102 protein-coding genes and 2 pseudogenes (1 of these 104 running past the window's edge) are annotated in these 115,343 nt (G+C 53.1%); 54 read left to right on the top strand and 50 right to left on the bottom strand.

All coding sequences use genetic code 11. The features are described 5' to 3' along the window. A protein-coding gene (gene mdtH, locus GEAM_RS09165) for a multidrug efflux MFS transporter MdtH (protein ID WP_034790772.1) crosses the window boundary here: on the bottom strand, positions 1-20 show its 5' portion. The gene continues 1,186 nt to the left of window position 1, outside the view; 20 of the gene's 1,206 nt are visible here — the first part of the coding sequence; the start codon lies at positions 18-20; its stop codon lies off the left edge, out of view. Positions 21-255: 235 nt separating this feature from the next. Between mdtH and rimJ the strand changes: the two genes are divergently transcribed. The 4 genes from rimJ to murJ all read left to right on the top strand — a co-directional run bounded on the left by rimJ (position 256) and on the right by murJ (position 4,135). Beyond that, positions 256-840, top strand: a complete 585-nt coding sequence (rimJ, locus tag GEAM_RS09160; RefSeq protein ID WP_034790769.1) for a ribosomal protein S5-alanine N-acetyltransferase — start codon at positions 256-258, stop codon at positions 838-840. A 9-nt stretch (positions 841-849) separates the two neighbouring features. Beyond that, entirely contained in the window at positions 850-1,506 is a 657-nt protein-coding gene (locus GEAM_RS09155; RefSeq protein WP_034790767.1) for a DUF480 domain-containing protein, read from the top strand. 10 nt (positions 1,507-1,516) lie between these two features. Next, positions 1,517-2,446 carry a Gfo/Idh/MocA family protein gene (locus GEAM_RS09150; protein WP_034790765.1) on the top strand — a complete coding sequence of 310 codons (930 nt, stop codon included), beginning with the start codon at positions 1,517-1,519 and terminating at the stop codon, positions 2,444-2,446. 153 nt (positions 2,447-2,599) lie between these two features. Beyond that, positions 2,600-4,135 carry a murein biosynthesis integral membrane protein MurJ gene (gene murJ, locus GEAM_RS09145; protein WP_034790764.1) on the top strand — a complete coding sequence of 512 codons (1,536 nt, stop codon included), beginning with the start codon at positions 2,600-2,602 and terminating at the stop codon, positions 4,133-4,135. 84 nt (positions 4,136-4,219) lie between these two features. Here murJ and argS read toward each other — a convergent pair whose 3' ends face one another. Next, a complete protein-coding gene (gene argS / locus GEAM_RS09140; protein WP_034790794.1) occupies positions 4,220-5,950 on the bottom strand; it encodes an arginine--tRNA ligase in 1,731 nt (576 codons plus the stop codon). Positions 5,951-6,201: 251 nt separating this feature from the next. Between argS and GEAM_RS09135 the strand changes: the two genes are divergently transcribed. Next, entirely contained in the window at positions 6,202-6,765 is a 564-nt protein-coding gene (locus GEAM_RS09135; protein ID WP_034790762.1) for a VOC family protein, read from the top strand. 3 nt (positions 6,766-6,768) lie between these two features. Here GEAM_RS09135 and GEAM_RS09130 read toward each other — a convergent pair whose 3' ends face one another. Next, positions 6,769-7,917, bottom strand: a complete 1,149-nt coding sequence (locus GEAM_RS09130; RefSeq protein WP_034790760.1) for a MalY/PatB family protein — start codon at positions 7,915-7,917, stop codon at positions 6,769-6,771. 112 nt (positions 7,918-8,029) lie between these two features. Here GEAM_RS09130 and cutC point away from each other — a divergent pair, with 112 nt between their 5' ends. The 3 genes from cutC (at position 8,030) to GEAM_RS23095 (ending at position 11,185) form a co-directional block, all read left to right on the top strand. Next, a complete protein-coding gene (cutC, locus tag GEAM_RS09125) occupies positions 8,030-8,788 on the top strand; it encodes a copper homeostasis protein CutC (RefSeq protein ID WP_034790759.1) in 759 nt (252 codons plus the stop codon). A gap of 397 nt (positions 8,789-9,185) precedes the next feature. Beyond that, positions 9,186-10,190, top strand: coding sequence for a hypothetical protein (locus GEAM_RS09120; protein WP_034790757.1), 1,005 nt, complete (start codon positions 9,186-9,188; stop codon positions 10,188-10,190). Positions 10,191-11,020: 830 nt separating this feature from the next. Next, the gene (locus GEAM_RS23095; RefSeq protein WP_156965801.1) at positions 11,021-11,185 is read left to right on the top strand and encodes a hypothetical protein; all 165 of its coding nucleotides are present in this window, start codon (positions 11,021-11,023) and stop codon (positions 11,183-11,185) included. A gap of 93 nt (positions 11,186-11,278) precedes the next feature. Here GEAM_RS23095 and cmoB read toward each other — a convergent pair whose 3' ends face one another. From cmoB to GEAM_RS09085, 5 genes are all read right to left on the bottom strand, one after another. After that, positions 11,279-12,250: a tRNA 5-methoxyuridine(34)/uridine 5-oxyacetic acid(34) synthase CmoB gene (cmoB, locus tag GEAM_RS09105; RefSeq protein ID WP_034790753.1), complete on the bottom strand. Its 972-nt coding sequence runs from the start codon at positions 12,248-12,250 to the stop codon at positions 11,279-11,281. Then, complete coding sequence (gene cmoA / locus GEAM_RS09100; protein ID WP_034790751.1) at positions 12,247-12,990, bottom strand: carboxy-S-adenosyl-L-methionine synthase CmoA; 744 nt, start codon at positions 12,988-12,990, stop codon at positions 12,247-12,249. The genes cmoB and cmoA overlap by 4 nt, the downstream gene beginning before the upstream one ends. Before the next feature lie 170 nt (positions 12,991-13,160). After that, a complete protein-coding gene (locus GEAM_RS09095) occupies positions 13,161-13,559 on the bottom strand; it encodes an MAPEG family protein (protein WP_034790749.1) in 399 nt (132 codons plus the stop codon). 168 nt (positions 13,560-13,727) lie between these two features. Next, a complete protein-coding gene (locus GEAM_RS09090; RefSeq protein WP_034790747.1) occupies positions 13,728-14,546 on the bottom strand; it encodes a DUF72 domain-containing protein in 819 nt (272 codons plus the stop codon). 69 nt (positions 14,547-14,615) lie between these two features. After that, positions 14,616-15,191, bottom strand: a complete 576-nt coding sequence (locus GEAM_RS09085; RefSeq protein ID WP_034790745.1) for a hydrolase — start codon at positions 15,189-15,191, stop codon at positions 14,616-14,618. Between the two features lie 355 nt (positions 15,192-15,546). Here GEAM_RS09085 and aspS point away from each other — a divergent pair, with 355 nt between their 5' ends. The 6 genes from aspS (at position 15,547) to ruvB (ending at position 20,915) form a co-directional block, all read left to right on the top strand. Then, positions 15,547-17,355 (top strand): aspartate--tRNA ligase, encoded by a 1,809-nt coding sequence (gene aspS, locus GEAM_RS09080; protein WP_034790743.1) that lies wholly within the window; start codon positions 15,547-15,549, stop codon positions 17,353-17,355. After that, positions 17,355-17,801: a dihydroneopterin triphosphate diphosphatase gene (gene nudB / locus GEAM_RS09075; RefSeq protein WP_034790741.1), complete on the top strand. Its 447-nt coding sequence runs from the start codon at positions 17,355-17,357 to the stop codon at positions 17,799-17,801. Before aspS ends, nudB begins: the two co-directional genes overlap by 1 nt. A gap of 17 nt (positions 17,802-17,818) precedes the next feature. Beyond that, positions 17,819-18,562, top strand: a complete 744-nt coding sequence (locus GEAM_RS09070; RefSeq protein WP_034790739.1) for a YebC/PmpR family DNA-binding transcriptional regulator — start codon at positions 17,819-17,821, stop codon at positions 18,560-18,562. Positions 18,563-18,669: 107 nt separating this feature from the next. Then, positions 18,670-19,191, top strand: a complete 522-nt coding sequence (ruvC, locus tag GEAM_RS09065; protein WP_034790737.1) for a crossover junction endodeoxyribonuclease RuvC — start codon at positions 18,670-18,672, stop codon at positions 19,189-19,191. Positions 19,192-19,287: 96 nt separating this feature from the next. Beyond that, complete coding sequence (gene ruvA, locus GEAM_RS09060; RefSeq protein ID WP_034790735.1) at positions 19,288-19,902, top strand: Holliday junction branch migration protein RuvA; 615 nt, start codon at positions 19,288-19,290, stop codon at positions 19,900-19,902. Between the two features lie 8 nt (positions 19,903-19,910). Further along, positions 19,911-20,915, top strand: a complete 1,005-nt coding sequence (gene ruvB, locus GEAM_RS09055; RefSeq protein WP_034790733.1) for a Holliday junction branch migration DNA helicase RuvB — start codon at positions 19,911-19,913, stop codon at positions 20,913-20,915. Positions 20,916-20,983: 68 nt separating this feature from the next. Here ruvB and znuB read toward each other — a convergent pair whose 3' ends face one another. Continuing rightward, positions 20,984-21,769, bottom strand: coding sequence for a zinc ABC transporter permease subunit ZnuB (gene znuB / locus GEAM_RS09050; RefSeq protein ID WP_034790731.1), 786 nt, complete (start codon positions 21,767-21,769; stop codon positions 20,984-20,986). After that, positions 21,766-22,524, bottom strand: coding sequence for a zinc ABC transporter ATP-binding protein ZnuC (gene znuC, locus GEAM_RS09045; RefSeq protein WP_034790790.1), 759 nt, complete (start codon positions 22,522-22,524; stop codon positions 21,766-21,768). The genes znuB and znuC overlap by 4 nt, the downstream gene beginning before the upstream one ends. 95 nt (positions 22,525-22,619) lie before the next feature. On the opposite strand from znuC, the gene znuA reads away from it, so the two are divergent. The 3 genes from znuA to lpxM all read left to right on the top strand — a co-directional run bounded on the left by znuA (position 22,620) and on the right by lpxM (position 26,042). Further along, a complete protein-coding gene (gene znuA / locus GEAM_RS09040) occupies positions 22,620-23,552 on the top strand; it encodes a zinc ABC transporter substrate-binding protein ZnuA (RefSeq protein WP_034790729.1) in 933 nt (310 codons plus the stop codon). A 21-nt stretch (positions 23,553-23,573) separates the two neighbouring features. After that, the gene (gene mepM, locus GEAM_RS09035; protein WP_034790727.1) at positions 23,574-24,890 is read left to right on the top strand and encodes a murein DD-endopeptidase MepM; all 1,317 of its coding nucleotides are present in this window, start codon (positions 23,574-23,576) and stop codon (positions 24,888-24,890) included. Between the two features lie 180 nt (positions 24,891-25,070). Further along, a complete protein-coding gene (lpxM, locus tag GEAM_RS09030; RefSeq protein WP_034790725.1) occupies positions 25,071-26,042 on the top strand; it encodes a lauroyl-Kdo(2)-lipid IV(A) myristoyltransferase in 972 nt (323 codons plus the stop codon). Positions 26,043-26,115: 73 nt separating this feature from the next. Here the strand turns inward: lpxM and GEAM_RS09025 are convergent, their stop codons facing one another. From GEAM_RS09025 to GEAM_RS09000, 6 genes are all read right to left on the bottom strand, one after another. Continuing rightward, positions 26,116-27,339, bottom strand: a complete 1,224-nt coding sequence (locus GEAM_RS09025; RefSeq protein WP_034790723.1) for an MFS transporter — start codon at positions 27,337-27,339, stop codon at positions 26,116-26,118. Between the two features lie 108 nt (positions 27,340-27,447). Continuing rightward, positions 27,448-29,829, bottom strand: coding sequence for a GNAT family N-acetyltransferase (locus GEAM_RS09020; RefSeq protein ID WP_034790722.1), 2,382 nt, complete (start codon positions 29,827-29,829; stop codon positions 27,448-27,450). Between the two features lie 23 nt (positions 29,830-29,852). Beyond that, complete coding sequence (locus GEAM_RS09015; RefSeq protein ID WP_473723510.1) at positions 29,853-31,157, bottom strand: lysine N(6)-hydroxylase/L-ornithine N(5)-oxygenase family protein; 1,305 nt, start codon at positions 31,155-31,157, stop codon at positions 29,853-29,855. 16 nt (positions 31,158-31,173) lie between these two features. After that, complete coding sequence (locus GEAM_RS09010; RefSeq protein ID WP_419471228.1) at positions 31,174-32,688, bottom strand: pyridoxal phosphate-dependent decarboxylase family protein; 1,515 nt, start codon at positions 32,686-32,688, stop codon at positions 31,174-31,176. A 716-nt stretch (positions 32,689-33,404) separates the two neighbouring features. Further along, on the bottom strand, positions 33,405-34,847 hold the full coding sequence (gene pyk, locus GEAM_RS09005; RefSeq protein WP_034790719.1) for a pyruvate kinase: 1,443 nt from the start codon (positions 34,845-34,847) through the stop codon (positions 33,405-33,407). Between the two features lie 255 nt (positions 34,848-35,102). After that, a complete protein-coding gene (locus tag GEAM_RS09000) occupies positions 35,103-35,972 on the bottom strand; it encodes a MurR/RpiR family transcriptional regulator (RefSeq protein ID WP_034790718.1) in 870 nt (289 codons plus the stop codon). 408 nt (positions 35,973-36,380) lie between these two features. On the opposite strand from GEAM_RS09000, the gene zwf reads away from it, so the two are divergent. The 3 genes from zwf to GEAM_RS08985 all read left to right on the top strand — a co-directional run bounded on the left by zwf (position 36,381) and on the right by GEAM_RS08985 (position 39,390). Continuing rightward, a complete protein-coding gene (zwf, locus tag GEAM_RS08995; RefSeq protein WP_034790717.1) occupies positions 36,381-37,856 on the top strand; it encodes a glucose-6-phosphate dehydrogenase in 1,476 nt (491 codons plus the stop codon). Between the two features lie 10 nt (positions 37,857-37,866). Next, positions 37,867-38,562 carry a 6-phosphogluconolactonase gene (pgl, locus tag GEAM_RS08990; RefSeq protein WP_034790716.1) on the top strand — a complete coding sequence of 232 codons (696 nt, stop codon included), beginning with the start codon at positions 37,867-37,869 and terminating at the stop codon, positions 38,560-38,562. A gap of 186 nt (positions 38,563-38,748) precedes the next feature. Then, positions 38,749-39,390, top strand: a complete 642-nt coding sequence (locus GEAM_RS08985; RefSeq protein ID WP_034790714.1) for a bifunctional 4-hydroxy-2-oxoglutarate aldolase/2-dehydro-3-deoxy-phosphogluconate aldolase — start codon at positions 38,749-38,751, stop codon at positions 39,388-39,390. 78 nt (positions 39,391-39,468) lie between these two features. Here GEAM_RS08985 and GEAM_RS08980 read toward each other — a convergent pair whose 3' ends face one another. After that, positions 39,469-39,813 (bottom strand): RidA family protein, encoded by a 345-nt coding sequence (locus tag GEAM_RS08980; protein WP_034790711.1) that lies wholly within the window; start codon positions 39,811-39,813, stop codon positions 39,469-39,471. Between the two features lie 143 nt (positions 39,814-39,956). Between GEAM_RS08980 and yoaA the strand changes: the two genes are divergently transcribed. From yoaA to rnd, 5 genes are all read left to right on the top strand, one after another. After that, a complete protein-coding gene (gene yoaA / locus GEAM_RS08975; protein ID WP_034790709.1) occupies positions 39,957-41,870 on the top strand; it encodes a DNA repair helicase YoaA in 1,914 nt (637 codons plus the stop codon). Positions 41,871-41,939: 69 nt separating this feature from the next. Next, entirely contained in the window at positions 41,940-42,641 is a 702-nt protein-coding gene (gene tsaB / locus GEAM_RS08970; RefSeq protein WP_034790707.1) for a tRNA (adenosine(37)-N6)-threonylcarbamoyltransferase complex dimerization subunit type 1 TsaB, read from the top strand. Between the two features lie 63 nt (positions 42,642-42,704). Beyond that, positions 42,705-43,349 (top strand): Slp family lipoprotein, encoded by a 645-nt coding sequence (locus GEAM_RS08965; RefSeq protein WP_034790705.1) that lies wholly within the window; start codon positions 42,705-42,707, stop codon positions 43,347-43,349. A 206-nt stretch (positions 43,350-43,555) separates the two neighbouring features. Next, the gene (gene fadD, locus GEAM_RS08960) at positions 43,556-45,253 is read left to right on the top strand and encodes a long-chain-fatty-acid--CoA ligase FadD (RefSeq protein WP_034790701.1); all 1,698 of its coding nucleotides are present in this window, start codon (positions 43,556-43,558) and stop codon (positions 45,251-45,253) included. 130 nt (positions 45,254-45,383) lie between these two features. After that, positions 45,384-46,505, top strand: a complete 1,122-nt coding sequence (rnd, locus tag GEAM_RS08955; protein WP_034790698.1) for a ribonuclease D — start codon at positions 45,384-45,386, stop codon at positions 46,503-46,505. Positions 46,506-46,855: 350 nt separating this feature from the next. Here the strand turns inward: rnd and minE are convergent, their stop codons facing one another. From minE to minC, 3 genes are read right to left on the bottom strand one after another with little or no spacing between them, the layout of a single operon-like run. Further along, the gene (gene minE, locus GEAM_RS08950) at positions 46,856-47,125 is read right to left on the bottom strand and encodes a cell division topological specificity factor MinE (RefSeq protein WP_034790696.1); all 270 of its coding nucleotides are present in this window, start codon (positions 47,123-47,125) and stop codon (positions 46,856-46,858) included. Positions 47,126-47,128: 3 nt separating this feature from the next. Then, entirely contained in the window at positions 47,129-47,941 is an 813-nt protein-coding gene (gene minD, locus GEAM_RS08945; RefSeq protein WP_034790694.1) for a septum site-determining protein MinD, read from the bottom strand. 24 nt (positions 47,942-47,965) lie between these two features. Continuing rightward, positions 47,966-48,655, bottom strand: a complete 690-nt coding sequence (gene minC / locus GEAM_RS08940; protein WP_034790690.1) for a septum site-determining protein MinC — start codon at positions 48,653-48,655, stop codon at positions 47,966-47,968. 136 nt (positions 48,656-48,791) lie between these two features. On the opposite strand from minC, the gene GEAM_RS08935 reads away from it, so the two are divergent. The 4 genes from GEAM_RS08935 (at position 48,792) to GEAM_RS08920 (ending at position 51,589) form a co-directional block, all read left to right on the top strand. Further along, complete coding sequence (locus GEAM_RS08935) at positions 48,792-49,064, top strand: YcgL domain-containing protein (protein WP_034790689.1); 273 nt, start codon at positions 48,792-48,794, stop codon at positions 49,062-49,064. Positions 49,065-49,183: 119 nt separating this feature from the next. Beyond that, complete coding sequence (locus GEAM_RS08930; protein ID WP_034790687.1) at positions 49,184-50,338, top strand: lytic murein transglycosylase; 1,155 nt, start codon at positions 49,184-49,186, stop codon at positions 50,336-50,338. Positions 50,339-50,360: 22 nt separating this feature from the next. After that, positions 50,361-51,017, top strand: a complete 657-nt coding sequence (locus tag GEAM_RS08925; RefSeq protein ID WP_034790686.1) for a fumarylacetoacetate hydrolase family protein — start codon at positions 50,361-50,363, stop codon at positions 51,015-51,017. Positions 51,018-51,139: 122 nt separating this feature from the next. Beyond that, entirely contained in the window at positions 51,140-51,589 is a 450-nt protein-coding gene (locus GEAM_RS08920) for a YcgN family cysteine cluster protein (RefSeq protein ID WP_034790685.1), read from the top strand. A gap of 26 nt (positions 51,590-51,615) precedes the next feature. Here the strand turns inward: GEAM_RS08920 and GEAM_RS08915 are convergent. Next, positions 51,616-52,147: pseudogene (locus tag GEAM_RS08915) on the bottom strand (tyrosine-type recombinase/integrase); the annotation flags it as partial. Between GEAM_RS08915 and GEAM_RS22990 the strand changes: the two are divergent. Both GEAM_RS22990 and GEAM_RS23090 read left to right on the top strand, forming a co-directional pair. Then, positions 52,140-52,910, top strand: a pseudogene (locus GEAM_RS22990) (host specificity factor TipJ family phage tail protein); the annotation flags it as partial. The pseudogenes GEAM_RS08915 and GEAM_RS22990 overlap by 8 nt on opposite strands. 57 nt (positions 52,911-52,967) lie before the next feature. Continuing rightward, positions 52,968-55,352, top strand: coding sequence for an SGNH/GDSL hydrolase family protein (locus GEAM_RS23090; RefSeq protein WP_034790684.1), 2,385 nt, complete (start codon positions 52,968-52,970; stop codon positions 55,350-55,352). A 32-nt stretch (positions 55,353-55,384) separates the two neighbouring features. Here GEAM_RS23090 and GEAM_RS08900 read toward each other — a convergent pair whose 3' ends face one another. Continuing rightward, the gene (locus GEAM_RS08900) at positions 55,385-56,464 is read right to left on the bottom strand and encodes a hypothetical protein (protein WP_034790683.1); all 1,080 of its coding nucleotides are present in this window, start codon (positions 56,462-56,464) and stop codon (positions 55,385-55,387) included. Positions 56,465-56,473: 9 nt separating this feature from the next. Next, entirely contained in the window at positions 56,474-57,832 is a 1,359-nt protein-coding gene (locus GEAM_RS08895; protein WP_244956611.1) for an MBOAT family O-acyltransferase, read from the bottom strand. A 410-nt stretch (positions 57,833-58,242) separates the two neighbouring features. Here GEAM_RS08895 and GEAM_RS08890 point away from each other — a divergent pair, with 410 nt between their 5' ends. After that, positions 58,243-58,764: a HumD family translesion DNA polymerase gene (locus tag GEAM_RS08890; RefSeq protein WP_244956610.1), complete on the top strand. Its 522-nt coding sequence runs from the start codon at positions 58,243-58,245 to the stop codon at positions 58,762-58,764. An 842-nt stretch (positions 58,765-59,606) separates the two neighbouring features. After that, positions 59,607-60,044 carry a hypothetical protein gene (locus tag GEAM_RS08885; RefSeq protein ID WP_034790681.1) on the top strand — a complete coding sequence of 146 codons (438 nt, stop codon included), beginning with the start codon at positions 59,607-59,609 and terminating at the stop codon, positions 60,042-60,044. 72 nt (positions 60,045-60,116) lie between these two features. Here the strand turns inward: GEAM_RS08885 and dsbB are convergent, their stop codons facing one another. Next, positions 60,117-60,647 carry a disulfide bond formation protein DsbB gene (gene dsbB, locus GEAM_RS08880; RefSeq protein WP_034790680.1) on the bottom strand — a complete coding sequence of 177 codons (531 nt, stop codon included), beginning with the start codon at positions 60,645-60,647 and terminating at the stop codon, positions 60,117-60,119. A 193-nt stretch (positions 60,648-60,840) separates the two neighbouring features. Beyond that, complete coding sequence (nhaB, locus tag GEAM_RS08875; protein WP_034790679.1) at positions 60,841-62,412, bottom strand: sodium/proton antiporter NhaB; 1,572 nt, start codon at positions 62,410-62,412, stop codon at positions 60,841-60,843. Positions 62,413-62,654: 242 nt separating this feature from the next. Here nhaB and fadR point away from each other — a divergent pair, with 242 nt between their 5' ends. Next, on the top strand, positions 62,655-63,374 hold the full coding sequence (gene fadR, locus GEAM_RS08870) for a fatty acid metabolism transcriptional regulator FadR (RefSeq protein WP_034790678.1): 720 nt from the start codon (positions 62,655-62,657) through the stop codon (positions 63,372-63,374). Positions 63,375-63,465: 91 nt separating this feature from the next. On the opposite strand, the gene GEAM_RS08865 is transcribed toward fadR, so the two are convergent. Further along, positions 63,466-65,001, bottom strand: a complete 1,536-nt coding sequence (locus tag GEAM_RS08865) for a SpoVR family protein (RefSeq protein WP_034790677.1) — start codon at positions 64,999-65,001, stop codon at positions 63,466-63,468. Positions 65,002-65,547: 546 nt separating this feature from the next. On the opposite strand from GEAM_RS08865, the gene GEAM_RS08860 reads away from it, so the two are divergent. Together GEAM_RS08860 and dadX are read left to right on the top strand one after the other, a co-directional pair. Then, positions 65,548-66,849 carry a D-amino acid dehydrogenase gene (locus GEAM_RS08860; RefSeq protein ID WP_034790676.1) on the top strand — a complete coding sequence of 434 codons (1,302 nt, stop codon included), beginning with the start codon at positions 65,548-65,550 and terminating at the stop codon, positions 66,847-66,849. A gap of 76 nt (positions 66,850-66,925) precedes the next feature. Next, the gene (gene dadX, locus GEAM_RS08855) at positions 66,926-67,999 is read left to right on the top strand and encodes a catabolic alanine racemase DadX (RefSeq protein WP_034790675.1); all 1,074 of its coding nucleotides are present in this window, start codon (positions 66,926-66,928) and stop codon (positions 67,997-67,999) included. A 22-nt stretch (positions 68,000-68,021) separates the two neighbouring features. Here the strand turns inward: dadX and GEAM_RS08850 are convergent, their stop codons facing one another. After that, complete coding sequence (locus tag GEAM_RS08850; RefSeq protein ID WP_034790786.1) at positions 68,022-69,212, bottom strand: multidrug effflux MFS transporter; 1,191 nt, start codon at positions 69,210-69,212, stop codon at positions 68,022-68,024. A 152-nt stretch (positions 69,213-69,364) separates the two neighbouring features. Continuing rightward, a complete protein-coding gene (gene nadE, locus GEAM_RS08845) occupies positions 69,365-70,195 on the bottom strand; it encodes an ammonia-dependent NAD(+) synthetase (protein ID WP_034790674.1) in 831 nt (276 codons plus the stop codon). 507 nt (positions 70,196-70,702) lie between these two features. Here nadE and GEAM_RS08840 point away from each other — a divergent pair. Further along, on the top strand, positions 70,703-71,467 hold the full coding sequence (locus GEAM_RS08840) for a DUF481 domain-containing protein (RefSeq protein WP_034790673.1): 765 nt from the start codon (positions 70,703-70,705) through the stop codon (positions 71,465-71,467). A gap of 321 nt (positions 71,468-71,788) precedes the next feature. Beyond that, positions 71,789-72,694: a lipid A hydroxylase LpxO gene (gene lpxO, locus GEAM_RS08835; RefSeq protein WP_034790672.1), complete on the top strand. Its 906-nt coding sequence runs from the start codon at positions 71,789-71,791 to the stop codon at positions 72,692-72,694. A 79-nt stretch (positions 72,695-72,773) separates the two neighbouring features. Here lpxO and GEAM_RS08830 read toward each other — a convergent pair whose 3' ends face one another. Both GEAM_RS08830 and yeaG read right to left on the bottom strand, forming a co-directional pair. After that, positions 72,774-74,048, bottom strand: coding sequence for a YeaH/YhbH family protein (locus GEAM_RS08830; RefSeq protein WP_034790671.1), 1,275 nt, complete (start codon positions 74,046-74,048; stop codon positions 72,774-72,776). 34 nt (positions 74,049-74,082) lie between these two features. Next, on the bottom strand, positions 74,083-76,017 hold the full coding sequence (gene yeaG, locus GEAM_RS08825; RefSeq protein ID WP_034790670.1) for a protein kinase YeaG: 1,935 nt from the start codon (positions 76,015-76,017) through the stop codon (positions 74,083-74,085). Between the two features lie 533 nt (positions 76,018-76,550). Here yeaG and GEAM_RS08820 point away from each other — a divergent pair. Next, positions 76,551-77,300 (top strand): MipA/OmpV family protein, encoded by a 750-nt coding sequence (locus GEAM_RS08820; protein WP_034790669.1) that lies wholly within the window; start codon positions 76,551-76,553, stop codon positions 77,298-77,300. Positions 77,301-77,393: 93 nt separating this feature from the next. Here the strand turns inward: GEAM_RS08820 and GEAM_RS08815 are convergent, their stop codons facing one another. Both GEAM_RS08815 and gapA read right to left on the bottom strand, forming a co-directional pair. Beyond that, the gene (locus GEAM_RS08815; protein WP_034790667.1) at positions 77,394-78,260 is read right to left on the bottom strand and encodes a D-hexose-6-phosphate mutarotase; all 867 of its coding nucleotides are present in this window, start codon (positions 78,258-78,260) and stop codon (positions 77,394-77,396) included. Positions 78,261-78,336: 76 nt separating this feature from the next. Next, entirely contained in the window at positions 78,337-79,332 is a 996-nt protein-coding gene (gapA, locus tag GEAM_RS08810) for a glyceraldehyde-3-phosphate dehydrogenase (RefSeq protein ID WP_034790665.1), read from the bottom strand. A gap of 348 nt (positions 79,333-79,680) precedes the next feature. On the opposite strand from gapA, the gene msrB reads away from it, so the two are divergent. Both msrB and GEAM_RS08800 read left to right on the top strand, forming a co-directional pair. Next, positions 79,681-80,094: a peptide-methionine (R)-S-oxide reductase MsrB gene (gene msrB, locus GEAM_RS08805; RefSeq protein WP_034790663.1), complete on the top strand. Its 414-nt coding sequence runs from the start codon at positions 79,681-79,683 to the stop codon at positions 80,092-80,094. 109 nt (positions 80,095-80,203) lie between these two features. Continuing rightward, positions 80,204-80,476, top strand: a complete 273-nt coding sequence (locus GEAM_RS08800) for a YeaC family protein (RefSeq protein WP_034790661.1) — start codon at positions 80,204-80,206, stop codon at positions 80,474-80,476. An 80-nt stretch (positions 80,477-80,556) separates the two neighbouring features. On the opposite strand, the gene pncA is transcribed toward GEAM_RS08800, so the two are convergent. The 3 genes from pncA to sppA form a co-directional block, all read right to left on the bottom strand. Beyond that, positions 80,557-81,183, bottom strand: coding sequence for a bifunctional nicotinamidase/pyrazinamidase (pncA, locus tag GEAM_RS08795; protein WP_034790659.1), 627 nt, complete (start codon positions 81,181-81,183; stop codon positions 80,557-80,559). A 12-nt stretch (positions 81,184-81,195) separates the two neighbouring features. After that, on the bottom strand, positions 81,196-82,206 hold the full coding sequence (gene ansA / locus GEAM_RS08790) for an asparaginase (RefSeq protein WP_034790657.1): 1,011 nt from the start codon (positions 82,204-82,206) through the stop codon (positions 81,196-81,198). Positions 82,207-82,365: 159 nt separating this feature from the next. Then, entirely contained in the window at positions 82,366-84,222 is a 1,857-nt protein-coding gene (gene sppA, locus GEAM_RS08785) for a signal peptide peptidase SppA (RefSeq protein WP_034790655.1), read from the bottom strand. 202 nt (positions 84,223-84,424) lie between these two features. On the opposite strand from sppA, the gene GEAM_RS08780 reads away from it, so the two are divergent. The 3 genes from GEAM_RS08780 (at position 84,425) to GEAM_RS08770 (ending at position 87,499) form a co-directional block, all read left to right on the top strand. After that, on the top strand, positions 84,425-84,976 hold the full coding sequence (locus GEAM_RS08780) for an NAD(P)H nitroreductase (RefSeq protein ID WP_034790653.1): 552 nt from the start codon (positions 84,425-84,427) through the stop codon (positions 84,974-84,976). A 260-nt stretch (positions 84,977-85,236) separates the two neighbouring features. Then, positions 85,237-87,204, top strand: coding sequence for a DNA topoisomerase III (locus GEAM_RS08775; RefSeq protein ID WP_034790651.1), 1,968 nt, complete (start codon positions 85,237-85,239; stop codon positions 87,202-87,204). Then, positions 87,197-87,499: a DUF1496 domain-containing protein gene (locus tag GEAM_RS08770; RefSeq protein WP_034790649.1), complete on the top strand. Its 303-nt coding sequence runs from the start codon at positions 87,197-87,199 to the stop codon at positions 87,497-87,499. The genes GEAM_RS08775 and GEAM_RS08770 overlap by 8 nt, the downstream gene beginning before the upstream one ends. 69 nt (positions 87,500-87,568) lie before the next feature. Here GEAM_RS08770 and GEAM_RS08765 read toward each other — a convergent pair whose 3' ends face one another. Then, positions 87,569-87,958 carry a pyrimidine (deoxy)nucleoside triphosphate diphosphatase gene (locus tag GEAM_RS08765; RefSeq protein ID WP_272869458.1) on the bottom strand — a complete coding sequence of 130 codons (390 nt, stop codon included), beginning with the start codon at positions 87,956-87,958 and terminating at the stop codon, positions 87,569-87,571. Positions 87,959-87,978: 20 nt separating this feature from the next. Continuing rightward, positions 87,979-88,788, bottom strand: a complete 810-nt coding sequence (gene xthA, locus GEAM_RS08760; protein ID WP_034790647.1) for an exodeoxyribonuclease III — start codon at positions 88,786-88,788, stop codon at positions 87,979-87,981. A gap of 256 nt (positions 88,789-89,044) precedes the next feature. On the opposite strand from xthA, the gene tyrR reads away from it, so the two are divergent. Next, complete coding sequence (gene tyrR, locus GEAM_RS08755) at positions 89,045-90,613, top strand: transcriptional regulator TyrR (RefSeq protein ID WP_034790644.1); 1,569 nt, start codon at positions 89,045-89,047, stop codon at positions 90,611-90,613. 82 nt (positions 90,614-90,695) lie between these two features. Here tyrR and tpx read toward each other — a convergent pair whose 3' ends face one another. Beyond that, positions 90,696-91,199 (bottom strand): thiol peroxidase, encoded by a 504-nt coding sequence (tpx, locus tag GEAM_RS08750; protein ID WP_034790643.1) that lies wholly within the window; start codon positions 91,197-91,199, stop codon positions 90,696-90,698. A gap of 277 nt (positions 91,200-91,476) precedes the next feature. Between tpx and ycjG the strand changes: the two genes are divergently transcribed. Further along, positions 91,477-92,457, top strand: a complete 981-nt coding sequence (gene ycjG, locus GEAM_RS08745; RefSeq protein WP_034790641.1) for an L-Ala-D/L-Glu epimerase — start codon at positions 91,477-91,479, stop codon at positions 92,455-92,457. Between the two features lie 4 nt (positions 92,458-92,461). Here ycjG and mpaA read toward each other — a convergent pair whose 3' ends face one another. Then, entirely contained in the window at positions 92,462-93,178 is a 717-nt protein-coding gene (gene mpaA / locus GEAM_RS08740; RefSeq protein WP_034790639.1) for a murein tripeptide amidase MpaA, read from the bottom strand. A 231-nt stretch (positions 93,179-93,409) separates the two neighbouring features. Between mpaA and GEAM_RS08735 the strand changes: the two genes are divergently transcribed. The 3 genes from GEAM_RS08735 to GEAM_RS08725 all read left to right on the top strand — a co-directional run bounded on the left by GEAM_RS08735 (position 93,410) and on the right by GEAM_RS08725 (position 96,715). Next, positions 93,410-95,044, top strand: coding sequence for an ABC transporter substrate-binding protein (locus GEAM_RS08735; RefSeq protein ID WP_034790637.1), 1,635 nt, complete (start codon positions 93,410-93,412; stop codon positions 95,042-95,044). 120 nt (positions 95,045-95,164) lie between these two features. Then, on the top strand, positions 95,165-95,548 hold the full coding sequence (locus GEAM_RS08730; protein WP_034790634.1) for a hypothetical protein: 384 nt from the start codon (positions 95,165-95,167) through the stop codon (positions 95,546-95,548). A 174-nt stretch (positions 95,549-95,722) separates the two neighbouring features. Then, entirely contained in the window at positions 95,723-96,715 is a 993-nt protein-coding gene (locus GEAM_RS08725; RefSeq protein ID WP_034790632.1) for a fatty acid desaturase, read from the top strand. Positions 96,716-96,778: 63 nt separating this feature from the next. Here GEAM_RS08725 and GEAM_RS08720 read toward each other — a convergent pair whose 3' ends face one another. The 6 genes from GEAM_RS08720 to GEAM_RS08695 form a co-directional block, all read right to left on the bottom strand. Continuing rightward, positions 96,779-98,113, bottom strand: a complete 1,335-nt coding sequence (locus GEAM_RS08720) for an LLM class flavin-dependent oxidoreductase (protein WP_034790630.1) — start codon at positions 98,111-98,113, stop codon at positions 96,779-96,781. Between the two features lie 50 nt (positions 98,114-98,163). Next, entirely contained in the window at positions 98,164-99,063 is a 900-nt protein-coding gene (locus GEAM_RS08715; protein ID WP_034790628.1) for an ABC transporter substrate-binding protein, read from the bottom strand. Positions 99,064-99,139: 76 nt separating this feature from the next. Next, positions 99,140-99,808: an ABC transporter permease gene (locus tag GEAM_RS08710; RefSeq protein WP_034790626.1), complete on the bottom strand. Its 669-nt coding sequence runs from the start codon at positions 99,806-99,808 to the stop codon at positions 99,140-99,142. After that, a complete protein-coding gene (locus tag GEAM_RS08705) occupies positions 99,808-100,437 on the bottom strand; it encodes an ABC transporter permease (RefSeq protein WP_034790624.1) in 630 nt (209 codons plus the stop codon). Before GEAM_RS08705 ends, GEAM_RS08710 begins: the two co-directional genes overlap by 1 nt. Continuing rightward, positions 100,430-101,509, bottom strand: coding sequence for an ABC transporter ATP-binding protein (locus tag GEAM_RS08700; protein WP_034790622.1), 1,080 nt, complete (start codon positions 101,507-101,509; stop codon positions 100,430-100,432). Before GEAM_RS08700 ends, GEAM_RS08705 begins: the two co-directional genes overlap by 8 nt. Before the next feature lie 206 nt (positions 101,510-101,715). Beyond that, positions 101,716-102,933, bottom strand: coding sequence for an MFS transporter (locus GEAM_RS08695; protein WP_034790620.1), 1,218 nt, complete (start codon positions 102,931-102,933; stop codon positions 101,716-101,718). Between the two features lie 101 nt (positions 102,934-103,034). Between GEAM_RS08695 and GEAM_RS08690 the strand changes: the two genes are divergently transcribed. The 3 genes from GEAM_RS08690 (at position 103,035) to GEAM_RS08680 (ending at position 105,977) form a co-directional block, all read left to right on the top strand. Beyond that, a complete protein-coding gene (locus tag GEAM_RS08690; protein WP_419471222.1) occupies positions 103,035-103,970 on the top strand; it encodes a LysR family transcriptional regulator in 936 nt (311 codons plus the stop codon). Positions 103,971-104,014: 44 nt separating this feature from the next. After that, positions 104,015-104,998, top strand: a complete 984-nt coding sequence (zntB, locus tag GEAM_RS08685; protein WP_034790617.1) for a zinc transporter ZntB — start codon at positions 104,015-104,017, stop codon at positions 104,996-104,998. 295 nt (positions 104,999-105,293) lie between these two features. Then, positions 105,294-105,977: a hypothetical protein gene (locus GEAM_RS08680; protein ID WP_034790615.1), complete on the top strand. Its 684-nt coding sequence runs from the start codon at positions 105,294-105,296 to the stop codon at positions 105,975-105,977. A gap of 73 nt (positions 105,978-106,050) precedes the next feature. Here GEAM_RS08680 and ttcA read toward each other — a convergent pair whose 3' ends face one another. From ttcA to GEAM_RS08665, 3 genes are all read right to left on the bottom strand, one after another. Continuing rightward, positions 106,051-106,986 (bottom strand): tRNA 2-thiocytidine(32) synthetase TtcA, encoded by a 936-nt coding sequence (gene ttcA / locus GEAM_RS08675; protein ID WP_034790614.1) that lies wholly within the window; start codon positions 106,984-106,986, stop codon positions 106,051-106,053. A gap of 540 nt (positions 106,987-107,526) precedes the next feature. Further along, complete coding sequence (locus GEAM_RS08670) at positions 107,527-107,811, bottom strand: hypothetical protein (protein WP_034790613.1); 285 nt, start codon at positions 107,809-107,811, stop codon at positions 107,527-107,529. A gap of 429 nt (positions 107,812-108,240) precedes the next feature. Beyond that, positions 108,241-109,383: a trans-sulfuration enzyme family protein gene (locus GEAM_RS08665; protein ID WP_034790611.1), complete on the bottom strand. Its 1,143-nt coding sequence runs from the start codon at positions 109,381-109,383 to the stop codon at positions 108,241-108,243. A 104-nt stretch (positions 109,384-109,487) separates the two neighbouring features. Between GEAM_RS08665 and GEAM_RS08660 the strand changes: the two genes are divergently transcribed. Continuing rightward, positions 109,488-110,402 (top strand): LysR substrate-binding domain-containing protein, encoded by a 915-nt coding sequence (locus tag GEAM_RS08660; RefSeq protein WP_034790610.1) that lies wholly within the window; start codon positions 109,488-109,490, stop codon positions 110,400-110,402. Between the two features lie 55 nt (positions 110,403-110,457). Here GEAM_RS08660 and GEAM_RS08655 read toward each other — a convergent pair whose 3' ends face one another. After that, the gene (locus GEAM_RS08655) at positions 110,458-111,660 is read right to left on the bottom strand and encodes an NAD(P)/FAD-dependent oxidoreductase (RefSeq protein WP_034790609.1); all 1,203 of its coding nucleotides are present in this window, start codon (positions 111,658-111,660) and stop codon (positions 110,458-110,460) included. Positions 111,661-111,881: 221 nt separating this feature from the next. Between GEAM_RS08655 and GEAM_RS08650 the strand changes: the two genes are divergently transcribed. Then, on the top strand, positions 111,882-112,394 hold the full coding sequence (locus tag GEAM_RS08650) for an RrF2 family transcriptional regulator (RefSeq protein WP_034790608.1): 513 nt from the start codon (positions 111,882-111,884) through the stop codon (positions 112,392-112,394). A gap of 43 nt (positions 112,395-112,437) precedes the next feature. Here the strand turns inward: GEAM_RS08650 and GEAM_RS08645 are convergent, their stop codons facing one another. Further along, on the bottom strand, positions 112,438-114,939 hold the full coding sequence (locus tag GEAM_RS08645) for a heavy metal translocating P-type ATPase (protein WP_034790607.1): 2,502 nt from the start codon (positions 114,937-114,939) through the stop codon (positions 112,438-112,440). Between the last annotated feature and the right edge of the window lie 404 nt (positions 114,940-115,343).

The following is a 115,343-nucleotide window of genomic DNA, read 5'->3' as shown; positions in this document are numbered from 1 at the left end:
GCTTGCGAGACCAATGACATGCTTCACCTGAAAGGTTATTGGCACCCGATCCGACAGGTGCTATGAGGGGGGAGGAACTAGGTTCAATTCTGAACCTCAAACGGGCAATTAGATAGGGTGCTATAGATAATATTTTTTTATCGTCAAGCCGCGCTCAGACTGGCAGAATTGACGTTTAATCGGCGGATTATTCATCCGGCTTATGGTTTCCTATCAATACTTCTTATCGACCCATGCGGACTGTGGAGGGAAGGGATGTTTGGCTATAAATCTGCCACACCAAGAGTGCGGCTTACCACTGACCGAATGGTATTGCGTTTAGTTCACGAGCGCGACGCGCACCGTATGGCTGATTACTATGTTGAGAACCGCGCGTTCCTCAAACCTTGGGAGCCGGTGCGTGATGAAAGCCACTGTTATCCTTCCGGCTGGCAGGCGCGTCTTGGGCTGATAACCGAGATGCAAAAGCAGGGAAATGCCTACTATTTCATCCTGTTAGACCCTGATGAAAACCACGTGCAGGGCGTGGCGAACTTTAGCAATGTGCTGCGCGGCTCATTCCACGCCTGTTTTCTCGGATACTCGTTGGGTGAGAAATGGCAGGGCCAAGGGCTGATGTTTGAAGCGCTGCAATCGCTGATCCGCTACATGCAGCGCCAGCAAAAGATGCACCGCATCATGGCTAACTACATGCCGCACAACCAGCGCAGCGGCGCGTTGCTGCATCGCCTCGGCTTTGAGCGAGAAGGTTATGCGAAAGATTATCTCTTGATCGACGGCAAATGGCAGGATCACATCCTCACTGCTTTGACCTATCAGGATTGGACCGCGTCACGTTAAGGAAGCAGCATGAAACATGAATTAAGTGCCAAAGAGGCCCGCGTGGTGGGCTGTTTGCTGGAAAAACAGCTGACGACGCCAGAACAATATCCCATGTCGCTCAACGGCCTGACCACCGCCTGTAATCAGAAAACCAACCGCGAGCCGGTGATGGAACTGAGCGAAAGCGACGTGCAGCAAACGCTGGATTTACTGCTGCGTAAGCACATCATCCGCACCCTCAGCGGCAGCCGCACCATGAAGTACGAGCACCGCTTCTGTAACTCCGAGTTCGGCAATTTGAAGTTCTCTCCGCAGGAAGTGGCCGTGGTCACCACTCTGCTGCTACGCGGCGCACAGACGCCGGGTGAGCTGCGTACCCGTACCAACCGCCTGCATGATTTCGCCGATGTCAGCGAAGTTGAGCAAACCCTGACTGCACTCAGCCAGCGCGAAGATGGCCCGTTCTGCGTGCGTCTGGCGCGTGAGCCGGGCAAACGTGAAAGCCGCTACATGCACCTGTTCAGCGGCGAAGTGAGTCACGTGGCATTGGCTAGTGAAGATGAGACTTTGAGTGCTTCAGTTGCCGACAGTTCAGCACTGGAAGAACGCGTTGCCGCGCTGGAAAGCGAAGTGGCGGAGTTAAAACAGCGCCTTGAACATTTACTCGAACGCTTGGCAGACTAGGAGTCGCGCGGTGACAAAATTACGTATTGGCGTGGTGGGGTTAGGTGGCATAGCGCAGAAAGCGTATCTGCCGATCCTCAGCCATGCAGAACAATGGACGCTAGTGGGCGGCTTCTCGCCGAATCAGCAAAAAGCGCAGGCGGTTTGCGACAGCTATCGCATGAACTGTTTTTCGCGGTTGGACGAACTGGCGGCGCAGAGTGACGCGGTATTTGTGCACAGCAGCACGGCTAGCCACTTCGAAGTGGTCAGCCAGCTGCTCAAGGTCGGGGTGCATGTCTACGTGGATAAGCCACTGGCGGCCGAGCTAGATCAGGCCGAGCAACTGATTGAACTGGCTGAGAAAAGCGGCAAAAGCCTGATGGTAGGGTTCAACCGCCGCTTTGCGCCGCGCTACCGCCAGCTGCATCAGCAGTTACAGCAGCAGCCCGCGGCCTCGCTGCGCATGGATAAACACCGTTCCGACAGCGTGGGGCACAATCTGCGCTTCACACTGCTGGATGATTACCTGCACGTGGTGGACACCGCGCTATGGCTGGCGGGCGGTGACGCCAAGTTGCTCAGCGGCCAGATCACGGCCAACGCCGAGCAGCAGATGATTTACGCCGAGCACCATTTCAATTGTAACGGCAGCATCGTCACCACCTCGATGCACCGCCGGGCGGGCAGTTCGCGTGAAACTGTGCAGGCGGTGACCGAGGGCGCGGTCTATCAGCTGGCGGATATGAAACAGTGGCAGGAAGAGAAGAACGACCTGCTGACTCAACTGCCGGTCGCCGGTTGGCAGACCACGCTGGCCCAGCGCGGGTTCGAAGGGGCAATTCACCACTTCATTGAAAGTATCGCCAATCATACCGCGCCGAACACCAGCGGCGAGCAGGGGATTTATGCCCAACGGCTGATTGAACAGATGTTAGAAGGTGACGTTGTCACTATTTAGTGACCGGCGGGTAATATTATATAACAACTGCCAGTAGCTATTGCGTTTCGGATGCGTAGACTATGGCGCACGTTAGAGCTCTGCCAGTTCTTGCCTCCCACGCCTGCTGCCGCAGGCGTGGCTGTTTAGCCGCTGGCAAATAAGAAAATTGATATGAATCTACTGAAATCTTTGGCCGCCGTCAGTTCGATGACGATGTTTTCCCGTGTATTAGGTTTTGCTCGCGACGCCATTGTCGCGCGGGTGTTTGGGGCAGGAATGGTGACGGATGCCTTCTTTGTGGCATTTAAACTTCCTAACTTATTGCGCCGTATCTTTGCCGAGGGCGCGTTTTCACAGGCTTTCGTGCCAATCCTTGCCGAGTATAAAACGCAGCAGGGTGAAGAAGCCACTCGCACTTTTATCGCCTATGTTTCTGGCCTGTTGACGCTGGTCTTGGCGGTGGTCACCGTGCTGGGGATGATTGCCGCGCCTTGGGTTATCTACGTCACCGCGCCGGGCTTTGTTGATTCTCCAGACAAATTTGCCTTAACCAGCGCGCTGCTGCGCATCACTTTCCCCTATATTCTGCTTATCTCGCTGGCGTCGTTGGTCGGGGCGATACTCAATACTTGGAACCGTTTTTCCATTCCGGCGTTTGCGCCCACCTTCCTTAACGTCAGCATGATTGGCTTCGCGCTGTTTGCCGCGCCTTACTTCCACCCACCGATTTTAGCGCTGGCGTGGGCGGTGGTGGCCGGGGGCCTGTTGCAACTGGGTTACCAACTGCCGCACTTGAAGAAAATCGGCATGCTGGTGTTGCCGCGCCTGAACCTGAAAGATGCCGGTGTCTGGCGCGTTATGCGCCAAATGGGACCCGCCATTCTCGGGGTTTCCGTCAGCCAAATCTCGCTGATCATCAACACCATTTTTGCCTCATTCTTGGTGTCTGGCTCAGTGTCGTGGATGTATTACGCTGACCGCCTGATGGAGTTTCCGTCCGGCGTGCTGGGCGTGGCGCTGGGGACTATCCTGCTGCCTTCGCTGGCTCGCAGCTTCTCCAGCGGCAACCATTTGCAGTACAACCGCCTGATGGACTGGGGCCTGCGCCTCTGCTTCTTGCTGACGCTGCCAAGCTCGGTGGCGCTGGGCATTCTGGCGAAACCTCTGACCGTGGCACTGTTCCAATATGGCAAATTCACCGCCTTCGATGCTTCTATGACCCAGCGCGCCCTGATTGCTTATTCCGTTGGCCTGATGGGTTTGATTGTGGTCAAGGTGCTGGCTCCGGGCTTCTATTCGCGTCAGGATATTAAGACACCGGTGAAGATTGCCATTATCACGCTGGCGATGACTCAGGTGATGAACTTGGCGTTTATCGGCCCGCTGAAGCACGCCGGTCTGTCGCTGTCGATTGGTCTGGCTGCCTGCCTCAACGCCGCGCTGCTCTACTGGCAGCTGCGCAAACAGGATATCTTCCAGCCACAGCCGGGTTGGCGCATCTTCCTGATCAAACTGTTTGTGGCGGTACTGGCAATGTCTGCCGCGCTGCTTGGCATGATGTACGTGATGCCCGCGTGGGACGTTGGCGGCATGGCTTATCGACTGGCGCGCCTGATGGCAGTGGTCGTGGTCGGGGTGATTGCCTACTTCGGCGTGCTGGGGCTGTTGGGCTTCCGCGTCAAAGAGTTCGCCCGCCGTCTGGATTGATTTTCTAGCCCGCCAATAATCAAGCAATAACAAAAAGGCCAGCATCAGATGCTGGCCTTTTTTATGGCGTTGAAAACGCGAGAATTACATGCGTTCTACGGTTTCAATACCCAAGGTATCCAGACCGGTTTTCAGCGTTCTTTGGGTCAGCAGAGCCAGTTTCAGGCGGCTTTGACGGCTGGTTTCGTCGGCAGCGTTAAGGATTGGGCAGTGCTCGTAGAAGCTAGAGAATAGGCCAGCCACGTCGTACAGGTAAGCACACATGGTGTGCGGCGTGCCTTCGCGCGCCACGGTGGTCAGCACTTCTTCGAATTGCAGCAGGCGAGTGGCCAGCAGGGCTTCGCGCTCTTCGCTGATAACAATCGGCTGAGTCAGGCTGTTAACGTCGATATCCGCACGCTTGAAGATAGACGCCACGCGGGTGTAGGCATACTGCATATAAGGCGCGGTATTGCCTTCGAAGGCCAGCATGTTGTCCCAGTCGAAGATGTAGTCGGTGGTGCGGCTTTTCGACAGGTCAGCGTATTTGATGGCGCCGATACCCACGGCGTTAACCAGATTTTCCAGTTCATCGCCGCCCAGCTCTGGGTTCTTCTCGGTGATCAGCTTGCGCGCGCGCTCAATAGCTTCATCCAGCAGTTCAGACAGCTTAATGGTGCCGCCAGCACGAGTTTTGAACGGCTTGCCGTCTTTGCCCAGCATCATGCCGAACATATGGTGCTCTAACGGCACTGACTCTGGCACATACCCAGCTTTACGCACGATGGTCCAAGCCTGCATCAGGTGCTGGTGCTGGCGGGAGTCGATGTAGTAAAGCACGCGGTCTGCGCCAAGGGTTTCGTAACGGTATTTCGCACAGGCGATATCCGTGGTGGTGTACAGGTAGCCGCCATCCTTCTTACGGATGATGACGCCCATAGGCTCACCTTCTTTGTTCTTATATTCGTCGAGATAAACCACCACAGCGCCTTCGCTATCCACCGCCAGACCTTTCTCTTGCAGGTCAGACACGATGCCCGGCAGCATGTCGTTGTACAGGCTTTCGCCCATGACGTCGTCGCGGGTCAGGGTGACATTCAGACGGTCATAGGTTATCTGGTTTTGTGCCATGGTGACATCAACCAGCTTGCGCCACATCTGGCGGCAATATTCGTCGCCACCTTGCAGCTTGACCACGTAGTTACGCGCACGAACGGCGAACTCTTCGTCTTCGTCATAGTTCTTTTTCGCCGCGCGATAGAACTCTTCGAGGTCGGAAAGCTTCATCTCACCGGCGTTTTCGTTCTGCACTTTTTCCAGATAGGCAATCAGCATGCCGAACTGGGTGCCCCAGTCGCCGACGTGGTTGGCGCGGATCACTTTGTGGCCGAGGAATTCGTTGGTACGCGCGGCGGCGTCGCCAATGATGGTGGAACGCACGTGACCAACGTGCATCTCTTTCGCCACGTTCGGCGCAGAGTAATCGATAACAATGGTTTGCGGCTCAACCGGGGAGATACCGAGTTTGGCATGTTGCAGCGCGTTGTCGGCGTTGGCGGCCACAAAGGCGCGGTCGAGGAAGATATTGATAAAGCCCGGACCGGCAATCTCAACTTTAGAAGCAATTCCGCTCAGGTCTAACAGCTCAACCACTTTCTCTGCCAGTTGTCGTGGGGCCATGCCCAGCTTTTTCGCCACGGACATCACGCCATTCGCCTGATAGTCACCAAATTGCGCTTTGGCAGACTGACGGACTTGCGCTTCGCTATCAGCAGGCGCGCCTGCCGCAGTCAACGCCTGACTGACTTTATCTGAAAGTAGAGCCTGTATATTCACCGAGTTACCTTTTGAATCAATACCCTTCATCCGTGCAGATGAATCTGGGTAGGAGTTTGATGGTTTGCTGTTCACCTAACGCAGATGAACCAAAAATGATGCGTGTTTATATCATATAAGCCCCGCTGCGTCAGTATTGGCGCACGTTTGCAGCACAGCAATCGCGCAGAATGCGGGACGTATCTGGCAACGGCATGAAACCCTGTGTAAATTAGCCGCCGACAGAGATTAACTTTAAGGAAATAGCTACCATGCTGAACATGAAAGATGTCGCCGACCTTGATGATTTAGTGGCCGACATGCCGCGTTTTGTTGCCGCGCTCAGCGCCTTTGCGGAGAAGTTACAGCTCGATTTGTCGGCTTATCATGCTGATCATATTTCATTGCGCTGCCACCAAAACACCACGGCGGAGCGCTGGCGAAAAGGCTTTGAACAGTGCGCGTCGCTGCTCAATGAAACTGAGATTAATGGCCGACCAATCTGCCTCTATTCCCTGAACCAGCCGCTGGAAGTCGGGCCGCTGAGCATTGATTTGATTGAACTGCCTTATCCGGGCGAGAAGCGCTACCCGCACGAAGGCTGGGAGCATATTGAAATTGTCTTGAGTGGCGGCGAAGAGGGTTTCTATGCCCGGGCGCTGGCTGAGCTGGCCGATGAAGCACTGACCGCACCGGGCATTAAACTGAAACAGAGTTCGCCAAAAGGGGAGCACGAGCGTTTGCCGAACCCGACGCTTGCTATCACTGATGGCACGGTGACCATCAAGTTTCATCCGCACAGCCTGCGGGATATCGTCGCCAGCGAAAGAGAGTAAGTTCTAGCCGTTTAAGGTTGCCAGCGCCTGCTCCATTCTCACCAGCGCCTTCTCCAGCAAAGCGCGCTGGCAGCCCAGATTAATGCGCACGAACTTAGGCGCGCCAAAAGCCAGCCCTGAAGTAAAGCCCACCCCAGCATCCACAAAGAAGCGATACGGATTATCCAGCGGCAGGGCGGAGGCATCAATCCAGCCAAGATAGGTGCCTTCAATCGGCAACATCCGCAGGCCCGGCATGGCGTTGATCCTTTGTGTCGCGAGCTGCTGATTGCCGCGCAGGTAAGCCAGCTGCTGCTCCAGCCACGCGTCGCCGTGCTGGTAAGCGGCAGTGGCGGCAACATAGGCTAAAATATTGACGTGCGGCACGATGCCCTCGGCGGTTTGCTCGAACTTTCTGCGCAGTTCGGCATTAGGGATAATCGCCATCGACGCGCCAAGACCGGCCAGATTGAAGGTTTTCGAGGGCGACATCAGCGTGATGCTGCGCTGCGCGGCATCCTCGCTCAACGACGCAAAGGGAATATGCTTCGCCTGCGGGTCGAGCAGCAGGTCGCAGTGAATTTCATCGCTACAGACCACTAAGTCATGCTGTTGGGCAAAGGCCAGTTGCTGCATCAACTCATCGCGGCGATAGACCGTGCCGCCGGGGTTGTAAGGGTTGCACAGCATCAGCAGCCGTTCGCCACCGTCCATTTTCAGCTCAGGAGAGCTAAAGTCAGCTACCCAGCGCTGGTCAACTTCTTTCACCGGAATGCTTTTATAGTGGCGGCCTTCCGACCCTGCGGCCTGAATAAAAGGCGGGTAGATAGGTGAAGGCAGCAGGCTGGTTTGATGGTGGTTCACTGTGGCACGCACCGCGACATTCAGGCCGCAAACCAGACCGGGCAGGGAAACAATCCATTCAGGTTTAATATTCCATTGATAACGCTTAGTGGCGCGCTCAATAAAGAGTTCGATCAATTCAGGGGGCGTAAATCCGTAGCCGAAAACGCCTTCGGCGACGCGCTGTTGCAGTTCAGCTACCACTTCAGGTGGCGAAGCGAAGTCAGTATCTGCGACCCACAGTGGAATGACGTCCTGATTTTTATATTTGTTCCACTTAACGCTATCGCTGTGACTACGGTCTACCCATTGATCAAAATTGAGTGTCATAGTTAGCCTTCCAAAGCAGGCAATTGGGCGGGAGTGCTCATGCTAAAGCCTACGCGACATGGCCCGCTACAGACAAGTGTTGTAGCATGATGCCGTAATCAGGAGAGATCACATGACTAAGTTAGAAGTGTGTTGTTATAGCGTGGACTGTGCGTTAACGGCAGAGCAGGCCGGCGCTGACCGGGTTGAGTTGTGTGCTAGCCAGGCCGACGGTGGCGTTACGCCAAGTTTCGGCACGTTAAAACTGGCCAGAGAGCAGGTCACTATCCCCGTACATCCGATTGTGCGTCCGCGGGGCGGCGATTTTTGCTACAGCCAGAGTGAGTTTAATGTTCTGAAAAGCGACGTCGCCTGTATTCGCGATCTCGGTTTCCCCGGCGTCGTGGTCGGCATTCTGGATGAAGAAGGCCACATTGATATGCCAAAAATGTGGGAAGTGATGGCACTGTGCGGCAGCATGGCAGTGACTTTCCATCGCGCTTTCGACATGTGTTTGAATCCGAAGGTGGCGCTAGAGCAACTCACCCAACTGGGCGTGGCGCGCATTCTCACTTCGGGCCAGCAACAGAATGCTGAAGTCGGATTACCGATGCTTCGGGAACTCAACGAGCTAAGCCGCGGTCCTATTATTATGGCCGGTGCGGGTGTTCGTCTGACTAACTTGCAGAAGTTTATCGACATCGGTTTGAGCGAGCTGCACAGCTCAGCCGGGCGTCAGGTTCCGTCGCAAATGCGCTATCGCAAAGCGGGCGTGACCATGAGTTCTGATACCGATTTTGACGAATTTAGTCGTTACTGCGTGGATGGCGATATCGTGGCTGCGATGAAAACGGCATTAGAATTTGGCGACGAGATGTCCCGCACGGCGTAACAGTCCAAGATTGCCGTGCAAAGAGAAGGGCGAACTCTTTGCACCTCAGATTTAACCGGGCCTAACGGTCCTTATTGCGTCGCCCTGCGCAAGTACCAAGCCCCGTCATATTGGCGGGGCTTTTTTTATTTATATAAATCGCTTTTGTGCTGTTAAAACAGCTCCATCTTTTTTATTGCCTGTTTAATGAGCGGTCATATCATCAAAATGAATCATTCTTGGCATTGCCTCACGGTCACTAGCCCAAAATTTGGGTTAGAGCACCATCTTGTCGGTGCCATTTTTTGCCTAAATCATTAGATTTATTTACAATATCTTAACGTTGTTCTAGAAATGCCATGGGAAGGAACGAGTTTCCACTCATCAGCTCAATGATTGTTTCAATGGAGGGAATGGAATGTCGCGCAATCTGGCACCTGCATACTGTGTTATCCAACAACCTGGTACTCTTGATTTTCAGGCTAGGCTCCTTTTTCGTGACAGCAATTCAGAAGCTGCTCGTCTTTTCATGCAAAATAACTCAGATACGCCTTGGCTGAATCCAGGGCAGATTGTGATCGTAGCGGACCCTGCTTCTTCTCAAACCATGCACATGCTTAGTGCTCTGCGGCAGGCAAAACAACAAACTAACAATGCTTTTGTTGGTGTGAGTTCTGACGACGCTAGTTTTATGCAAAAACACTACGGGCTTATTGCTGCACTCACTACCGCGGGTGATAAAGTTTTCGGTACCATTGGGGACGTTGGCGAAAGATACTTTTCAGAGATAGAAAATACTCTCAAAAAGATTGAAACCACCTACCAAAACCAATTTCGTACTCAGGGAACACTAATAAGTCAGCAATTTTTTGTAGAACGCAATCAACTCTTCAATCAATTAAAAGAGCTAGTGAACAAACCCTTATTGAAATCTTTAAGCCGCTATGCCGTCAAATTTAAACCTTATGAAGACATGCGTAGAGCGTTGAATCTTTCCAGCCGTTCCATAGTGCATGATTGGTCAACCGTGGGACTCGGAGGAATACCGGGCTATTCGAGTTATGTAGGGAATGCAGCTAAAGCAGCAAAATTTTTGAAATCAGGTGGCTATATAGGCATAGGCTTTGCTTTTGCGGGCACAACTAACGATGTAGTCAATGCTTGTACTAAGGGGCGTGAAAGTGAATGCAAAAAAACAGCTTTCAAAGAGTATGGTAAATTTGGCGCATCAACATTGACTGGTGTCGGAGCGGGTGCAGTCGGTTCCGTCGCGGGAGTAGGGGTATGCGCTGCAATTGGAATAGCAACAGCAGGAGCTGGCGCGGTTGTGTGTGCGGCTGTTGGTTCGATAGCTGCTGGTTATCTTGGGGCTAAAGCCAGTGACTCTGTAATGGATACGATTTATGAATACATGGGAATTTGAAAAGTGAAGTCTGCCATCTTGGTCTTAATCATACTCCCTTCGGTTTGCCTGCTGGTGAGCGCTCTGCTGTATCTCATCAATAGAGGCAGATACAACAATTTGATTTCTGACTTCCAAAAAAAGCATAGTTTGCCCGCACCTTACTCATTGCATTGCAACATGGGTTACTTGGGGTCGCCACTCATGACCTATTTTTTTGTACGGTTAAAAGAGAGAAAAAAGATCTTTTTTATCGAGAAGAACAGCCAAGCCTACAATTTCCCGGTCGAAGGTGAGAATTACGCTGCGATAAATAGACTCAAACCACTCTACTACACATTTTTAATTGGCTTTGTTTGTTGTCTGCTGCTCGCAGCGATCGCGCTGCTTATTCGAACTTCTTCATAAATTAATAAATCAAAATCGCTTTAACCATCAATTGGCGGGGCTTTTTATCTCGCCATTAGGACATTAAAAAGTCCTACGTTTGCGGTTTCTAACTCAAGTTCCTAACCATTAAGCAGATCATTTTCCATACAGTAAAGCCTCGACGATAACCGCGGATTCCATCCAGCTGATAACATCCTAAGTTCCTGCTAGTTAAGGTTTGCTTTCTCTATGCCCCCCAGCCGAAATCACACCCGATCAATTTTCAATCATAAGCACAATTTAACCATAAGATCTTTAAGTGCGTTTTCTGATTGGCGCTATCGCTATTCTTCGCGGCATTGGCTATCTTTATAGGATGGAATGTTCACTTGCTGGAGATTGCAATAGGCATAGTCCTAATGCACAACAATATGCCGGATATGCAAATTTATTGCGAAAACTGTGGATCAGACAGATTTACGGTGAGCAAAACCAAACCGATGGATTTGGCGGTGAAATCGCTGATTTGTCGCGCCTGTGGGACACCCACTCGGGCTGACACTATCGTGGTGTACACCGAGCATACCTGGATAAGCCAGACTCCAATTAATGAAGTGGATGACGATTTCTCAAGGCGATCGATGTAGCTGTGCTGCATGATGCAAAATTCAAAAATGGCGGATAATTCCGCCATTTTTTATGCCTGCTATGTGCCGTTTTCGGCCTGTTTCACCTTTGAATTAAGGCTTGTTGGCGATCAGCAGAGCGCGCCTTGGGGCCGGGTAGCCTTCAATGGTTTTGGTGGGATCGTTAGGATCAAGGAATTCAGCCAGAGATTCGCTGGTCATCCACGGCGTACGGCGCTGCTCGTCCAGCGTGGTCACGCTGACATCGGCAATGCGCACGTTCACAAATCCACACTTGAGCAACCAGCCTTTCAACGCCTCGGCGGAAGGGATGAAATAGATATTGTTCATCTGGGCATAACGGTCACCCGGCACCAGCACTTGCTGGCTATCACCTTCAACTACCAGCGTTTCCAGCACCAGTTCGCCACCATTCACCAACTGGTTTTTCAGCTGATATAAATGGTCCAGCGGCGAGCGGCGGTGGTACAGCACGCCCATGGAGAAGACGGTGTCGAAGGCGTTCAGCTCCGGCAACTGCTCAATACCCAGTGGCAGAAGATGAGCGCGCTGGTCGCCGCCCAGCAATTTACGCACGGCTTCGAACTGGCAGAGGAACAGCTGCATAGGGTCGATGCCCACCGCCAGATGTGCCCCCGCGCCAATCATGCGCCACATGTGATAGCCACTGCCGCAGCCGACGTCGAGAATAGTGCGACCGGCCAGCGAGGAGATATGCGGCAAGACGCGATCCCACTTCCAGTCAGAGCGCCATTCGGTGTCGATTTCCACGTCATACAGGGAAAACGGCCCTTTGCGCCATGGCATCAGGTTGCGTAGCAGGTTTTCAATGCCTTCGCGCTGGCCCTGAGGCAGAGGTTCCAGCATGTTGGCCGTCACGCTATGCAGCAAATCGAGCTTTTCCGGCTGAAGCAACGGTAGGCGATCCACCGCGTTGAACCACATTTTGAATTTGCCGTGCAGCGACTCTTTTTGCCACGCGGTCAGCTGCGATGGCAGGGTGTTCAGCCACGGGCTTAGCGGGCCTTTGGCGATGCGCTGGTAGAAGTCACCAAACTCAATCATTTGGCGTCTCCCGCTTTCAGGGCAATCAGCGAGCCGAAGTTAAAGCATTGGAACCACACTTCTGAGTGCTCGAAACCGGCCTGCTTCAAGCGTGCTTTGTGGGTTTCCACCGAGTCGGTGAGCATGACGTTTTCCAGCATGCTGCGCTTTTGGCTGATTTCCAGCTCGCTATAGCCGTTGGCGCGCTTGAAGTCGTGGTGCATGTTGAACAGCAATTCGCCGACGTCTTGGTCTTCGAAACTGAATTTTTCGGACAGCACCAACGCCGCGCCCGGGCGCATGCCCTGATACACCTGATTCAGCAGGCGCTGGCGATCCGCAGGCTCTAAGAATTGTAGCGTGAAGTTGAGCACTACCATCGAGGCGTTGCTCAGCTCGACGTCGAGGATGTCGGCTTCAATCACTTTGACCGGCGTCTCGGCGCGGAAGGCGTCAATGTGGCGGCGGCACCGTTCGACCATGGCAGGGGAGTTGTCGACAGCAATAATTTCGCAGCCCGCGACTTTAATATTACGGCGCATCGACAGCGTGGCGGCACCTAACGAGCAGCCAAGGTCATAGACGCGAGAGTCAGGCTGCACGAAGCGTTCGGCCAGCATGCCAATCATCGAAATAATATTTGAATAACCCGGAACGGAGCGTTGGATCATGTCGGGGAAGACTTCCGCGACACGTTCATCAAATGTCCAATCGCCGAGTTTGTCTATCGGTGCAGAAAAAAGAGTATCTTGCTTAGCCATAGTACGAAGTCAGACCAAAGATTGAGGGAGCGTAATTTTGAGGGCAGATTTTAGCAGAGTACGCGTGAGGCAGATACCGGTAAAAACGAGGTATTGCTGAGGCGGAGCGGGGAGGCTGGGGGTCCTCCCCGTAAATGCTGGCTACGGAAATCCGTTATGGCGAGAAACCACTACCAGCGAATATTAAGAAACTGCGACCAGGGTAGATAAAAGGTATTCACTCCTACCATGAGGAGTAAAGCGATATAGGTGGCGGCCATGCCGTTGCGACGCCAACCAAATTCCCGATTTTTTAACCCATAGTAATGACAAAGACGACCGGCAATTAACATCAATCCACAGACGTGAACCATCCAGGCTTCGGCCCCGTTCATCTCCATCATGACCAATAATAAGCAGCCAATCGGTAGATATTCGACGGCGTTGCCGTGTACCCGGATTGCGGTCTGGAGTTCATAGGAGCCGCCGTCGCCGGTGGAAATGCGGTATTGCGTGCGCAAACGAACCACGTCGAATGACAATTTAAGCAGCAATACTGCGGCGAGCACGACATATAACGCGCTGATCATTTTACAACCTCGATATTACAGAGTTGGCTTGGGGACTAAGGCAAATAATCCGCAGAAGCCACTGACAATTTTCGAGGCAATGATAACGAGGTAACATTTCAGTGTCTTGATGAATAACGCAAATCGATAAAAAAACGCATTAATAGAACAGCTCTCACGCCCGGCGATTTAGAACAAGGAGTCCTGCTCCGGCCAGTCTGGGGCGGGCGGCAGGTCAGGCAGCGTCAGGCGTAACTGCTGCCACAGCTTCTGCGCCTGCTGGGGAGCGTCGCTGCAATCTGGCGTGTGAATAAACAAGTAAGGCTGATGCTGATTGGCCTGCCACTGTTTGAGTTTTTCCACCCAAACGTTGAAGAAGCGCTGGTTCTCTTCCAGCACGTCGCCGCCGATAAAACGCACAATCGGGCGCTCGGCGGTGACCAGCGCATGCACCGGCAGCACGGGTTTCTTTCTCTGTGCCTCGCGCACGGCTTCGGTAAGAGGCTTGGCGTGATGCACCGGGCGGCTGTCTAAAATCACCCGGCTGATCCCACGCTGATGCAAACCCTGATTCAGGGCGCGCTCATCTTCGCCCTTGGCGAAGAAATCCAGATGACGAACTTCCACGCCGTAATCAAAGCCTTTTGGCAAGGCATCCATAAACTGCCACAGCCGGTCAAGGTCACGCGGGGCGAAGGCGCTCGGCAGCTGCAACCATAATTGACCAATGCGCGGGCCGAGTGGTTCTATCACGTGATAAAACTCGGCAATATCCGCCTCGCAGTCGCGCAGCGCGGCCTTGTGGCTAATAAGGGAAGGGAACTTGAAGCAGAAGCGAAAATCTTCGGGAGTCATATCGCGCCAGCGCATCACGATTTCAGGCTTCGGCAGAGCATAAAAGGTGGTATTACCCTCGACACAATTGAAGTAGCGGGCGTAATCCGCTAAATCACGCAGGCCGATTTTCCCCCACGCGCTGTGGTTCCACTGTGGCAATCCGATATACATTCGCTGGCATCCCTTAATGAAAACGCCGCCCGTAGGCGGCGTGAAATTTCAATGCTGACCAGACTAACCTTACTGCGGCAGGGCGGCAAGTATCTCGGCGGTAGAACGAACGCGGGAGATGCGCGGGAAGATGTTCTTCACGCTGGACTGGTGGTTGTCATTGTCGTGGGCGCTGCACGCATCTTCGGCGATTACCAGCGAGAAGCCCTGTTCCCAAGCGTTACGCGCGGTGGATTCCACGCCAACGTTGGTCGAAATACCGGCCAGCACGATGGTAGTGATGCCGCGACGGCGCAGTTGCAGCTCCAGATCCGTGCCGTAGAAAGCACCCCATTGGCGTTTCACCACTTGAATGTCGCTGTCGGTAACTTCCAACTGCTCGGGGAATTCCCACCAAACTGCCGGCAGGCCGCCTTCTGGCGCAGGAGAAGGGCGATCCACTTCTTGCTTCAGCGCTTCTGCGAAGGTGTCAGACCAACCCACGCGCACCATAACCACTGGCGCGCCCAGTTTGCGAAAACGTTTTGCCAAATCGGTCGAATTATCCAGAACCTGCTGTGCACTGTGCGGGCCACCGGCGAAAGGCAAAATGCCTTTCTGTAAGTCGATTAACACCAGCGCGGTTGTTTTTGGGTCGAGTTTCATCGGTTAAGTCTCCCGAAATGTTAAGTGATGACAATAAATATAGAGGGAAATACTTGAATTACTTTGCTAGCTACCTATAAAAAGGCTGGGGCGAGTTTATGCTAAGGCAGCGGCGGAAATGTGCATAATTTTGTTAAATTATGTGTGTTATGAGGTAACGATGGAATTGCGCTAGCTTGGGCGCGTCTTCGCTCTTATCCTCAAGTGGAAATTCCTTTATACTGACCGCCTTTTTTCGAGCTGTAATAAAACTAATTCCGCGCGCCGCAGCCTCTGCGAGCGGGCGACCAGAGTGAATAACCGTTTCCGTACCCTTTGCTGTCAAGCCGGGTAGTGGGATCAAAAGGATACCGTTATGCGTACTGTATATTGTGGGAAACTGAATGCGTCCAACGTGGGCCAGGAAGTAACGTTGTGTGGTTGGGTTAATCGTCGCCGTGATTTAGGCGGTTTAATCTTCATCGATATGCGCGACCGCGAAGGCATTGTTCAAGTTTTCTTCGACCCGGATCAAAGCGCGGCCTATGAGCTGGCTTCCGAACTGCGTAACGAATTCTGTGTACAAATCACCGGTACGGTGCGTGCTCGTCCAGAGAGCCAATTCAACAAAGATATGGCAACGGGTGAAGTAGAAGTGTTCGCCAGCGGCCTGAACATCATCAACCGTTCAGAACCTCTGCCGCTGGACTCTAACCACAACAACACCGAAGAAGCGCGCCTGAAATACCGCTATCTGGATTTGCGTCGCCCGGAAATGGCTAACCGCCTGAAGACTCGTGCGAAAATCACCAGCCTGGTGCGCCGCTTCATGGACACCCATGACTTCCTCGACATCGAAACGCCGATGTTGACCAAAGCCACGCCAGAAGGCGCGCGTGACTATCTGGTGCCAAGCCGCGTACATAAAGGTAAGTTCTACGCGCTGCCGCAGTCTCCGCAGCTGTTCAAACAGTTGCTGATGATGTCCGGCTTCGACCGTTACTACCAGATTGTTAAATGCTTCCGTGACGAAGACCTGCGTGCTGACCGCCAGCCTGAATTCACCCAGATCGACGTCGAAACCTCTTTCATGACCGCCGAGCAAGTGCGTGAAGTGATGGAGAAACTGGCGCGCGAGCTATGGACTGAAGTGAAAGGCGTGGACTTGGGCGACTTCCCAATCATGACCTTTGCAGAAGCTATGCGCCGCTTCGGTTCCGACAAGCCAGACTTGCGTAACCCGATGGAGCTGGTGGACGTTGCTGACCTGCTCAAAGACATCGACTTCAAAGTGTTTGCAGACCCAGCTAATGACCCGAAAGGCCGCGTTGCTGCTCTGCGCGTTCCGGGCGGTGCTCAACTGAGCCGTAAACAAATTGATGAATACGCCAAATTTATCGAGATCTATGGCGCGAAAGGCTTGGCTTACATCAAAGTCAACGAAATCGCCAAAGGTCTGGAAGGCATTCAAAGCCCGGTGGCTAAGTTCCTCAATGAAGAGCTGCTGCTGGCGCTGATTGGCCGCACCGGTGCGCAAGATGGCGACATCATCTTCTTCGGCGCAGCCAGCGCGAAAATCGTCACCGACGCTATCGGCGCACTGCGTCTGAAAGTGGGTCGTGACCTGAAAATTACCAAAGAAGACAGCTGGGCACCGCTGTGGGTCATCGACTTCCCAATGTTCGAAGACACCGACGAAGGCGGCCTGTCTGCCATGCACCACCCGTTCACTGCGCCAAAAGAGATGACCGCAGAAGAGCTGGGCGCTAACCCAACTTCCGCTATCGCCAATGCCTATGACATGGTGATCAACGGTTATGAAGTGGGCGGCGGCTCGGTGCGTATTCACCGCAGCGAAATGCAGCAGACCGTGTTCGGCATTCTGGGTATTAACGAGCACGAGCAGCGCGAGAAGTTTGGCTTCCTGCTAGATGCCCTGAAATACGGTACACCGCCACACGCGGGTCTGGCATTCGGCCTTGACCGTCTGGTGATGCTGCTGACTGGCACCGAAAACATTCGTGACGTGATTGCCTTCCCGAAAACCACCGCAGCGGCCTGTCTGATGACCGAAGCCCCAAGCTTCGCTAATCCGGCTTCTCTGTTGGAACTGGGCATCGCCGTTGTCGCGAAGAAAGACGCCTCGAAAGAAGTGAAGTCGGACACAGATTCAGAGAATAACTGATGAGCCATAAGCGTCCTGAGTCGATACTGTGCGTCATCTACGCCAGCAACACCGGCCGGGTGCTCATGCTTCAACGACGGGATGATGCGAATTTTTGGCAGTCGGTTACCGGCAGTCTGGAAGGCGATGAGTCCCCGAAACAAACCGCGCAGCGTGAAGTTTTGGAAGAGGTGGGGATTGATATTGCGGGTGAAAGCCTGCATTTAGTTGACTGCCAACGCTGCGTGGAGTTTGAGCTGTTTGCTCATTTGCGTTATCGCTATGCTCCCGGCGTGACCCGAAACAAAGAACATTGGTTCTGTCTGGCGTTACCCGAAGAGCGGGATGTGGTTATTACCGAGCATCTTGCTTACCAGTGGCTCGACAAACCCGCCGCGGCGGCGTTGACGGTGTCACCGAGTAACCAGCAGGCGATTGAAGAATTTGTAACTATTCAGTCTACGTAGACTATTTGGAGATATTTATGGCAGGTCACAGTAAGTGGGCCAACACTAAGCACCGCAAAGCGGCGCAAGATTCAAAACGCGGCAAAATTTTCACCAAAATTATTCGCGAACTGGTAACAGCTGCCAAACTCGGCGGCGGCGATCCTGGCTCTAACCCGCGTCTGCGCGCGGCTATCGACAAAGCTCTGGCCAACAACATGACTCGCGATACCCTGAACCGCGCCGTAGCGCGTGGCGTGGGCGGCGATGACGACACCAACATGGAAACCATCATTTATGAAGGTTACGGTCCTGGTGGTTCTGCAATCATGGTTGAGTGCCTGAGTGACAACCGCAACCGTACCGTGGCTGAAGTGCGTCATGCCTTTACCAAAACCGGTGGCAACTTGGGTACTGACGGCTCCGTGTCTTACCTGTTCTCCAAGAAAGGGGTGATCACTTTCGCTCCGGGTCTGGATGAAGATGCCGTGATGGAAGCTGCACTGGAAGCGGGCGCAGAAGATATCGTTTCTTACGACGATGGCGCGATTGACGTCTTCACCGCGTGGGAAAATCTGGGCGAAGTGAAAGACGCGCTGGAAGCTGCAGGCTACAAAGCGGACTCTGCTGAAGTCTCTATGATCCCATCGACCAAAGCCGATATGGATGCAGAAACTGCACCTAAATTGCTGCGTTTGATCGACATGCTGGAAGATTGTGATGATGTGCAGGAGGTTTACCACAACGGTGAAATCTCCGACGAGATTGCAGAAACTCTGTAATGCTCTTTGCCGCCGGTGGCCCGTTCACCGGCCGGCTATCCGCAGACCCTCTCTGCGGTCTATACTCCCCACTTATGCAAAACGACAACACAAGGCGTTGATTGGCTATGGCTATAATTCTGGGGATTGACCCCGGTTCACGCGTTACCGGCTATGGCATTATCCGCCAGACAGGGCGTCAACTCAGCTATCTCGGCAGCGGCTGTATCCGTACCGTGGTCGACGACATGCCGACCCGTTTGAAGCTGATTTATGCCGGTGTTAGCGAAATCATTACCCAATTCCAGCCGGACTTTTTTGCCATCGAATCAGTCTTTATGGCGAAAAACCCTGACTCGGCTTTAAAGCTCGGACAGGCACGCGGTGCGGCTATCGTGGCGGCGGTGAATCAGGATTTGCCGGTGTTTGAATACGCCGCGCGGCAGGTGAAACAGACAGTCGTCGGCACCGGTGCCGCCGAGAAGTCGCAGGTGCAGCACATGGTGCGCTCCTTGCTGAAATTGCCCGCCAACCCGCAGGCCGACGCCGCGGATGCCTTGGCAATTGCCATCACCCATTGCCATATGAGCCAAAACGCCATTCGCCTGAGCACAGATAAGCTGCAAATGGCCCGCGGGCGGATGCGTTAGTGAGCTGAATCGTATTAGGCTGGATATTCATCCAGCCTTTTCTATGATATAAAAAGCGCAGCATTTTGAAAATATGATCCATAAAGGAAGGTGAAAGTGATAGGTCGACTCAGAGGCGTTATTCTGGAAAAACAGCCGCCACTCGTGCTGTTGGAAACTAACGGCGTGGGCTACGAAGTCCATATGCCAATGACCTGTTTTTACGAATTACCAGATCTGGGTAAAGAAGCTATTATTTTCACGCAGTTTATTGTCCGTGAAGACGCGCAATTACTGTTTGGATTTAACGAAAAACAAGAGCGCGCGCTGTTTCGTGAGTTAATCAAGGTGAACGGCGTCGGGCCAAAACTGGCTTTGGCTATTCTTTCTGGCATGTCGGCGCAGCAGTTCGTCAGCGCGGTCGAGAAAGAAGAGATCACAGCATTAATTAAATTACCCGGAGTGGGTAAGAAGACCGCAGAGCGCCTCGTGGTCGAAATGAAAGATCGTTTTAAAGGATTAAACGGTGATCTATTTAGTAATCATACTGATATCAGCCTACCGGCATCGTCGTCGCCGACGAAAGAGTCTGATGCAGAAGGCGAAGCCGTCTCAGCCCTGATCTCTCTTGGCTATAAGCCACCAGAGGCCAGCCGCATGATCAGCAAAATCGCCAAGCCGGGTCTGGATTGTGAAACGTTGATTAGAGACGCGTTGCGCGCGGCTCTGTGAGGTAAAAGATGATAGAAGCTGACCGCCTGATTTCGCCTGATGTTATCAGCGAAGAAGAAGTCATCGATCGTGCGATACGCCCGAAGATGCTGTCCGAATATGTCGGTCAGCCTCACGTGCGTTCGCAAATGGAGATATTTATTCAGGCGGCCAAGCAGCGCGGTGATGCATTAGACCACTTGCTGATTTTCGGCCCGCCGGGTTTGGGTAAAACCACGCTGGCTAACATCGTCGCCAACGAAATGGGTGTCAACCTGCGCACCACCTCGGGTCCGGTATTAGAGAAGGCGGGCGACCTCGCCGCCATGCTCACCAACCTCGAACCTCATGACGTGCTGTTCATTGATGAAATCCACCGTCTTTCTCCCGTAGTGGAAGAGATTCTTTATCCGGCGATGGAAGATTACCAGCTAGATATCATGATTGGTGAAGGTCCGGCGGCGCGCTCTATCAAGCTCGACCTGCCGCCGTTTACGCTGGTGGGCGCGACCACTCGCGCAGGCTCGCTGACTTCGCCACTGCGTGACCGTTTCGGCATTGTTCAGCGCCTAGAGTTCTATCAGGTGGCGGACTTGCAGCACATCGTCGGGCGCAGCGCCAGCTGTCTGGGCTTAGAGCTGTCGGAAGAGGGCGCGCACCAGATTGCTCGCCGCTCGCGCGGAACGCCGCGTATTGCCAACCGCCTACTGCGCCGGGTGCGAGACTTCGCTGAAGTGAAAGGCGATGGCACCATCGGTGGCGACATCGCAACCAGCGCGCTGGACATGCTGGATGTTGATGCCGAAGGTTTCGATTACATGGACCGCAAGCTGTTGCTGGCCATTATCGACAAGTTTACCGGCGGGCCGGTCGGCTTGGATAACCTTGCCGCGGCTATCGGCGAAGAGCGCGAAACCATCGAGGACGTGATTGAACCCTTCCTTATTCAGCAAGGGTTTATTCAGCGCACCCCGCGTGGCCGCATGGCGACCAATCATGCCTATAAGCACTTTGGTATGACACGCGAAGAGTAGAACTGAGCTGTTTGCAAATAACAAAAAAGGACGCCTTGGCGTCCTTTTTTAATGCGTCGAGCTAGCTGTCAGGCGACCTGTTTTTTGCTCAGGCTGAGCATAAACATAATTGCCGCGCTCAGCACCACTGACGGGCCAGCGGGTGTGTCGTAGAAGGCCGAGAAGGCCAGGCCGCCGGAGACGGCCAGAATACCCACGGCAATGGCTACCAGCGCCATTTGCTCCGGCGTCTTGGCGAAACGGCGGGCGGTGGCGGCAGGAATGATCAGTAAAGAGGTGATGATCAGCGCGCCGACAAACTTCATCGCCAGACCAATTGTCAGGGCGGTGACCAGCATCAGCACGATGCGCGAGCGCTGTAGGTTCACGCCGTCAACGTGTGCCAGCTCAGGGCTGATGGTCATCGACAACAGCGAACGCCACTGCCAGCAGAGCACGGCAATCACCACCACCACGCCCATGCCAATCATCCAAATATCACTCAGCGTGACTGACAGCAGATCGCCAAACAGGTAAGCCATTAAGTCTACCCGCACGTTGGACATCAGGCTGACCACCACCAAGCCCAGCGACAGCGCGCTGTGGGCCATAATGCCTAATAGGGTATCGACGGCCAGGTGTGGTTTTCGCTCAAGAATAACCAGCAGCAGCGCCAGCAGCAGGGTAACGGCAATCACCGCGTAGAAAGGATTGACGTTGAGCAGCAGACCGAAGGCCACGCCGAGCAGGGAGGCGTGCGCCAGCGTGTCGCCGAAATAGGACATGCGTCGCCAGACCACAAAGGAGCCAAGCGGGCCCGCGGCCGTCGCCAGCAAAATCCCCGCCAGCCAGCCGGGGAGCAGTAATTCAATCATGCGTCACGGCCTCCACTTTTACGCAAAATAACCTTTCCCTTTAAATCGTGACGGTGGTTGTGATGATGACGGTAAATCGCCAACTGCTCGGCACCTCGATTGCCAAACATGGCGATAAATTCAGGGTGCGTCGACACCACCTCTGGCGAGCCAGAGCAGCAGATATGCTGGTTGAGACACAGCACTTCGTCAGTTTTCGCCATCACCAGATGCAGGTCGTGGGAGACCATCAGCACCGCGCAGCCTAGCTCGCATCGCAGGTTGTCTATCAGGTTATAAAGCGCGAGTTGGCCGTTAACATCGACACCCTGAGTGGGCTCATCCAACACCAGCAGCTGCGGATTGTTCATCAAAGCACGGGCCAGCAGCACGCGCTGGTTCTCGCCGCCGGAAAGCTTTTGCATCGGCTGGTCGAGCAGGTGCGCGGCCTGAACACGTTTCAGGGCAGGGAGGATGTCGTCGCGCTTCACGCCGGGCTTAAGGCGCATAAAGCGACTGACCGTCAGCGGCATGGTGGCATCAAGATGCAGTTTTTGTGGCACATAGCCGATGCGCAGGCCCGGCTCGCGAGTCAGGGTTCCGCTGGTTGGCGGCACCAAGCCCAGCACGACGCGCACCAGAGTGGATTTCCCTGCGCCATTGGGGCCAAGCAGCGTAAGAATTTTACCGGGTTGTAGTGTCAGAGAGATATCCGACAGCACGCGTCGATTACCAAAGGCAACCGAGATTTTATTAAGTGTGGTTAGTGTGGGCATGTCAGTCTTGTCTTGCAGAACAAATCGAATGTTATAATATTGCATTTCCGTGAAAATAACCAGTTTTCACCTTTAAGATGAAGAGGTAATTCCAGATGACAGACCAAAAGAAGACCATTAAACGGATTTTATTAGCGACAAGTTTGCTGAGTGCGTGCGCCGTGACTGGCGCTCAGGCTGACGTCGTGGCTTCTGTCCGTCCATTGGGATTTATTGCCTCGGCAATTGCTGACGGCGTGACGCCGACCGAAGTGCTGCTGCCAGACGGCGCGTCGCCACACGATTTCGCGCTGCGCCCTTCAGATCTGAAAAAAATGTGCAGTGCCGACTTAGTGGTGTGGGTCGGTCCGGAAATGGAAGCGTACATGACCAAATCTGCTGCCCAACTGGGGCCAAATCGTCAGGTGGAAATCTCCGCATTGCCGACGGTAAAACCGTTATTGCAGAAAGGTGAAGAAGAGGAAGAGGGGCACGATCACGACCACGCGGACGGCGGTCACGACCATCATCATGGCGAGTACAACATGCACGTTTGGATGTCGCCAGAGATAGCAAAACAGACGGCGATCGCGATCCACGCCAAATTATTGGAACTTATGCCACAAAACAAGGACAAATTAGACGCAAACTTGCGTCAGTTTGAGGACGGCTTGACACAAGTTGACAAAAACCTTGGTAAGATGCTGCAGCCTGTGCAGGGTAAGGGATATTTCGTTTTTCATGATGCCTACGGCTATTTCGAAAAACACTTTGGCCTTTCGCCACTTGGCCACTTTACGGTCAACCCCGAAATCCAACCCGGCGCGCAGCGATTACATCTCATTCGAACTCAGTTGGTTGAGCAGAAAGCAGTCTGTGTTTTTGCTGAGCCACAATTCAGGCCGGCCGTAATCAATGCCGTTGCCCAAGGAACAACAGTGCGTATGGGCACATTGGATCCACTGGGAAGCGGCATCGCATTGGGTAAGGACAGTTATGTGAACTTCCTGTCACAACTGACTAACCAATACGTGAGCTGCCTGAAGTAAGATTAAAAGGACCGTATTAAAGTGCAGCTGATAGCCCGCTCTATCGCTCTGGCGTATAACAACCTTCCACGGCCCCACCGCGTCATGCTGGGGTCGCTTACCGTAGTTACTCTCGCAGTAGCCGTATGGAAACCGTTCGTTTACCACCCAGAACAAAACCCTATCGTTAAACATATCGAACTCGACAGCGAACAAGTGCGTTCGCTGCTCCCTGAAGCCAGTGAACCTATCGACCAGCCGCCGCCTGCGGAAGACATTCCACAAGACGATCTCGACGAAAAAGTGGAATCTGAAACGGGCGTCCACGAGTACGTGGTGTCCACCGGCGATACCTTAAGCAGCATCCTCAACCAGTACGGTATCGATATGTCCGATATCTCCGCGCTGGCTTCTACCAACAGCGATTTGCGTAATTTGAAAGTCGGCCAGCAGCTGTCATGGACCGTCAATGACGACGGCGAATTGCAGCGCGTGGTGTGGGAGAAGTCGCGTCGTGAGACTTACACTTATGACCGTTCCGGCTCCGGCTTCAAAGCCAGTCTGGAGACGCTCAAGGGTGAGTGGCAAGACAGCGTGCTGAAAGGGCGTCTGGACGGCAGTTTCGTCGCCAGTGCCAAAGCAGCCGGGCTTTCCAGCGGTGAAATCAGCGCCGTCGTTAAAGCTTTACAGTGGCAGTTAGACTTCAAAAAACTGCGTAAAGGCGATGAGTTCGCGGTGCTAATGTCCCGCGAAGTGCTGGACGGCAAGAGCGAGCAGAGCCACTTGCAGGGCGTGCGTATGCGCAGCAGCGGCAAAGATTATTACGCCATTCGGGCAGAAGACGGTAAGTTCTACGACCGTAATGGTAGCGGCCTAGCCCGCGGTTTCTTACGATTCCCAACCATCAAGCAGTTCCGCGTCTCGTCTAACTTCAACCCGCGTCGTTTGAACCCGGTCACTGGCCGTATCGCGCCGCACCGTGGCGTCGATTTCGCGGTGCCCGTGGGTACGCCGGTATTGGCCGTGGGTGATGGCGAAGTCATGGTGGCAAAAAACGGTGGTGCGGCAGGTAACTACATTGCCATCCGTCACGGCCGCCAGTACATGACGCGCTACATGCACCTGCGCAAAATCCTAGTGAAGCCGGGTCAGAAGATTAAACGTGGTGACCGCATCGCGTTGTCCGGCAACACCGGGCGCTCTACCGGGCCGCACCTGCACTTTGAAATGTGGATTAACCAGTTAGCCGTCAATCCGTTGACTGCCAAGCTGCCGCGTTCAGAAGGGCTGACGGGTAAAGATCGCGCTGACTATCTGGCTACGGTCAAACAAGTTATTCCGCAGTTGAAGCTGAATTAATTCCGCAAATTAGTTTGTTTCAGCGTCACGCTGACGTTTCAGGCATGCTTTTAGGGCGTGCCTGAAGCGCTTTTTGCGTCTTTCTGCTCCGACGAGGTGGTGAGTTTCTTTGCAAAATCATGCACTACACTTATCATTGTCCGAATTATTGTTTTAAGAGCTATGTATTCAGAGCCATCTATGCAGCCAGAGAAAAAATCGAACGTCGAATTTATTCCACAATTTCAGAAAGCCTTTTACCATCCGCGTTACTGGGGGGTATGGCTTGGCGTCGGTGCTATGGCCGCAATGGCGTATGTTCCAGTCAAAGTCCGCGACCCAATTCTCGGGAGCCTTGGGCGTCTGGCGGGTAAGTTAGCCAAAGGCGCGCGCCGCCGTGCGCGGATCAATTTGCTCTACTGCATGCCGGAAGTGCCAGAGGCCGAGCGCGAACACATCATTGATGAGATGTTTGCCGCTGCGCCGCAGTCAATGGTGATGATGGCCGAACTGGCCTGCCGTGCGCCTGAGAAGGTGCTGAGTCGCGTTAAATGGCACGGCAAAGAGATTGTCGACCAGATGCAGGCCGACGGCCAAAACGTCATTTTTCTGGTGCCACACGGCTGGGCGGTAGACATCCCGGCGATGCTGATGGCCGCTACCGGTCAACCTATGGCCGCCATGTTCCATAACCAGAAAAACCCGCTGACGGATTATCTCTGGAACACCGTGCGCCGTCGCTTTGGCGGCCGTATGCACGCGCGCAATGACGGCATTAAGCCGTTTATCAGTTCGGTGCGTCAGGGGTATTGGGGTTATTACTTGCCGGATCAGGACCACGGCGCGGAGCACAGTGAGTTTGTGGATTTCTTCGCCACCTACAAAGCAACGCTGCCCGCGGTAGGGCGTCTGATGAAGGTTTGCCGCGCGTCCATCGTTCCGCTGTTCCCGGTGTACAACGGCCATGAGCATCGTTTGGATATCTATATTCGCCCGCCAATGGACGATTTAGCCACCGCCGACGACACTCAGATTGCCCGTCGCATGAATGAAGAAGTTGAACTGCTGGTGGGGCCGAACCCCGAGCAGTACACCTGGATCCTCAAGCTGCTGAAAACCCGCAAGCCGGGGGAAGAAGAGCCATACTCGCGCGACGAGCTTTTCCCTAAGTAAGCTGCCGAGTTAGCTCCCGATTGAAAGTAAAAAGGCTGAGATCATCTCAGCCTTTTGCTTTCGCGGTTCGACCTCAGTGGGTGGGTTTTTTACGCGAGGTTAAAAACAGGGTGATCAGCAAGGTTCCCGCCACGCCGCTCAGCAGAGTGAATTGGTTGAAACGGGCATTGCCGTCGGCGAAGTAGAGCAGCTTGGCGACCTCAATCCCCAGCGCAAACACTAAGATAGTGATCAGCCCCAGCGCAGCCGCCACCGTGCCTTTACCCACGTTGCTTGAGAACAGCGTCAGGCGATATAACCCAGCGTTGACCAATCCTGAACCCATCGCGTACAAGCCCAAGCCGCCAATCACCCAGCCCCATGCGTGAGCAAAGAAGGTAGCGGCCACGGCGGTGATTGCCAGTCCGACCACGATAGGCACGATGCCTAGCCAAATGGGTGTGGTGACTTTCACCTTGCCGCTGAGCTTAGTCAGCAGCAGGTTGCCGATGATCAGTCCGGCAAAAATCGGCACCTGCAGCCAGCCATACTGCAGCGGCGACATGCCCGCGTCCTGTATCAGAATTACCGGCGACTGCGCCACCCACGCCAGTAGCGGCAGGGTGATAAGCCCGATCGACAGTGAACCAAACACCACGCTTTTATTGCCCAGCACCTGCCCGTAATCGGCCAGCAGGCGGCGGAAGGAGAACGGCTGGCCGTCGCGCGGCGCGGTCTCCGGCATGCTGCGCCACAAGCCCCACCACGCTAGCAGTGACACCAGCGCAAACAGCCCGAACATGGCTTTCCACGGCGCGTAGTGAATAAAGGCCGCGCCCGCCAAAGGCCCGAGCAGCGGGGCGATCAGCGTGACGTTGGCCATCAGCGCCATCAGCTTGATGCTCAAACTTTCATTAAAGGCTTCCTGAATCGCGGCGTAACCCACGGCGCCGATAAAGCACAGGCTCATGCCTTGCAGGAATCGCATCAAAATAAATTGCTCAATGCTTTGGGTCAGCAAAGTGCCGAGGCAGGTGACGACAAAGAAAGCCACGCCGGTGAGTAATACCGGGCGGCGGCCCAGACGGTCAGACAGCGGCCCGAGCAGCCATTGCAGCATAATGCCGCCACACAGGTAGGCGGTGAGGGAGGCCGATACCCAGTCGGCGCTGGCGCTAAAGTCACTGATGACCTGAAGCATGCCCGGCTGGATCATGTCATGGGCGATATAAGTAGCGAATTCGAATAACACCAGCGAGAGCGGGAACAGCCACTGCCGGCGGCCAAGCCGTTCTGCGGGTTGAAACACGGACGACATATCTAGACTCCATACCCAAGGCGATTGGGTCACATTTTCAAGGTTCCAGAAAACTGAAAAACGCGGCCTGCTAAGGCCGCGCTGAAAACTGCATAAAACGGTGAACGATCAGTTTTTATAGCGAGCAATCGGGTTGTCGAGGGTACCGGCGAATTTCAGGTTTTGCGCCGGGTCCGACAGGTTGATCATCTGCTGGTTATTGGCCAGTTGCAGGCGGTTGAGGCAAGAGTGGGTGAACTCTGCGCCAAACATGTCGTAGCGGGCAAACTTCTCCGCCAGCTCAGGATATTGCTGCTGGTAGTCATGCACGGTGTCGGCGACCACTTTCCAGAAATCATCGGCAGACATCATGTTTTGCTCTTCCAGAATGCGCGAGATAAAGCGGAACACCCCGGCGAACACGTCGGTGAAGATAGACAAGACTTTCAACTGCTCAGGCACGTCCACGGCAAGGCGTTTGGCCTTCTCCGGCAGCTTGGCGTCCGGGTTCATCACTGCGATCTCTTCGGCAATGTCCTTCATGTAGGCTTTGACCGGAATGTTGTTTTCAAACAGCAGGATCAGGTTCTCGCCGTGCGGCATAAACACCAAATCATAGTGATAGAAGCAGTGCAGCAGCGGGCTGAGGTAAGCCGTGGTGTAGCGTTTGAGCCAGTCGGCGGCGTCCAATCCTGAAGATTTGATCATCTCGACAATCAGCGCATCGCCGTTGAAATCAGTGTGCAGCAGCGACGCCATGGTCATCAGACGCTGGTTAGGCTGCAACCACGCCACCGGGTTTTGACGCCACAGCGCGGCAAACATCTTCTTGTAAGCACTGTCGCCTTTAATCGCATTTTCGAAATAGTGGTTGTGGTAACCGAGCGAGGCCACTTCTTGCAGAATGCTAAAACCGTTGGCTTGCAGATAAGCGTCGTTTTCCACCAATTCTGCCAGCCATTCGTTAATGCCCGGCGTGGTCGCCATGTAGTAAGGCGACAGTCCGCGCATAAAGCCCATGTTCAGGATAGACAGCGCGGTTTTCACATAGCGATGGGTTGGCTGACTGGCATTGAAGAAGGTACGAATCGACTGCTGCGCCAAATAGTCATCTTCCCCTTCACCCAGATAAATCAGGTAATTACGCGCGATGTCCGGCGCGAAGACGGTCAGCAGCTTGTTTTGCCACTGCCAAGGGTGAACCGGCATAAAGTAGTAATTTTTCGGGTCGAGGTCGCGTTCTGTCAGTTGCTGAGTGAAAGCCTGAATCTGCTTTTCACCCAGCTCTTCGGCGATCAGCTTCTCGTAAGGCAGACCTTCAACGCTGGCGAAGTGCGCCTTGTCGTGATGCACCGCCACCCACACCAGCTTCAGCGGGCTGGCGGCTTCTGGCGCGTAACGCACATAGTCGGCGGCGTCAAAACCAATGCGGCCATTGTTGGCGATAAAGCTCGGGTGCCCTTCGGTCATGCTGGTTTCTACGGTCTGGAAGTCAGCCTGACTCAGCGATTTTGCGGTGGTGTGGTTGTTTTCCAACTTCCACGCGCTGCCGTACAGGGTGCTGGAAATCTCTTCCATATAGGTCGGCAGCATGGCCTGCGAAATACCAATCTGCTCGGCAAACTCAATGACGAACTGTAAGGCGTCCAGTGGCTGCGGCGCGAGATTGTCGAGGCGCTGGATACTCTCGAGGTCAATCAGCCAGTCATTTAAAGGCAACAGGCGCGCGCGGAAACGATACTCCACCTCGCTGGCCGGGGCGGCCAGTTGGTACTCAGTCCAGTGCTCGCCGCTTTTCAGCGCTTTAGGTTCAATCAGTCGCTCGTGGGCTAACTCAGACAGGCATTTACGCAGCAGCAGGGCATTGGCCTTGGCCCAGTTAGCCGGGTGAAGGTGCTTGCCGGTTTGCATGGCAACAGGGTGTTTAGACATGTTTTGTTCCTTTTGGCGGGCCAGCAAGTAATCTTCGCGCTCACAAAAAGCCAGCCACGCGGTTTTATGAGACAGAGTGATTTGGCGCTGGTATTGGAAACCGGCGCGTTTATTCAGGCGATGGATCTTGTCGTTGCGCACGTCCGGCTCAACCACCACGCGCAGCACCTCTGGCAGGCTGAACAGGTACTCCATCACGGTGGAGAACACCTGCCAGCTGAAATCCGGCAACGGGCGGTCGGCGGGGGCCAGCAGAATGTGCATGCCGATGTCGCCCGGCTGGACGTCGTAATGCTCGTGCAGCGGGTCGTCCTGTACCGGATAGCACTCAATTAGAAATGCCGGTTTGCCATCATGCTCGCCCATCAGCGCGGCATGAGGATTGTTGGCGGTCAGCTCGCGGTAAAACGTCTCCACGTCGTCGCGGTGGCTGTCGAGCATGCCCCAGAACTTGGCATAGGACTTGGTCATCCAGCTATGCAGGGTGTCGGCGTCCTGCGGGAAGTTCAGCGGGCGCAGCGTTAGCTTTCCGGCATCGCGCGAGCGGGAAAACAGCGGCTTTGGCAGCGTATCAAACATGGTTATGTCTCCTTGATTGGGGGTTATTCACCCAGTTCGCGGGCGCAAAATGTCTGGAACGCGATGGCTTTTTCAATCGGATAAATATCGTCATCGAGCATGGCGCGGATGATGCTGCTGTTGCGGTAGCAGGCCATGCCCAAGTCTGGCGTAACGAAGCCGTGGGTGTGCAGCTCGGCGTTTTGCACAAAAATCTGGTTGTTGGCGTCAATGCTGTAGTTGCGATTGACCGCGAAACGCCCGGCGTCGTCCCACTGGATGCGCGAGTGAATGCCTTCAATGCACTGCGGCGGCTGGTAGCCATAGCCGGTCGCCAAAATCACTGATTCAGTGTTATGGCGATACTCCTGCTGCTGCTCTTGTTGCAGGAAGGTCATGTCCAGCGTGCCGTCAGGGTTGCGGCTCATGGCGGTTAATTCGGAATGGGTGTAGAGATTAACGTTCAGCGGGCCGTCGAGCCGCTTGGTGTACATCAGGTCATAAATGTCATTGATAAGGCTGATATTTATGCCTTTGTATAAGCCTTTTTGCTCGCGATTGAGCTGGTCGCGCTTGCTCATCGGCAGCTCGTGGAAGTAGTCGATATACTCCGGCGAGGTCATCTCCAGCGTCAGTTTGCTGTACTCCAGCGGGTAGAAGCGCGGCGCGCGCGTCACCCACGTCAGCTGATAGTCATGCTTTTCGATGTCTGAAAGCAGGTCATAGTAAATTTCCGCCGCGCTTTGACCACTGCCCACCACGGTGATGGATTTCGAGCTTTGCACCTGCTCTTTGTTCGGCAAGTAGGCGCTGGAGTGGTGAATTTGTTGGCTTACGCCGCGCGAGCAGGGCGGCATCCAGGCTGAAGGGCCGGTGCCCAGCACCAGTCGCTTGGCCTGATACACCGCTTTTTCGCTGCTTTGTGTTGACTGGGTGTGAACCAGATAGCACTGCTTGGCTTCATCCCAAGTGACCATTTCGACGCGGGTGGCGAATTTCAAATTAGACAGCTCGCTGCACACCCACTGGCAGTACTGGTTGAACTCTTTGCGCATCATGAAGAAGTTTTCACGAATGTAGAAAGAGTAGATTTTGCCTTTCTGCTTCAGATAGTTGAGGAAGCTGAAACGGCTGGTTGGGTCCGCCAGCGTCACCAAATCCGCCATAAACGGGGTTTGCAGCATAGCGCTCTCGAGCATCATGCCGGTGTGCCAGTCGAAGCCCGGGTTTTGGTCGATAAACAGCCCGTTGAGCTGCTCAATCGGGTCCGTCAGGCAGGCCAGTCCGAGGTTGAACGGGCCGATGCCCACGGCAATAAAATCATAGGTTTGAGTGCTGTTTTGCGTCATAGACATAGTGTGTTCCTTACTCGCCAGTTCCTTGTTGAAAAGCTGTATTAAGCGCTGCGCTGGTCAGCTCTTTGCCGTAATGCACAATCAGGCCAATCACGTCGGCAATGTCTGCAGCGGTGGTGGCTGGATTGAGCAGGGTAAATTTCAAATACTGGCGCTGATTGACCTTGGTGCCGGCGATCACCGCATTGCCCGAGCGGAAAATGGCTTTGCGAATGTCGGCGTTCACGGCGTCCAGCTGCTCGTCGTTCAACGACTGGCGCGGCACAAAGCGGAACACCAGCGTGCTGAGTTCCGGCTTATGCAGCACCTCGATGTTCGGGTGATTGACCATCTGCTGGTGGCCTTCAACCGCCAATGCCAGCAGGGTGTCGAAGGATTCGCCCAGCGCCTGCTGACCCATGATGCGCAGCGTCAGCCACATTTTCAGTGCGTCAAAGCGGCGGGTGGTTTGAATGCTCTTGTTGACCAAGTTCGGCGTGCCTTCCAGCTTGGCGCTCAACGGGTTGAGGTAGTCGGCATACCAAGCCACGTGCTCGAAATGCTTCTGGTCGTTGACGAAGAACGCGCTGCAGCTCACCGGCTGGAAGAAGGATTTGTGGTAATCGACGGTGACGGAATCGGCCAGCTCAATGCCGTCAATGCGCTGGCGGTGGTGTGGCGATACCAGCAGCCCGCAGCCGTAGGCTGCATCCACGTGCATCCAGATGTTTTCGCTGCGACATACCTGTGAGATTTCATGCAGCGGGTCGATGCTGCCAAAATCGGTGGTTCCGGCGGTGGCGACCACGGCGATAGGGATCAGCCCCTCGGCGTGGCAGCGCGCCATCTCCTGTTTCAGGGCGTCGGCGTCCATGCGGAAGGCATCATCGCAGGCCACGGGCACCACGGCGTCATAGCCAAGGCCGAGCAGGGCGGCGGATTTTTGGATGCTGAAGTGGCTCACCTGCGAGGTGAAAATGCGCCAGCGATTGGCGTCTGACGGCAGCCCCTGATATTTGATGCTGTGCTCGGGGTGAGTGCGTTTGCAGAAAGCATCACGGGCTAGCAGCATCGCCATCAGGTTAGATTGAGTGCCGCCGCTGGTGAAAATGCCGTCCGACTGCGGGCCGAATTTGATCCGCGCCAGCGTCCAGTCGATGACTTTCTGCTCAATCAGCGTGCCGCCTGCGCTCTGGTCCCAAGTATCCACTGAGGAGTTGATCGCGCTGATAAATAGCTCTGCCAATTGGGCTGGCACCACCGTCGGGCAATTAAGGTGTGCGATGTATTTTGGGTGGTGGAAATAGACCGCATGTTGCAGATATAAATCATCTAATTCTTCCAGCGCCAATCTAGTTCCGGGCAGGGGCTGAGTCAGGTCAATATGGCGGAACTGATCGGCTAATTCTGCCGGAGAAATACCCGAGAAAGGTTTTTCCTTGTTATTAATATGGCCTTTGATTATTTCAAGGCCATTTTCAATGTGTTGTTGCCACTCATCTGTCGAGTGTTGATTGAAAATAAAACCCTGATTTTCATTTACCATTTTGTGGGTAAAAGAGAGTTCGGAATAATTTATTTGGCTCATGAAACATTCCTTATTGCTAACCCTTTGGGCTTGCAGCAGGCGTGGGGAAGCCGCCAGCCTTAGCCGGGATAGTTAAATTAAGTTTATTAGTCATCAGGCACGGGTAAGCGCCGCGCTAATGCGAGTTGAGTAAAATGATAGTTAGTTAAGGCAAATTATCAGTCTTTTGTCTGGTGTAAATTCCTATGATTGGCATTTTTTAGGTCATTAACCGATGAGGAACATTATAAATGCAAATCATTATCATTCAATGACAATGATAAACATTCTCATCAAAGTAGCCGCGTTAATAATTTTTTGTGACAGATATCACGTTTTTAGTGGTTTTTGGCCGGATTTGCGAATATTCACATAGGATCTTTCTAGGTTTGTTATTCCAAATGATCCACTTAGGAACAACTTTAAACCGCAGATATGGAATATTATCCATTATTAAGATTGTGGCTTTGGATTCTCTTCGCCAAACCCTTATTACCTTGTGGAATTATAAAGAGCAAAAATAGCGGTAAAATAAAACAGTTTATTAATCTCTGAGTGAAGTCATTCTGCAAAAAATTAATAACGCGAGAGAACAAAAATAAAAAAAACCGATTCTGATGAATCGGCTTTTTAGTACTTATTTATTACTAACCTTTATTAAGGGAAGCTGAGTTCCCTTGTTATAAGGCGGGGTATTATTCTACACGCAATACGCGACTGGTATTTGTGGTACCCGTGGTGCTCATAACGTCGCCCTGAGTCACGATAACCAAGTCGCCGGACAACAGATAACCTTTGTCGCGCAGCAGGGTAACGGCGTCGTGCGCGGCGGCTACACCATCATTATTGCTGTCGAAGAACACTGGCGTCACGCCACGGTAGATGGCGGTGAGGTTCAGCGTATGCTCGTGGCGCGACATGGCGAAGATTGGCAGACCAGAGCTGATACGGGACATCATCAGCGCGGTGCGGCCAGACTCGGTCATAGCGATGATTGCCGTGACGCCTTTCAGGTGGTTGGCGGCATACATTGAAGACATGGCAATGGCTTCTTCAATGTTGTCGAACTCCACGTCCAGACGGTGCTTAGACACGTTGATGCTTGGGATCTTCTCGGCACCCAGACAAACACGCGCCATGGCGGCCACGGTTTCAGACGGGTACTGGCCCGCTGCGGTTTCAGCAGAAAGCATCACGGCGTCGGTGCCGTCGAGCACGGCGTTAGCGACGTCCATGACTTCAGCACGGGTCGGCATTGGGTTAGTGATCATCGACTCCATCATCTGGGTCGCGGTGATCACGGCACGGTTTAGCTGGCGAGCACGACGGATCAGTTTCTTCTGGATACCCACCAGCTCTGGGTCACCGATTTCTACACCCAAGTCACCACGGGCAACCATCACCACGTCAGAGGCCAGAATGATGTCATCCATCGCGGCATCGGTTGCCACAGCTTCGGCGCGCTCTACTTTAGAGACGATTTGCGCGTTGCAGCCTGCGTCACGGGCCAAGCGGCGCGCGTAGTTTAGGTCTTCGCCGGTGCGCGGGAAGGAGACGGCCAGATAGTCGACGCCAATTTTCGCGGCGGTGATGATATCGGCTTTGTCTTTTTCGGTCAGGGCTTCGGCTGACAGGCCGCCACCCAGCTTGTTGATGCCTTTATTGTTGGACAGCGGGCCGCCCACTGTCACTTCGGTGAAGACTTTCATGCCCTGAACTTCGAGCACTTTGAGCTGCACGCGACCATCGTCGAGCAGCAGGATATCGCCCGGCACCACGTCGGCCGGTAAGCCTTTATAGTCGATACCCACTTTCTCTTTATCGCCTTCGCCTTTACTCATGTTGGCGTCGAGCAGGAATTTGTCGCCGATGTTCAGGAAGACTTTGCCTTCCTTGAAGGTCGAAACGCGGATTTTAGGGCCTTGCAAGTCACCGAGGATAGCTACGTGGCGCCCGAGGCGGGCGGCGATTTCGCGCACTTTGTTGGCGCGAATAATATGGTCTTCAACGGTACCGTGGGAGAAATTCATCCGAACTACGTTGGCACCGGCGGCAATAACCTTTTCCAGATTATTATCACGGTCAGTAGCAGGGCCGAGGGTAGTAACAATTTTGGTTCTTCTGAGCCTTCTGGACATGTATTACTCCGTTGACTGGTGAACATGTGTAATGCAAAAACAGCGGTAACCTACTTCGGTGCGGTGTGTGATTTTAAGACCATTGCGTTTCACCTGCGTTACCGGCCGCGTGTTTGGTTTGAGACACTTCTGCGGGCATTGAGACGTTCATCACCTCAGCAGAGGGTGCCAAACCCCCTAAAAAATGTCTAATTTGTGCGGTCCGAATGTTCAAAAAGTGCCTTTTAAGGCGCTTCTATTTCATTCGGTCTACGCTTAGTCAAAAACGCTTGGGACTGGCATGCCCTTATCAAAGCGCGATTCTTTCAACGCGTCTTTGACCCGCTTCAGGTTATCTCTAAATTTTGCCCCGCGACGCAGGGTAAAACCGGTGGCGAGCACGTCAATCAGGGTAAGTTGAGCCAGACGCGAGACCATCGGCATATAAACGTCGGTGTCTTCAGGGACATCCAGCAGCAGCGCCAGCGTGGCTTCATTCGCCAGCGGCGTGTTGTGCGAAGTGATAGCAATCACCGTGGCGTCGTTTTCCCGCGCCAGATGGGCCAGTTCCACCAGATTTTTGGTGCGCCCGGTGTGTGAAATCAGCACCACCACGTCGCCTTCGGTGCAGTTCATGCAGCTCATGCGCTGCATCACGATGTCGTCGAAATAGACCACCGGAATGTTGAAGCGGAAGAACTTGTTCATGGCGTCGTGAGCCACGGCGGCAGAGGCCCCGAGGCCGAAGAAAGAGATTTTTTTCGCCTGAGTCAGCAGGTCAACCGCACGGTTTACCGCGCCGATATCCAGCGAGTTTTTGACTTGGTCAAGGGTCGCCATGGCGGATTCGAAAATCTTGCCGGTATAGGCATCTGCGCCGTCGCTTTCATCGACGTTGCGGTTCACATAAGGCGTGCCGTTAGCCAGACTTTGCGCCAAATGTAATTTAAAATCTGGAAAACCTTTGGTATCGAGGCGGCGACAAAAACGGTTTACAGTAGGTTCACTGACATCTGCCATACGCGCCAACGTCGCGATACTGCAATGGATGGCGGTCTGGGGGGAGGCGAGAATCGTTTCTGCGACTTTCCTCTCGGATTTGCTCAGAATGTCCAGATGGCTTTGGATTTTTTCTAATGTATTCATTAGGGTGCCACTCATAGGTTTCAACGATTTCTGTGAAAAGAGGAAATCATGTCGGTTTGGTGAAAATATACTACGAGCTAACTGCGGTTGGCAGGAGCAAACTGGTGTAATTCAAGCTTTTATCACCAGAGTATGACCGAGATCTAAATTTCAATCTGGTAAATGGCTATCAGTTTTGTCATAAAATTACATATCTTCGCGTAATTTTTGAACGATTTTAACAACCATGACAAAATATGTGGTTTTAATTCATTTATTAAGGTCTTAGATCGAGGTTTACTGCTCACAACCGATCAGAGTACATTGTGGCTGAAATAAAATTACAATAGATACCCCGAATAATTCGGGTTGCAGGAATTGCCCTGCAACATGAATTATGAGGGTGATTCCTGCACTAAGGAGAAGAACATGGCGGTAACCCAGACAGCCCAGGCGTGTGACCTGGTTATTTTCGGTGCTAAAGGCGATCTTGCGCGCCGTAAACTGTTGCCTTCCCTGTATCAATTAGAAAAGGCTGGCCACATCCATCCTGACACCAAAATCATCGGTGTAGGTCGCGCGGAGTGGGACAGAGCTGCATATGTAGAAGTCGTTAAAGAAGCCCTGACGACCTTTATGAAAGAAAAAATGGAGCCAGAGCTGTGGGAAAAACTCAGCGCTCGTTTCGAATTCTGTAACCTCGATGTCAACGACCTCAAGCACTTCAAAGTGTTGGGCAAAATGCTCGACCAGCAGAACCGCGCCACCATTAACTATTTCGCCATGCCGCCAAGCACCTTTGGTGCCATCTGCCGTGGTCTGGGTGAAGCCGGTCTGAACAAAGAGCCATCGCGCGTCGTGATGGAGAAGCCGCTCGGCACCTCTTTGGAATCCTCCCAGGTTATCAATGACCAGGTCGCAGAGTATTTCAATGAGTCTCAGGTTTACCGTATTGACCACTACTTGGGTAAAGAAACCGTTCTGAACCTGTTGGCGCTGCGCTTTGCTAACAACCTGTTCGCCAGCAACTGGGACAACCGCACTATCGACCACGTGCAGATCACCGTGGCGGAAGAAGTGGGTATCGAAGGCCGTTGGGGTTACTTCGACAAAGCGGGCCAGATGCGCGACATGATCCAGAACCACCTGTTGCAAATCCTGACCATGATTGCCATGTCACCGCCGGCTGACCTGAGCACCGACCGTATCCGTGATGAGAAGGTTAAAGTGCTGCGCTCGCTGCGTCGCATCGACCAGTCAAACGTGCGTGAAACCACCGTTCGCGGCCAGTACACCGCCGGTTTCGTGCAGGGTAAGAAGGTTCCGGGTTATCTGGAAGAAGAGGGCGCGAACAAAACCAGCGCCACTGAAACCTTCGTCTCTATTCGCGTGGATATCGATAACTGGCAGTGGGCTGGCGTGCCTTTCTACCTGCGTACCGGTAAACGTCTGCCAACCAAATGTTCAGAAGTCGTGGTTTACTTCAAGAGCCCTGCGCTGAACCTGTTCCGCGACTCCTACCAGCAACTGCCTCAGAACAAACTGACCATTCGTCTGCAACCAGATGAAGGGATTGAGATCGAAGTTCTGAACAAAGTGCCGGGTCTGGAACACAAACACCGTCTGCAAACCACCAAGCTGGACCTGAGCTTCTCCGAGACCTTCAACGAGCAGCACATTGCTGATGCTTACGAGCGTCTGCTGCTGGAAACCATGCGCGGCATTCAGGCCCTGTTCGTGCGTCGTGACGAAGTGGAAGAAGCCTGGAAATGGGTTGACTCCATCATGAACGCGTGGGCAGCTGAGAGCGAAGCACCTAAACCTTACCAGTCTGGTACTTGGGGCCCGGTGGCTTCTGTTGCGATGATCACCCGCGACGGTCGTTCATGGAACGAGTTCGAATAAAGGGAAACTGATGGCCAATTTTGTCGAATTTTCCGGCGCGCTGGCGCTAACCCAAAACTTCGCCGGAAAGATTGCGGATGCCCTGCGTGAGGGCATCACCGCAAACGGCAAAGCCAGTCTGGTGGTATCAGGCGGCCGCACTCCGGTCGACCTGTTCACTCTGCTGGCACGTCAGGAGCTGGATTGGAGCAAGGTGGTGATAACTCTGGCTGATGAACGTTGGGTCAGCCCGGACAATAGCGCCAGCAATGAAAAAACGGTGCGTAACAACCTGCTGCAAGGCCCGGCGCTTGCCGCGACCTTTATTGGCCTGAAGAACGATGCCGCGTCGCCGTTTGAAGGGGCATCCGCCACCGAAGTTGCGTTGCAGCAATTGCCGCGCCCCATTGACGTGGTGATCCTTGGCATGGGCGATGACGGCCACACGGCGTCACTGTTCCCCGGTGCGGCGAATCTCGCCGAGGCGCTGGATTTGGACTCGGGGCGCACCTGTCTGGGGATGACCCCGCTGACTGCGCCTCTGGACCGCATTACGCTGACCTTGCCGGTGCTTCTCGACAGTCGCAATATCTATTTGTATCTGAATGGAGAAGCCAAGCGCGATGTCTACGAGCGGGCCGAAAAAGGCACTGACGTCAACGAAATGCCGGTCCGCGCGGTGCTGAATCAACAGCAAACGCCGGTCAGCGTTTATTGGTCGGCCTAACGGCACTCTCTAAAACCGTTGCTTATGCAGCGGTTTTTTTATTTTGTTTTTTCAGATTTACTATCCCCAATCATTCGGCTGTACAGTAGCTATGTGGTGTGGTCGGTAACCTGCAACCATGCAGGCCCTGTGGCAGGGGCGCGCCAACAATCACAACGATGCCTGCGGGCATGAACGGAGACAACGATGAAAAACTGGAAAACAAGCGCGGAACAGATCCTGACCTCAGGTCCGGTGGTTCCAGTGATTGTGATTAACAAACTCGAACACGCGGTGCCGCTGGCGAAAGCCTTGGTGGCAGGCGGGGTGCGCGTGTTGGAAATGACATTGCGCACCGCCTGCGCGGTCGAGGCTATCAAGGCTATCGCGAAAGAAGTGCCAGACGCCATTATCGGCGCGGGCACGGTATTGAACCCTGAACAGCTGGCCGAAGTAACCGCCGCTGGCGCGCAGTTCGCCATCAGCCCGGGCTTAACCGAGCCGCTGTTGAAAGCCGCCAACGCGGGCCCAATTCCGCTGATCCCCGGTATTAGCACGGTGTCTGAACTGATGTTGGGTCTGGATGCTGGTCTGCGTGAGTTCAAGTTCTTCCCGGCAGAAGCTAACGGCGGGGTGAAAGCGCTGCAAGCCATCGCGGGGCCATTCCCGCAGGTGCGTTTCTGCCCGACTGGCGGCATTACGCCAAACAACTACCGTGACTACTTGGCGCTGAAAAGCGTGCTGTGCATCGGCGGTTCATGGCTGGTTCCGGCAGACGCGCTGGAGTCCGGCGATTACGCGCGGATCACCAAGCTGGCCCAAGAAGCCGTGGCGGGTGCCAAGCAGTAATTCTGCGGCTCTTTCGCAGCTAATAAAAAAAACCTCCCGCGGAGGTTTTTTGTCTTCATCATTGGGCGCTTAAGGCACTTAGCGTGCGGCGATGATTTTAATTTCAATCTTATATTTCGGGTTCATCAGGTTGGCTTGTACGGTGCAACGCACTGGCGCATTACCCGGAGAAACCCACGCGTCCCAGGCTTCGTTCATCGCTTTAAAATCTTCTTTGTGCACCAAGAACAGCGTGGCATCGAGGATTTTGCTCTTATCAGAACCCACTTCTTTTAACACGGCGTCAATGATAGCCAGTGTCTCAGCGGTCTGCGCTTTGGCGTCGGCGTCCAGATTTTCCGGTACGGCGGTGTAATACACGGTGTCGTTATGGATCACGACGTCGGACATGCGCGGCTCGGGTCTGATACGTTCGATAGTCATTTAGGTGCTCCTGTTTGGCATCTTTTTTAATGTTGCTAATAGGGTAACACAAAGGCTTATTGCAATGGACCGGCACAAGTGGGTGGTAGAGAAGGGTAAGGATTGGCATAATCACTGCTGATCCGTACAGGTAGAGAGACAGCGTGACAGACGATTTTGCACCAGACGGCGCGTTAGCGCAGAAAATTGAAGGTTTTAAACCCCGTGAACCTCAGCGTCTGATGGCGCAGGCCGTCAGTACGGCTATCAAAAATAAGCAAGGTTTGGTCGTCGAAGCCGGTACAGGTACCGGTAAAACTTACGCTTATCTGGCCCCCGCGCTGCGCTCCGGCAAAAAAGTCATTATCTCCACCGGCTCGAAAGCCCTTCAGGACCAACTCTATTCTCGCGACCTGCCAAAGGTCGCCACCGCGCTGAAATTCAAAGGCAAGCTGGCTCTGCTCAAAGGGCGCTCCAACTACCTGTGCATTGAGCGTCTGGAACAGCAATCGCTTTCCGGCGGCGAACTCGCCAGCCAGTCACTGAGCGATTTAGTGCATCTGCGCAACTGGTCGAGCATGACCGAAGAGGGCGACATCAGCACCTGTTCGGTGGTGGCCGAAGACAGCCACGTCTGGCCGCTGGTCACCAGCACCAATGACAACTGTCTGGGCAGCGATTGCCCGGCTTACAAAGATTGCTTCGTGGTGAAGGCGCGCCGCAAAGCCATGGACGCCGACGTAGTGGTGGTCAACCATCACCTGTTTATGGCCGACATGGTGGTGAAAGAGAGCGGCTTTGGCGAGCTGATCCCCACTGCCGACGTGATGATCTTCGACGAAGCCCATCAGATCCCTGACATTGCCAGCCAATATTTCGGCCAGCAGGTGACCAGTCGTCAGCTGCTGGACATGGCGAAGGACATCACCATTGCCTATCGCACCGAGGTTCGCGACTCGGTTCAGTTGCAGAAAAGCGCCGATCGCCTGAGCCAAAGCACCATGGATTTCCGCCTCGCGCTCGGCGAACCGGGCTTTAGGGGCAACCTGCGTGACGTGCTCAATCAGCCGGCCATCCAGCGCGCTCTGCTACTGCTCGATGACGCACTCGAGCTGTGCTACGACGTGGTGAAGCTCTCCCTTGGCCGCTCGGCCTTGCTGGACGCGGCATTCGAGCGCGCCACGTTGTATCGCAACCGCCTTAAGCGCCTGAAAGATGTCTCTATTCCCGGCTACAGCTACTGGTACGAATGCAACTCGCGCCATTTCGTGCTGGCTCTGACGCCGCTGTCGGTGACCGACAAATTTAGCGAAATGATGACTGACAAGCCGGGCGCGTGGATTTTCACCTCCGCGACGCTTTCGGTGAACGATCAGCTGCATCACTTTACCGAGCGCCTCGGTCTGAACGACGCCGAAACGCTGCTGCTCGCCAGCCCCTTTGATTACGCCAATCAGGCGCTGCTCTGCGTGCCACGCTTCCTGCCTTCTCCTAACGAGCGTGGCGGCTCGCGCCAGCTGGCCCGCATGCTGCGCCCAGTGATTGAAGCCAACAAGGGGCGCTGCTTCTTCCTCTGCACTTCGCACCAGATGATGCGCGAACTGGCCGAAGAGTTTCGTGCCAGCATGACCTTGCCGGTGTTAGTGCAGGGTGAAACCAGCAAAGGCCAGCTGCTGGCGCAGTTTGTCGAGGCGGGGAACGCCCTGCTGGTGGCAACCAGCAGTTTCTGGGAAGGGGTGGACGTGCGCGGCGAGGCGCTGTCGTGCGTGATTATCGACAAACTGCCCTTTACCTCGCCGGATGACCCTCTGCTCAAGGCGCGCATTGAAGACTGCCGCCTGCGCGGTGGCGACCCGTTCAATGAAGTGCAACTGCCGGACGCGGTGATCACCTTGAAGCAGGGCGTCGGGCGTTTGATTCGCGATACCGACGATCGCGGTGTGATGATCATCTGCGACAACCGTCTGGTGATGCGACCTTACGGCGAGGTGTTTTTAAACAGCCTGCCGCCGACGCCGCGCACCCGAGATTTAGACCGCGCAATCCGCTTCCTGCAAGAGTCTCAACAGCAGAAATAGCGCCGCAGTTATGTTAAGATCCGGCCGCGAAAAAGGCCCATAACTTTTCTTTCCCGCCTGAGGTTTGGCATGTCCACACGAATTTTAGCAATTGATACGGCGACTGAAGCCTGTTCGGTTGCGCTTTACAATAATGGCGAAACCCTCGCTCATTTCGAACTTTGCGCCCGTGAGCACACGCAGCGCATTCTGCCGATGGTGCAGCAGATTCTGTCTGAGGCCGGTTTGACGCTGAATCAGGTTGACGCGCTGGCCTTTGGCCGCGGTCCCGGCAGCTTTACCGGCGTGCGTATCGGCATCGGCGTGGCGCAGGGTCTGGCTTTTGGCGCTGAGCTGCCGCTGCTGCCCGTCTCCACGCTAATGACCATGGCGCAGGGCGCCTATCGCCTGACCGAAGCAACTCGCGTCTTAGCGGCGATTGACGCGCGTATGGGCGAAGTCTACTGGGCTGAATACCTGCGTGGCGAAGATGGCGAATGGCAGGGCGAGCAGTCAGAAGCCGTGCTGAAGCCCGAGCAACTGTTACCTCGCGCTCAGGCGCTGACCGGGCGTTTTGCCACGGTTGGCACCGGCTGGCAGACCTACCCAGATTTGCTGGGTGAATCATCCGCCGTGGAATTATTTGATGGCAAAATGTGTCTGCCGCAGGCTGAAGATATGCTGCCTCTGGCGCTGAACATGTGGAAATCCGGCATTCGCGTCAGCGCGGAGCATGCCGAGCCGGTTTACTTGCGTAATGAAGTGACCTGGAAAAAGCTTCCGGGCCGTTAAGTTTTAGCAACTTGTGAACTAAATCGTGGTCAAAATTGTAGGTATGGTCCAGGAGTTCTCACAATGCGTAGGTGGTCGGCAGTGCAACAGTTTTCTGGTTTTAAACGTTCTGTTTTTCAGTCTAAACGCCTGGCGCTCAGCGCCATCGGCTTAAGCGTTTTGTTGCTGTCCGGCTGTGTTACCGTGCCTGCGGATATTCGCGGTACGACGGATACGCCGCAGATGAATCTGCAAGTGGTGCAGGGCGCGCCGCAGCTGTATGTCGGCCAAGAGTCGCGCTTCGGCGGTAAAGTGGTCAGCGTGACCAATGAGCAGAACAAAACCAAGCTTGAAATCGCCACCGTGCCGCTGGATGAAGGCGCGAGGCCGATTCTGGGCGCGGCATCGGTGGGGCGCATTCACGCCTATGTGAACGGATTTGTTGACCCGGTCGACCTGCGTGGCCAACTGGTGACCGTCGTCGGGCCCATTACCGGCGCGGAGAAGGGCACCATCGGCCAGTCTTCTTACAATTTTATCACCGTGGACGTGAACAGCTACAAACGCTGGCATCTGTCACAACAGGTGGTGATGCCGCCACAGCCGATAGGTCCGTGGGGCTACTACGGCCCGTATAACTCACGCTGGGGCAGAGGTTTCGGTCCGGGCTGGGGCCCGGGTTGGTATGATCCACAACCGGCGCGTGTAGAAACCTTCGTGACTGAATAAACAAGCAGTAGAGTAAGACTTTTAAGGCGACTCTGGTCGCCTTTTTCTTTTTTGGGCCATGGAAGCCCACCACAAATTAGTGACAAGCCTCTCAACCTCGACATTGTTTGAAACACAACTGGTAAGCTGAGTTAAAATATTGTTAAAGGCGTGATAAAACTCGTCATATTGAGATGGCCGCAGCACATTATTGCAGGAGTGATACCTTGGAAAAGGTCTGGCTAAAACGTTACCCTTCTGATGTTCCTGAGAACATCGACCCGGATCGCTATAGCTCATTAGTCGAAATGTTCGAAAACGCGGCCCTGCGTTACGCGGACAACCCGGCTTTTATCAATATGGGCGAGGTGATGACCTTCCGTAAGCTCGAAGAGCGCAGCCGCGCTTTCGCCGCCTATTTGCAAAATGAGTTAGGGTTGAAGAAGGGCGACCGCGTGGCGCTGATGATGCCTAACCTGTTGCAATACCCGATTGCCCTGTTTGGCGTGCTTCGCGCCGGGCTGGTGGTGGTCAACGTTAACCCGCTCTACACCCCGCGTGAGTTAGAACACCAGTTGAATGACAGCGGCGCGTGCGCGATTGTCATCGTGTCCAACTTCGCCCATACGCTGGAAAAGGTGGTCTATAAAACCCAGGTGAAACACGTGATTTTGACCCGCATGGGTGACCAGCTCTCTGCTGCTAAAGGCACGCTGGTTAACTTCGTGGTGAAATACGTCAAAAAGCTGGTGCCGAAATACCATCTGCCTAATGCCATCTCATTTCGCAGCGTCCTGCAACAGGGGCGACGCATGCAATATATTAAGCCGGACGTTATCAATAGCGATCTGGCTTTCCTGCAATATACCGGCGGCACCACCGGCGTGGCCAAAGGCGCGATGCTGACTCACCGGAATATGCAGGCCAACCTTGAACAAGCCAAGGCAGCTTATTCTCCGCTGCTCAAGCCGGGCCATGATTTAGTGGTTACCGCGCTGCCGCTCTACCATATATTTGCGCTTACCGTGAACTGCCTGCTGTTTATTGAAATGGGCGGCCGCAGCCTGCTGATCACTAACCCAAGGGATATTCCGGGGATGGTGAAGGAGCTGGCGAAATATCCGTTCACCACCATCAGCGGGGTGAATACGCTGTTCAACGCGCTGCTCAATAATGAAGATTTCCGCGAGCTGGATTTCTCCACCCTGCGTCTGTCAGTCGGCGGCGGGATGTCAGTGCAAAAGGCGGTGGCGGATAAGTGGGAAAAACTCACTGGTCGGCATCTGCTGGAAGGCTATGGCCTGACCGAGTGCGCGCCGCTGGTGGCAGGCAACCCTTATGATTTGAAACACTATAGTGGCAGCATTGGTTTGCCTGTGCCATCGACAGAGGTGAAGCTTGTCGACGATAATGGTCAGGAAGTGCCGTTTGGCGAGCCGGGCGAGCTGTTAATTCGCGGGCCGCAGGTGATGCTGGGCTACTGGCAGCGCCCGTCGGCGACGGATGAAGTGTTAAAAGATGGCTGGCTCTCAACCGGCGATATCGTTACAGTGGACGAGCAGGGCTTTTTACGCATCATTGATCGTAAAAAAGACATGATTCTGGTCTCCGGTTTCAACGTCTATCCTAACGAGATTGAAGATATCGTTTCCCAGCATGAGAAGGTGCTCGAAGTGGCCGCTATCGGCGTGGAGAGCGAATCATCCGGGGAGATCGTCAAGATCTGCGTGGTGAAGAAAGATCCGTCGCTGACCAGCGAAGAGCTGCTGGCGCACTGTCGACGCATGCTGACGGGTTACAAAGTGCCGAAGATTGTTGAGTTCCGCGATGAGTTGCCGAAGTCCAACGTTGGCAAAATCCTTCGTCGTGAACTCCGTGATGAACAAAAAAAGCCTAAGCCAGACGCAAAACAGAGCGCGGCCTAGCGATTTAGGTTCATCATATGCAGATTCCTACGACGCCGGCTAAGTCCGGCGTCGTTACGTTTTACGCAATAATACCCACGCCCTTCGAGTTACCGGCAGAGGGCGGGTATATGATTAAGAGAATCAAAGTTTGAACTATCAGTTGATTACCACCAATGACGCGCTTGCGCAGGTTTGTTCGCAAGCTCAGGCTCATAGCCAGATTGCCCTTGATACCGAGTTCGTCAGAACCCGTACTTACTACCCGCAGTTAGGGCTTATCCAGCTGTTTGATGGTGAAACGCTGACCCTGATTGACCCACTGCCAATTACCGCGTGGCAGCCTTTTATTGACCTGCTGGTCAATCCAAACGTGGTGAAATTCCTCCACGCCGGCAGTGAAGACCTCGAAGTATTCCTCAACGCCTTTGGCGTGCTTCCCGTTCCGCTGATTGATACCCAGATCCTCGCCGCCTTTAGCGGGCGTCCGCTCTCCTGCGGCTTTGCGCGTTTGGTGGCTGAAACCACCGGCGTTGAACTGGATAAAAGCGAATCACGCACCGACTGGATTGCCCGCCCGCTGAGCGAAAAGCAGTGCGTCTACGCCGCCGCCGACGTGTGGTATCTGCTGCCGCTGGCCGAGCAGTTGATGCGCGAAACCCAAGAAGCGGGCTGGATGGACGCCGCGCTGGATGAGTGTCTGTCGCTGTGCCGTCGCCGTGCCGAAGTGTTGCAGCCGGAGCAGGCTTATCTCGACATCACCAATGCTTTCCAGCTGCGCCCGCGCCAGTTGGCCTGCTTGCAGAAGCTGGCATCATGGCGTTTAACTCAGGCTCGCCAGCGCGACCTGGCGGTGAACTTCGTGGTGAGAGAAGAGAACCTGTGGCAGGTGGCGCGCTACCAGCCATCCTCGCTTGGCGAGCTGGAAGCTTTAGGCCTGAGTGGCCCGGAAATTCGCTACCACGGCCGCACGCTGTTAGCGCTGGTGGCTGAAGCCAATGCGATGGACGAGCAGGAGCTGCCTGCGCCACTGTCGAGCCTGATTGACCAGCCGGGCTACCGCAAGGTATTCAAAGATATCAAAGCGCTTATTCAGACCGTCAGTGAAGAGAGTGGCCTGAGCGTCGAGCTATTAGCCTCAAGACGCCAAATTAACCAGTTATTAAATTGGCACTGGCAGTTAAAAACCAAAGAGAGCGAGCCGGAAATTATTAGCGGCTGGCGCGGTGATTTACTAAAAAACCGCTTACTGGAAATCCTCAAAGATTATTAACAGCCAGCGGCTGAGAAATAAACAGCCGGGGTTGGCGATAGAGTTTGAGATAAATCACAAATTAAAGAGGGCAGACAAGTTCTGCTCTTTTTTATTTATTGAACAAAGTATTTATGGCGGCAAGAGGCGGCTGGAGATATAACGCAAATTTAAATCAGGCAAGTTTGGCAGAATAGGGCAAGGTTCAGTAACTAAGAATGGGACAACTCTCATTCGACATTTTGTGGCAATAAAGCGGAATAAAAAGGGCGGGGCAAAGAGTAACGTGTATAAATATACAGTTACCCCCTGACGAACAGGGGGCAGCTATTTTGAAGCAAACGCCTTCAAACAGAACATGTCCATCTCTGTCATTTAGGCGCTTCTTCCGTGTCCGGCAGCGTCACGTTAAGCTCAAGTACCGAGATATCGTCACCTTTCTGCTCAAACTGCACGTTGAGCATTTCAGGGTCAATCTGAATGTACTTACAGATGACCGCTAAAATATCACGCTTCAGATCTGGCAAATATGCGGGTTCACTGTCCCCGCGGCGTCGCTCTGCTACGATGATCTGTAGCCGTTCCTTGGCTATATTGGCTGTCGGCTTTTTACGGGACAGAAAGAAATCTAACAAGGCCATGGTTTATCCCCCAAAAAGGCGTTTCAGGAAACTCTTCTTCTCTTCCTCAATAAAACGGAACGCACGTTCTTCACCAAGCAAACGGCTGACGGTGTCGTCGTACGCCTTACCTGCGTCAGATTCCTGATCCAGAATTACCGGCTCACCTTGGTTAGAGGCACGCAGTACAGACTGATCTTCAGGAATAACGCCGACCAACGGAATGCGAAGGATTTCAAGCACATCTTCCATGCTCAGCATGTCACCACGGCTTACACGGCCTGGGTTGTAGCGAGTCAGAAGCAGGTGTTCTTTGATTGGATCTAAGCCTTGCTCAGCGCGGCGGGATTTCGAGGACAAAATACCTAAAATGCGATCGGAGTCACGCACAGAAGAGACTTCTGGGTTGGTGGTGATCACAGCTTCGTCAGCGAAATACAACGCCATCAGGGCGCCGGTTTCGATACCCGCCGGTGAGTCACAGACCACGAAATCGAATTCCATGTCGTTCAGGTCGTTAAGAATTTTCTCTACGCCTTCACGAGTCAATGCGTCTTTGTCACGAGTTTGGGAAGCAGGAAGAATGAACAGGTTGTCAGTGCGTTTATCTTTGATAAGCGCTTGATTCAACGTGGCATCACCTTGGATCACGTTAACAAAATCATAAACAACGCGGCGTTCACAGCCCATGATCAGGTCAAGGTTACGCAAACCGATATCGAAGTCGATAACAACGGTTTTTTTACCTTTTTGAGCTAGACCGGTAGCAATGGCTGCGCTTGAAGTGGTCTTGCCAACGCCCCCTTTACCCGATGTAACAACTATAATGCGTGCCATGAAAGGATTCCTTGTCAAAAGGGCTTAGTTTAAAGGTTGTATGGTTAACACGTTATCTAACAGGCTGAGGCGTGCTGCCTGTCCATAATAGTCGGACGGGATTTGGTCACTCAACCAGTACTGCCCTGCGATAGAGACTAGCTCAGCCCCCAGATGCGTGCAAAATATCTGACAGTTTGCATCACCTGCGGCACCGGCCAGCGCACGGCCGCGCATCATGCCATATATGTGGATGTTACCATCGGCAATAAGTTCCGCACCGGCGCTCACACTGCTGGTCACAATGAGATCGCTGTTACGGGCATAAATTTGTTGGCCAGACCGGATAGGAGTACTGATGATCCGGGTTTTTGCTGGCGCATTGTCTGGTACAACAGGAGCAGGCGGCTCGGCGGCTACGCGTTGGGCACGGCCTTCACTCAGCAGCGGCAAGCCGGTGCGAGAGATGGCGCGCTTCTGGCGCTCGTCTTTACAACCACTGATGCCCACAACGCGAAAACCAGCAGAAGCGACAGCCTGTTGAATGTCTTTCCAGTTCGCTTCGCCAGTCAGCGCAGCGACGTTGATAACAACAGGGGCATTTTTCAGAAAAGCAGGAGCTTGCTCCACTTTTTCTTGTAACGCCTGATAAATAACCTCAGGTTGTGAACTATGTAAATGAACAACCGATAAGGTAAAACTGCTGCCTTTTAGTTCTATTGGCGATTGTGACATCTATCCTGACTCAGTCTCAGCAACTTTTAATCCCCGGAATACCACTCGGGGGGCGATATTCCGATGTACGTTAAGCATGTTATAGTTACAGTTATATCTAGGCAAGCCACCGTTTCAATAAATTAGAGTTAAAAAAATGCTTTGTGCGATCTATAGAAGTACCAAACGTGACCAGACTTACCTGTATGTCGAAAAAAAAGACGATTTCTCTCGCGTTCCAGAGGAATTATTACAGGGTTTCGGCCAACCGCAGTTCTCCATGTCGATTAATCTGGCGCAAAGAGAAAAGTTAGCCACCGCCGATATTGAGAAAGTAAAACAATCACTCCTTGAGCAGGGCTATTATTTGCAAGTGCCACCGCCAATGGAAAGTTTATTGAATATGCATTTGCAAAACGGCGAAAAATAAAGCGAATACTTTCCTTTCGGGTAGGTTTTTGTAAATTCAGAGCTGTCGGGTTGCATTCATCTTCTGGCTCATTCAGGTTGTAAACAACCTGTAAGTGCTTTGATAAAAGGAACAGATTGATGAAATTGTCGGTACTGGCTGTGCTTATTACCAGCGTTACGCTAAGCGGATGTGCTAAGGAAAGTGTTGCTACGCCCGCGTCTCCGGCGGCCCAAGCGCCTGCTGCTCAGGCTCCTGCTGCTGAAAAACCGGCAAAAACCACGCTGGCCGAGCAGGGGCGTGACCCGGCTGAATTCCCCGGCTATGTGGAGCAGCTGAAAACTCAGGCTCGCCAGCAGGGGATCAGTCAGGCGACTATCGACAGCGCCTTTGCCAATGTGCACTTTATCGATCGGGTGATTAACTCCGACCGCAACCAGCTCGAAAAGAAAATCACCCTCGACGATTACCTCAAGCGCGTTCTGCCTGAAGCCAAAATCGAGCAGGGCCGCATCAACTACCAGCAAAACCTTCCTGCCTTAACTCAGGCCAGCCAGCGTTACGGCGTGCAGCCGCAATACATCGTTGCGCTGTGGGCGATGGAGAGTAACTTCGGCAAGATTCAGGGTAAAGAAGATGTCTTCTCGGCACTCGCCACCTTGGCATTTGAAGGTCGCCGCGAAGCCTTCTTTACTAAAGAGCTGATGGCGGCGTTGAAAATCGTCGACTCCGGCCACGCGACCAGCGATATGATGAAAGGCTCGTGGGCGGGCGCGATGGGCCAGTCGCAGTTTATGCCATCCTCTTACCTGAACTATGGTGCAGATGGCGACGGCGACGGCAAAATCGATATTTGGAATAATACCGACGACGTCTTTGCCTCTACCGCTAACTATCTCTCTACCGAAGGCTGGAAAGCCAACCAGAGCTGGGGGCAAGAAGTGAAACTGCCTGCTGGCTTTGATGCCAGCAAAACCGGCCTGAAGAACAATCAGATGCATCCGGCCAGTTACTGGAAGCAGCTGGGTGTGACTCAAGCGGATGGCAGCCCGCTGGCTTCTAACGCCACCCGCGCATGGATTATCACCCCAGATGACCTTCAAGGCCGCGCCTTCCTGGTCTATGATAATTTCCGCACAATCATGCGTTGGAACCGTTCGACCTATTTCGCATTGAGCATCGGCATGATGGCAGACGCCGTCACGCAACAATCGCAGGCTGCACCGGCTGAGCAAAACTCAGCGCCGGATGCTAGCTCTCCGGCGCCGACGGGGCGTAATCCCTTTGGCGGCTGACTGACATTTTCAGGAGTTTCCCATGTATCAACACCGTGACTGGAATGGTGCATTACTTGATTTTCCGGTGAATAAAGTGGTGTGTGTTGGCAGCAACTACGCCGACCACATTAAAGAGATGGGCAGTCAGGTCGCGCCCGAGCCGGTGCTGTTTATCAAACCGGAAACCGCGCTGTGCGACATTCGCCAGCCGATTGCTATTCCGCAGAACTTAGGCTCGGTGCATCACGAAGTGGAGCTGGCGGTGCTGATTGGCACGCCACTTAAGCAAGCCAGTGAAGATCGCGTGGCCAACGCCATTGCCGGTTACGGCGTTGCGCTGGACCTAACCCTGCGTGACCTGCAAGCAGGCTTTAAGAAGGCGGGGCAGCCGTGGGAAAAAGCCAAAGGTTTCGACGGCTCTTGCCCAATCAGCGGTTTTATTCCCGTGAGTGAGTTCGGTGATGCCCAGTCGGCTGACCTTCAGCTGATTGTGAATAATGAAGTGCGCCAGAGCGGCAATACGCAGGATATGCTGACCAAGATCCTGCCACTGATCGCCTATATGAGCCGTTTCTTCACGCTGCGCGCGGGAGATATCATTCTCACCGGCACGCCACAGGGTGTCGGCCCGATGGCGGTTGGCGACACCATTCAGGTGGCGGTTAACGGCAAGTCGGTAACGACTCGCGTTATCTAACGCTTTCTGATCTACCTCAAGACAGTGGGTCGCCCGGAGACATTTCGGGCGGCTTTACTTGCATCTCTGCACTAAAGTGTTTATATAAGCCCCCTCATTTTATACTTGAACCGGATGCCACCATGACTGAACCCAACTTTTGGCAGAAAAAAACGCTGCCTGAAATGACCGACGAAGAGTGGGAAGCGTTGTGCGACGGTTGTGGGCAATGCTGCCTGCACAAGCTGATTGACGAAGACACCGATGAAATCTATTTCACCAACGTGGCCTGCAATCAGTTAAACATTAAGTCCTGCCAATGCCGCAATTACGAGCGTCGTTTCACGCTGGAAGAGGATTGCATCAAACTCACCCGTGAAAACCTCACCACCTTCGACTGGTTGCCACCGACCTGCGCGTATCGCCTGATAGGTGAGGGCAAGCCGCTATTCCCCTGGCACCCACTGCTGCATAAATCATCTAAATCCGCCATGCACACCGAGCGAATTTCCGTGCGCTACATCGCCGTCCGCGAAGATGACGTCGAGGACTGGCAGGATCACATCTTAAATAAACCGAGTTGGGCGAAGTAACTACCTGAAGTAATTGAAGAACTTCATCACTGTGATATTGCGCGGGGCATATAAGGGGCATCACCCGTAAATCCTGCGTTCAAAATATCCATCTGATTGCTGTTGTTTACGCTCATCCACTTTCCGTAAACGCTGCACACCATCTGCGAAGAGGTGTGTACCCATTTGATTTGCTACAAAGTTCGGGTTGGCCCCAGCACTCAATGCCCAGCATGCAAAAGTGAGCCTTGTTTCGTATGCCTTGCGATGACGAATACCAGCCTTTTTCAAGGCAAAATTCCAAGTACCGCTAAACGCACCGGGAGAGTACCATTCTCCGCCTTTTCCACTTCTTGCCGATAGGTGAGGGGAGAACACAAAGGTGCAATCATCTTTTTGAATTCTGCCAAATTCTCGAAGGTGAGCATCTACCTTTATTTGCCTCCCCATCCTCGTTAAAGCCATTTGCTCCTTCAGCGCCTCGATAGCAGAGTTCGTCAACTTGATAGTTCTGTTGCCGCTCTCTGTTTTCGGTGGCGTGAAGTGATTAACAACGGCCATATTTCGGGTGATGGTTAACCCTGACGTCGAGCCACTGGTAGACGCCCTGTTCAAGCAACTCAAGCAGGTCGTCCCCGCAGCAACGCAGACAAACCTGCACACCCCAGATGACGAAAGCGCGGCAAAGAAGCAATAGATTGTGGCATTTGCTGAGAATGGAATCCGTAGCCGTGAGCAGCTGTCGGCAGGTATGCAGTTTGCCCGCGCCAGTGGCACACCGTTCGGGCCTTCGCCGGGGCAATTCATCGAATGGTGCAAGAAGGGCGCTCACAAGGCTGCCGGACTGCCTGACAGGGCCATCAAGGAGGCGAGGAGGCTTCTTTACTCTCGCATATCAGCCGGAATTACCGCGCTTGCGGACGGCGAGTGGGTGAATGTTGGTGAGATGATTCAGGTTTCGGACATGTACGACACAAACCAGCAGGATGGCTACATTACTGAAAGGCTGGGTGATCAGTTTGATACCAGTGAAAGAATCAAATTTGATGGTGAGATGTATGTCGTTGTTACGGATAGCACTGGCACCCCAACCCAGAGAGTAAGAGCTTACCCAAGGCCAGATACTGATTTTGGGTTTATAGCTTCCGTTCCAAGCATATCATTGAATATATGGGACGGAGTTAACGTCCAGTCACCTTCAAGATTCATCATTGCAACTCAAGTGGAGATGGATGCTACGAAGTGGGTGATCACCGAAAAGCGCCCAAATTCAGACGGCACAACCGGACTGACAGCATCAGAATACAGCGATGCAATGTACGATTACGTAGTTACTGAATAGCAGACCTCTTAACCGCAACAAGCCAGCCTCAGGGTTGGCTTTTTTTATGGAAAAATTATGGCTACCACACCAACTAGCAACCCAATTCCTTCCGAAGCACCTCAAGACCTAAAATTCAATGCCGGTAAAATTGATGAATTCGTTACATCTGATAGCCAGTATTACATTGACAGATTCAGAGTAAATCGTCGTACAATTAACGGAATTAACTTCGATTCAAATCAGGCAATTCTGAATTATGGCTATATCACGAAGGATTCTTTTGAGGATGGCAGCACCCTTAGCCTTGCTAACGAGTGCTTACGCTGGAAGAGCAACGGCGAGTACTACCGGTGGGACGGAACATTCCCCAAAGTAGTACCCGCTGGCGCTACTCCTGATAGTGCTGGCGGCGTGGGTAAAGGAAAATGGGTAGGGGTGGGAGATGGCGCACTTCGCTCTGCTCTAAAAGGCCCGGCAGGTACAGACTTAATAAAAGGCACAAAAAATGCTGGTAACGCTGTATCAAGGTCCCTTACAGATATTTTGTCTGACCGAATTTCTATTTATGATTTTGGTGGAAAGGATGATTTTGACGGCACGAACACAAACAGTGCGACCAATAACAGAAATGCGTTTGCGGCATACTTCTCTTATCTAAATTCAATTGGAGGGGGAGACCTTTGTTTAAAGAAAACGCTTGGCGGTACTGGTAAGTATTTTATCAGCGGAGATGACGCCACCCAAGCCAACTCACCAGTAAGGATCGTTGCCGATGAGGGCGTGTCAATTCATTTGACGTTTTCAGGAGGCCCAGAAAATAGTCCACTAGTAAAAACAGGACTTAAATCAAACATCCAAATCCCGATTCATTACCTTAACTTTGGGTTTGGAACATTCATCGGTGTGAATGTTCAAAAGCAACTTGGAGAAATACTTCCCACGCTAAATAATGGCGACGGGGTTTACACGATACCAGTCTCACTCAGTGGAAATAATGATTTTCGCGCTATACGGCTTAGTAATATCAATGCAACCATATCACCAACCAGCACAGCATCAGATAGTATTGTTATTCCAGGTGGTGGGGTTCCAACAGCAGCAGTAACAGATGCAAAAAATGGCGAAGAGGTATTGGCATTAATATCATCACCTCCATCCGGAGTTTTCTTTGCAGGAGTAATAACCAGTAAAGGATATGCCTATTTTGCTCAGGATTCTGGAACGCAGCTAGTAAAATTAGTAGATAGCACTGAGGGAATGACAAATATTCTTTCTGGTACCCCTTATGCCCTAATGAATCAGCAGCGCGATAATTTTAACAATGCAATTGTTTCCGTAAAGGTTACTTCAGCTCGATCATTCTCCATGCTAGTTAACGGGCTTGTCATTGGTAGTTACACAACTAGAAGCTCAATCCAAGGGGTATGCTTTGGCGCTGAGAATATTAACGATAATATTTCGGTGTCGCAGATGACAAAAATTGTTGGTCAGTCATTCGCAGGCTCTAAACCTTTAAAGCTAATAGTCGTTGGAGATAGTATATCGGATACTAGTGTCCAATATTCTCACGCAAAATACCTGCAAATGATCCTTGGCAGTGCAGGAATAAATATTGCAGAGATAAACAATATTGCTACATCTGGTGAAAATGCAGCACAGCAATATTCCAAGCTGCAATCTGTTGGTTCTGGTTACGATATTTGCATGATTCAAATAGGCGTGAATGATGTTCAAGGCAGCACCTCATTTTCCAGTTTCGTTAGCACGATCAAGGGAATGGTAAACTATGCAAAAAGCATTGGGGCGCAGCCAATAGTTGGCATACCTACATCTTTCTATTCAAAAGCAGAAGCTTCAGCCAATGGGCAGTCTGGTGGTCAGAATACGCTAAATAATAATAGTCTTCATACCTATAGAGCACTCCTAATTAGGGCTGTATCTGAAGCAGGCGGCTTGCTGAATATGGAGCCAATGAAATCCTATGGAGCAATGACAGCAAAATGGTTGAGCCTCACCCCTTACGCTGTAAGCGATAGCATTGTTGTGGATAACATCCATCCTTCCCCTTATGGATCAATGTTGCTAGCGCAAGGATGGGCAAGGTCTATAATTGGTTACTTGTGCAGGCCAAACACTACTAATTCAGAAAGTTTTGAGAGTATGCCTACTGGATGGCTTAGTTCTGGATTTGGCCTTATTGCAGTTCCTGAAGTCAAGGGAAGGGAGTTCTCAGGGGCTATAAGTCTTCATGCAACAAATAATAATGATGGCGCCGTAGCTTTCAAGCTACCCCCATCCTTCAAGGTTGAAAAAGTAAAAACATTCCCTGTAACTGGAATGAACGCTTCAGGATTGCCATCAGGTGTTTGCAACATGTATGTGGGGACAAATGGAAATTGTTATTTCTTCAATATTGCATCTGGAACCACGCAGATTTCCCTAGATGGTGTAAAGATTTAATAAATAAGCGGGACAATCGTCCCGCCTTCTCATCAATGATATGGCGTTTTGCTTTCCATCTCTAAAACTACAGCCCTGAAGTTTTGGCTGTCATCATACCCCCCCTTCCCATTTATTACCGTGTTCAGGCAATCTCCAAGTAATTTGCTCCTAATTTTTGCACCATAACCGTTTGTGTGATATGCGGAATCCATGAAATATCTATTCCCTAGATTAGCTGCGCTAGGCGAGCAGCGCATATCTAAGCCAGATGAAGCAAGTAATGATTTAATTTTATTTAAGCTTGCCATTGTTTCTGGCGTGTCGGTGTCAAAGCCGGGGTTTCGCATGCTGACTGGCCATGTGAGAATAAATTCTCCATTATTTTTCTTAACGTAACTCTTAATTTCAAGCAATACCTTTAGAGAGTGTGCTGATATTTTATCTAAATTAGAGGAATAATTAAAACTACCATTTTCAATGTTATCAAAAACGGTCTTTTCGTTGGTTATATAATTTATATCTCCAGACCGGTCTAAGCTTTTATAGCTATATCCGTTGTAAGACCCATCAGCTGAATTATACCTATCTTTAACAGTATCGATGGAATCAACATAACCTTTATCTACAGATTTGTATCCTTCATAAAGCCTCTTTGGTGTTACGTTAGATAAAAATTTTACGTAATCATATAATGATAAGGATGACAAATAGTCATGACCCCATGCAGTCATGTTGTTAACTGACCAGTCTGTAGGTTTTCCTGTGGTATTGTAATACTCATATTCCAGTGGCATTACTACAACATCGCCTTTCTTCATGTATTTCTTAATAATGTATTCATGATAATCAAGATCTAATCCTGCATGCGTTCCCATGTTTATAACAGGCAAACCAACTGTTTTGCTTATCATTTCCCCATTAATTGAAAATAGACTGTTTGATCCACTAACTACTAATATCTTTCTCGATTTAATATTATTTGCAGCAATGTCTTTAAACTGATAGGCATTTACCAGCCACCACTCTGCGGCTACCTGCTTACCTGCTTGTTTATTAAATGCGTACAGAAAAGCAGTGCAAAAGCACATTATTATTGCGAAAAAAACAAATACTCCTTTTTTATAATTCATATAACACCGTCAGAAATTAAAATAAATGAAAGAGCCGGGTGCTGCTCCACCTAGGGAAACTATAATTGCAATGCATAGCCCGAGGGAATAAATAGCAGGTCTGAGAATGTCAGTAACAAACCCTACTTGTTTGCTTTTTGCTGATTCGACTATTGAGTTAGTATTAAATGGAATTAAGCAGATTAAAACTGCCATCAGGCAAGCTGCCAGCATAAACATACCATCGTGTTGTGACTGTAGTAGTAATGATTCTGCAAAAGGCTGGTTGAATATTACGCCTTTTTCAGATGAAAAATGCATAGGGAACATTTTATAAAGAATATTTCTTGCATCAGTTAAATTTTCTGTTCTAAAGAAAATCCAAGTGATATTGACATAATTGAATGTTATAAACCAACCCAGAACGGCCGGCATCTTAAATCCACTTTGTGACCAATACCTATGAACTACAAGGCCTACTCCATGAAGAGCTCCCCAAGCTAAAAAATTCCATCCAGCTCCATGCCAAAATCCACCGATAAGAAATGTTAAAAAAAGATTTATGTATGTTCTGATATCTCCTTTTCTATTTCCCCCTAGCGGAATGTACACGAAATTCCTTAGCCAAGTAGATAGCGTTATATGCCAGCGCCGCCAGAAATCTTGCAGATCTGTTGCTTTGTACGGTGAGTTAAAGTTGATTGGCAGTATCACTCCAAACAACAATGCTGACCCTATTGCCATGTCTGTGTAGCCGGAGAAATCGAAATATAATTGCATTGTATAAGACAGGCTTGTAACCCATGAATCTATGGTGCTAATTGTTGATAGGTTAATGTAACCCTGATCAGCAATTGAGCCAAAGTATGACGCCATTACTATTTTTTTAAAAAGCCCAGCGCTAAATATAAATATAGCAGGAGCAAAATACCTCCCTATATATGACTCCCTGTTATTTAATTGTCTGCTTATAACCTCATAGTCGGTGATTGGGCCTGATATTAATTTTGGGAAGAATAAAATATAGGCACAATAGTCCACTGGGCCTAAATTTGATGTCTGTTTTCTATATACACTAACAGCTAGTGATATTTGCTGGAATGTGTAGAAGCTAATAGCTAAAGGTGCAATTATATCTATATGAGGAATATTTAAGTTTAATGCTGTGTCAATATTTTGCGAAAAGAAATTAAAGTATTTAAAATATCCCAAGCATGCAACGTTAAATATAATGGAGGAGTACAATCCAAGCTTTGCATTTCTATTGAGAACTATGGTCAAGAGGGCATAGTTTAATATAATTGATAAAATTAAGAATGGGATAAATTGGTAGGTAAAGAATGTATAGAAGTATAAGCTTGTAGTGCATACCCACAATTTAGATGCCAATATGCTAAACCGCCTAAGTAGCAAGTACATTAATACTGATATCGGCAAGAATATGACCGAGTATTCTAAAGAGTTAAAAAGCATCAAAACACCCCATTTAATTACAAAATCTGATTACATAGTTAAAATAAATCAGAAATACTATTGAGGTTTATGATTATACGTAAGGATATTTGGATTTACAAAAACTCACTTCCCAATACAAAAAACTCGCGCTTATGCTGTATGCATGAACAGTGTTTTAAGGTGAGTTATGAGCAGACGATATGAAATTGACGCAGCATTCAAAGCTGCAATCAAAATAAGCGAGAAGGGGCGACGCACGGTCGCTACTGAGGATTTCTGTGCCCAATTGGGGAAAGCGAATTGCCGCTGGGGATTGAAGGAGGCAAACCAGTGGATCGAGATGTATGTCAGCACATTCCGGGATGTTTCAGAAACGGACGGAGAACGCCGAGTTTTCATGTTTTACAATCCAAACGGAGGGCGTTGATAAGGGACTCCCATTTTCAGCTGCTGATTACGCAACCAGCCGGCTAACCCCGAACGACGTGTGCCATTGGTCTAACTATCCGGGCCAATACCTAATGCGTTCCGCGACATCAAGCTGGCGCGCCGGTATCAAGAAAGACGCGCTGCTAATCATCGACTCAGCCCGCAAGCCTTGTGACGGCAGCATTGTCGTCGCTGAGGTATGCGGGGAGTTCTTGCTGAAGCGTATGCGTTTTCATCCGATCCTGTGCCTTGCTGATTTAGACCAGCCAGACGATGTGACGCTGATTGACGGCGGAGACTGGGAAGGAGAGGAGACGATTATTTTCGGAGTGGTGCCGCACGTGATCAACGACATGACGACGGAAGAGTTCGATGATAGTCTGCTGATGGGAAGTTACATACTTCAACGGGGATTGATTGGATGGATGGGTGGTTAATAAGCTTTCGAGTGAGTGAAAAGCCTTGGGGGCATATACGGGGCAAAAAATTACCGCAAACCGGCATTACTACGTCAATCGTAGGTGCCATGTTTGCGGTAATACTCTGATTTAACCTTGATTCAATCCCACTTCACAACACTTCGTTAATTCGCCGCCTATTATGAATAAACCGAGTTGGGCGAAGTAACTACGCAAGGTGATGAAATTGCACAGTAATTTCATCACTTATCTACCACTCATCCTCCCCAGACCTCCACTAATTACTCCCCCTAGACTCCCGACACTTCCCTCGCAAATTCTCAAGTGCCGAAGGCGCTATTGGTGCGGTCATCATCTGGCGGTAGTTGAAGCACTCGCTGGTCTCTGCTTGGCCTTTATTGAAATAGGTTGGTGCTTTGGCTGGCTGCTTGTCGGCACATCCTGCGAGGGCTAATAGGGGAAGCATGGCGCTAAGTAGAAGCAGTTTCATGGTCACTCACCGAGGCTATGGATTGGCAGGATATTTTAGCAAGTGATGAGCTTTGAGCAAAAACGAAAAGGCCCTGAGTGTTCGAAAACAGCTCAGGGCCTACCAATCATTGCTACATGAAGTGGACGGCGATTATGTCTAAAGCTAATCAATTAGTAAACAACTAAAACGCTGAGTGATAGGTGTTTTTTTTGCAGGCAATCTCGCCAGCAGGCTTGCTCAAGAAATCGGCGATTGGCGCTTTTTCTGGCAGAATTTTGTGAAAAATCGGCGATCCGCGTTTGATGCATTGCCTTCGCTCACCTCGCTGCTATGATTCGACTATCAATTTTTTGTAGATCAATTGGTTCGTCAATTCAGGAAAACCAAAATGAAAAAAACTTTTATCGCATTGGCCGTGCTGATGCTCGCCGGTTGTGCGAAGAATCCCTATCAGGCAGCGCCGCAGGTGATTCAGTCTGCGGTGATCACTCAGACCGATCCGCGCCTGAAACTAGAAGCCAATCCGGAAGCGGAAAAGGGCAAAACGCGGGTGAGATTGCACCGTGCCGACCAGTGGACGCTGGTGCCTTTCGAGAGAACTTGCCCGCTGTATGTGCGCGTGGACAATAAAGTCGTGGCAGCTTTGCAGTTTAACGAATATGTCGACCTTAACCTGATCAACGGCAAAAGAGATGTGAAGGTGAGTCTGGCCTGTACTCTGACCGGTCGTTCGGCAGAAGCGGTGATCAACGCAGACGGCACGCCGCAGGAATATGAAACTGACAGCGGTTGGTATGGCCAACTGCGTTTGTGGCGCACCAAGTGATCGCAAGTGTATAAACGTAAGCAATAAAAAAGGCGCCTTAGGCGCCTTTTTCGTTAATGCAGAATCGGGTTATTAGCGAGTGAACAGGTCACGGCGTTTTGGTTTAACGAACTGCGCGATCAATACCAGCAGAGCGATAACCATAAACACGCTGAACACCACCACTAACCACTGTGGCATACCCAGAGTCAGGAATTCCCACTGTTTCTCTGCACAGTCACCGGTAGCAACGAACACCGACGGCAACCATTTGTCGAGAGGCAACCAGCTTGGGAAGCGGGCGGCGAAGTCACAGGTGGCGAACGGAGAAGGATGGAGCTGAATCATGGTGTGTTCCCATGACAGGCGGATCCCTTCGTAGGCGCTGTAAATCCAAATCAAAATACCGGCATAACGCAACCAGGTCGAGGGTGCGATTGCACCAACAATTCCGGCCCCCAATACGCCAAACAGTGCGCAACGCTCGTAAATACACATTACGCAAGGTTGTAATAACATGACGTGTTGGAAATAAAGAGCAACCAGTTCTAACACTAGTGCAGTCAACGCTAACAGCAGCCATGCACCGCGGCCCTGAGAACAGCGGTTTAGATATTGCAACATAGTTTTGTTTCCATGCAGTAAGCAACTGCCAAGCAGTGTAAACGAATTCACATTTGCTGCCAGCCTGCCGAATTAAAATTCATGTAAAAAATAGCAGTAAAAACACACACTTTTTCATTCTGTCAGAGTGTTTACATTTCACAGAATGCCTGAACATTTTTCCCGCCGATATCTTTTCTTTATTCCCGCACGTTTAACGCAGGATTTCTTTGATATCGGGCAGGGTTATCAAATGCATATCGATAAACCACTGCGTTAATTCTGGCAAAAGATATTGCACGCACAGCCAGCCGACCAGCGTCATCACAATTGTGTAAGGCAGGGCCATCCACACCATCCGCCCGTAAGACAGGCGAATCAGCGGCGCTAAAGCCGAAGTGAGCAAGAACAGGAAGGCGGCCTGACCGTTAGGCGTGGCTACCGACGGCAAATTGGTGCCGGTATTAATGGCGACTGCCAACAGCTGAAACTGCTCCAGCGAGATAGCGCCATTTTGCAGCGCGGCTTTGGCCTCATTGATATACACCGTGCCGACAAACACGTTGTCGGAAACCGAAGAGAGCAAGCCGTTAAATAGATAGAACAGCGACAGCTGGTTGGCCGGCTCGGCACGCAATACAAAGTGGATGATTGGGCTGAAGAGGTGCTGCTCAATAATTACCGCGACCACGGCGAAAAACACCGTCAGCAGGGCGGTGAAAGGCAACGCGTCCTGAAAAGCCTTGCCGATAGCGTGTTCATCGGTCACGCCGCACAGGGCGGTGGCGAAAATAATCACTGACAGGCCAATCAGTCCCACTTCCGCCAGATGAAAGGCCAACGCGATAATCAGCCAGACGCCAATCACCGCCTGTACCGCAAGCTTAATGCGCTCCTGTTTATCCCTTTTGGCGGCGTTTTGCAGGTCGTATTTTTTCAGGATCTCAAACACGCTGGCGGGAAGGGCCGCACCATAGCCAAACACCTTAAAGCGCTCCACCAGAAAGCAGACCAGCAGCCCGCAGAAAAACACCGGGACCGATACCGGCGAGACGCGCAGGGCGAAGTCGGCGAACTGCCAGCCCGCAGATTTAGCAATGATCAGGTTTTGCGGCTCACCCACCATGGTCATCACGCCGCCCAGCGCGGTGCCTACGCCCGCGTGCATCATCAGGCTGCGCAAGAAGGCGCGGAACTGTTCCAACGTCTGCTGGTGCTGTTGGGAGTCAATGAAGCCACTGTCGTCATTGACGTCGGCCTGATCCCCGCCGTTGGAGGCCACGCGGTGGTAAATGGAGTAGAACCCAACCGAAACGCTGATCACCACCGCCACCACGGTTAAGGCATCTAAGAAGGCAGAAAGAAAGGCCGCGGCGAGACAGAAGGCCAGAGAGAGGGCGGTTTTACTGCGAATATTCAGCAGCAGCTTGGTAAACACGTAGAGCAGCAGCTGCTTCATAAAGTAGATGCCAGCGACCATAAAGATCAGCAGCAAAATCACTTCCAGATTGGAAAAGACCTGCTCTTTAATTCTCTCCGCGCTGGTCATGCCAATCATCACGGCTTCAATCGCCAGCAGGCCGCCGGGCTGTAACGGGTAGCATTTTAGCGCCATGCCGAGGGTGAAAATAAACTCAATTACCAACAGCCACCCAGCGAGAAAGGGACTGACCAGAAAATAGATAATAGGGTTAAGGATCAGGAAGCCAATAATAGTTAATTTGTACCAATCGGGAGACTGGCCGAGGAAGTTTTTGACGAACGCGCGTCGAAAAGTCATGTCCATGGTAAGGACTTCTCCATTTTTGTAATGCAGCAAAATCAACTGACTAGGCTAGGTAATTCCACTCAGCAATGCGAGTCAAATTGCATAAATAAGGTGTTAACTGCTTAAATATAGGAAAATTTTGACGACCTATGCACAGTTTCACTATAAGTTCAGAAAGGTCGCTATAACATGCCATTTACGTCTGGTATGATGAGCTGAATTATATCGCCAATAAAAGTCCTAAACGGAACGTAAAAAACATGGTTATTAAGGCGCAGAGTCCTGCCGGTTTCGCCGAAGAGTACATTATAGAAAGTATCTGGAACAGCCGCTTCCCACCGGGATCAATCCTTCCCGCTGAACGCGAACTTTCAGAGTTAATTGGCGTGACGCGCACCACATTGCGTGAGGTTTTACAACGGCTTGCACGTGACGGCTGGCTGACCATTCAGCACGGTAAACCGACCAAAGTGAATAACTTCTGGGAGACGTCGGGGCTGAATATCCTCGAAACTCTGGCTCGTTTAGACCACGCCAGCGTCCCGCAGTTGATTGATAACCTGTTATCAGTTCGCACCAACATTGCGACCATCTTTATCCGCCGCGCAATGCGCAAAAACCCGGAAGAGACTCAGCAAGTTCTGGCCAAGGCGCAGGAGGTTTCTGACAATGCTGAAGCCTTTATGGAACTGGACTACGGCATTTTCCGCGGTTTGGCTTTCGCCTCCGGCAACCCGATTTATGGTTTGATTATTAATGGCTTGCGCGGTTTATACACCCGCGTTGGTCGCTATTACTTCTCCAATGCTGAAGCGCGTAAACTGGCGATTGCCTTCTATCAGCGTCTGTCACGCATTTGCGATGAGAAGAGCTACGATCAGGTGGTTGACTGCGTGCGCGAATATGGCCGCCAAAGTGGTGAAATCTGGCATAGTATGCAAGGCACCATGCCGGGCGATTTGACCGACAAAAAACGTTAATCTCGCCGCATAGCGATGTTATCAGCAGTAAAAGAAAAGGGCGCTTAGGCGCCCTTTTTGCTGGATGAGATTGGGTCAAGAGGGAAGAAAGTTAAAGCGGCGTCGGGCGCGGCGGGCAGCGCTCAAGCAGCTCGACACTGCCATCCTCATTCAACTGCTCCATAAACACGTCAAAGCCCCACAGGCGGTGAATGTGCTTCATCACTTCGCGGCGGCTCTTATCAAGCGGGGCGCGGTCTTGCGGGATGTAGCGCAGCGTCAGTGAACGGTCGCCGCGTAAATCCACATTCCACACTTGGATATTCGGCTCATGGTGGCTCAGGTTATACTGCGCCGACAGCTCCTCGCGTATCGCCCTATAGCCCTCTTCATTGTGAATAGCGGCGATTTCCAGATAATTATTCCGGTCATCATCCAGCACGGTAAACAGCTTGAAGTCGCGCATCACTTTTGGCGATAAGAACTGGCTAATAAAGCTTTCGTCTTTAAAATCGCGCATCGCAAAATGCAGGGTGTCGAGCCAGTCCGAACCGGCGATATCCGGGAACCAATACCTGTCCTCTTCGGTCGGCGACTGACAGATACGCTTCAGGTCTTGGAACATGGCGAAGCCCAGCGCGTAAGGGTTTATGCCACTGTAGTACGGGCTGTTATAGGGCGGCTGGAACACCACATTGGTATGGCTGTGCAGGAATTCCAGAATGAATTTGTCCGACACTTTGCCTTCGTCATACAGGTGATTGAGGATGGTGTAGTGCCAGAAAGTTGCCCAGCCCTCGTTCATCACCTGAGTCTGTTTCTGTGGATAGAAATATTGGCTGATCTTACGCACGATGCGCAAAATCTCGCGCTGCCACGGCTCGAGCAGCGGGGCATTTTTCTCCATAAAGTAGAGAATGTTTTCCTGCGGCTCGGAAGGGAAACGGCGAGCCTGCTCCGGCGCGTCCACACTGTCTTTACGCGGCAGCGTCTTCCACAGCGAGTTCACTTGGCTCTGCAAATAGGCTTCGCGGCTCTCCTGACGGGCTTTCTCTTCCTGTAATGAAATCTTCTGCGGGCGTTTATAGCGATCGACGCCGTAGTTCATCAGCGCGTGGCAGGAGTCGAGCAGGCGCTCCACCTCCTCAACGCCGTAACGCTCCTCGCACTGGCTGATGTAACGGCGTGCAAACAGCAGATAATCGACAATCGAGCTGGCGTCGGTCCAACTGCGGAACAGGTAATTATTTTTGAAGAACGAGTTGTGCCCATAGCAGGCGTGCGCCATCACCAGCGCCTGCATGGTCATGGTGTTCTCTTCCATCAAATAGGCGATACAAGGGTTGGAATTAATGACGATTTCATAGGCCAGACCCTGCTGCCCCTGCTTATAGCGCTGCTCGGTTTCGATAAACTTCTTACCGAACGACCAGTGCGTATAGTTGATGGGCATGCCGATGCTGGAATAGGCATCCATCATCTGTTCGGAGGTGATGACTTCAATTTGATGCGGATAAGTATCAAGTCGGTAAGACTTCGCGACCCGGTCAATCTCTTCGAGATAGGTCTGCAATAGATCAAACGTCCAGTCCGGTCCATCGCTCAGACGCTGGTCTGCCATTTTAAAATCTTGGGTCTTTGTCGTCATAAGCCGCACCCTCATTCAGTTACGGACGCAACAGAGTGTTTGATTCAGAACTGTTTATTACGAAATTTGTGCGCCCATAGATAATCGTAGCTCAATCTGTTGGTTATGCAGATAGCGCTGGTTTAATAAGCATGAAATATTGCTATCAAGCCGACAGCTTCATCAAACGCTTATGGCAGAAAACAGTCAATCGCTACGATGAATTCAGACAATATTTCCAACAACTCAATCTTTAGATGATTGTTCTGCAAAATTGCCTTTTGTTTGGTTTTAAATAACAAAAATAATCTCGGGTTAAGTGCTCGTGCTGAAAGTGACGGTTTAAGGCGACTGCCGCAATATGGCGCTGCTTTGAACTGCACGGGGCTTGGGGTGAGGGGATATTGTTATTTTTTTGTGACTGTTGAAAAATAGCGGTAGATACAGGATAAATAATTGTGAAATTCATCACGGTTGTCGCCGCAGGTGTTGGCAATTGGCCGCTGTCAGGTTAGTTTCCGGTTCACAGAATATTATGCTTTATATTGCCTTTTATTGGAGTCGAGTATGCGCGTGGTTATTTTGGGCAGTGGAGTGGTTGGTGTTGCCAGTGCCTGGTATTTGGCGAAGGCCGGACATCAGGTGACGGTCATTGACAGACAATCCGGACCGGCGGAAGAGACCAGCGCGGGCAATGCCGGGCAGATCTCTCCCGGCTACGCTGCCCCTTGGGCCGCGCCCGGTGTGCCATTAAAGGCGATTAAGTGGATGTTCCAACGCCACGCGCCGCTGGCCATTCGCCTCGATGGCAGCAGCTTCCAACTGAAATGGATGTGGCAGATGCTGCGTAACTGCAACATGGATCACTACCAGACCAATAAAAGCCGCATGGTAAGGCTGGCTGAGTATAGTCGCGACTGCCTGAAAGCGCTGCGCGAAGAGACCGGCATTCAGTACGAAGGCCGTCAGGGCGGCACATTACAGCTGTTCCGTACCGCCCAGCAGTTTGAAAGCGCGTCTAAAGACATTGCCGTGCTGGAAGAGGCGGGCGTGCCTTACCAACTGCTGGAATCCAGCCAACTGGCGACCGTTGAGCCAGCGTTGGCACAGGTCGCCCACAAGCTGACCGGCGGCCTGCGCCTGCCTAATGATGAAACCGGCGACTGCCAGCTGTTCACTCGCCAACTGGCTGAGATGGCGCGTCAGGCGGGCGTGGTGTTTGAATTTAACCGCAGCGTCGACAAGCTGTTGGTGGAAAATGGTCAGGTGACGGGCGTGCAGTGCGGCGCGGAAGTGGTCAAAGGTGACGCCTACGTGGTGGCTTTCGGCTCTTACTCGACGGCGCTGCTGAAAGATTTAGTCTCGATCCCAGTTTATCCGCTGAAAGGCTACTCGCTGACGATTCCCATCACTGACCCGGCCTCCGCGCCGTTCTCCACCGTGCTGGATGAAACCTACAAAATCGCTATCACACGTTTTGACGACCGAATTCGCGTTGGCGGCATGGCGGAGATCGTCGGCTTCAATACCCAGTTGGCGAAGGCTCGCCGCGAAACGCTGGAGATGGTGGTGCGCGACCTCTACCCGAACGGCGGTAATGTGGAGCAAGCTTCGTTCTGGACCGGCCTGCGCCCAATGACCCCAGACGGCACGCCAATCGTTGGCAAAACGCGCCTGAAAAATCTCTACCTGAATACCGGCCACGGCACGCTCGGGTGGACCATGGCCTGTGGCTCCGGCCAGCTGCTTTCAGACATCATCACCGGAGTGACACCGGCTATTCCGGCCGACGATTTAGCCGTTGAGCGCTACAGCCCGGACTTCGCCACGACCCATCCCAACATTCATAAAATGCATCCTATCGGTTAATAGCTGATTTTAATTTTTGAGCCGGTCAGCAGAGGTTGTAGGAAGACCGGCTCATTGATTCGCCTCTGGAGAGAGTATGCCACGCCCGATTTCCGCTACGTTGTCACTTTCTGCGTTATCCAATAATTTGCAGGTTATCCGCCGTTTCGCGCCCCACAGCAAGGTCTGGTCGGTGGTCAAAGCCAATGCTTATGGCCACGGCGTCGAGCATGTGCTGCAAGGCTTATCTTCAACCGACGGTTTTGGATTGCTCGATTTTAAAGAGGCCATTTTGCTGCGCGAGTCAGGATGGCAGGGGCCGATCCTGCTGCTGGAAGGCTTCTTCTCACCAGCCGATCTTGAAGCCATTGACCAGTATCGCCTTACTACCGCCGTACACAGCGATTGGCAGATTGACGCCATCAAGCAGGCCAAGCCTAGTGCGCCAATCAATGTTTATCTGAAGATTAACAGCGGTATGAATCGTCTGGGCTTCAAGCCGGAAAGGGTTGAAGCCGCGTGGCACGCGTTGAAAGCCTTGCCTCAGGTGGGGGAAATCACCCTGATGAGCCACTTTGCCCACGCCGACGGGCCGGAAGGCGTCGAGGGGCAGATGGCGCAGATCCTTGCCGCCGGGGCGAACATCTCGGGCCCGAGATCGCTGGCCAACTCTGCTGCGACACTGTGGTATCCCGACACCCATTATGACTGGATCCGTCCGGGCATTATTCTTTATGGCGCGTCGCCGAGTGGCAAATGGCGGGATATCGCCGACAGCGGGCTGAAACCGGTGATGACCCTGAGTACCGAAATTATCGGCACTCAGCAATTGCAGGCGGGTGACCGCGTTGGCTACAGCGGCCGCTATCGCGCGTCGGGCGAGCAGCGAATAGGTATTATTGCCTGTGGCTATGCCGACGGCTATCCGCGTCACGCACCGAGCGGCACGCCGGTGTGGGTGGATGGCGTGATGACGCAAACTGTGGGCACGGTGTCGATGGATATGATTATGGTTGACCTGACGCCTTGCCCGCAGGCCGCGATTGGTTCGAAAGTGGAACTGTGGGGAGCCAACTTGCCGGTGGATGATGTGGCGACCGTGGCTGGCACTCTGGGCTATGAGCTGTTGTCAGCCCTAGCCCCCAGAGTCCCAGTCACAATAGTAGAATAAATCGGGTAGCCTGACTCTGTGGTTAACCGAGGCGGGTCAAGCGGCCCGCCGATTTCTTACTGGCGCGACGTGCTAACAGCGCCAGACAGCCTCCCGCCAGCATCACCAGCGCTAAACTCAGTTTCGGCTGAAGTGGCAAAGCCATGGCGATAAAGCCAAACAGCGCGCCGCCTGCCATCTGCACAGAACCCACCAAGGCCGATGCCACGCCCGCTTCATTTGAAAATGGCTCCAGCGCGTAGCTGGTGGCCGGGCCAATCAAGAAAGCTAAACCGGCGCAGGCGCTGGCTACTGGCAGCATGTAGAGCCAAGTGGCGTGTTGCTGCTCTGGGGCGATAAGGGTCAAGCCCGCCACTAAGCCCGCGCAGCCGAGGAACATCAACAATGCGCCTGAGGCCAAACAGGCCGGGCGTCCCACCTTCTGAATGATGCGGTTCGCGATAAAGCTGACCGCCATGATCCAAAATCCGTTAGCGCCGAAAACCAGCGAAAACTCGAACGGCGTCAGTCCTGCCTGACTCATCAGAACCGTCGGAGCCAGTGAGACATAAGTCAGTGCCATGCCCATCGCACCGGCGTTAACCGCGGCGAAGGTGATGAAGCGTTTGTTGAACAGGATCCGCGCGTACTGTTTGAACGGCAAGCCGCCGGACTGGGTGTCGGCAGGGCGCGTCTCCGGCAGTTTGAACAGCACCAGAGCCAGAATCAGCAGACTATAGCCGCACAGTGCCCAGAACGGCGCGCGCCAGCCAAAGAACTGGGCAATCAGCCCGCCAATCAGCGGAGCTAAGGCCGGAATGATGTTCAGCGTGCCGTTGAGGAAGCCGTAGGCGCGGGCCGCGTCATCGCCACTCATTCGGTCTCGCACGCTGCTGAACACCACCACTGAGGTACAGCACACCGCCAGCCCTTGGATCACGCGGGAGAACATAAACATAAATGCCGTCTCAGCCGTCGCGGCGACAATGGCGCCGGCCAAATAGACGATCACGCCAATAATGGCGATCGGGCGGCGGCCGTAGCGGTCAACCAATGGCCCGGCAATCAGCTGCCCCAGTCCCATCACTAAAATAAACAGTGAAATAGAAGATTGGATAATGGCTTCAGCGCTGTTCAATCCCTTGGCAATCGCCGGGATAGCAGGGAGATAAAGGTCAATCCCCAAAGGTCCAAGCAGGACCAGCGTTAACAGCAGGAAAAGGAATTTTTGCATATAAAACATCACAGTCCGTGTTCGAAGGGAGGCTAAGGGTAATGATTTCGACTGGCGATGGAAAGGAATTGTTAAATAATTATAGATGGATTGCTGGATAAAAAAACGGACACCCTGAGGTGCCCGTGATGCTGCCACTTGGCGTTAGAGGCTTATTTCTTTTTCCAGAAATCATCAAACACGGTGACCGGCGGCTGGCGCTTGTGCTCAGTGCGCAGATACCAGCCTTCGATGGTTGACGCGGCTTTCTCGTCAATGGTTTTGCCTTCCAGATAGTCGTCAATCAGCTCATAGGTGACGCCAAGGGCGACTTCATCCGGCAGCGAAGGGCGGTTCTCTTCCAAATCGGCGGTTGGCGCTTTGGTGTAGAGGTGCTCAGGGCAGCCGAGGTGCTTGAGTAGCGCTTTGCCCTGACGTTTGTTCAGACGGAAAATTGGGTTGATGTCGGTGCCGCCGTCGCCGTACTTGGTGAAGAAGCCGGTTACCGCTTCCGCCGCGTGGTCGGTGCCGACTACTACGCCTTTTTTCATGCCAGCGATGCTGTATTGCGCCTTCATGCGTTCGCGGGCTTTCTCATTACCTTTGATGAAATCGCTTAATTCAATGCCGATTTCACGCAGGGTGGCTTCGCTCGCTAATACCGCATTTTTGATATTTACGGTGAATACCTGATCAGGTTTGATAAAGTCGATGGCATCAATGCAGTCTGATTCATCGGCCTGTACGCCGTAAGGCAGGCGCACGGCGATGAACTGATAGCTCTCATCTGAGGTTTCCGCACGTAATTCACTAATTGCCGTTTGGCAAAGTTTACCGGTAAGAGTAGAATCCTGCCCGCCGCTGATGCCCAGTACCAGTGATTTAATAAAGGGATGGGCCAGCAAATAACTTTTTAGAAAATCGACGCTGGTGCGAACTTCTTGTGCCGCGTCAATTTGCGGTTTGACGTGCAAAGCCTGAATGATTTCTTGTTGTAAAGCCATGACCACTCCTCCTGAAGGCAGCCGTCGAGGAACTCGCGGCGCAATAAGATATTTTCAACAGGTCTAAAGCTAACTCGCCTCGTTCAAAAGGACAAGACAGCGCATTCGGTTCGGCCGAAATCTGTGCATTCTTGTAGTAGGAAAAATTGAACGCCCGAAAAGGGAAGCGAGTTAAAACAGATTTCAAGGGCGCAAGCTCGGAATATGGAAACAAATTGTAATGATTACGTTTGGTTCTATTTCAGGAAATATTTGTCACTCGGAACAGTCTAAAAAGTCCCGCTAAAAAAGGATATCAGCACTTTTGTGCTGTATATTCATTGCGGGTTTTTACCAAGGTTGTATTAGTTCGTGCGCTATTGAAGGGATTTGCCAGCTTTGCTTAAAGGACCTAAATGAACGGCAAAGTTATTTCGATATGCAGTTATCTCAGTGTGTAGGGGTTCTAAAGGCAAATTACCTTGGGCCACCTGGCACTATTTGCCTTAAGTCGATTGGGGAAGCAAAATGTTTTTTCGGGTTGTTCGTCGTTTACCAGCTTGCGCAGTAGTGTGCGGAGCTGCGCTGTTCAGTATTTCAAGTCTGGCAGACACCACTATTTTCACCGCGCTGGATGATCCTGCTACGGCGAAAAAGCCGTTTGAAGGCAATATTCAGGCGGGTTATACCGCGCAAACCGGTAACACCACTAACTCATCTCTGAGCGCTGACACCACCATGACGTGGTTCAACACCAATACGGCTAACAGTATCTGGGGTTCAGCACGCAACACCTCTTCTTCCGGTGTGCGTTCATCCGAGAAATATCAGGCTGGTGCACGTAGCCGCTACAATCTGGATGACAATAACTACGTGTTCGGTCAGGGCAGCTGGTTGAGCGACCGTTATAACGGTTACCGCGCGCGTGACGTCGGCACCATCGGTTACGGTCGTCAGATCTGGAGCGGTCCGGTACACACGCTGAACCTGGAAGCAGGTCCGGGTGTACGTCACGATGAGTTCGAGCAGGGCGGTAACTCCACCCGTGCTTTGGCTTACGCCTCTGGCGCTTACAGCTACAAAATCAGCGACACGGCTAAATTTACTCAGGGCCTGTCAGTATTAGCGAACGACGAAACCACCTATAACTCAGAGACGGCGTTGACGGTTGCTATCAACACCCACTTCTCTCTGAAACTGGCTTACGACGTGACTTACAACACCAAACCACCAGCCAGTGCGCCGGATAAAACCGACACTGTGACCTCAATCAATCTGGTCTACGGTTTATAAGTTCGTCATTAATAAGCTACCCCAGTTTATTAAGTCGTTAATAGTTAGAGTTTTAAAAGCCAGCGGAGCAATCGGCTGGCTTTTTTATTACCTGTTTTCTGATTAACTGCCAATAATAGCTGTCAAATACCCATGTAATAACTGGGCTTATTTGATTGCGAGTGCGGCTCATCTCGGAAAATAACAGTTGGTTTAGTTAATGTTTAAACTTATTGGGAACTGTGCCTAAAAGGCACAAATAGCATAAAAGTGTAACTACAAATTTAGAATAAATCTGATTTATAATATCGTCATATGTCTAATACGTAGAGGATGGACCCTATGACGGCCATTATTATTCTTACCATTTTTGTGGTTAGCTTTATTTATGCGCATTCGCGCGGCAAGGTTAAACAGAAGTTTTCACGCCAACTACTCGACCACTCGACCTTTATGGGGCCGGTAAATATGTTTATGACCGGCTTTTCTAAACTGCCGTCGAAGCCTTATTTCCCGGCGGAAGATTTCCCGGAATTACAGCGCTTAACCGATAACTGGCAGACTATTCGCGATGAGGCCGTGCGCCTGCAAGATCATATTAAAGCGGCGCAGACCAATAACGACGCAGGCTTTAATACTTTCTTTAAACGCGGCTGGAAACGCTTCTATTTGAAGTGGTACGGCGACAGCCATCCGTCGGCGGAAAACCTCTGCCCGAAAACGGTTGAACTGTTAAACAGCATTCCTTCTATTAAAGCCGCGATGTTCGCCGAGTTGCCGTCCGGCAGCTATTTGGGTAAGCACCGCGACCCCTACGCCGGTTCCGTGCGTTATCACCTTGGCCTGATGACGCCAAACGATGACCGCTGCTTTATTGAGGTGGACGGCATCAAGCACAGCTGGCGCGACGGCCAGCCGGTGATTTTCGATGAAACCTTTGTTCACTGGGCGGAAAACAAGACTGACGAGACGCGTATTATTCTGTTCTGCGACGTCGAGCGAAAAATGAAGTGGCCTTGGGCGCAGCGCGTTAACCATTGGGTTGGCAGCACGCTGATGTCAGCCGCCAGTTCGCCTAACGATGAGCAGGATCGCACCGGTTTTATTAATAAGATATTCAAGTATGTCTATGCACTGCGTAACGGCGGGCAGGCATTAAAAGCGCGCAGCCGTAAAACTTATTACTCGCTAAAGTGGTTGGTGATGATTGGCATCTTGGCCGCTATTATCCTGCCAAGCATCAGCTGAGTAATTAGATTCTTTATTCATCTATTAAAATAGAAAACGGCCAGTTAAATCAATTAACTGGCCGTTTTATTAAACAGATTTAGTTTTCTTGAACTTGCTTATGGAACAGTTCGCGGAATACCGGGTAAATATCCTCCGGTTCGCGAATATGTTGCATGGCGAAATTACCAAACTTCTGCTGCAATACTTCATATTCACGCCACAGCGTTTGATGAGCCCGCCGGGTTATCTCGATATAACTATAATAACGCACCATAGGTAGCAGCTTCTGCGCCAATATTTGGTGGCACAGCGGTGAGTCATCGGCCCAGTTATCACCGTCAGACGCCTGCGCCGCGTAAATATTCCACGCCGCCGGGTCGTAACGCTCCTGAATAACCTCGTCCATTAACTTTAACGCGCTGGATACAATGGTCCCGCCGGTCTCCTGTGAGTAGAAAAACTCCTGTTCATCCACTTCTTTGGCCTGAGTATGGTGGCGGATATAGACCACATCGACGTTTTTATAGGTTCTGCTCAGGAACAGATAGAGCAGGATATAGAAACGCTTGGCCATATCTTTGGTTGCCTGATCCATAGAGCCGGAGACGTCCATCAAACAGAACATCACCGCCTGGCTGGAAGGCTCGGGGCGACGCTCATAGTTCTTGTAGCGTAAATCAAAAGTGTCGATGAACGGCGTTCTGGCGATTTTCTGCCGTAGCTCTGCAATCTCTTTGCGCAGCCGTTCTTCTTCTAACAGTTGCGCGGGCTCGCTGTTTTCCACTTCTGTCAGCGTAGACTCCAGCTCGCGCAACTCCCGTTTTTTCCCTGCGGTCATCGCCGTACGGCGGGCGAGGGAGTTCTGCAAAGAGCGAACAACACTGATATTGGCCGGCACACCGTTTGAGGTATAACCCGCGCGGTGCGTTTTGTACTCGGTCATCTGCCGGAACTGGTTTTTCTGCAAATTCGGCAGCGCTAAGTCTTCGAACAACAGGTCAAGGTACTCGTCTTTCGAAATCTGGAAGGAGAACTCATCCTGGCCTTCACCGTCCTTGCTGGCGTCACCTTGTCCGCTGCCGCCGCCACCGCCCCCTTGCGGTCGTTCGATGCGGTCATTCTGCACAAAGTGATCGTTGCCGGGGTGAACGCGGTGGCGCAGGCCGCCGCGACCCTGATGAAACATAGGCTCGTTGATATCTTCATTGGGGATCGAAACCGACTCCCCGCTGTCTACGTCGGTAACCGAACGCTTGTTGATGGCCTCGGCAATCGACTGTTTGATTTGCGACTTATAGCGGCGTAAAAAGCGCTGGCGGTTAACCGCGCTTTTGTTCTTGCCATTCAGTCGACGGTCAATAAAGTACGTCATATTTCCCCCAAACGACGTTGCCAACGATCCTCTGTTACGAAGATTTTCTCACGCGCAGATACCATTCACACAGCAGGCGAACCTGTTTGCGTGTATATCCTTTCTCCATCATTCGGTCGACAAAGTCATCGTGTTTTTTCTGTTCATCGGTCGACGTTTTGGCATTGAATGAGATAACCGGCAGTAATTCCTCAGTATTCGAGAACATTTTTTTCTCGATAACCGTGCGCAGTTTCTCGTAGCTGGTCCAGTTCGGATTACGGCCACTGTTCTGTGCTCTGGCGCGCAACACGAAGTTGACTATCTCGTTACGGAAATCTTTCGGGTTACTGATTCCGGCTGGTTTTTCGATTTTCTCCAGTTCGGCATTCAGTGACTCGCGGTCAAACAGCTGGCCGGTATCCGGGTCGCGATACTCCTGATCTTGGATCCAGAAGTCGGCATAAGTGACATAACGGTCGAAAATGTTCTGTCCGTATTCCGAGTAGGACTCAAGGTAAGCCGTCTGGATCTCTTTGCCGATAAACTCAGCGTATTTCGGGATCAGATAGCCTTTCAGGTGCTCAAGATATTTCTCCGCCACGTCCTGCGGGAACTGCTCGCGCTCAATCTGCTGCTCAAGGACATAGAACAGGTGGACTGGGTTGGCGGCGACTTCCGCGTGGTCGAAGTTGAAGACGCGCGACAGGATTTTGAACGCAAAACGTGTCGACAGGCCATTCATCCCTTCATCCACACCGGCGTAGTCACGGTATTCCTGATAAGACTTGGCTTTCGGGTCAGTGTCTTTCAGGCTTTCACCGTCATAGACGCGCATTTTCGAGTAACTGCTCGAGTTTTCAGGCACTTTCAGGCGAGACAAAATCGAGAAGCGGGCCAGCGTTTCCAGCGTTCCCGGTGCGCATGGAGCGTGCACCAGCTCACTGTTGCTCAACAGCTTGTCGTAAATCTTGATCTCTTCGGACACCCGCAGGCAATAAGGCACTTTGACAATGTAAACGCGGTCGAGGAACGCCTCATTGTTCTTATTGTTGCGGAATGTCACCCACTCGGACTCATTGGAGTGAGCCAAAATGATGCCGTTGAACGGCAGGGCGGAGATACCTTCGGTCCCGTTGTAGTTACCTTCCTGCGTGGCAGTCAGCAACGGGTGTAGCACTTTGATTGGCGCTTTGAACATCTCGACGAATTCCATCACCCCTTGGTTCGCACGGCACAATGCGCCGGAGTAGCCATAGGCGTCAGGGTCGTTTTGCGCGTGGTTTTCCAGTTTACGGATGTCGACTTTACCGACCAGCGCGGAGATGTCCTGATTGTTCTCATCGCCGGGTTCGGTTTTGGCGATAGCAATCTGTTCGAGAATCGATGGCCAGACCTTGACCACTTTGAATTTGGTGATGTCACCGCCGAATTCGTGCAGGCGTTTGGCGGCCCACGGCGACATGATGGTGCCGAGATAGCGAGTCGGGATGTTGTATTCTTTTTCAAGAATGGTCGCATCTTCTTGCGGATTGAACAGGCACAGCGGGTGATCATTCACCGGGCTGCGCTCGCCGTTGGCGCTCAGAACATAGATAGGCACGCGCTGCATCAGCGCTTTCAGCCGTTCTGCGAGGGAGGATTTACCACCACCCACCGGGCCTAATAAATAGAGGATTTGTTTCTTTTCTTCCAAACCTTGAGCGGCATGTTTTAGGTAGGAGACAATCTGTTCGATAGCTTCTTCCATACCGTAAAACTCTTCGAACGCGGGGTAACGAGCAACAACCCGGTTGGAGAATAAACGCGACAGGCGTGGTTCTAGCGCGGTGTCTACCATCACTGGTTCACCGATCGCCATCAACAGGCGTTCCGCGGCATTGACGTAAGCACTTTTATCTTGCTTCGCAATGGTGAGGAATTCCTGAAGTGTGAACTCTTCGTCCTTGGCAGCTTCATAACGCTGGCGATAATGGTCAAATATGTTCATACGTTGCCCGTCCTTCGTTAATTTATCCGCGGCAATTGAGGCCGAAACTTCAATGACGTTGGATATAGCACAGGTTAATGAGAGCGTTGGAAATCAAAAACAGCTCCCGGAAAAAAGCTCTCCATCTCAGTGCAGCAACCCTTATGCCAACTTGCAGAAACCCATTTTTCACACGAACAGATTTAAATTATTGCGACTGCCGTGAACCAGCGGGTCGGGAAGTGCCTCAGATGAAGTCTTTCATCTATAAATAAGCGTAGTTTGGCATTACAAAAATTTCCTCTCCTCAGATCCCATTTTTTAAGACATATCAATGACTCAGTTCAGCGCTTTCGACTTTGAAGCCTTATAGGACGTGGGCTGAGCGGGTGATGCCCGTTGTTTAGTCATTTTTATTTCATACTTTGCATATAAATTATGCGATCGCCTTGGTTTTTCTGCGTAAGTTATTCACGACAACTGTAAATGCTAAGCGAAGCGATTATTCTTCGCTTACACTACTGGCGGTTTTTAAATTAAGGGAATTAATAACAATGAAAATTTCGCATTTCAAAACATTGTCCATCGCAACCGCAGCCGTCCTGTTCAGCCACGCCGCTGCGGCGGGGACATGGTCGCTGGGTGCATCAGCATTAGTCGACGTAAATCCGTATAAAGGGTATGACACTAAGGTTCTCCCAGTTCCGATCATCAGTTATGAAGGCGATGATTTTTATTTCCACACGCTGACTGCCGGTTATTACCTGTGGAAAGACGATCAGAACAAACTCAGCCTGACCGGTACTTACATTCCGTTCGGTTATAAGCCTGGCGATTCTGATGATTCCCAGATGAAGCGTCTGGATAAACGCCGTGGCACATTAATGGCGGGTCTGGCTTACTCACATATCGAAGAGTGGGGAACAATCCGCACCACCTTCAACGGTGACGTGCTGGATAACAGTGATGGGATGGTGGCTGACCTGGCTTACCTCTACACCTTCCACCAGGATAACTGGGCCTTGGTGCCGGGTATCGGTGTGCAGTGGAGCAGCAGCAATCAGAACCAATACTACTACGGTATTAACAGCAATGAATCTCGCCGCAGTGGCTTGAACAGCTACTCGCCGGATGACAGCTTCAGCCCGTATTTAGAGCTGTCTGCCAAGTATGACATCAACAAAGATTGGCAAGCCTTCTTCATGGGCCGCTATATCCGTCTGGATAGCGAAGTTAAAGACAGCCCAATGGTGGATAAATCTTACTCCGGGATGTTGTGGACTGGCGTGACTTACAGCTTCTAAAAACAGACGCGCCCCAAAATGGGGCGTTGTTTGCTACAAAATGGGGCGATTCGCCCCATTTGCACATCTGTAGTGCGGAAAAAAATCAGCGCACTATTTTTTACTAATAGTTACAGCCAGTTTGGCTGGTTTAGACGCGGTGCTTTTCTGCGCCTGCGTGACGCAGCCGGTTTCCACACACACCATGGTCTTATAACTGTCATCCGCCATGTCTTTCATGCTGGTGGACAATTCCACACCCGGGTTCCAGGCAATCACGTCGCTATTGTGGTGATGTTCCACCACCAGCGTGCGGTTTAATGCTGAATCCACGATCAGGCTGGTGGCCTGTGGCTGGGTGAAAATACGGTCAACCTGACCGTTGAAGGTCAAATCGCCTTGCAGCTCAGACTCTTTCCCGCCATTCACTTTATCAATGAAAGGTTGACCCAGTCCGGTCACTTTCACTTTGTCGATATCGCCAATGTTGAAGTAGGCGTGCAGGGCGCTGGTGGTTTCGAAATCACCGGTAGATTCCAGTTCAATATGGCAAATCTCACCGAGAGTGAATTTGGCGGTAAGGGTGAACGCGTGCGGCCATAGCTCGCGGGTTTCTGCGCTGTCTTTCAGGGTCAGAGCTAGCTCAACGCCTTGTTCGTTTTCACTATGAGAAGTCAGTTCCCACGCCAAATTGCGCGCAAAGCCGTGCGAAGGTTTGCCCGCCGGGCCGAACCACGGCCAGCAGATTGGCACGCCGCCGCGAATAGCGACGCCCGGCTGGAAAGCCGTTTCCTTGCTCAGCCAGATAATAGGTTCTTCGCCTTCAGGCTGCCACGCCACCAAATGAGCACCTTGTAAGGTGATGGCTGCGCGTAATTTAGGATGGGTGATAACCAGAACCGGTAATTCATCAATCTGACGCTGGCTGATTGCCGGCGTGATTTGTTTTAAGACGGGTAGAGTAAAGAGTTTTGCGGTCATGAGTTGAATCCTTGATCGGCAGAAAGCAAAAGGGCGACTTAGCGTCGCCCTTCAATCATTTCTTCACATCGGCCAATTATTTGGAGATATGAGAAATCAGGTCCAGAACTTTGTTTGAGTAGCCAGTTTCGTTATCGTACCAAGAAACCAGTTTCACAAAGTTGTCGTTCAGAGCGATACCTGCTTTAGCATCGAATACTGAAGTCAGTTTTTCGCCGTTGAAATCGGTAGAAACCACTTCGTCTTCGGTGTAGCCCAGAACGCCTTTCAGCTCGCCTTCAGCAGCGGCTTTGATTGCTTCACAAATTTCTTTGTAAGAAGCTGGTTTTTCCAGACGTGCAGTCAGGTCAACAACAGAAACGTTGGTGGTTGGAACGCGGAACGCCATACCAGTCAGTTTGCCGTTCAGAGCAGGGATAACTTTACCTACTGCTTTAGCTGCACCGGTAGAAGAAGGGATGATGTTCTGAGATGCGCCGCGGCCGCCGCGCCAGTCTTTGTGAGACGGGCCATCAACGGTTTTCTGAGTCGCGGTAGTTGCGTGAACAGTGGTCATCAGCGCTTCAACGATACCGAACTTGTCGTTGATAACTTTAGCCAGTGGTGCCAGGCAGTTAGTAGTACAAGAAGCGTTAGAAACGATTTCCTGACCTGCGTATTCTTTATGGTTAACGCCCATAACGAACATTGGGGTGTCATCTTTAGATGGGCCAGTCAGAACCACTTTCTTAGCGCCAGCTGCGATGTGTTTACGTGCAGTTTCGTCAGTCAGGAACAGACCGGTTGCTTCAGCAACAACGTCAACGTTAACTTCGTTCCATTTCAGGTTAGCTGGATCACGCTCAGCAGTAACACGGATGGTTTTGCCATTTACAACCAGATGACCGTCTTTAACTTCAACTTTACCGTCGAAACGGCCGTGGGTTGAGTCGTACTTCAGCATGTATGCCATGTAGTCAGCGTCTAACAGATCGTTGATTGCTACGATCTCGATGTCAGAACGTTCTTGAGCAGCACGAAAAACAATGCGACCGATACGGCCAAAACCGTTGATACCTACTTTGATAGTCATATATTCCACCAGCTATTATTTAGTGAATAAAAGGTTGGTTGTAAAATTACAAAAACCTTCCTAAGCGTCAAGCGGAATCGTGTCAATACTTGCTGTAAGTCAAAGCTGAGACTCACTTTTGCTCGGATATTGCACATTCCGTTTCCTAATCGGCTAGAAAAGACATGGGGGCCATTTCACCGAATATAAAGTCCATCGAGAACTAATATGTGATCTGTATCACATTGCCCTTTGGCCCAACGCCGATGGCATACAGTTTAAGCCAAAACTGGCAGACTCGTTGTTAATTTATTGTTATAATAAGCTGTTATTTTAGTTGATTTTCCTATCTGGCAGAGAATGACAACCATGGCCAATGACCCTAAAGATCCATCTTCTTCAGTTCAACTCACTGAAATTCAGCATTATGTGACGCAAGAGCGCGGGACTGAACGCCCGTATACCGGTAAATTACTGCACAACAAACGTGATGGGATTTACCACTGTCTGGTGTGTAACGCGCCGCTGTTCTACTCCGATACCAAATATGACTCCGGCTGCGGCTGGCCGAGTTTCTATCAGCCAGTGACTCATGACGCAATTACTTATCTGACTGATAACACTCACAATATGGAAAGGGTGGAAATCCGCTGCTCCAACTGTGACGCCCATCTGGGGCACGTTTTCCCCGATGGCCCAGAGCCAACCGGTGACCGTTACTGTGTGAATTCGGCTTCGATGAGCTTTATCGATGGCGAAAACGGCGAGAAAACAGCGGGCTAATTTGCTGCTGCAAACACCCTCGTCATTGTGGTGTAATTTTAACGACAAAATCGATTCAGCCATTATTCACTACCCGATGAATAATTAGCCAACACGAAGAGAGCGGTTGATGGAAATTAATGATTTGGTCGGCGTGATGACGCCGGAGATTTACCAACGACTGGCGCTAGCCGTTGAATTGGGGAAATGGCCGGACGGCGTGAAGCTGACGCCGGAGCAGAAAGAGAACAGTCTGCAAATGGTGATGCTCTATCAGGCGCGCCACAACGTCGATGCTCAGCACATGAGCATTGGCACTGACGGCCAAATCGTCACCAAGAGCAAGCAAGAGCTGAAGCAGCAGTTTGCTCAGGAAGCCTTAATCCGCATTAAGCCGGAATAAGCGCCGCGTTATCTCAGTAAAACCAGCAAAAATAGAAAAGGGCGCCAATGCGCCCTTTGTCATGTCTGCAAGCCGCTCTATCAGCTCAAGCCGGCGAGGGTGATGAGCTTTGCTCCGGCCTGTTGCATTTCATCAATTGCCTGCTGGTTGTCCTGCGGGTTGATATTTACCCCTCGGCAGCCTTCGACCAGCAACTCAACCTCATAGCCCAGCTGTAGCGCGTCCAGCACGCTAAACTTGACGCAGTAATCCGTTGCCAGCCCCATGACTGTCAGGCGCTGCACCTGCTGTTGTTGCAACCATTGGTGCAAGCCGGTGGCGGCGCGATGAGCATTATCAAAAAACGCGCTATAGCTATCGATGGCGACGTTTTGCCCTTTGCGCACCACGTGATCAATCTGCTGGCTATCAAGCTGCGGGTGGAACTCCGCGCCGTGCTGGCCCTGTACGCAGTGTACCGGCCACCACACCTGCGGCAGGCCGTCGAGCTCGCCCAGCGTCCACGGCTCGGCATTGGCGTTGACAGCAAAGCTGCCGTGAGCCTGCGGGTGCCAGTCCTGCGACGCCACCACCGCCACGCCCTGCGACTTGCAGACGCCAATAGCCTGATTGGCCACGCTGATGGTGGCATCGCCTTCCTGCACCGCCAGCGCGCCGCCGGGGCAGAAATCATTTTGCAGGTCGATCAACAATAATGCGGAATTCATCGGGCGCTCCTGTTATTCGGTCAGCTCACCGCGCAGGTTTTGCTGCATCAAAACGCGGATCTCTTCAGCCGACAGCGGCTGGCTCAGCAGATAGTGCAGCTTGGTCAGCGTGGCTTCCACGGTCATATCAAAGCCGCTGATCACGCCGGAATGCGCCAAGGCGTTGCCGGTAGCATAGCCGCCCATATCCACGCGGCCAGAAATACACTGGGTGAGGTTCACCACCACGATGCCGCGCTCGGAGGCGTCTTTCAGCACTTTCAGCAAGTCGCCTTTCTGTGGCGCATTGCCCACGCCGTAGGAACGCAGGATTAACGCTTTCACCGGCTGCATCAGGAAGTTTTCTACTACTTCGGCGGAAATCCCCGGGTAAATGGTCACCACGCCGATGGGTTGCGGCGTGATGTCATGCACCTTCAGCGGGCCAGTGGCCGCCGGGATAGAAGGTGTGGAGAGGCGGCGAATGTGGATCCCAGCCTCCAGCAGCGGCGCAAGGTTTGGCGACGCAAAGGCGTCGAAGCCGTCAGCATGGGCCTTGGTGCTGCGGTTGCCGCGATACAGGCGATTGTTGAAGAACAGCGAGACTTCATTCACCGGATGGTTCGCCGCGATATACAGCGAATTCAGCAGGTTAATTTGGCCGTCAGAGCGCAGGGCTTCCAGTGGAATTTGTGACCCTGTCACAATCACCGGCTTGCCAAGATTTTCCAGCATAAAGGATAGCGCCGAGGCGGTGAACGCCATGGTATCCGTGCCGTGCAGGATAACAAACCCGTCGTACTCATCGTAATGCGCCAAGATATCGTCGGCGATGTGCTGCCAGTCTTCCGGCGTCATGTCGGAGGAGTCCATCAGCGGCGCATACTCTTGAATGGTGAACTCAGGCATCTCCGGGCGGTGGAACTCAGGCATCAGGGCCAACTGGCGCTGGAGGTGGCCGGAGACCGGGATATAGCCGTTTTCAGAGCGTTGCATACCGATGGTACCGCCGGTGTAGGCGACATAAATTGATTTTTTGGTCATGACAGGATTCTTAATTTTTAGAAAGCTTGCTTTCGAAATACAGGGATTTTCAGAAAGACAAAACGCGATGGCAGGAAGTATAAGGGCAACTGGGCGTTTGCCTCAAAAATAAAAAAAGCCCGGCGGTTAAGCTCGGGCTTTTTACAGGGCGAGATGAAGTTATTTCACGTCGCCGCAGGTCAGGCACAGCGCATAGCGGTTTTGCGGATCGTTCATGTTATTGAACAAATCAGCCTGAGACTTCAACTCCAGCGCCATTTTGGTCACCGGCGCAGGCAGGTAAGCCTGAACCGCTGCGGGCAGCATGGCGTGAGCCGAAGCGCTCACCTGTGAGAACACCAGATCGGTGAAGCTTGGCTCGTTGACGTACCAGTTCAACTGCCATTTTGGCAATTTCGCCAGCTCGGCGGCTTTGTTCACGGCGTCATCGAAATCACCCAGTTGGTCCACCAGACCGTCATTCTTGGCATCAGAACCAATCCAGACGTGGCCTTGGGCAATCTGGTCGATCTGCTCAGGGGTTTTATTACGCGCCTTCGCCACTAAACCGATGAAGGTCTTGTAGCCGTTCTCGATATTCAACTGCATCATCTGTGAGAACTCAGGCGGCAGGGCTTTGGTCACCGCAATATCAGCCAGCGGCGATGTTGCCACGCCGTCGGTATGCACGCCAAAGTTGTCGAGGGTGTTTTGGTAGGTGTTGATCACCCCGAAAATACCAATCGAGCCGGTCAGGGTGCTTGGGCTGGCAATAATGTAGTTAGCTGGCGTCGAGATCCAGTAACCCCCAGATGCCGCCATGCCACCCATGGAAACCACCACAGGTTTGCCCGCTGCGCGAGCCGCCGCCAGTTCAGAGCGAATCACTTCCGACGCGCTGACGCTGCCGCCCGGGCTGTTTACGCGGAACACGATAGCTTTGATTTTTGGATCAAGGCGCGCATCGCGAATTTGCTGGGCCGTGGTGTCACCACCGACTGCACCGGCTTGCTCTTCACCGTCGTTAATCGCGCCGTTAGCGAAGATAACCGCGATTTGCGGATCGTTATTATCCGGCTTCGGCTTGGTGGAGTAGTCGTAGATGCTGGTGTAGTTGAAATCCTTGGCCTGCTTGTTCCAGCCGAAGGCCTTCACCATGTCATTGTCCGCTTCATTGCGCGAAGCCAGAACGTCCACCAATTTGCTCTTCAGCGCGTACTGCGCCATGTCGCCGCCGGTCTGCTGCATACCGGCCAGAACGCCAGCGGCACCCGGGAACAGCTGCTCAGGCGTGATTTGGCGGTTAGCCGACACGGTATTGAGATAGTTGTTCCACAGTGCGCCAATCCAGCGGCTGTCGGCTTCACGCGCGGCAGGGGACATGTCATCGCGAATCAACGGCTCAACCGCCGACTTGTAGGTGCCCACGCGGAAGATATTGGTGGTGACCTTCAGCTTGTCGAGCAGCGATTTGTAGTAAAGGTTATTGGTGGCGAAACCGTGTAAGTCCACCGCGCCCTGTGGCGACAAGTAGATCTTGTTGGCGTAGCTCGCCAGATAGTATTGCGACTGATCATAGCTGTCATTGATGGCGTAAATCGGCTTGCCGCTGTCGCGGAATTCGCGCAGAGCTTTACCGATGTAGTTCAGTGACGTCTGGTCAGTACCGGTGAAATCACTCAGTTGCAGCACCATGCCGGTGATGTTCTTGTCATCTTTGGCCTGACGAATGGTGTCGACCAAATCAAACAGTGAGTTTTCCTGAAGGCGGTTGCTGGAAGTGCCCAGCAGCTCGCGGCCCCACTGGCGAACTTTGTTGTTCACCGACGGCTTATCCACCACGGTTCCGCTTAAATCAACCAGCAGGGCACCTTTAGTGGTGGTATCCGCAGGTTTGGATTGGAATGAGAAATAGACCCCGACACACAGCAAAATGAGCAGGATGAGGAATACGTTGAGGATAAACTCTCTGACGAAATTAAGAAGACGCCAGGTCCACTTAAAAAAACCGGCGATAATTCGCCACAATGTGCGCATGGTCTCTCCAACAAGACGGGAAAAGTATCGCTATCCTAATGACCCGCCGGAGAAATGTCAGCTTTAAATCATGTCAGAATTTGGCAAAGGGGCAGGCCATCACGCCGTGCTGCGGCTAAATCTCTGGTTAGCAAAAGGCTGGCTGCTTATGTTAACGTAAGGTAAATGCCTATCATTATCAAAAGCGCTTATGGAGATTTAAATGGACGCTCTAGACTTATTGTTGAATCGTCGTTCGGCTTCACGCTTGGCGGCTCCAGCCCCGGCGGGCGAGGCTCTGCAAAACATTATTAACGCGGGTATGCGCGCCCCAGACCACGGAGCATTGCAGCCGTGGAAGTTTGTTATCGCCGAAAACGACGGCCTGACGCGCTTTAGCGAACTGCTGCGCGCCGCCGCCATCAAAGACGGCGCCGATGAGAAGGCGATTGAAAAAGCCACTCAGGCCCCGCTGCGCGCGCCGCAAATCATCACCATTATCGCCAACTGCAAAGAGAGCGCCAAAGTGCCAGAGTGGGAGCAGGTGGTTTCTGCGGGCTGTGCGGTGCAGGCGATGCAGATGGCCGCGCTGGCTCAGGGCTTTAACGGCATCTGGCGCACCGGCGCGTGGACCGATCACGCTGACGTTCGCGCCGCGTTCAAATGTGGGCCAAACGACAAAATCGTCGGCTTCCTCTACCTCGGCACGCCACAGCTCAAGTCCAGCACTCAGGTTATCCCGGCCGACAGCAGCGCCTTCGTCACTTATCTGTAATGAATTTATGCAGCAAACAGACTGCGATTTGCTGCTGTGAAATTCGCCGGTTTAGCGGGCATTATTCCGATAAACCGGCAATTCGCTGACTTTGTGAGCGACCATTCTACTCTCGACCTCTTCGTGACTTACCAATTCCGCCGCCAACGGCTAACATAGTCCTACCTGCACCCTAATGATGCTGTGAACAAAGGATGGACGATGAGACTCAGGGCGATAAAAACGGTATTACCCAATCCGACAGTTAAGGATGCTGCCTGATGCGTTTATTTATTGCCGAAAAGCCCAGCCTGGCTCGCGCTATTGCTGACGTTTTGCCTAAGCCCCATCGTCGCGGCGACGGTTTTATCGCCTGCGGCAACGATCAGGTGGTCACCTGGTGCGTCGGCCACTTGCTGGAACAGGCGCAGCCCGATGCCTACGACAGCCGCTATGCGCGCTGGAACCTCAACGACTTGCCGATCATCCCGGAAAAGTGGCAGCTTCAGCCGCGCTCTTCTGTCGCTAAACAGCTGAATGTGATTAAAAAACTGTTGCTGGAAGCCACACAGGTTATCCACGCGGGTGACCCGGATCGCGAAGGGCAACTGCTGGTGGACGAAGTGCTGGACTACCTCGAGCTGACACCGGAAAAACGCCAAAGCGTGCAGCGCTGCCTGATAAACGACCTCAACCCGCAGGCCGTCGAACGCGCCGTTGAGCGCCTGCGCGACAACCGCGACTTTATTCCTCTCTGCGTCTCGGCGCTGGCGCGCTCCCGCGCCGACTGGCTGTATGGCATCAATATGACCCGCGCCTACACCATTCTCGGGCGCAACGCAGGCTATAACGGCGTGCTCTCCGTGGGCCGCGTGCAGACGCCGGTGCTCGGGCTGGTGGTGCGCCGCGACGAAGAGATTGAAAACTTCGTCCCTAAAGATTATTTCGAAGTCAAAGCCCATATCGTGACGCCGCTGGATGAGCGTTTTGTCGCGCTGTGGCAGCCGAGCGAGTCCTGTGAGCCGTATCAGGATGAAGAGGGCCGACTGCTCCATCGCCCGCTGGCCGACCACGTGGTGGCGCGCATTGCGGGCCAGCCCGCGCTGGTCACCGGCTATAACGACAAGCGCGAAAACGACACCGCGCCGCTGCCGTTTTCCCTTTCCTCATTACAGATTGAAGGTTCGAAAGCCTTTGGTCTCAGCGCCCAGCAAATCCTCGATATTTGCCAGCGGCTGTATGAAACGCACAAATTGATTACGTATCCGCGTTCGGATTGCCGATACCTGCCTGAAGAGCATTTTGCCGGGCGGCACTCGGTGCTCAATGCCATCAGCATCCATCAGCCCGATTTACTGCCGCAGCCGGTGGTGGACGTGGATAAACGCAATCGCTGCTGGGATGACAAAAAGGTCGATGCTCACCACGCCATTATCCCGACGGCGCGCAGCAGTAAGGTCAATCTCACCGACGACGAGCAGAAGATCTATAATCTGGTGGCGCGGCAGTATCTGATGCAGTTCTGCCCGGACGCCGTGTTCCGCAAATGCGTGATTGATCTGGATATCGCCGGTGGCAAGTTCATTGCCAAGGCGCGTTTTCTGGCCGAAGCGGGCTGGCGCACCCTGTTGGGCAGCAAAGAGCGTGACGAAGAGAACGAAGGCACGCCGCTGCCGGTAGTCGCCAAGGGTGATGAATTGCTGTGCGAACGGGGGGAAGTGGTCGAGAGACAAACCCAGCCTCCACGGCCTTTTACTGACGCCACGCTGCTCTCCGCCATGACCGGGATCGCCCGTTTCGTGCAGGACAAGGCATTGAAGAAAATCCTGCGCGCCACCGACGGTTTAGGCACTGAAGCCACCCGCGCGGGGATTATTGAGCTGCTGTTCCGCCGCGAGTTTCTCTACAAGAAGGGGCGCTATATTCACTCGAGTGACACTGGCCGGGCGCTGATCCACTCGCTGCCAGACATCGCCGGACGCCCGGATATGACCGCTGACTGGGAGTCCACGCTGACCCGCATCAGTGAGAAAAATTGCCGCTATCAGGACTTTATGCAGCCTCTGGTCGCGACCTTACAGAGCCTGATTATTCAGGCGAAAACCAACCGGGTATCGTCGGCGTTTCGCAGTATTCCGTCCAAGCCGGCGGGTGCAAGCAAGGCGGCGACCGGTGCCAAAGGCGCGAAGAGCGCCCCTAAACGCCGTAAGGCACCGCCAAAAGGTAAGGAAGCGACCCAAGATGAATAAACTGATAATGGCCCTGTTGAGCAGTTCGCTGTTACTGGCCGCCCCCGCGATGGCGAATCGCCCCGGCGTCGGCAACGGCGCTGATATCGTGGTGCCACTGCCGCCGCAGGTGTGGGAGAACAGCGCCAATGCCAGCCAAAACAGCGCGCCGACTTGCCATAACTGCTGCATTTATAACAATAAAAGTTACACCGAAGGCGCAGTCGTCACGGCGGACAGCATCGTTTTACAGTGCGTGCGCGACCCGCAGGTTGTCGGCACCAATGATTTGAAATGGGAACGGATGAAGAAGTAACGCAGGCCGTTCTGCAAGCCATAAGTCAAAGCAAAAGGGCGCCGAGAGGGCGCCCTTCGTTTTATTCATCTAGCCTGACAGCGTGGCGCAGTAGGCTTCCAGCAAGGGGATATCGGCCGGAGCCAGCGCGTAGCTGAATGCCTGCTGTGGCGTCACCCAAACATATTCCGAGTGACAACGTAACGTAATATCGCCTTGGAAGGCTGAAACTCGCCACGCGTGCAGGCGAATGACTCGCGCCGTCTGGGCAGTGTCGTGGCTGGCAACCCAAGCTTCCACCTGTACATCGATGGCCATCTCTTCCTGCAACTCACGAATTAACGCCTGCGGCTGGGTTTCCCCGGCTTCCACTTTGCCACCGGGGAACTCCCACAGACCTGCCTGATCGCTGGACCCGTCGCGGCGAGCCAGCAGGATGTTGCCATCCCGCTCAATGATCGCCGCCACCACGTCCACTATCGGCAGAGTCGTCTGGTCGGTCATTTCAGGTCGAATTCAGCCCACACCGGCGCGTGGTCAGAAGGCTTTTCCATTGCACGAATGTCGTAATCGATGCCGGTGGCGATGCAGCGCGCCGCCAGCGGGGTGCTGGCTAACAGCAGGTCGATACGCAGGCCGCGGTTTTCGTCAAAGCCTTTAGAGCGATAGTCGAACCACGAGAACTGATCGTTCACTTCTGGGTTGGCGAAACGGAAAGTATCCACCAAGCCCCAGCCTTTCAGGCGATCCATCCACTCGCGCTCTTCTGGCAAGAAGGAGCACTTGCCGGTGCGCAGCCAGCGTTTGCGGCTGTCTTCACCAATACCGATATCTAAATCGGTCGGGCTGATATTCACATCGCCCATCACCAGCACCGGATTTTGCACCGACAGGTGATTCGTCAGGTAATCCTGCAAGTCCTGATAGAAACGCGCTTTGGCGGGGAATTTGGTCGGGTGGTCACGACTTTCGCCCTGCGGGAAGTAGCCGTTAATCACGGTCAGCAGGCCCTGCGGGGTTTCGATATCCGCCATGATGATGCGGCGCTGGGCGTCTTCTTCGTCGCCCGGGAAGCCACGGCGCACGGCAACTGGCTCCTGCTTGGTGAGCATCGCCACGCCGTAGTGGCCTTTTTGGCCGTGATAGAAAACGTGGTAGCCGTGCTGGCTAACTTCTTCCAGCGGGAACATATCGTCATGCACTTTGGTTTCTTGCAGGCCGATAACGTCTGGCTGATGTTGCTCGATAAGGGCGGCGAGCTGGTGCGGACGCGCGCGCAATCCGTTGATATTAAAGGAGACGAACTTCATAGTCGGGAACCATTTTAGACGGTGAAATCAGCAGCCGATGTTAGCAGATAATTTTTGCCAATGGTACGAGGGCGGCACTGCTCAGCTTTTGAACATATTTTCAAGAATTGAAGATAATTGAGCCTTGTCCTAAGATTTTTCTGCTAATTATTACAATTTTCTGTCAACATTTTGTGACAGTCTCTTCTTCCGCTGTACTTGAGAGAGTATTATTCTCACCAGCGATTTCCGCACCGGCAGAAAAAGGTCAACACTGATGCGTCTGGAAGTTTTTTGCGAAGACCGCTTGGGTCTTGCCCGAGAGTTACTCGATTTATTGGTTCTGCGTAGCATTGATCTGCGCGGCATTGAGATTGCGGCCAGTGGTCGTATTTACCTTAATTTCTCCCAACTGGATTTTGACACTTTCCGCGCGTTGATGGCCGAGATCCGGCGCATCGACGGCGTCACCGATGTCCGCACCGTGGCATTTATGCCTTCCGAGCGCGAGCACCGTGCGCTGCGCGCCTTACTGGTTTCGATGCCAGAACCGGTTTTCTCCATCGACATGAAAGGCAAGGTTGATCTTGCCAACCCGGCCGCGCTGGCGCTGTTTGAAATGGACGAAGATAAAATTCGCCAACAGCCCGCCGCCAGCCTGATCACCGGCTACAACATCACTCGCTGGTTGGAAAGCGAATCCAGCCGTCCGCACTCCGAGCGCGTGGTGATCCGCAGTCAAGACTTCCTGATGGACCTGACGCCGATTGAGCTTAACGACGAGCAGCAGGCCAGCGAAATGGTCGGCTCGGTCGTAATGCTGAAATCCACGGCGCGCATGGGCCGCCAGCTGCAAGACTTAACCGTCAATGATGACAGCGAGTTTGACCACATCGTGGCGGTGAGCAGCAAAATGCGCCAAGTTTTGGATCAGGCACGCAAACTGGCGATGCTCGACGCGCCGCTGCTGATTGTCGGCGATACCGGCACCGGCAAAGATTTACTGGCCCACGCCTGCCATCTGCGCAGCGCGCGCGGCAAGAAGCCGTTCCTCGGCCTGAACTGCGCCTCACTGCCGGATGAAGTGGTGGAGAGCGAGCTGTTTGGTTACGCGGCGGGAGCTTACCCGAATGCGGTAGAAGGCAAAAAAGGCTTCTTCGAGCAGGCCAACGGCGGCTCGGTGCTGCTGGATGAAATCGGCGAAATGTCGCCGAGAATGCAAATCAAGCTGCTGCGCTTCCTCAATGACGGCACTTTCCGCCGCGTCGGCGAAGAGCATGAAGTGAAGGTGGATGTGCGCGTGATGTGTGCCACCCAGAAGAATCTGGTGGAGCTGGTACAGCGCGGCGAATTCCGCGAAGACCTCTATTATCGCCTCAACGTGCTGACCGTGACTCTGCCGCCGCTGCGCGAACGTCAGGCCGACGTGATGCCGCTGACCGAGCTGTTTGTGGCGCGCTTCTCCGACGAGCAGGGCATGCCGCGTCCGAAGCTCTCTTCACAGTTGGCGAACTACCTGACGCACTACGGTTGGCCGGGTAACGTGCGCCAATTGAAAAACGCCATTTACCGGGCGTTAACCCAGTTAGAAGGTGGCGAACTGCGCCCGCAGGACGTGATCCTGCCTGACTTTGATGCCGAAGTGGCACTGGGCGAAGAGGCGCTGAACGGCTCGCTGGATGACATCAGCAAGCGTTTCGAGCGTTCGGTGCTAACCCGGCTTTATCGCACTTATCCAAGTACCCGTAAGCTGGCGAAGCGTCTCGGCGTCTCTCATACCGCGATTGCCAACAAGCTGCGCGAATATGGCCTGAGCAGCCGCAAGCCCGACGGCAGCGACGAATAATCGCCGTGTTCAGGCTTTCAAATCATAAAAAAAGCCCTGCTGATGCAGGGCTTTGTCTTTTAACGCTTTGCGTCAGGACGGACTATTTCAGCACGGCCAGCGCAGCTTCGTAATTGGGTTCAGTAGTGATTTCATTCACCAGCTCGCTGTGCAGCACGTTGTCCTGACCATCCAGCACGATAACCGCACGAGCAGTCAGACCCGCAAGTGCGCCATCGGTGATTGCCACGCCGTAGTCATTCTTGAACTCGCCGCCGCGCAGGGTGGAGAGGGTAACCACGTTTGACAGACCTTCAGCGCCGCAGAAGCGAGACTGAGCAAATGGCAGGTCAGAAGAAATACACAGCACCACGGTGTTGTCTACTTCGCCAGCCAGCTGGTTGAATTTACGCACGGAAGCCGCACAAACGCCGGTATCAATGCTTGGGAAGATGTTCAGCACCTTGCGTTTACCGACAAAACTGCTCAGGCTGACATCAGAGAGATCTTTTGCGACTAAAGTAAAAGGCTTAACGGTATCGCCAGTTTTAGGGAGTTGGCCAGCAACGCTAACCGGGTTGCTCTGAAAATGTACTGTCTGGGTCATGATATTTTCCTTTGTACAGATGAGACAAACGGCCCTCAGTTTAGGATAACAATTGTGAATTGGATATATAAAGTTTGCTAATTAATTGTTTTCCTTCCCGAGTTTCGGGCCAAGCCGCGCGCGCTGTGCGCCATATCCCAAGTTACTGATCCAAATTAACTTCAGGTCATTTTGTGACTTGCTGAAAAGCGCCAATTTCAACTACTTTGGAAAAATGAACGCTGTGTTAAACCTTTGAGCATGGGCCGAAGGTGGCAGAGGAAAATCGGGAGCCGTTATGAGAAGTGTGCGCTTTTATCCAGAAGCCTGGCCGTTACACACGGCCTTTGTCATTTCACGCGGAAGTCGAACCGAGGCGAGGGTGGTCACGGTAGAAATAGAACAAAATGGCGTGCGCGGCGTCGGCGAATGCACCCCTTATCCACGCTATGGCGAAAGCGAAACCAGCGTGATGGAGCAGATCGCCAGCGCACTGCCCGCCATCGAACAGGGCGCCAGCCGCGACGAGCTCCAGCGCCTGCTGCCCGCCGGAGCCGCGCGTAACGCGCTGGACTGCGCGCTGTGGAATCTCGAGAGCCAGCTGACCGGGCGCTCATTGTGGGAGCTTACGGGCGTCGAGCCACTTACTTCCATCAGCATGGCCCAGACCCTGAGCGTGGATACGCCGGAGGCGATGGCCGCCGCGGCGCTGACTCACCAGAAGAATGGCGCAACCCTGCTGAAGGTGAAACTCGACGATCGCATGATTGCCGAGCGAATGGTGGCAATCCGCAGCGCGGTGCCGCACGCCACCCTGATCGTCGATGCCAACGAATCGTGGCAGAGCGAAGGGCTGGCGGCGCGCTGCCAACTGCTGGCGGACTTAGGCGTAATGATGCTCGAGCAGCCGTTGCCCGCCGGGCAGGACTCGGCGCTGGAGAACTTCATTCATCCGCTGCCAATTTGTGCCGATGAGAGCTGCCACACGCTGGAAGGGCTGGAGGCGCTGCAGGGTCGCTACGAGATGGTCAACATTAAACTGGATAAAACCGGAGGACTGACCGAAGCGCTAAGGCTGGCGTCAGGGGCTCATGCGCAGGGTTTCGACATCATGCTGGGCTGCATGCTCTGCACTTCGCGTGCGGTGCGCGCCGCGCTGCCGCTGGCCGCCGGAGCCAAGTTTGTCGACCTCGACGGCCCGACCTGGCTGGCGCAGGACGTCGAGCCGCCGCTGGCTTTCCACTGCGGCGTCATTGACCTCGCGGCTTCTAAGCAGTAAGCCATTAAGGCTCGTTCGCCGCGCCAGTGAGCAGGTCAATCAGCGCCTGCAAGTAGACCTCGCTGGCGTGGTCCGCTGACACCGGAGGGTACTCCGCCGTAATGCAGTGCAACCCCAAATCCTCACACCAACTGCCAAAAGAGCCCGGCGTGGCGTAACCCACGCTGGTCACCAGCGGCAGGCTGAAGGCGTTCGCCAGCCAAGCCCCCAGCGGCGAGGTGTGTGGGTCTTCAATGCAGGCCAGCGGCTCGTGAAACGTCACTACCCACTTAGGGGCCAGCCGATGAATCAAATGGCACAGCGCCTGCGTCTCCAGCTCTGACCCGGCCTTTTCTCCGGTCGACAACACCACGTCACGCTCCTGCGCCGCGCTGTTCCAGCGATAAACCGTGTCGCCGCTTTTCCAGTTGGCGCTAGGGAAGTTGCGATTGAGATCTACCCCGTTGGCATTGGCGCGCAGCCCCAACTGGCAGCCGTCAGGGTTCACCGCCAACACCACGTGATGGCGCAACTGCTCGGGTTTAATCGAACGCAGCGCGCAGGAGAGCGAGACCACGGCGGCGGTTTCATCGCCGTGAGTCCCCGCCAGAATCAGCCCGGTGCTGGCGTCAGGCTCTGCCGCCGGGAAGTAGATCAGCGGCGCGCCAAGCAGCGACTTGCCGAAGGGCAATCCAAGATTACTGAGTTTTCCGCGTTGCGGGCGGGGAACGAGGGCGCTCATAACAGTTCCGTTATTAGAGGTTTGAATAACTTTTTTTACCGCAGTTTGCCCGTTGAATGTAGTTTTATTGTCGACAGCAGGGCGCGAATCACCTTTTTTCTGCAAAGCGCGGCGGGTTGCCGAAGTTTTGTGCGCTAAGGCAAATCTGTAACGAATTTTTATAGGGTATGAATTCAATGAATGATACAAATCAGGAACATCAATAAATCAATTGCTTGTCGGGAGTCGACCATGCCTCAGGGAAAACAGTTTCACCTCTTCTCTTATTCGCTCTGCGCCGGTTTAGTGGCGCTGTCATTAGGAACCGCAACGGCTGCTCAGGTTCCGGCCGGAACCCAGTTGGCCGATAAGCAAGAAATTGTCCGCCATATTAAAGACGAGCCCGCCTCGCTGGACCCGACCAAGGTCATCGGCCTGCCTGAAGCGCAGGTGGTGCGCGACTTGTTCGAAGGGTTAGTCAATCAGGATGCCAACGGCAAAAGCGTGCCGGGCGTCGCCGAGAGCTGGCAAACGCAGGATAACCAGACTTTCGTCTTCAATCTGCGCAAAGACGCCCGCTGGTCAAACGGTGACCCTGTCACGGCCAAAGATTTCGTTTATAGCTGGCGCAGACTGGTGGACCCGAAAGGGCTGTCCACCGGCGCATGGTTTGCGGGCCTCGCCGGCATTCAAAACGCCGACGCTATTATTGCGGGCAAAATGCCGGTGGATAAGCTGGGCGTGACCGCCGTCAGCGACACCCAGCTGAAAGTACAGTTAGACCGCCCGGTGCCTTATTTCGTCAGCCTGCTGGCTAACTTCAGCCTGTTCCCGGTGCATCAGGCCACGGTTGAGAAGTATGGTGAAGACTGGACCAAGCCCGGCAATATGGTGGGTAACGGCGCATACGTGCTGAAAGACCGCGTGGTGAATGAAAAGCTGGTGCTCGAGCCAAATCCGCACTACTGGGACCACGCCCACACGGTGCTGACCAAAGTGACTTTTGTGCCGATTAACAAAGAGTCCAACGCCACCAAACGCTATCTGGCCGATGATATCGACATCACCGAGTCTTTCCCGAAAGACCAGTATCAGAAGCTGCTGAAGGACATTCCGGGGCAGGTTTACACCCCATTCCAGCTCGGCACTTACTACTACGCTTTCAACACCAAGCGCGCGCCGACCGATGACCCGCGCGTACGTCAGGCGCTGTCTTACAGCATCGACCGTAAAATCATTGCTGAGAAGGTGCTGGGCACTGGCGAGATCCCAGCCTGCCACTTCACGCCGGACGTCACCAACGGCTTCAAGCCGAGCAAAAGCATTCTCCAGCAATACTCGCAGGAAGAGCTGGACTCGCAGGCCAAAGGGCTGCTGGCCGCGGCGGGCTATGGCCCTAACAAGCCGCTCAAGCTCACCCTGCTGTACAACACCTCAGAGAGCCACCAGAAGATTGCTATCGCCGTGGCCTCAATGTGGAAGAAAACGCTGGGGGCCGACGTCAAGCTGGTCAATCAGGAGTGGAAAACCTACATCGACAGCCGCAACACCGGCAACTTCGACGTGATCCGCGCCTCGTGGGTCGGCGACTACAATGAGGCTTCCACCTTCTTGTCGCTGCTGACCTCAACCCACAACAGCAACATCAGCAAATTCAGCAACGCCGATTACGACAAAGCCGTCAGCGACGCCAGCCGTGAAACCAACGACGCGCGCCGCAACGACGACTACAACAAGGCCGAGCAGATCATCGCCGAACAAGCCCCGATCGCGCCGATCTACCAATACACCAACGGCCGCCTGATCAAGCCGTGGGTGAAGGGTTACCCAATTACCAACCCGGAAGACGTGGCTTACAGTCAAGAGATGTACATTATTAAGCACTGATTTGCGGCCTAAAAGGCCCACGCAGCCAACAAGAGCACCCTGTCGCGGAGGTGCTCTTTCTGTTGGTGGCGATGAACAAAGAGTGACGATGAACAAAAAACCATAAAACGGAGTAACAAGATGGATGAAGTGATTAAAGCCAAGCGCCCAATACTGGCGATGGTATTGGCGGTATTCTTGGTTTTAAAAATGCTTTCTGGCTGGGCATTTGTGATGAAGGCGACGGGGCCGACGGTGTATATCGTGGCGCTACAGCTGCTGATGGTGGCCTATGTGGTGTTTAAAATGAACACCCGCGGCGGCGGCGCAAAAGCCATTAACCTGCTGATGGGGCTGGTGGCGGTGGTGATCCTGTTAGATTTGTCGATTATCGGTATTATCTTCAGCGGCAAGTCGATCCCGAAAGAGTTCTACCCGCAAATGCTGGGTGCTGAGCTTATCTATATTCTGACCATTTTTTACCTCTATTTCTCGAAAAAGCTCAAAGCTTTTAAAGCCGCGTAATCGAGAATTCGCACAGATTTCTCCCGCTAATTTCACCCCCGTAAATCCATGCTTTTACGGGGGATTCTTCTAAGCAATTCAGTGACTAAGCTTAGCAATTCAAATCACTTGTGGTTTCACCTTGGCTGATTAATCTCTGGCTGATTAATTCATCACATTTGCCAGTGGATCATCATGAGTGGAAGGGCATCAGTTTATTTAAATGAGCAGCAGCGTGAGTCGGTGCAGGCGTTGCATCGCAGTTGGCTGTGGCGCACTGAGCTGCCGACCTGGCTGCTAATCATCACCATTTATAGCGGCTGGTTTGCCACCGTGGCTTACTGGCAGAGCTTGGGGCGGCTGCCCGCGACCCTACTGCTTATCTGGTTCAGCACCTGGTATATGTCTTTACAGCACGAGCTGCTGCACGGCCATCCGACCCGTTTCCCGCGACTGAACCAGCTGTTCGGCCTGCTGCCGTTTTCTATTTGGTACCCGTACGGCACCTATCGCGACCTGCACCTCAAGCACCATTTTGATGAAGATCTCACCGTGCCGGAAACCGATCCCGAGAGCTACTATTTTACCGAGCGCCGTTGGCACCATTTTAACGGCCTACAGCGCCAGCTGGTGCGGCTGCGTAACACCTTTCCGGGGCGATTGCTGTTAACGCCGCTGCTGACCATGCGCTTTACTTTCGTCAATATTTGGCAATCTTTCCGCTATCGTCGCCCGGCCTCGATGGTCATGTGGTCGGTGCATCTGCTGTTATTGATTCCGGTGCTGGGCTGGCTGGTGAAGCATGACTTTGGGGTGATTTACTATCTGTTGGCGGTGACTTGGCCGATGCTGGCGATGACCAAGGTGAGATCTTTCTTCGAACATCGCGCGGCGGAAGATCCCGAAGCCCGCACGGTGATCAACGAGGCAGGGTGGTTCTGGCGGCTGCTGTTCCTCAATCTCAATTATCACTCGGTGCATCACGATTTGCCGCGCGTGCCGTGGTACGGTCTGCCGCAGGTGTATCGCGCCAACAAGGCCGACTATTTGGCGCGCAATCAGGGCTTTTTGGTCAACGGCTATGGCGAGCTGATGCGTGAACACCTGATTAAACCCATCAAGGTGGAGATCAATACCTATTTCCCTCACGGGTGCGTTGAGCCGCGAGAAGAGGCGCAGAAGGAGTGAAGTGATTGAACTCCGGCAATAAAAAAGGCCCGTTTAGGGCCTTTTTGCTTTCTTACCGCCAGCTTACTGAGGTTTGGCGAACTGATTCACCACCGGCGGCAGCCCGAGCTTTTCACGCAGGGTTCCCGGCTGGTAGGCCTGTTTCATCACGCCACGGGCTTTCAGCAAGGGCGCGACCTGCTCGATAAAGTTGTCGAGATCGACCGGCAGGAAAGGGAACATCAGGTTGTAGCCATCGACGGCACCGGCGTGGAAAGCCTCGGTCAGCTTGTCGGCCACCTCTTCGGCAGTCCCCAGCACCAGCCAGCTGTCGGAGCTTTGCAGCAGCAGGCGGCCTAGCTCCAGCACGGTCAGCTTCTTGTCGTAGCCGCGAATGATGCTCAACGCGGTGCGCAGGCCATCAAAATCGTGCTCGTCCGGCAGCGGCGGCAGCGGGGCATGAGGATCGTACTCGCTGAGATCCATGCGCAGATAGGTGCTGAGCAGGTCCAGCGCCATCTGGTCATTCATCAGCGATTCGATCAGCCGCTGGCGCTGCTGTTTCTCTTCTTCACTGTTGACCACTACCGGCAGCACGCCGCCGAGGATTTTGAAATGCGCCGGCTCGCGGCCATTTTCCCGCAGGCGACGGTCCATGTCGGCGCGGTAAATCAGCCCTTTTTCGATATCACGCATAAACACAAAGTGAATTTCAGCCTGCGCGGCGGCCAGCTGTTTGCCTGATTCCGAAGAACCGGCCTGCACCACAATAGGGTGGCCCTGCGGCGGGCGAGGCAGGTTGAGCGGGCCGCGAACACGGAAGAATTCGCCTTCATGGTTCAACTGATGCACTTTCTGCGGATCGGTAAAATAGCCGCTCTGCTTGTCAATCAGCACCGCGTCGTCCTGCCACGAGTCCCAAAGTTTGCGCACCACCTCGATAAACTCGGCGGCGCGCTGGTAGCGGGTGTCATGCTTGGGCAACTGTTCTAAGCCGTAGTTGGCGGCTTCTTCTGGGAGCCACGAAGTGACCACGTTCCAGCTGGCGCGCCCTTCGCTGAGAAAGTCCAGCGAGGCAAAATAGCGCGCTAAATTGTAAGGCTCATTGTAGGAGGTAGAAGCCGTGGCCATCAGGCCAATATGCTCGGTCACCGCAGAGAGCGCGGCGAGCAGGGTTATGGGCTCCAGACGCGGGTTGGCGTAGTGGGCCATGCCGCTCGGCACGGTATCCCAGACGGCGACGTGGTCGGCGATGAAAATATTGTCCAGCGTGGCCGCCTCGGCTTTACGGGCGAGGTCGGCGAAATATTTTAGGGTGAAGATCTCTTTGCCCGGCGCATCGGGATGCCGCCACGAGAAGCGATAATCCCCCTGCGGGTTGAAGAAGAACAGATTGAAAATGGCGGTTTGTTGCGACATGTCGGCTACTCGCTGTGAAGATGAGGACCCTCCCTGGTCCGCGGACGGCGCTATTTCGCCGCCAGTTTGTCTTTAACCCACTGTTCGGCGACTTTGGCCGGATCTTTATGATCCACGTCGACCTGCTTGTTCAGTTGGATAATGTCTTGGGTGGTCAGGTGCGCGGAGACGTTATTCAGCACCTCTTCCACCTTCGGCGACACCGCGCCTTTGTGGATCAGCGGCACCAGATTCTGCGCAGGCTGCTCGTGTTTGTCGTCTTCCAGCACCACCCAGTTCTCCTTCGCCAAGTCGCCTTGGGTCGAGATGATGGTCGCCACGTCAATTTTGCGCGAATTGAGCGCCAGACGGCTCAGCGGCCCGGCGATATCCAGCGATTTGAAAGATTTGAATTTGATGCCATACACGCGTTCCAGACCCGGCAGGCCGAGGGCGCGGGTGGCGACTTCTGGCGGGCCGCCGACCACCAGCTCAGGGGCGACTTTGGCCAAATCAGACAGGGTTTTCAGGTTGTATTTCTTGGCGGTTTCCGCGCGCACCGCCCAAGCCGTAATAGAACTGGCCGGAGAGGCGTTGAGCAGCTGCAAGTCGGCGGGCAGCGTCTGCTTCAGCTCGTCAGAAACTTCCTGCTCGGTGGTGGCCTTGCTGCCGCCGTGGTAATAGTTGAGCAGCGCGCCAAGATACTCCGGCACCACGTCCAGCTCGCCGGTTTTCAGGGCTGGAATAATGATTTCGCGGTTACCCAAGTTCAGGCGCGTTTTGACCTCAATCCCTTGCTGCTTCAGGGCACTGGCATAGATGTTCGCCAGAATAGTTTGCTCGGAGTAGTTGGCCCCGCCGATAGTCACCGTCTCGGCCTGAGCCGCGAAGGCCGCGCTTGCCATCCCAGCGGCTAACAGACTCAGCCGGAAACCTTTACCTGTTGCGGACAACCAATTTTTTATCATCATCATTGTCTTCTCTTTTATGGGTGGATGTTGTTATGGATAGTGTTATGGATGCTTTTGTGGACCTAGGTGCAGGCAGCTAGCCCGCGTTAGACATCGAAAAATGCAGCCAGCGTTTGGCGACCAGCGACATCAGCAGCTCGCAGACAATCGCCAGCAGCGAAATCACCAATGAACCGGCCACGACTTGAGGAAAATCGCGCTGGCCCAGCCCGTCGATCAGAAAACGCCCCAGCCCGTCCAGCCCGGCGTAGGCGGCGACCACCGCCGTGGCGATCAACTGCAACAGCGAAGTGCGAATACCGGCGAAAATCAGCGGCATCGCCAGCGGGATGCGCACCTGCAACAGGCTCTGTAACGGCGTCATGCCCATGGCTTTGGCGGCATCGCACAGGGTTTGGTCAGCATTGCTGATGCCCACGTAGGTGTTGGTGAGCATCGGCGGGATGGCCAGCGCCACCAGCGCGATAAACACCGGCACGTCGGTGAAGCCAAATAGCATGATGCACAGCAGAATAATGCCCAGCGAAGGGAAGGCCTGACCGATGTTAAACAGGTTGATGACCAGAAAACCGCCGCGCTTCCAGTAGCCAAACAGGATGCCTAACGGCTGGGCGATCAGCACCGCAATCAGCAGACTGACCAGCACGTAATAGAGGTGCTGACCAAAGCGTTGCCAGATACCCAAGTCGCCGGACCAGTGGTCGGCCTGCAAGAACCAGTGCCAAGTTTCAATAATGATGCTCATCAGCGCGTCCACCCTGTCAGGCGATAGCCGAGATGGGTTATCGCAAAATCAAGCAGCAGCGACAGCACCAGACTGAGCAGTAGGCTCACCAGAATCGGCGTCAGGAAGTTTTGGTTAAAGCCGAGGATCATCAGCTGCCCCAAGCCACCTTGGCCAATCAGCGCGGTGACGATCACCAGCCCGACCAGCGTCACCGAGGCCACGCGCAGCCCGGCAAACAGGGAGGGCAGGATCAGGAAGATCTCGATATCGATAAAACGACCAAAGCGCGTATAGCCAAGGGCGCGGGCCGACTCCAGCACTTCGGCGGGTAATTTCTGCATTCCCGCCAGAACGTTACGCAGCAAAATCAGCAGCGAATAGAGGGTCAGGCCAATCACCGAGGTGGTCATCGACAGCCCGGTCCACGGCAACAGCAGGATAAACAGCGCCAGCGAGGGAATGGTAAACAGCACCCCGCTGACTGAAATCAGCGGGCCCGCCACCGCCGGCCAAGCGATAGAAACCAGTAGCATCAGCGCGGTAATGCCGGTGCCCAGCGCCAAAGAGAGCAGCACCATTTGCAGGTGTTGCAGCGTCAGTTCGCCAATCATCGCCGAATTATCGGTTAGCCACTGCCAGTCAATCATGGGTATGCAGCTCCTGATGATGGCTCAAGGCCTGACTCAGCAAGCTGGCGTCGATGGCTCCGGCATAGCTGCCGTCAGCCGTCACGCGCACTAACACGCCTTGCGGCACTTCCAGCAAATCGCTGTAGGCTTTGCGCAAAGAGTGATGCTGTTCGGCGACATGCACCGGGATCTGCTGGCCGTTCTCCTGCCAATAGAGCGGGCGGCGCTGGTTATCCAGCACCAGTGAGCGCGGCTGGCCGAGCAGAGGATGTCCACCTGCTAAAGGCTGCCCGCCCTGAGTCAGCAGCGGCACGTCGTGGTGCGGCAAGTCGCCGACGCGCATCATGCCAAGGCGTTTGAGGTTCGGTTCCGGGCCGATAAAGTCGCGGACAAAATCGCTGGCCGGGAAGGAGAGAATGTTGTCCGGCGTGTCGAACTGCGCCAAACGTCCTCCCTGTTGGAAGATGGCGATTCGGTCTCCCAGCCGAATCGCTTCATTGATGTCATGGGTGACCAGAATGATGGTTTTGTGCAGCCGTCCCTGAAGTTCCAACAGTTCGCCTTGCAGCTTATCTCTGACCACCGGATCAATGGCGGCGAAAGGCTCATCCATCAACAGCACGGGAGGATCGGCAGCCAGCGCGCGGGCAATGGACACACGACTCTGCTGCCCACCGGAGAGCTGGTGGGGGTAGCGTTTAAGCACAAAAGAGTCGAGGGACATCAGCGCCACCAGCTCGTCTATGCGGCGGGCGATGGTGCGTTTGTCCCAGCCAAGCAGGCGCGGCACGGTAGCGATGTTCTCCGCCACGGTGCGATGGGGGAACAGCGCCGGGCTTTGCATCACAAAACCGATTTTGCGCCGCACCTGAATAATGTCGGCAGTCGACAGTGGCTGGCCCTGAACATAAACCTCGCCGCTGTCAGGAATATCCAAGCGATTGATCATGCGCAGCGTGGTGGTTTTGCCACAACCGCTTGGCCCCACAAAAGTACAAAACTCGCCATCATTAATGGTGATACTCAGCGAGTGAATGGCGTGCTGGGCGTTGCCCGGATAGGTCTTATTAATATTTTCTAGTTGGATCATGATGCGTTTTAACGTCCCATACTGCCCAGCCGGTGTTTGAAAACTCAGGGATTTCCCTTAAGTTTCAGTGCGCTATTTCGGGCAGTATTGCAGAGTGGATCGCATTCACAAATCCATCATGGTTCTAAGGATTGCCAAAAAAAGGCTATATACCGAGATATATAGCCTTAGGGGTTTTTAGAATAAATGAGCTGGATTTTGAAGATTTAGCGGTGCAGGTGACGGCTTCTCATACGAACCACAAGACAGGCAGCAGCGGCCAGCGTTGCCACCAGCACCACGGCTGACCAGCCGCCGCTTTGCAGTGCGAAACTGCCCAGCGACGCACCCGCCGCCATGCCGATAAACATCATGGTGAACAGCACGGCGTTGAGCCTGCCGCGCGCCGCCGGTTCCAGCCCGAACACGATGCTCTGGTGCGACACCAGCGTGGCCTGCACGCCTAAATCAAAGCCGATGGCGCTCAGTACAATCAGCACCAGCTGGGCATGTGGAGTGAGTAGCGGCAGCAGGAACATAGCCGCGAACGACACCATAACCAGCCCGGAACCTAGCTGGGTGACTCGCGACGGCCCGGTTTTGTCGGCAATGGCTCCGGCCAGCGGGGCGGCCAAAGCGCCTGCGACTCCGGCCAAGCCAAAAGCTCCGGCTACCGCGCTGCCGAGGTGGTAAGTGTCATGCAGCATGATCGCAAGCGTAGACCAGAAGGCGCTGAACGCCATCGACAGCAGCCCCTGAGCAATCGCCGCGCGGCGCAGCGTCGGGTAGCGATGCCACAGGTGATACATGGACAGCAGCAGGGTGCTGTAGCTCAGGCGCGCGCCCGGCGTGAAGCGCGGCAGGACTCGCCACAGCGCAATGCCAATCAACGCGGTGCTGAACGCCGCCAGTTGGTACATCACCCGCCAGCCGAAATACTCGGCCACAAAGCCACTGACCACTCGCGACAGCAAAATCCCAATCAGGATGCCGGACATCACGGTGCCGACGGTCTTCCCCCGCTGGGCTTCCGGAGCCAGCGCCGCGGTGGCCGGAACAATGTCCTGCGCCATGGTGGCGGCAACGCCGGTCACCAGACTGGCGAACAGCAGGCCGTGAATGGAAGGCACGATGCTACACAGCAGCAGGGCCAGCGTTAAAAACAGGCTTTTTAACAGGATAATCGCCCGGCGGTCATAGCGGTCACCCAGCGGCAACAGCAATAAAATCCCCAGCGCGTAGCCTGCCTGCGTTAGCGTCGGGATCATGCCAATGCTGGTGGCCGTGGCGCCGATGCCTTGGCCCATCAGGCTCAGCATCGGTTGGCTGTAATAGATGGACGCCACCGCTAAACCACCGGCAGTGGCTAAGGTGAAGATCATTTTGGCCGACAGCGGCAAAGCCTCGGCGCCCGGCGAAGGGGCAATAAGCGAAGTATCAGACATGCTGTTTTTCTCAAAAGGAATTTGAGCGGCATTCTTAATGATTAGAAAGGTAAGTGGTAGCCAGCTAACAGGTAAAACTGTTATACACTTAACGTATGAACATGATGAATTCTGCCGGAACAGACCGTATAGACCTGATGCGAACATTTGTTCGTATCGTCGAGAGTGGAAATTTATCCGCCGCGGCCTTACAGCTTAATACTAGCCAGCCGACGGTGAGCCGCCGGTTGCAGGCGCTGGAGCGCATGCTCGGGGTGACCTTAATCCTACGTAGCACCCATGCCATGAAACTGACTGACGACGGCGAACGCTGCTACGAACAGGCCAAACAGCTGCTTGAACGCTGGGCGGCGCTGGAGGACGAGCTGCGGGTGTGCGACGCCGAGCCCGTCGGCAGGCTGCGAGTGCGCGCGCCTCACGCCTTCGGCCAGAATCAACTGATTGAGCCTCTGACTCGCTACCTACAACGCTATCCGCACGTCACCATTGACTGGATCCTGAATGACAATCGGCCAGACTTCATCGCTGAGGACGTGGACTGCGTTGTTCAGGTCGGGCATGACAATGATCCTTCGACCATCAAGGTGCTGCTGGCGGAGGTCCCACGTATTGTGGTCGCCGCACCGTCGCTGCTGGAAAAGCATCCGGTGAACCAGCTTGAGGAGCTGGCGCAGGCCCCTTGGGTTGCCTTGAACCTGTTTTATCGCAATGAAGTGGTATTGCGCCACGGCGTGGACGGCTCGATGCAGCACATTAATATCACGCCAAGAATGTCCACCGACAGCCTGAATGCCTTGCGCATGTCGGCACTCTCGGGGCTTGGCGTGGCAATGCTTTCGGCATGGATTGTGGCCGACGATCTGGCCTCCGGCAAGCTGGTCCACGTCTTGCCTGAATGGCAGGCCGTCGCGCTGCCGATCTATCTGGTTTATCCCTATTCCAGCTACTATCCGGCGCGGCTGCGCACCTTTATCGCCATGATCCGCGAGGTGGTACCGAAGTTTGCAGAAATAGCCATCCCCAACGGCGAGCGCTAGAATTACCAGCATAAAAGTCAATAAAGACAACAGCGAGGAATATCGTGGAAGTGATTAAGGGTAAAGAACTCCAAGTTTCTGATGCGGTATACGCCTACCAGCTCGACGGCAAAGGCGGCGTGAGTGAAATTAATACCCAGTCTGTCGCCAGTGACCAACAGCCTTGCTGGCTGCATCTGGATTACACGCTGCCCGCCAGCGAGCAGTGGATCAACAGCACGCCGGTCCTGCCTGATAACGTGCGTGAAGCGCTGGCGGGGGAAAGCATCCGGCCAAAAGTAGTGCGCATGGGCGAGGGGACGCTTATCACCCTGCGTAGCATCAATCTGAATGCCGATTCCAGACCCGATCAGCTGGTGACTATCCGCGTTTACCTCACTGACAAAATGATTGTCTCCACCCGTCATCGCAAAATCCTGTCGATGGATGAGCTGATTAACGACATGCAGCACGGCGCCGGACCGACCGACACTGGCAGCTGGCTGGTGGAGATGTGCGATGCGCTGACCGATCACACCAGTGATTTCATCGAAGACCTGCATGACAAAATTATCGATATCGAAGACGACCTGATGGACCAGCAGGTGCCAGAGCGCGGGCAGATGGCGTTATTGCGTAAGCAGTTGATTGTGCTGCGCCGCTATATGTCGCCGCAGCGCGACGTGTTCGCCCGTTTAGCCAGTGAGCGCCTGCCGTGGATGAATGACGACGAGCGCCGCCGCATGCAAGAGATTGCCGACAGGCTGGGGCGCGGATTAGATGATTTAGACGCTAACATCGCCCGCACCGCCGTGCTGGCAGATGAAATTGGCTCGCTGATGGCCGACGCGCTGAACCGCCGTACTTACACCATGTCGATGCTGGCGATGGTGTTTCTGCCGACCACCTTCCTCACCGGGCTGTTTGGGGTCAACCTCGGCGGTATACCCGGCAACACCTCGCCTTATGGCTTCGGTATTTTCTGCCTGTCATTGCTGGTTCTGGTGTTAGGCGTGGCGTGGTGGCTGAAGAAGAGTAAATGGCTGTAGTGCGAAGTGACTGAAAAAAGACAAAAAAAAGCCGGTCATAAGACCGGCGCTGTTCGAATTAAAGTGTACTCGCTTAATTCAAAAATAAGTAAATAAGACAATATGGAGCACAACGCCCATCGCTTGACGTTGCATTCACCTGCGAAATAGATACTGAACCTGTTGCGCTGGCCTTATGTTGATTTCGCTCAACCTTTTGGGGAGTTTTGCTGTCGTTTGATGATTTGTTGCTCAAACGGCGGCTTATGCGACTTTTTTACCGCGCAGGAAAACCATTACCGTGCAGGAAAACACCATGCAGTTGAAGGATGTTATTCATCAGGCTTATGAGAAGGTCACTAAAAATTCGCTAGAGCTGTGGGAAGCCAAGGCGGGCAGCGGCGCGCCGATTGAGACGCCTTTCTACCATCCCACGAAGCTGGCGATCTCCAGCGGCAACCGGCCGCATCTGTGTGATTCACTGTTAGAACTGCTGATGGCGCTCAATCAGGTGGCGCAGAGTGACCCGCTGGTGGACGTCAATCCGCCGCAGGGCGTGCATTTCAGCTTCTTCCCCATTACCCGCGACATCTACGACAACCCGCAAGATGTCGAGGGTATCGAGCAGTTACAGGCTATTTTCACCCAGCACTGCGCCAACCATGTGATGCATATCAGTCAACTGCGGCTGGTGGCGCTGCCCAATCAGATCCTGCTGGCGGGTATTCCAGATGAGCAAAGCCTGAAGGTGCGCCAATGGCTGGCCGATGCGTTGCTGGACTCGCCGTGGCGCGAGAAGGTCAGGGCGCGTTACCCGTCAGGGGATATCCCGCAGTTGTTTTGGCACAGTACCTTGATGCGCTACAGCGCCGACGTGGTGTCGCCACAGATCCGCGAAATGTTTAAACGCTTCCAACAGATAGATTTTGGCGAAGTCCAACTGCCGGTACAACTGGTGCTGTGCAGCTATAACTGGCAGCGGCTATTCACGCTTGCCTAGCGACAGGCATAAAAAAGCCCGCTTCAATACGAGGCGGGCGAATTCGAGTTACGGCTATTTTTATGGCTTAGAATTACTTAATTTCTAGCACGTGCAGGCGCTCAATCGGCGCGGCGTTCTCATCTTCTTCCGGCTGCCAGCCGACTGGCTGCATCGGGATATCTTCACGGTCAAAGGCCAAATCACCGCCGTCGACCACTTCATCACCATGTTTAATGCCTTTAAAATCAAACAGGCTGGTGTCGTTTAGGTGTGAAGGCACCACGTTTTGCATCGCGCTGAACATGGTTTCGATACGGCCCGGATACTTCTTGTCCCAGTCCTTCAACATGTCGCCAATCACCTGACGTTGCAGGTTCGGCTGCGAGCCGCACAGGTTACAAGGGATGATTGGGTATTCGCGCGCAATGGCAAAACGCTCGATATCTTTTTCGCGGCAGTAGGCCAGCGGGCGAATAACGATGTGTTTGCCGTCGTCGCTCATCAGTTTTGGTGGCATACCTTTCAGCTTGCCGCCGTAGAACATGTTGAGGAACAGGGTCTGCAAGATGTCATCGCGGTGGTGGCCAAGGGCAATCTTGGTACAGCCCAATTCGGTGGCGGTGCGATACAAAATGCCGCGACGCAGACGAGAGCAGAGTGAGCAGGTGGTTTTGCCCTCTGGGATCTTATCCTTGACGATAGAGTAGGTGTCTTCGGTGACAATCTTGTATTCCACACCCTGCTGCTCAAGGTACTCAGGAAGAATGTGCGCCGGGAAGCCCGGTTGTTTCTGGTCGAGGTTCACCGCGATCAGCTCAAAATTCACCGGCGCGCTCTGCTGCAAATTGCGCAGAATATCCAGCATGGTATAGCTGTCCTTACCGCCGGACAGGCAAACCATAATGCGATCGCCTTCCTCAATCATACCGAAATCCGCAATCGCCTTACCGACATCACGGCGCAGACGCTTTTGCAGCTTGTTGAGGTTGTACTGTTCTTTCTTGTTGGCAGTTGCGTTATCTAACATATTATTTTGTGACCGATTCGTTCATGGGCAGCACAGGCCAAACGCCTATCCCGCGAGATTCTGGTTATGCATCACGCATAAGTGTGCCGCGTATAATACGGATTACCTCGACGAATGTCAGCGCGTTTTGTAGCAGCAGCGATGAAAGGTCGAAGAAATAGGTCATCCGACTTCCATGTGACGTTTTCATAACTAGAGGAAAAACATTAGGTAAAGGTGTTTGATGAGCTTTAGTTAAAATGTAGTAAGAACTAAATGGGAAAATTGGCGAAAAATCGCAACAATATATGCAGAAATTTAAATATTTTGCTATCTGGTAACTTTAAGGCGATTACATATCTGTAAGCATAAAATGTGATTGACACTATTATAAATAATGGGTTTGTTTTTAACTTCCTTTTTTGTCTTGGAGGGTGTCAGTTGGTTTTTATTATGAGTTTTAAATGCTTGATAAATATGCAAGGTGAGAGATAGTCCCCCTTAATGCTAATGAATTATTAGTCATAAATAATAAGGAAGACTGTTTTTTAATTAAGGGTTTTATAACCTTATTTGTTTTTTTGGCCCCCTGGTTACCCCTGGCCTAAGATGTTTTCGTAAGGCATTTTTTTGCAAAGTGGCTGTCAGGCTTTTTCTCAGATCTATGTTCCTTTTCAAAAGAGATTTTTTAATCTCCACAGGATGTTTTATGGATTCTTTGAAAATTCGGATCAGCTTCTTCTTCAGTTTAGTGCCTCTGTGAGAAAAAATTTCATGTCTATCATTACTTTGTATTTCTTGATAAATACTATCTAACTCACGATTTAACTCTTCAGCTCTTATCATTTCTAAATCCTAATAGTGAAAGTTATTTAGGTCGAAGATTTTTTTAATTCGTTTCGGTTATGTAGATAAAGATTGAATTTATGATTTATGCAGAGTAAAAAACACTAAAATGTTCACGAAGAATTAGTGTGTGGTTAAGTCTTGCTACAATTGGCATTATTGGTTTTAGTCGTTAAGTGAATACCTCAAATGATCAATATAAAAATATCCGTCAGGCAATAATATAAATTTCTTACTGCAGTGAATTTTTGGTAAAAGATTAATTCAATGGTTATTATTTAATTTGAGTTATGATAGCATCATTAATCTAGGTTATCATGTTTTTTAAATGTGTCAAATTTCAATTTAAATACCCAATACTAATATGCCATGCTCCTTGTCAGCATTTGCACTAAAACTCGTTGAAAGATACTCAATAATCCCCCCAAACTATCTCCCCCAAGTCAATAACGCCTGTTTTAAATCACTGATCAGCAGGTCGGGATCTTCTAGCCCGATAGACAATCGCACGATGGCTTCTTGGGTTGGAGTGAAGGCTCGCGCTTGCTGCTCGCTGGCGGGGTAGTAGGCAATCAGACTGTGGGTTCCGCCCCAGCTGGCGCCGATGGGGAAGTATTTTAGGGCTTTGAAAAAGGCGCTGAGTGCCGCCTGATCTTCTTTTCTGAAAGTAAAGGAGAGCAGGCAGCCGTTGCCGGTAAGCTGCTTGTTCCATAAATCGTGGCCGGGATCGCTTTCCAGCGCGGGGAAGAGTACTCGGCCAATCTGTGGCTGTTCAGCCAAGAACTGGGCGATTTTTAATGCGGAATTGCTTTGATGCTGCAATCGCAGCGGGAAAGTTTCCAGACCGCGCATCACCAGAAAACAGTCCTCGGGGCTGGTGCTGAGGCCCATGATGCTTTGCGTCTCGCGCAGCACGGCGTAATCCTCGGAGCTATTGAGGCTGACCGCCCCCATGAGCAGGTCCGAATGCCCGCCGAACATCTTGGTGGCGGCTTCAATCGACAGATCTACTCCGTGATCTAGCGGGCGGAAGAACAGCGGGCTGGCCCACGTGTTATCCAGCATGGTTTTCACCCCGTGCTTTTTCGCCACCGCCACGATGGCGTCCACGTCCTGCATCTCCATAGTCACTGTGCCGGGAGATTCCATGCAGATCATCCGCGTGTTAGGGCGAATCAGCGCCTCAATTCCAGCGTCAATGGTCGGCGGGTAAAACTCCACCTCGACCGCCATCTGGGCCAGCCAGTTGCGGGCGAAAGTCTTGAGTGCACCGTAGCAGGAGTCGGAAATCAGCAAATGGTCCCCGCCGCGAACAAACGCCATCACCGAGAGCATCAGCGCGGCTTGCCCGGACGGAACCACCACGCAGTGGTTGGCGTTTTCCAGCGCGGCAATGCGTCGCTCCAGCTCCCGTGCCGTCGGGGTGCCGGTAATGCCGTAGCTAAAGCCATCGGGCTGGCGCTCTTTGCGCGCAGCAAATTCTTCGAAGGAGTCGAAAACCACGGTAGAAGCCCGCCACACTGTGGGAGAAAGGCTGGAGAATTTGTGTGAAGTGGCGTTTTTATCGCGCATGTAGGGCCTCAAATCTGGGGAGAAGTCCAACGATTTTCAGCGATACTTTCTTCAGCAACAATAGCTATAATTATTTACCCTATAAGCACAGGTTATAGACTGCGATGTACCGTGAAATAGAAATTTTCCGCTCGGTGATGCTCACAGGTAGCACCAGCCGCGCCGCCGAAAAGCTCAATATCTCCCAGCCCGCGGTGAGTCAGGCTATTCGCAAGTTGGAGGAAGGGGCGGGCCTAAAGCTGTTTGCGCGGGTGCGCGGCAGGCTATTGCCCACTCAAGAAGCTACCGCGCTGATGGTCGACGTCGATCAGCATTTTATCGGCATGGAGGCTATTGCCCATCGCCTGCGCTCGCTGAGCGAGCAGGGGCTGGGGAGGCTCAATATTGCGGCTTACCCGGCACTGGGTAACCTGTTTATGCCACGCGCGATTGCTCGATTTAACGCGGCGCAGCGCAATGTGCAGATTGCCCTTAAAGTGCTGAGTTCGCGCGAGGTCTACCAGCAAGTGATGGCTGGACAGGTCGATTTTGGCCTCATGGCCGACGAAATCCCACCCGACGGACTAGAGTATTCGCGCTTTCTGCACGCCGAGGCGGTGGTAGTGATGGCAAAAGGCCATCCACTGGCGGCGAAAAAACTGATCCATCCCAAGGACTTAGCAAACACTGATTTTCTGGCGTTGAACTCCGAAGACAGCAGCCGATTGCAGCTTGATGAGCTGATGAAGCTGCATGGCGTGGAGTTGCAGGTCAGGGTGGAGACACCATATTCACTGAGCATTTGCGAAATGGCGCGGCTGGGGCTGGGCGTGGGGCTGATTAATCCGATTGTGGCCTACGACTTTCTGCACACCGATCTGGTGATCCGCCCCTTTAGCGAAGCCGTCTACTTTTCCGGCTTAATGATTTTTCGACCGGGAAAACCCTTGTCGGAGAATGCTCGGGAGTTTATGCGCACGCTGCGCATCCAGTTAGATAAAGATTTGAAAAGCATGGAGCAGGCTTCCCCCGCAAAGTAGGGAGAAGCCCTTTTTAGTGCTTTTGAGCAATATCAGCGCTGTAGTTCTGCGCTAACTAGACAAAGGGCGCCAGAGGGTCTGCTGCCGCGAAGGCGCTGTCACGCTCGGCTTTCGGCGGGTAAATCAGCTCATTGGTGATAGAGACTTTGATTTTCTTCGCCTCTTCGCGGACAAATTTCACCTGTTGATCCCATCCTTCGGTGAATACTGCGCCCCAACTGCCCAAATCGAGGCAGGTGACGTAATTTTCCTGACGATAGGGTAGCTGCGCAATGTCGATGAGACTGGCCACGACATTATTGCCAGCGAATTTACCCAATTGAATCGCATGCTGACATGTCATCAACGCCGTATTACCCAGCGTGTCTGTTGCCGCATTGGCGACATCGCCAGTGGCATAAACGCCTGATAATCCAACAACCTGTAGATTCTCATCCACATACAAACGTCCCTGATTATCGCGCTTAGCGTCAAGCTGCTCGGTCAATGGGTTGGCTTGCACGCCAACAGTCCAGACCACGGTTGAAGAGGCAATATGGCTGCCGTCACTCAAGGTCACACCCGTCTCATCAATGGATGAAACCTCCGCATTTAATCGCCATTCAATGCCCAATTCTTGCGAAGCTTGGGCTATTACCTCGCGTAGTGCCTGACTGTAGCGGCCACCAATCATTGATCCTCGCTCAACTACGATTACTTTAGTCTGCGTATCCTCACCAAACAGCGCTTTGAGACGAGAGGGTAACTCGGTGGCCAGTTCAATGCCGGTAAAGCCACCGCCACAAACCACCAGAGTATTGCGCTGTGGTGAGTCTGGTTGCAGGGGCAAGTTCTGTAAATGTTTTTCGAAGACTTTCGCTGATTCAAGTTGATCAATATCGAAGGCGAACTGATCGGCTCCAACCACGTTGAATCGCTTTGCATTGCTGCCGGTTGCCAGCACTAAACGATCGTAAGAGAGAGAAGTTAGTTGGCCTTGCTCATCGCGATACAAGACTTTTTTCTCTTTATCATCAATGGATTCTGCGTTTCCTGCAATAAACTCAACGCCGGTTGAGGCAAACAGTGGCGCAAGCGGAGAGACCAGCGAAGCGACATTGTTCTCATAGAATCGTGGCCGCACGCGCAGTTCAGGTTGGGGAGCGAGCACCTGAATGTTGATGTCATCGCGCTGATGTAAATGGGCTAAGCGCGCAGCACTCACCGCTGCCCACATTCCAGCAAAACCACTGCCGACGATAAGGATTCGTTGCTTCATTTTTTGTCCCTTTAAGTTTCTGGTCACACATCTGGATTAACTGCGACTATACTTGTCGTACTTAACTCCGACAAGTATTTTCGTAGTTGAAAAGCAGGGTCAAAGAGTTTTGTTTATAATTAATTGATAATTAATAAGTATTTATTTTGTCGATCATGTGCGTGTTTTTGTGGCAGGGAATATCTGTATAATGACTCAGACTTAATGGTGCGGAGTTCAATATGGCGTTTTACAGTTCTGGCGTGGAGTATGGCATCCATAGTTTGGTGTGCATGGTGGATACCAAAGGGGATGATCGCGAAATGAATGTTCGGGAACTGGCTGAATTGCAAGGGGTTCCTTATGACTATTTGGCGAAAATATTCACCCGCCTTTCCCGCGCAGGGCTGGTGGTCAGCAGTGAAGGTAAGGGGGGCGGTTTTAGTTTAGCCCGTGCTGCGGAATTAATCACTACGTTGGACATCGTGCAGGCCATTGATGGTCCTAAATCGATGTTTGAGTGCAAAGAAGTGCGTCAGCGTTTGGCCGTATTCGGCGAAGAGCCGCCAAGCTGGGTCTGTGACGGCCCGTGTGGTATTAGAGCGGTGATGGACAGTGCGCAGCAGCGGATGGAGGAAGAGCTTTCTCGCCACACTATTTTGGATCTGGCTCGCAAAACTTACCGCAAAGCGCCAGACACCTTTGCTATTGAAGTACAAGACTGGATTGATGGCCGAAGACATGGCCAAGGATAATGAGTGAACAAGAAGCCCTGCCAGTCAGGGCTTCTTGAACCACTTAGTTGTTGTTACTTTCCACTGTCATCGGCGCGCGGAAGCTTTTCAGCCGTAACGCGTTGCCGAGCACAAACACGCTGGAAAGCGCCATCGCGGCGGCGGCAAAGATAGGCGACAACAGTGTGCCGTTGAACGGGTAGAGCGCGCCCGCCGCGACTGGGATCAGCACCACGTTATAGGCAAATGCCCAGAACAGGTTCTGCTTGATGTTGCGAATGGTGGCCTGACTGAGCGCGATAGCATTTGGCACGCCGCGCAGGTCGCCGGACATCAACACCACGTCGGCTGCCTCAATGGCGACATCGGTGCCGGTGCCAATCGCCAGACCAACGTCGGCCTCGGCCAGCGCCGGGGCGTCATTGATACCATCGCCGACAAATGCCACGCGCGCGCCTCCGGTGCGAAACTGCTTCAGCGCGGCGACTTTGCCGTCCGGCAGCACTTCCGCCGCCACTTCATCAATCCCCAGTTGTTTAGCGATGGCTGCCGCAGTAGCCGCGTTGTCACCGGTGATCATCGCCACTTTCAGGCCCAGCGCGTGCAGGGCTTTAATCGCCTCCGGCGTGCTCTCCTTGATAGGGTCAGCGACGGCAATCACTGCCGCTAAACGGCCATCAATGGCGGCGTACAGCGGGCTTTTCCCCTGTTCACCAAGGCGCGTTGCGGTGGACTGAAAGCTCGCCACGTCCAGCCCCAATTGAGTCATAAATCGGTCAGCGCCGACGGAAACGCTGCGACCCTCCACCTTGGCGGAGACACCAAAGCCCGGCGTCGCCTCGAAGCTCTCTATCGCAGCCAGCTTGATATCACGCTGCTTAGCGGCGGCGACGATGGCTTCGGCAATCGGGTGCTCGGAGCGCGTTTCTACCGCGGCGACCAGCGCCAGCACCTCGTCATAGGCAAAACCTTCGGCTGGCTCCAAGTCGGTCAGCTCTGGGCGGCCTTTGGTCAGCGTGCCGGTTTTGTCGAGAGCGATCACGCTGACGTCGCGCAATGCCTGCAAGGCTTCCCCTTTGCGGAACAGCACGCCCAACTCAGCCGCTCGACCTGTGCCGACCATGATAGAGGTCGGCGTTGCCAGCCCCATGGCACAAGGGCAGGCGATGATCAGCACTGCGACGGCATTGACCAGCGCGAAGGTCAGGGCAGGCGTCGGGCCGAGGAGCAACCAGAGCAGGAAGGTAACCAGCGCCGCCGCCATTACCGCCGGAACAAACCACATGGTGACTTTATCGACCAACGCCTGAATCGGCAGTTTCGAGCCTTGCGCTTCCTCAACCAGACGGATGATTTGCGCCAGCACGGTATTGGAGCCGACCTTGGTGACGCGGAAACTAAAGGCCCCGGTTTTGTTGATCGTGCCGCCAACCACTTCGGCTCCGGCATTTTTCGACACCGGCACGGGTTCGCCGGTGATCATGCTTTCATCGACATAAGAGGAGCCTTCTACCACTTGGCCATCGACCGGGATCTTCTCGCCCGGACGCACCAGCACGATGTCGCCAGTGGTCACCTGATCGAGAGGGATTTCCAGCGTTTCGCCCTGACGTTCGACCCGCGCCGTTTTGGCTTGCAGACCGACTAAACGTTTAATGGCCTGTGAAGTGCGGCCTTTGGCGCGAGCCTCGAGAGTGCGTCCAAGCAGGATCAGCGTGACAATTACCGTGGCGGCTTCGAAATAGACGTTCGCCGTGCCCTGCGGCAGAATGTGCGGCACAAAGGTCGCAATCACCGAGTAGCCGTAAGCCGCCGCCGTACCCACCGAAACCAGCGAGTTCATGTCCGGGCCAGCACGTAGCAGCGCCGGAACCCCTTTGCGGAAGAAGCGCAGCCCCGGCCCAAACAGCACCAGCGTGGCGAGCACAAATTGCAGATACCAGCTGTTCTGCTCGCCAATAGTGGTCATCACCCAGTGGTGCATCGGCGGGATCAGGTGCGAGCCCATCTCAAGGATAAATACCGGCAGGGTAAGCACGAAGGCAATTAGCAGCGAGCGGCGCAGCGATTTGGCTTCGTTTTCACGGCGTTCACTATCTTGGTCAGCCGAATCGGACGTTTCATCCGACAAGCGATGGGATTTATAGCCCGCCTGTTCGACGGCATTTTCAAGGTCGCGAATGCTCACCACGCCCGCCAGATGGCGCACCTGTGCGCGTTCGGTCGCCAGATTAACATTCGCCTCCAGCACTCCCGGAAGTTTGCGGAAAGCCTTTTCAACTCGCCCAACGCAGGAGGCACAAGTCATCTCTTCGATAGCCAGCTCGGTGGTTTCTTCACGAACGTCATAACCCGCGTTCTCAATCGCTTTGATCGCCGCCTGCGGATCCGGCTGCCCGCTAAAGGTAATATCAGCACGTTCAGTGGCCAGATTCACTGCCGCAGTTTCCACGCCGGGCACGGCCTTTAACGCCCGCTCAACGCGGCCAACGCAGGAGGCGCAGGTCATCCCTTCGACCGGCAAACTCAGACGCGTGGATAGGGTGGAGCTCGATGGAAGAGCCATGATGTTACTCCTTGAACATGATGTGTTGCAGGAAGCTTAGACCTTCCAGTCAGGGGAAGGTCAAGAGTTTGTTTTGGGCTGCCGCCCAAACTGGCCTTGAGGTCAAGGTTGTGCGCTGCCGCCACACCGGCTTTAAGGTCAAAACCGTGGGCTCGCCGCCCACACTGACCTCAAGGTCGAAACCGTGGGCTCGCCGCCCACACTGGCCTTAAGGTCAAAACCTTGCGTTGCCACGCAAACTGGCCCAAAGGGTTTTAAACGAAACCCTTTGGAATCCTGCGTTTTTTGTTTTTGTAAGATCGAGGCTTCGCAGGGTTGGAATGGACATGTTTCAGTGGCCGTAGCGATCGTCGCGAAGTGCCGCCGCTTAGGCGGTTCCCTCGCAGCGGGATTCCAACCCGCGC

The sequence above is a fragment of the Ewingella americana ATCC 33852 genome (assembly GCF_000735345.1).
Classification (GTDB): domain Bacteria; phylum Pseudomonadota; class Gammaproteobacteria; order Enterobacterales; family Enterobacteriaceae; genus Ewingella; species Ewingella americana.
Note: the sequence above shows the minus strand (reverse complement) of the source record. Positions and strands in the feature narration are given on the sequence as shown.

Coding starts and splice junctions, on each gene's coding strand:
- GEAM_RS08705 (WP_034790624.1), bottom strand. CDS start 100,437: ATGATTGACTGGCAGTGGCTAACCGATAATTCGGCGATGATTGGCGAA.
- GEAM_RS09085 (WP_034790745.1), bottom strand. CDS start 15,191: ATGAAACTCGACCCAAAAACAACCGCGCTGGTGTTAATCGACTTACAG.
- GEAM_RS09095 (WP_034790749.1), bottom strand. CDS start 13,559: ATGATCAGCGCGTTATATGTCGTGCTCGCCGCAGTATTGCTGCTTAAA.
- nadE (WP_034790674.1), bottom strand. CDS start 70,195: ATGGCTTTACAACAAGAAATCATTCAGGCTTTGCACGTCAAACCGCAA.
- pyk (WP_034790719.1), bottom strand. CDS start 34,847: ATGTCCAGAAGGCTCAGAAGAACCAAAATTGTTACTACCCTCGGCCCT.
- GEAM_RS08730 (WP_034790634.1), top strand. CDS start 95,165: ATGGATGAAGTGATTAAAGCCAAGCGCCCAATACTGGCGATGGTATTG.
- GEAM_RS08670 (WP_034790613.1), bottom strand. CDS start 107,811: ATGATAAGAGCTGAAGAGTTAAATCGTGAGTTAGATAGTATTTATCAA.
- pgl (WP_034790716.1), top strand. CDS start 37,867: ATGGCCAATTTTGTCGAATTTTCCGGCGCGCTGGCGCTAACCCAAAAC.
- GEAM_RS09025 (WP_034790723.1), bottom strand. CDS start 27,339: ATGTCGTCCGTGTTTCAACCCGCAGAACGGCTTGGCCGCCGGCAGTGG.
- GEAM_RS08655 (WP_034790609.1), bottom strand. CDS start 111,660: ATGAAGCAACGAATCCTTATCGTCGGCAGTGGTTTTGCTGGAATGTGG.
- GEAM_RS08820 (WP_034790669.1), top strand. CDS start 76,551: ATGAAAATTTCGCATTTCAAAACATTGTCCATCGCAACCGCAGCCGTC.
- GEAM_RS08660 (WP_034790610.1), top strand. CDS start 109,488: ATGTACCGTGAAATAGAAATTTTCCGCTCGGTGATGCTCACAGGTAGC.
- GEAM_RS08925 (WP_034790686.1), top strand. CDS start 50,361: ATGTATCAACACCGTGACTGGAATGGTGCATTACTTGATTTTCCGGTG.
- GEAM_RS08715 (WP_034790628.1), bottom strand. CDS start 99,063: ATGATGATAAAAAATTGGTTGTCCGCAACAGGTAAAGGTTTCCGGCTG.
- GEAM_RS08830 (WP_034790671.1), bottom strand. CDS start 74,048: ATGACGTACTTTATTGACCGTCGACTGAATGGCAAGAACAAAAGCGCG.
- GEAM_RS09020 (WP_034790722.1), bottom strand. CDS start 29,829: ATGTTTGATACGCTGCCAAAGCCGCTGTTTTCCCGCTCGCGCGATGCC.
- GEAM_RS09070 (WP_034790739.1), top strand. CDS start 17,819: ATGGCAGGTCACAGTAAGTGGGCCAACACTAAGCACCGCAAAGCGGCG.
- rimJ (WP_034790769.1), top strand. CDS start 256: ATGTTTGGCTATAAATCTGCCACACCAAGAGTGCGGCTTACCACTGAC.
- fadR (WP_034790678.1), top strand. CDS start 62,655: ATGGTTATTAAGGCGCAGAGTCCTGCCGGTTTCGCCGAAGAGTACATT.
- ttcA (WP_034790614.1), bottom strand. CDS start 106,986: ATGTTAGATAACGCAACTGCCAACAAGAAAGAACAGTACAACCTCAAC.
- GEAM_RS08720 (WP_034790630.1), bottom strand. CDS start 98,113: ATGTCGCAACAAACCGCCATTTTCAATCTGTTCTTCTTCAACCCGCAG.
- cmoA (WP_034790751.1), bottom strand. CDS start 12,990: ATGGCTAAGCAAGATACTCTTTTTTCTGCACCGATAGACAAACTCGGC.
- GEAM_RS09135 (WP_034790762.1), top strand. CDS start 6,202: ATGCTGAACATGAAAGATGTCGCCGACCTTGATGATTTAGTGGCCGAC.
- GEAM_RS09120 (WP_034790757.1), top strand. CDS start 9,186: ATGTCGCGCAATCTGGCACCTGCATACTGTGTTATCCAACAACCTGGT.
- GEAM_RS08695 (WP_034790620.1), bottom strand. CDS start 102,933: ATGTCTGATACTTCGCTTATTGCCCCTTCGCCGGGCGCCGAGGCTTTG.
- GEAM_RS08800 (WP_034790661.1), top strand. CDS start 80,204: ATGGAAATTAATGATTTGGTCGGCGTGATGACGCCGGAGATTTACCAA.
- dsbB (WP_034790680.1), bottom strand. CDS start 60,647: ATGTTGCAATATCTAAACCGCTGTTCTCAGGGCCGCGGTGCATGGCTG.
- lpxO (WP_034790672.1), top strand. CDS start 71,789: ATGACGGCCATTATTATTCTTACCATTTTTGTGGTTAGCTTTATTTAT.
- GEAM_RS08815 (WP_034790667.1), bottom strand. CDS start 78,260: ATGACCGCAAAACTCTTTACTCTACCCGTCTTAAAACAAATCACGCCG.
- GEAM_RS09010 (WP_419471228.1), bottom strand. CDS start 32,688: ATGGTAAATGAAAATCAGGGTTTTATTTTCAATCAACACTCGACAGAT.
- znuA (WP_034790729.1), top strand. CDS start 22,620: ATGACAGACCAAAAGAAGACCATTAAACGGATTTTATTAGCGACAAGT.
- GEAM_RS09130 (WP_034790760.1), bottom strand. CDS start 7,917: ATGACACTCAATTTTGATCAATGGGTAGACCGTAGTCACAGCGATAGC.
- xthA (WP_034790647.1), bottom strand. CDS start 88,788: ATGAAGTTCGTCTCCTTTAATATCAACGGATTGCGCGCGCGTCCGCAC.
- sppA (WP_034790655.1), bottom strand. CDS start 84,222: ATGCGCACATTGTGGCGAATTATCGCCGGTTTTTTTAAGTGGACCTGG.
- GEAM_RS09015 (WP_473723510.1), bottom strand. CDS start 31,157: ATGACGCAAAACAGCACTCAAACCTATGATTTTATTGCCGTGGGCATC.
- mpaA (WP_034790639.1), bottom strand. CDS start 93,178: ATGAGCGCCCTCGTTCCCCGCCCGCAACGCGGAAAACTCAGTAATCTT.
- tyrR (WP_034790644.1), top strand. CDS start 89,045: ATGCGTCTGGAAGTTTTTTGCGAAGACCGCTTGGGTCTTGCCCGAGAG.
- znuC (WP_034790790.1), bottom strand. CDS start 22,524: ATGCCCACACTAACCACACTTAATAAAATCTCGGTTGCCTTTGGTAAT.
- cutC (WP_034790759.1), top strand. CDS start 8,030: ATGACTAAGTTAGAAGTGTGTTGTTATAGCGTGGACTGTGCGTTAACG.
- GEAM_RS08645 (WP_034790607.1), bottom strand. CDS start 114,939: ATGGCTCTTCCATCGAGCTCCACCCTATCCACGCGTCTGAGTTTGCCG.
- GEAM_RS08980 (WP_034790711.1), bottom strand. CDS start 39,813: ATGACTATCGAACGTATCAGACCCGAGCCGCGCATGTCCGACGTCGTG.
- GEAM_RS08865 (WP_034790677.1), bottom strand. CDS start 65,001: ATGACGACAAAGACCCAAGATTTTAAAATGGCAGACCAGCGTCTGAGC.
- GEAM_RS08665 (WP_034790611.1), bottom strand. CDS start 109,383: ATGCGCGATAAAAACGCCACTTCACACAAATTCTCCAGCCTTTCTCCC.
- nudB (WP_034790741.1), top strand. CDS start 17,355: ATGAGCCATAAGCGTCCTGAGTCGATACTGTGCGTCATCTACGCCAGC.
- msrB (WP_034790663.1), top strand. CDS start 79,681: ATGGCCAATGACCCTAAAGATCCATCTTCTTCAGTTCAACTCACTGAA.
- ruvC (WP_034790737.1), top strand. CDS start 18,670: ATGGCTATAATTCTGGGGATTGACCCCGGTTCACGCGTTACCGGCTAT.
- lpxM (WP_034790725.1), top strand. CDS start 25,071: ATGCAGCCAGAGAAAAAATCGAACGTCGAATTTATTCCACAATTTCAG.
- GEAM_RS08930 (WP_034790687.1), top strand. CDS start 49,184: ATGAAATTGTCGGTACTGGCTGTGCTTATTACCAGCGTTACGCTAAGC.
- ruvB (WP_034790733.1), top strand. CDS start 19,911: ATGATAGAAGCTGACCGCCTGATTTCGCCTGATGTTATCAGCGAAGAA.
- GEAM_RS08735 (WP_034790637.1), top strand. CDS start 93,410: ATGCCTCAGGGAAAACAGTTTCACCTCTTCTCTTATTCGCTCTGCGCC.
- GEAM_RS23090 (WP_034790684.1), top strand. CDS start 52,968: ATGGCTACCACACCAACTAGCAACCCAATTCCTTCCGAAGCACCTCAA.
- GEAM_RS08725 (WP_034790632.1), top strand. CDS start 95,723: ATGAGTGGAAGGGCATCAGTTTATTTAAATGAGCAGCAGCGTGAGTCG.
- minC (WP_034790690.1), bottom strand. CDS start 48,655: ATGTCACAATCGCCAATAGAACTAAAAGGCAGCAGTTTTACCTTATCG.
- GEAM_RS08770 (WP_034790649.1), top strand. CDS start 87,197: ATGAATAAACTGATAATGGCCCTGTTGAGCAGTTCGCTGTTACTGGCC.
- GEAM_RS08985 (WP_034790714.1), top strand. CDS start 38,749: ATGAAAAACTGGAAAACAAGCGCGGAACAGATCCTGACCTCAGGTCCG.
- ansA (WP_034790657.1), bottom strand. CDS start 82,206: ATGACCAAAAAATCAATTTATGTCGCCTACACCGGCGGTACCATCGGT.
- GEAM_RS08700 (WP_034790622.1), bottom strand. CDS start 101,509: ATGATCCAACTAGAAAATATTAATAAGACCTATCCGGGCAACGCCCAG.
- znuB (WP_034790731.1), bottom strand. CDS start 21,769: ATGATTGAATTACTGCTCCCCGGCTGGCTGGCGGGGATTTTGCTGGCG.
- GEAM_RS08860 (WP_034790676.1), top strand. CDS start 65,548: ATGCGCGTGGTTATTTTGGGCAGTGGAGTGGTTGGTGTTGCCAGTGCC.
- minD (WP_034790694.1), bottom strand. CDS start 47,941: ATGGCACGCATTATAGTTGTTACATCGGGTAAAGGGGGCGTTGGCAAG.
- aspS (WP_034790743.1), top strand. CDS start 15,547: ATGCGTACTGTATATTGTGGGAAACTGAATGCGTCCAACGTGGGCCAG.
- GEAM_RS08935 (WP_034790689.1), top strand. CDS start 48,792: ATGCTTTGTGCGATCTATAGAAGTACCAAACGTGACCAGACTTACCTG.
- GEAM_RS08900 (WP_034790683.1), bottom strand. CDS start 56,464: ATGAATTATAAAAAAGGAGTATTTGTTTTTTTCGCAATAATAATGTGC.
- dadX (WP_034790675.1), top strand. CDS start 66,926: ATGCCACGCCCGATTTCCGCTACGTTGTCACTTTCTGCGTTATCCAAT.
- GEAM_RS09000 (WP_034790718.1), bottom strand. CDS start 35,972: ATGAATACATTAGAAAAAATCCAAAGCCATCTGGACATTCTGAGCAAA.
- GEAM_RS08780 (WP_034790653.1), top strand. CDS start 84,425: ATGGACGCTCTAGACTTATTGTTGAATCGTCGTTCGGCTTCACGCTTG.
- minE (WP_034790696.1), bottom strand. CDS start 47,125: ATGGCCTTGTTAGATTTCTTTCTGTCCCGTAAAAAGCCGACAGCCAAT.
- GEAM_RS08840 (WP_034790673.1), top strand. CDS start 70,703: ATGTTTTTTCGGGTTGTTCGTCGTTTACCAGCTTGCGCAGTAGTGTGC.
- GEAM_RS08850 (WP_034790786.1), bottom strand. CDS start 69,212: ATGCAAAAATTCCTTTTCCTGCTGTTAACGCTGGTCCTGCTTGGACCT.
- pncA (WP_034790659.1), bottom strand. CDS start 81,183: ATGAATTCCGCATTATTGTTGATCGACCTGCAAAATGATTTCTGCCCC.
- murJ (WP_034790764.1), top strand. CDS start 2,600: ATGAATCTACTGAAATCTTTGGCCGCCGTCAGTTCGATGACGATGTTT.
- GEAM_RS08890 (WP_244956610.1), top strand. CDS start 58,243: ATGTCAGCACATTCCGGGATGTTTCAGAAACGGACGGAGAACGCCGAG.
- cmoB (WP_034790753.1), bottom strand. CDS start 12,250: ATGATTGAGTTTGGTGACTTCTACCAGCGCATCGCCAAAGGCCCGCTA.
- tsaB (WP_034790707.1), top strand. CDS start 41,940: ATGTCCACACGAATTTTAGCAATTGATACGGCGACTGAAGCCTGTTCG.
- GEAM_RS09155 (WP_034790767.1), top strand. CDS start 850: ATGAAACATGAATTAAGTGCCAAAGAGGCCCGCGTGGTGGGCTGTTTG.
- GEAM_RS08775 (WP_034790651.1), top strand. CDS start 85,237: ATGCGTTTATTTATTGCCGAAAAGCCCAGCCTGGCTCGCGCTATTGCT.
- GEAM_RS08885 (WP_034790681.1), top strand. CDS start 59,607: ATGAAAAAAACTTTTATCGCATTGGCCGTGCTGATGCTCGCCGGTTGT.
- gapA (WP_034790665.1), bottom strand. CDS start 79,332: ATGACTATCAAAGTAGGTATCAACGGTTTTGGCCGTATCGGTCGCATT.
- tpx (WP_034790643.1), bottom strand. CDS start 91,199: ATGACCCAGACAGTACATTTTCAGAGCAACCCGGTTAGCGTTGCTGGC.
- GEAM_RS08710 (WP_034790626.1), bottom strand. CDS start 99,808: ATGAGCATCATTATTGAAACTTGGCACTGGTTCTTGCAGGCCGACCAC.
- GEAM_RS08920 (WP_034790685.1), top strand. CDS start 51,140: ATGACTGAACCCAACTTTTGGCAGAAAAAAACGCTGCCTGAAATGACC.
- GEAM_RS09090 (WP_034790747.1), bottom strand. CDS start 14,546: ATGTATATCGGATTGCCACAGTGGAACCACAGCGCGTGGGGGAAAATC.
- yeaG (WP_034790670.1), bottom strand. CDS start 76,017: ATGAACATATTTGACCATTATCGCCAGCGTTATGAAGCTGCCAAGGAC.
- GEAM_RS08690 (WP_419471222.1), top strand. CDS start 103,035: ATGATGAATTCTGCCGGAACAGACCGTATAGACCTGATGCGAACATTT.
- nhaB (WP_034790679.1), bottom strand. CDS start 62,412: ATGGACATGACTTTTCGACGCGCGTTCGTCAAAAACTTCCTCGGCCAG.
- ycjG (WP_034790641.1), top strand. CDS start 91,477: ATGAGAAGTGTGCGCTTTTATCCAGAAGCCTGGCCGTTACACACGGCC.
- GEAM_RS08680 (WP_034790615.1), top strand. CDS start 105,294: ATGCAGTTGAAGGATGTTATTCATCAGGCTTATGAGAAGGTCACTAAA.
- GEAM_RS08650 (WP_034790608.1), top strand. CDS start 111,882: ATGGCGTTTTACAGTTCTGGCGTGGAGTATGGCATCCATAGTTTGGTG.
- GEAM_RS08965 (WP_034790705.1), top strand. CDS start 42,705: ATGCGTAGGTGGTCGGCAGTGCAACAGTTTTCTGGTTTTAAACGTTCT.
- zwf (WP_034790717.1), top strand. CDS start 36,381: ATGGCGGTAACCCAGACAGCCCAGGCGTGTGACCTGGTTATTTTCGGT.